General features: G+C 71.6%; 111 protein-coding genes, 1 tRNA gene and 1 pseudogene (1 of these 113 running past the window's edge). 50 read left to right on the plus strand and 63 right to left on the minus strand.

The genetic code is table 11. The features are described from left to right. Positions 1–425: 425 nt before the first annotated feature. Positions 426–1,370, minus strand: a pseudogene (locus tag ACWFR1_RS12420) (flavoprotein); the annotation flags it as partial. A gap of 10 nt (positions 1,371–1,380) precedes the next feature. Between ACWFR1_RS12420 and ACWFR1_RS12425 the strand changes: the two are divergent. After that, entirely contained in the window at positions 1,381–1,869 is a 489-nt protein-coding gene (locus ACWFR1_RS12425) for a hypothetical protein (protein ID WP_453549651.1), read from the plus strand. Beyond that, positions 1,866–2,000 carry a hypothetical protein gene (locus ACWFR1_RS12430; RefSeq protein ID WP_453549654.1) on the plus strand — a complete coding sequence of 45 codons (135 nt, stop codon included), beginning with the start codon at positions 1,866–1,868 and terminating at the stop codon, positions 1,998–2,000. The genes ACWFR1_RS12425 and ACWFR1_RS12430 overlap by 4 nt, the downstream gene beginning before the upstream one ends. A gap of 115 nt (positions 2,001–2,115) precedes the next feature. Here ACWFR1_RS12430 and ACWFR1_RS12435 read toward each other — a convergent pair whose 3' ends face one another. Further along, positions 2,116–3,141 carry a hypothetical protein gene (locus ACWFR1_RS12435; protein ID WP_453549657.1) on the minus strand — a complete coding sequence of 342 codons (1,026 nt, stop codon included), beginning with the start codon at positions 3,139–3,141 and terminating at the stop codon, positions 2,116–2,118. Between the two features lie 505 nt (positions 3,142–3,646). On the opposite strand from ACWFR1_RS12435, the gene ACWFR1_RS12440 reads away from it, so the two are divergent. Continuing rightward, positions 3,647–3,719 (plus strand) — tRNA-Arg (locus ACWFR1_RS12440). 135 nt (positions 3,720–3,854) lie between these two features. On the opposite strand, the gene ACWFR1_RS12445 is transcribed toward ACWFR1_RS12440, so the two are convergent. The 3 genes from ACWFR1_RS12445 to ACWFR1_RS12455 all read right to left on the minus strand — a co-directional run bounded on the left by ACWFR1_RS12445 (position 3,855) and on the right by ACWFR1_RS12455 (position 9,619). After that, a complete protein-coding gene (locus ACWFR1_RS12445) occupies positions 3,855–5,540 on the minus strand; it encodes an MFS transporter (protein ID WP_453549892.1) in 1,686 nt (561 codons plus the stop codon). A gap of 416 nt (positions 5,541–5,956) precedes the next feature. Beyond that, entirely contained in the window at positions 5,957–8,317 is a 2,361-nt protein-coding gene (locus tag ACWFR1_RS12450) for a serine hydrolase (protein WP_453549660.1), read from the minus strand. Positions 8,318–8,455: 138 nt separating this feature from the next. Beyond that, positions 8,456–9,619: an RNA-guided endonuclease InsQ/TnpB family protein gene (locus ACWFR1_RS12455; RefSeq protein WP_453549662.1), complete on the minus strand. Its 1,164-nt coding sequence runs from the start codon at positions 9,617–9,619 to the stop codon at positions 8,456–8,458. Positions 9,620–9,886: 267 nt separating this feature from the next. On the opposite strand from ACWFR1_RS12455, the gene ACWFR1_RS12460 reads away from it, so the two are divergent. The 3 genes from ACWFR1_RS12460 (at position 9,887) to ACWFR1_RS12470 (ending at position 12,038) form a co-directional block, all read left to right on the plus strand. Next, the gene (locus ACWFR1_RS12460; RefSeq protein ID WP_453549665.1) at positions 9,887–10,588 is read left to right on the plus strand and encodes a GOLPH3/VPS74 family protein; all 702 of its coding nucleotides are present in this window, start codon (positions 9,887–9,889) and stop codon (positions 10,586–10,588) included. A 188-nt stretch (positions 10,589–10,776) separates the two neighbouring features. Continuing rightward, complete coding sequence (locus ACWFR1_RS12465; RefSeq protein WP_453549666.1) at positions 10,777–11,637, plus strand: helix-turn-helix domain-containing protein; 861 nt, start codon at positions 10,777–10,779, stop codon at positions 11,635–11,637. A 191-nt stretch (positions 11,638–11,828) separates the two neighbouring features. Further along, on the plus strand, positions 11,829–12,038 hold the full coding sequence (locus ACWFR1_RS12470; protein WP_453549668.1) for a DUF397 domain-containing protein: 210 nt from the start codon (positions 11,829–11,831) through the stop codon (positions 12,036–12,038). Between the two features lie 130 nt (positions 12,039–12,168). Here the strand turns inward: ACWFR1_RS12470 and ACWFR1_RS12475 are convergent, their stop codons facing one another. Both ACWFR1_RS12475 and ACWFR1_RS12480 read right to left on the minus strand, forming a co-directional pair. Then, positions 12,169–14,214 (minus strand): tetratricopeptide repeat protein, encoded by a 2,046-nt coding sequence (locus ACWFR1_RS12475; RefSeq protein ID WP_453549670.1) that lies wholly within the window; start codon positions 14,212–14,214, stop codon positions 12,169–12,171. Positions 14,215–14,525: 311 nt separating this feature from the next. After that, entirely contained in the window at positions 14,526–14,930 is a 405-nt protein-coding gene (locus ACWFR1_RS12480; RefSeq protein ID WP_453549672.1) for a hypothetical protein, read from the minus strand. Between the two features lie 431 nt (positions 14,931–15,361). Between ACWFR1_RS12480 and ACWFR1_RS12485 the strand changes: the two genes are divergently transcribed. Next, positions 15,362–16,519, plus strand: coding sequence for an RNA-guided endonuclease InsQ/TnpB family protein (locus ACWFR1_RS12485; RefSeq protein WP_453549674.1), 1,158 nt, complete (start codon positions 15,362–15,364; stop codon positions 16,517–16,519). A 73-nt stretch (positions 16,520–16,592) separates the two neighbouring features. On the opposite strand, the gene ACWFR1_RS12490 is transcribed toward ACWFR1_RS12485, so the two are convergent. After that, entirely contained in the window at positions 16,593–17,459 is an 867-nt protein-coding gene (locus ACWFR1_RS12490; RefSeq protein WP_453549677.1) for a hypothetical protein, read from the minus strand. 82 nt (positions 17,460–17,541) lie between these two features. On the opposite strand from ACWFR1_RS12490, the gene ACWFR1_RS12495 reads away from it, so the two are divergent. Both ACWFR1_RS12495 and ACWFR1_RS12500 read left to right on the plus strand, forming a co-directional pair. Further along, complete coding sequence (locus ACWFR1_RS12495) at positions 17,542–18,324, plus strand: SDR family oxidoreductase (RefSeq protein ID WP_453549678.1); 783 nt, start codon at positions 17,542–17,544, stop codon at positions 18,322–18,324. A gap of 219 nt (positions 18,325–18,543) precedes the next feature. After that, positions 18,544–20,112, plus strand: a complete 1,569-nt coding sequence (locus ACWFR1_RS12500; RefSeq protein WP_453549681.1) for a sodium:solute symporter family protein — start codon at positions 18,544–18,546, stop codon at positions 20,110–20,112. Between the two features lie 44 nt (positions 20,113–20,156). Here ACWFR1_RS12500 and ACWFR1_RS12505 read toward each other — a convergent pair whose 3' ends face one another. Then, positions 20,157–21,275, minus strand: a complete 1,119-nt coding sequence (locus ACWFR1_RS12505) for an ADP-ribosylglycohydrolase family protein (protein ID WP_453549683.1) — start codon at positions 21,273–21,275, stop codon at positions 20,157–20,159. Between the two features lie 165 nt (positions 21,276–21,440). Between ACWFR1_RS12505 and ACWFR1_RS12510 the strand changes: the two genes are divergently transcribed. Beyond that, positions 21,441–22,544 carry a tyrosine-protein phosphatase gene (locus ACWFR1_RS12510; protein ID WP_453549685.1) on the plus strand — a complete coding sequence of 368 codons (1,104 nt, stop codon included), beginning with the start codon at positions 21,441–21,443 and terminating at the stop codon, positions 22,542–22,544. 12 nt (positions 22,545–22,556) lie between these two features. On the opposite strand, the gene ACWFR1_RS12515 is transcribed toward ACWFR1_RS12510, so the two are convergent. From ACWFR1_RS12515 to ACWFR1_RS12530, 4 genes are all read right to left on the minus strand, one after another. Continuing rightward, positions 22,557–23,921, minus strand: a complete 1,365-nt coding sequence (locus ACWFR1_RS12515) for a TerD family protein (protein WP_453549687.1) — start codon at positions 23,919–23,921, stop codon at positions 22,557–22,559. Between the two features lie 15 nt (positions 23,922–23,936). After that, positions 23,937–26,519, minus strand: a complete 2,583-nt coding sequence (locus ACWFR1_RS12520; protein ID WP_453549689.1) for a bifunctional FO biosynthesis protein CofGH — start codon at positions 26,517–26,519, stop codon at positions 23,937–23,939. An 83-nt stretch (positions 26,520–26,602) separates the two neighbouring features. Continuing rightward, entirely contained in the window at positions 26,603–27,436 is an 834-nt protein-coding gene (locus ACWFR1_RS12525; RefSeq protein ID WP_453549692.1) for an LLM class F420-dependent oxidoreductase, read from the minus strand. 125 nt (positions 27,437–27,561) lie between these two features. Then, a complete protein-coding gene (locus ACWFR1_RS12530) occupies positions 27,562–28,215 on the minus strand; it encodes a hypothetical protein (RefSeq protein WP_453549694.1) in 654 nt (217 codons plus the stop codon). Positions 28,216–28,327: 112 nt separating this feature from the next. On the opposite strand from ACWFR1_RS12530, the gene ACWFR1_RS12535 reads away from it, so the two are divergent. Then, positions 28,328–29,068, plus strand: coding sequence for a GNAT family N-acetyltransferase (locus tag ACWFR1_RS12535; protein ID WP_453549696.1), 741 nt, complete (start codon positions 28,328–28,330; stop codon positions 29,066–29,068). Between the two features lie 125 nt (positions 29,069–29,193). After that, positions 29,194–29,664 carry a carboxymuconolactone decarboxylase family protein gene (locus tag ACWFR1_RS12540; protein ID WP_453549699.1) on the plus strand — a complete coding sequence of 157 codons (471 nt, stop codon included), beginning with the start codon at positions 29,194–29,196 and terminating at the stop codon, positions 29,662–29,664. On the opposite strand, the gene ACWFR1_RS12545 is transcribed toward ACWFR1_RS12540, so the two are convergent. Further along, complete coding sequence (locus ACWFR1_RS12545) at positions 29,630–30,142, minus strand: N-acetyltransferase family protein (RefSeq protein WP_453549701.1); 513 nt, start codon at positions 30,140–30,142, stop codon at positions 29,630–29,632. The two genes, ACWFR1_RS12540 and ACWFR1_RS12545, sit on opposite strands and share 35 nt — an antisense overlap. A 63-nt stretch (positions 30,143–30,205) precedes the next feature. Between ACWFR1_RS12545 and ACWFR1_RS12550 the strand changes: the two genes are divergently transcribed. Further along, the gene (locus ACWFR1_RS12550) at positions 30,206–30,421 is read left to right on the plus strand and encodes a hypothetical protein (protein ID WP_453549703.1); all 216 of its coding nucleotides are present in this window, start codon (positions 30,206–30,208) and stop codon (positions 30,419–30,421) included. 104 nt (positions 30,422–30,525) lie between these two features. Here the strand turns inward: ACWFR1_RS12550 and ACWFR1_RS12555 are convergent, their stop codons facing one another. The 6 genes from ACWFR1_RS12555 to ACWFR1_RS12580 form a co-directional block, all read right to left on the minus strand. Continuing rightward, positions 30,526–32,091 carry an APC family permease gene (locus ACWFR1_RS12555; RefSeq protein ID WP_453549706.1) on the minus strand — a complete coding sequence of 522 codons (1,566 nt, stop codon included), beginning with the start codon at positions 32,089–32,091 and terminating at the stop codon, positions 30,526–30,528. A 260-nt stretch (positions 32,092–32,351) separates the two neighbouring features. Continuing rightward, positions 32,352–33,824, minus strand: coding sequence for an aldehyde dehydrogenase family protein (locus ACWFR1_RS12560; RefSeq protein ID WP_453549709.1), 1,473 nt, complete (start codon positions 33,822–33,824; stop codon positions 32,352–32,354). Then, positions 33,821–35,560 (minus strand): N-acyl-D-amino-acid deacylase family protein, encoded by a 1,740-nt coding sequence (locus ACWFR1_RS12565; RefSeq protein ID WP_453549711.1) that lies wholly within the window; start codon positions 35,558–35,560, stop codon positions 33,821–33,823. Before ACWFR1_RS12565 ends, ACWFR1_RS12560 begins: the two co-directional genes overlap by 4 nt. A gap of 187 nt (positions 35,561–35,747) precedes the next feature. Next, entirely contained in the window at positions 35,748–36,872 is a 1,125-nt protein-coding gene (locus tag ACWFR1_RS12570) for an LLM class flavin-dependent oxidoreductase (RefSeq protein WP_453549895.1), read from the minus strand. A gap of 131 nt (positions 36,873–37,003) precedes the next feature. Further along, positions 37,004–37,765 (minus strand): SDR family NAD(P)-dependent oxidoreductase, encoded by a 762-nt coding sequence (locus ACWFR1_RS12575; protein WP_453549714.1) that lies wholly within the window; start codon positions 37,763–37,765, stop codon positions 37,004–37,006. Between the two features lie 14 nt (positions 37,766–37,779). After that, the gene (locus ACWFR1_RS12580) at positions 37,780–38,700 is read right to left on the minus strand and encodes an LLM class F420-dependent oxidoreductase (RefSeq protein WP_453549717.1); all 921 of its coding nucleotides are present in this window, start codon (positions 38,698–38,700) and stop codon (positions 37,780–37,782) included. Between the two features lie 164 nt (positions 38,701–38,864). Between ACWFR1_RS12580 and ACWFR1_RS12585 the strand changes: the two genes are divergently transcribed. Together ACWFR1_RS12585 and ACWFR1_RS12590 are read left to right on the plus strand one after the other, a co-directional pair. Then, positions 38,865–39,086 carry a type II toxin-antitoxin system VapB family antitoxin gene (locus ACWFR1_RS12585; RefSeq protein WP_453549720.1) on the plus strand — a complete coding sequence of 74 codons (222 nt, stop codon included), beginning with the start codon at positions 38,865–38,867 and terminating at the stop codon, positions 39,084–39,086. Further along, positions 39,083–39,493 carry a PIN domain-containing protein gene (locus ACWFR1_RS12590; protein ID WP_453549722.1) on the plus strand — a complete coding sequence of 137 codons (411 nt, stop codon included), beginning with the start codon at positions 39,083–39,085 and terminating at the stop codon, positions 39,491–39,493. Before ACWFR1_RS12585 ends, ACWFR1_RS12590 begins: the two co-directional genes overlap by 4 nt. A gap of 49 nt (positions 39,494–39,542) precedes the next feature. Here the strand turns inward: ACWFR1_RS12590 and ACWFR1_RS12595 are convergent, their stop codons facing one another. Beyond that, entirely contained in the window at positions 39,543–40,805 is a 1,263-nt protein-coding gene (locus tag ACWFR1_RS12595; protein ID WP_453549725.1) for an amidohydrolase family protein, read from the minus strand. 189 nt (positions 40,806–40,994) lie between these two features. Here ACWFR1_RS12595 and ACWFR1_RS12600 point away from each other — a divergent pair, with 189 nt between their 5' ends. The 3 genes from ACWFR1_RS12600 (at position 40,995) to ACWFR1_RS12610 (ending at position 45,215) form a co-directional block, all read left to right on the plus strand. After that, the gene (locus ACWFR1_RS12600) at positions 40,995–44,057 is read left to right on the plus strand and encodes a BTAD domain-containing putative transcriptional regulator (RefSeq protein WP_453549727.1); all 3,063 of its coding nucleotides are present in this window, start codon (positions 40,995–40,997) and stop codon (positions 44,055–44,057) included. Between the two features lie 218 nt (positions 44,058–44,275). Further along, positions 44,276–44,518, plus strand: a complete 243-nt coding sequence (locus ACWFR1_RS12605) for a hypothetical protein (protein ID WP_453549730.1) — start codon at positions 44,276–44,278, stop codon at positions 44,516–44,518. A 316-nt stretch (positions 44,519–44,834) separates the two neighbouring features. Next, positions 44,835–45,215: an FKBP-type peptidyl-prolyl cis-trans isomerase gene (locus ACWFR1_RS12610; protein WP_453549732.1), complete on the plus strand. Its 381-nt coding sequence runs from the start codon at positions 44,835–44,837 to the stop codon at positions 45,213–45,215. Between the two features lie 39 nt (positions 45,216–45,254). Here the strand turns inward: ACWFR1_RS12610 and ACWFR1_RS12615 are convergent, their stop codons facing one another. Then, positions 45,255–46,154: a sensor histidine kinase gene (locus ACWFR1_RS12615; RefSeq protein ID WP_453549734.1), complete on the minus strand. Its 900-nt coding sequence runs from the start codon at positions 46,152–46,154 to the stop codon at positions 45,255–45,257. On the opposite strand from ACWFR1_RS12615, the gene ACWFR1_RS12620 reads away from it, so the two are divergent. Further along, positions 46,141–46,692: a DUF2079 domain-containing protein gene (locus ACWFR1_RS12620; protein WP_453549736.1), complete on the plus strand. Its 552-nt coding sequence runs from the start codon at positions 46,141–46,143 to the stop codon at positions 46,690–46,692. The genes ACWFR1_RS12615 and ACWFR1_RS12620 overlap by 14 nt on opposite strands. Here the strand turns inward: ACWFR1_RS12620 and ACWFR1_RS12625 are convergent. From ACWFR1_RS12625 to ACWFR1_RS12635, 3 genes are read right to left on the minus strand one after another with little or no spacing between them, the layout of a single operon-like run. Next, a complete protein-coding gene (locus ACWFR1_RS12625) occupies positions 46,680–47,075 on the minus strand; it encodes a PIN domain-containing protein (RefSeq protein WP_453549738.1) in 396 nt (131 codons plus the stop codon). The genes ACWFR1_RS12620 and ACWFR1_RS12625 overlap by 13 nt on opposite strands. Further along, on the minus strand, positions 47,072–47,371 hold the full coding sequence (locus tag ACWFR1_RS12630) for a hypothetical protein (RefSeq protein ID WP_453549740.1): 300 nt from the start codon (positions 47,369–47,371) through the stop codon (positions 47,072–47,074). Before ACWFR1_RS12630 ends, ACWFR1_RS12625 begins: the two co-directional genes overlap by 4 nt. A 45-nt stretch (positions 47,372–47,416) precedes the next feature. Next, the gene (locus tag ACWFR1_RS12635; protein WP_453549896.1) at positions 47,417–48,964 is read right to left on the minus strand and encodes a FadD3 family acyl-CoA ligase; all 1,548 of its coding nucleotides are present in this window, start codon (positions 48,962–48,964) and stop codon (positions 47,417–47,419) included. Between the two features lie 92 nt (positions 48,965–49,056). On the opposite strand from ACWFR1_RS12635, the gene ACWFR1_RS12640 reads away from it, so the two are divergent. Genes ACWFR1_RS12640 through ACWFR1_RS12650 form a run of 3 tightly spaced genes read left to right on the plus strand, consistent with a single transcriptional unit; the run spans position 49,057 to position 51,425 of the window. Further along, on the plus strand, positions 49,057–50,199 hold the full coding sequence (locus ACWFR1_RS12640) for a lipid-transfer protein (RefSeq protein ID WP_453549743.1): 1,143 nt from the start codon (positions 49,057–49,059) through the stop codon (positions 50,197–50,199). 15 nt (positions 50,200–50,214) lie between these two features. Continuing rightward, on the plus strand, positions 50,215–50,652 hold the full coding sequence (locus ACWFR1_RS12645; protein WP_453549746.1) for a Zn-ribbon domain-containing OB-fold protein: 438 nt from the start codon (positions 50,215–50,217) through the stop codon (positions 50,650–50,652). Beyond that, positions 50,649–51,425, plus strand: coding sequence for an enoyl-CoA hydratase/isomerase family protein (locus ACWFR1_RS12650; protein WP_453549748.1), 777 nt, complete (start codon positions 50,649–50,651; stop codon positions 51,423–51,425). The genes ACWFR1_RS12645 and ACWFR1_RS12650 overlap by 4 nt, the downstream gene beginning before the upstream one ends. Here ACWFR1_RS12650 and ACWFR1_RS12655 read toward each other — a convergent pair. Next, positions 51,412–52,023: a hypothetical protein gene (locus ACWFR1_RS12655; RefSeq protein WP_453549750.1), complete on the minus strand. Its 612-nt coding sequence runs from the start codon at positions 52,021–52,023 to the stop codon at positions 51,412–51,414. The two genes, ACWFR1_RS12650 and ACWFR1_RS12655, sit on opposite strands and share 14 nt — an antisense overlap. Positions 52,024–52,150: 127 nt before the next feature. Between ACWFR1_RS12655 and ACWFR1_RS12660 the strand changes: the two genes are divergently transcribed. Beyond that, positions 52,151–52,774, plus strand: coding sequence for a hypothetical protein (locus ACWFR1_RS12660; RefSeq protein WP_453549751.1), 624 nt, complete (start codon positions 52,151–52,153; stop codon positions 52,772–52,774). Here ACWFR1_RS12660 and ACWFR1_RS12665 read toward each other — a convergent pair. Both ACWFR1_RS12665 and ACWFR1_RS12670 read right to left on the minus strand, forming a co-directional pair. Continuing rightward, positions 52,771–55,203, minus strand: a complete 2,433-nt coding sequence (locus ACWFR1_RS12665) for an outer membrane protein assembly factor BamB family protein (RefSeq protein WP_453549753.1) — start codon at positions 55,201–55,203, stop codon at positions 52,771–52,773. The genes ACWFR1_RS12660 and ACWFR1_RS12665 overlap by 4 nt on opposite strands. A gap of 194 nt (positions 55,204–55,397) precedes the next feature. Then, the gene (locus ACWFR1_RS12670; protein ID WP_453549755.1) at positions 55,398–56,183 is read right to left on the minus strand and encodes a VOC family protein; all 786 of its coding nucleotides are present in this window, start codon (positions 56,181–56,183) and stop codon (positions 55,398–55,400) included. A 365-nt stretch (positions 56,184–56,548) separates the two neighbouring features. Here ACWFR1_RS12670 and ACWFR1_RS12675 point away from each other — a divergent pair, with 365 nt between their 5' ends. Further along, positions 56,549–57,196 carry a TetR family transcriptional regulator gene (locus ACWFR1_RS12675; protein WP_453549756.1) on the plus strand — a complete coding sequence of 216 codons (648 nt, stop codon included), beginning with the start codon at positions 56,549–56,551 and terminating at the stop codon, positions 57,194–57,196. A 118-nt stretch (positions 57,197–57,314) separates the two neighbouring features. Here the strand turns inward: ACWFR1_RS12675 and ACWFR1_RS12680 are convergent, their stop codons facing one another. Beyond that, positions 57,315–57,785, minus strand: a complete 471-nt coding sequence (locus tag ACWFR1_RS12680) for a nitroreductase family deazaflavin-dependent oxidoreductase (RefSeq protein ID WP_453549758.1) — start codon at positions 57,783–57,785, stop codon at positions 57,315–57,317. Continuing rightward, complete coding sequence (locus ACWFR1_RS12685) at positions 57,786–59,114, minus strand: acyl-CoA dehydrogenase (RefSeq protein WP_453549760.1); 1,329 nt, start codon at positions 59,112–59,114, stop codon at positions 57,786–57,788. It abuts the gene before it with no gap. A gap of 106 nt (positions 59,115–59,220) precedes the next feature. Here ACWFR1_RS12685 and ACWFR1_RS12690 point away from each other — a divergent pair, with 106 nt between their 5' ends. The 4 genes from ACWFR1_RS12690 to ACWFR1_RS12705 all read left to right on the plus strand — a co-directional run bounded on the left by ACWFR1_RS12690 (position 59,221) and on the right by ACWFR1_RS12705 (position 62,823). Then, on the plus strand, positions 59,221–60,384 hold the full coding sequence (locus ACWFR1_RS12690) for a thiolase C-terminal domain-containing protein (RefSeq protein ID WP_453549762.1): 1,164 nt from the start codon (positions 59,221–59,223) through the stop codon (positions 60,382–60,384). 155 nt (positions 60,385–60,539) lie between these two features. Further along, positions 60,540–61,880 (plus strand): FAD-dependent monooxygenase, encoded by a 1,341-nt coding sequence (locus ACWFR1_RS12695; protein WP_453549764.1) that lies wholly within the window; start codon positions 60,540–60,542, stop codon positions 61,878–61,880. Then, positions 61,877–62,539, plus strand: a complete 663-nt coding sequence (locus ACWFR1_RS12700; protein ID WP_453549765.1) for a pyridoxine/pyridoxamine 5'-phosphate oxidase — start codon at positions 61,877–61,879, stop codon at positions 62,537–62,539. The genes ACWFR1_RS12695 and ACWFR1_RS12700 overlap by 4 nt, the downstream gene beginning before the upstream one ends. A 35-nt stretch (positions 62,540–62,574) precedes the next feature. Then, entirely contained in the window at positions 62,575–62,823 is a 249-nt protein-coding gene (locus ACWFR1_RS12705; protein ID WP_453549768.1) for an SCO4226 family nickel-binding protein, read from the plus strand. A gap of 34 nt (positions 62,824–62,857) precedes the next feature. Here the strand turns inward: ACWFR1_RS12705 and ACWFR1_RS12710 are convergent, their stop codons facing one another. From ACWFR1_RS12710 to ACWFR1_RS12725, 4 genes are all read right to left on the minus strand, one after another. Beyond that, positions 62,858–64,714 (minus strand): AMP-dependent synthetase/ligase, encoded by a 1,857-nt coding sequence (locus tag ACWFR1_RS12710; RefSeq protein WP_453549898.1) that lies wholly within the window; start codon positions 64,712–64,714, stop codon positions 62,858–62,860. A 149-nt stretch (positions 64,715–64,863) separates the two neighbouring features. After that, entirely contained in the window at positions 64,864–65,505 is a 642-nt protein-coding gene (locus ACWFR1_RS12715; protein WP_453549770.1) for a TetR/AcrR family transcriptional regulator, read from the minus strand. A gap of 124 nt (positions 65,506–65,629) precedes the next feature. Then, entirely contained in the window at positions 65,630–66,976 is a 1,347-nt protein-coding gene (locus ACWFR1_RS12720; RefSeq protein ID WP_453549772.1) for a dicarboxylate/amino acid:cation symporter, read from the minus strand. A 379-nt stretch (positions 66,977–67,355) separates the two neighbouring features. Beyond that, a complete protein-coding gene (locus ACWFR1_RS12725; protein WP_453549775.1) occupies positions 67,356–67,622 on the minus strand; it encodes a DUF4229 domain-containing protein in 267 nt (88 codons plus the stop codon). Positions 67,623–67,823: 201 nt separating this feature from the next. On the opposite strand from ACWFR1_RS12725, the gene ACWFR1_RS12730 reads away from it, so the two are divergent. Together ACWFR1_RS12730 and ACWFR1_RS12735 are read left to right on the plus strand one after the other, a co-directional pair. Next, the gene (locus tag ACWFR1_RS12730) at positions 67,824–68,369 is read left to right on the plus strand and encodes an N-acetyltransferase family protein (RefSeq protein ID WP_453549778.1); all 546 of its coding nucleotides are present in this window, start codon (positions 67,824–67,826) and stop codon (positions 68,367–68,369) included. A gap of 89 nt (positions 68,370–68,458) precedes the next feature. After that, the gene (locus tag ACWFR1_RS12735; RefSeq protein WP_453549780.1) at positions 68,459–69,334 is read left to right on the plus strand and encodes an AraC family transcriptional regulator; all 876 of its coding nucleotides are present in this window, start codon (positions 68,459–68,461) and stop codon (positions 69,332–69,334) included. A 138-nt stretch (positions 69,335–69,472) separates the two neighbouring features. Here the strand turns inward: ACWFR1_RS12735 and mqnE are convergent, their stop codons facing one another. Both mqnE and ACWFR1_RS12745 read right to left on the minus strand, forming a co-directional pair. Beyond that, on the minus strand, positions 69,473–70,636 hold the full coding sequence (gene mqnE / locus ACWFR1_RS12740) for an aminofutalosine synthase MqnE (RefSeq protein WP_453549782.1): 1,164 nt from the start codon (positions 70,634–70,636) through the stop codon (positions 69,473–69,475). Positions 70,637–70,697: 61 nt separating this feature from the next. Beyond that, entirely contained in the window at positions 70,698–71,153 is a 456-nt protein-coding gene (locus ACWFR1_RS12745; RefSeq protein WP_030495192.1) for an Lrp/AsnC family transcriptional regulator, read from the minus strand. 113 nt (positions 71,154–71,266) lie between these two features. On the opposite strand from ACWFR1_RS12745, the gene ACWFR1_RS12750 reads away from it, so the two are divergent. Further along, entirely contained in the window at positions 71,267–71,404 is a 138-nt protein-coding gene (locus tag ACWFR1_RS12750) for a hypothetical protein (RefSeq protein ID WP_384567083.1), read from the plus strand. Here the strand turns inward: ACWFR1_RS12750 and ACWFR1_RS12755 are convergent. From ACWFR1_RS12755 to ACWFR1_RS12765, 3 genes are all read right to left on the minus strand, one after another. Next, positions 71,401–72,072: a UbiX family flavin prenyltransferase gene (locus ACWFR1_RS12755; RefSeq protein WP_453549900.1), complete on the minus strand. Its 672-nt coding sequence runs from the start codon at positions 72,070–72,072 to the stop codon at positions 71,401–71,403. The two genes, ACWFR1_RS12750 and ACWFR1_RS12755, sit on opposite strands and share 4 nt — an antisense overlap. Before the next feature lie 371 nt (positions 72,073–72,443). Then, entirely contained in the window at positions 72,444–73,289 is an 846-nt protein-coding gene (locus ACWFR1_RS12760; RefSeq protein ID WP_453549786.1) for a hypothetical protein, read from the minus strand. Beyond that, positions 73,286–74,149, minus strand: coding sequence for a glycosyltransferase family 2 protein (locus ACWFR1_RS12765; RefSeq protein WP_453549788.1), 864 nt, complete (start codon positions 74,147–74,149; stop codon positions 73,286–73,288). Before ACWFR1_RS12765 ends, ACWFR1_RS12760 begins: the two co-directional genes overlap by 4 nt. 90 nt (positions 74,150–74,239) lie before the next feature. Here ACWFR1_RS12765 and ACWFR1_RS12770 point away from each other — a divergent pair, with 90 nt between their 5' ends. Further along, positions 74,240–75,028, plus strand: coding sequence for a TetR/AcrR family transcriptional regulator (locus ACWFR1_RS12770; protein ID WP_453549791.1), 789 nt, complete (start codon positions 74,240–74,242; stop codon positions 75,026–75,028). A 13-nt stretch (positions 75,029–75,041) separates the two neighbouring features. Here the strand turns inward: ACWFR1_RS12770 and mqnP are convergent, their stop codons facing one another. Together mqnP and ACWFR1_RS12780 are read right to left on the minus strand one after the other, a co-directional pair. Then, on the minus strand, positions 75,042–75,944 hold the full coding sequence (mqnP, locus tag ACWFR1_RS12775) for a menaquinone biosynthesis prenyltransferase MqnP (protein ID WP_453549793.1): 903 nt from the start codon (positions 75,942–75,944) through the stop codon (positions 75,042–75,044). Next, positions 75,941–77,398: a menaquinone biosynthesis decarboxylase gene (locus ACWFR1_RS12780; RefSeq protein WP_453549795.1), complete on the minus strand. Its 1,458-nt coding sequence runs from the start codon at positions 77,396–77,398 to the stop codon at positions 75,941–75,943. Before ACWFR1_RS12780 ends, mqnP begins: the two co-directional genes overlap by 4 nt. Before the next feature lie 90 nt (positions 77,399–77,488). On the opposite strand from ACWFR1_RS12780, the gene ACWFR1_RS12785 reads away from it, so the two are divergent. Both ACWFR1_RS12785 and ACWFR1_RS12790 read left to right on the plus strand, forming a co-directional pair. Beyond that, the gene (locus ACWFR1_RS12785; protein WP_453549797.1) at positions 77,489–77,872 is read left to right on the plus strand and encodes a PLD nuclease N-terminal domain-containing protein; all 384 of its coding nucleotides are present in this window, start codon (positions 77,489–77,491) and stop codon (positions 77,870–77,872) included. Beyond that, on the plus strand, positions 77,872–78,762 hold the full coding sequence (locus ACWFR1_RS12790) for a LysR family transcriptional regulator (RefSeq protein WP_453549799.1): 891 nt from the start codon (positions 77,872–77,874) through the stop codon (positions 78,760–78,762). The genes ACWFR1_RS12785 and ACWFR1_RS12790 overlap by 1 nt, the downstream gene beginning before the upstream one ends. Here ACWFR1_RS12790 and ACWFR1_RS12795 read toward each other — a convergent pair. From ACWFR1_RS12795 to ACWFR1_RS12810, 4 genes are all read right to left on the minus strand, one after another. After that, positions 78,659–79,594 carry a DMT family transporter gene (locus tag ACWFR1_RS12795; RefSeq protein WP_453549800.1) on the minus strand — a complete coding sequence of 312 codons (936 nt, stop codon included), beginning with the start codon at positions 79,592–79,594 and terminating at the stop codon, positions 78,659–78,661. The genes ACWFR1_RS12790 and ACWFR1_RS12795 overlap by 104 nt on opposite strands. A 163-nt stretch (positions 79,595–79,757) precedes the next feature. Beyond that, a complete protein-coding gene (locus tag ACWFR1_RS12800) occupies positions 79,758–80,108 on the minus strand; it encodes a DUF1330 domain-containing protein (protein WP_453549802.1) in 351 nt (116 codons plus the stop codon). 192 nt (positions 80,109–80,300) lie between these two features. Then, positions 80,301–80,774: a hypothetical protein gene (locus ACWFR1_RS12805; protein WP_453549805.1), complete on the minus strand. Its 474-nt coding sequence runs from the start codon at positions 80,772–80,774 to the stop codon at positions 80,301–80,303. Further along, positions 80,771–81,367: a matrixin family metalloprotease gene (locus ACWFR1_RS12810; protein ID WP_453549807.1), complete on the minus strand. Its 597-nt coding sequence runs from the start codon at positions 81,365–81,367 to the stop codon at positions 80,771–80,773. The genes ACWFR1_RS12805 and ACWFR1_RS12810 overlap by 4 nt, the downstream gene beginning before the upstream one ends. A gap of 145 nt (positions 81,368–81,512) precedes the next feature. Between ACWFR1_RS12810 and ACWFR1_RS12815 the strand changes: the two genes are divergently transcribed. Then, entirely contained in the window at positions 81,513–82,247 is a 735-nt protein-coding gene (locus ACWFR1_RS12815; protein WP_453549809.1) for a translation initiation factor IF-2, read from the plus strand. Positions 82,248–82,326: 79 nt separating this feature from the next. Here ACWFR1_RS12815 and ACWFR1_RS12820 read toward each other — a convergent pair whose 3' ends face one another. Together ACWFR1_RS12820 and ACWFR1_RS12825 are read right to left on the minus strand one after the other, a co-directional pair. Continuing rightward, positions 82,327–82,644, minus strand: coding sequence for a hypothetical protein (locus ACWFR1_RS12820; protein WP_453549811.1), 318 nt, complete (start codon positions 82,642–82,644; stop codon positions 82,327–82,329). Positions 82,645–82,667: 23 nt separating this feature from the next. Then, positions 82,668–83,015 (minus strand): hypothetical protein, encoded by a 348-nt coding sequence (locus tag ACWFR1_RS12825; RefSeq protein ID WP_453549813.1) that lies wholly within the window; start codon positions 83,013–83,015, stop codon positions 82,668–82,670. A gap of 166 nt (positions 83,016–83,181) precedes the next feature. Between ACWFR1_RS12825 and ACWFR1_RS12830 the strand changes: the two genes are divergently transcribed. Beyond that, the gene (locus ACWFR1_RS12830) at positions 83,182–83,448 is read left to right on the plus strand and encodes a GntR family transcriptional regulator (RefSeq protein ID WP_453549816.1); all 267 of its coding nucleotides are present in this window, start codon (positions 83,182–83,184) and stop codon (positions 83,446–83,448) included. An 11-nt stretch (positions 83,449–83,459) separates the two neighbouring features. Here the strand turns inward: ACWFR1_RS12830 and ACWFR1_RS12835 are convergent, their stop codons facing one another. Both ACWFR1_RS12835 and ACWFR1_RS12840 read right to left on the minus strand, forming a co-directional pair. Further along, positions 83,460–83,711 carry a hypothetical protein gene (locus ACWFR1_RS12835; RefSeq protein ID WP_453549818.1) on the minus strand — a complete coding sequence of 84 codons (252 nt, stop codon included), beginning with the start codon at positions 83,709–83,711 and terminating at the stop codon, positions 83,460–83,462. Further along, on the minus strand, positions 83,708–84,061 hold the full coding sequence (locus ACWFR1_RS12840) for a DUF6247 family protein (RefSeq protein WP_453549820.1): 354 nt from the start codon (positions 84,059–84,061) through the stop codon (positions 83,708–83,710). The genes ACWFR1_RS12835 and ACWFR1_RS12840 overlap by 4 nt, the downstream gene beginning before the upstream one ends. A gap of 124 nt (positions 84,062–84,185) precedes the next feature. Here ACWFR1_RS12840 and ACWFR1_RS12845 point away from each other — a divergent pair, with 124 nt between their 5' ends. From ACWFR1_RS12845 to ACWFR1_RS12860, 4 genes are all read left to right on the plus strand, one after another. Next, positions 84,186–84,641 (plus strand): nucleoside deaminase, encoded by a 456-nt coding sequence (locus ACWFR1_RS12845; protein WP_453549822.1) that lies wholly within the window; start codon positions 84,186–84,188, stop codon positions 84,639–84,641. 98 nt (positions 84,642–84,739) lie between these two features. Further along, entirely contained in the window at positions 84,740–85,198 is a 459-nt protein-coding gene (locus ACWFR1_RS12850; RefSeq protein WP_453549824.1) for a group II truncated hemoglobin, read from the plus strand. Positions 85,199–85,330: 132 nt separating this feature from the next. After that, on the plus strand, positions 85,331–87,391 hold the full coding sequence (locus ACWFR1_RS12855) for a hypothetical protein (RefSeq protein ID WP_453549826.1): 2,061 nt from the start codon (positions 85,331–85,333) through the stop codon (positions 87,389–87,391). 4 nt (positions 87,392–87,395) lie between these two features. Continuing rightward, a complete protein-coding gene (locus ACWFR1_RS12860) occupies positions 87,396–88,955 on the plus strand; it encodes a hypothetical protein (RefSeq protein WP_453549829.1) in 1,560 nt (519 codons plus the stop codon). A gap of 70 nt (positions 88,956–89,025) precedes the next feature. Here ACWFR1_RS12860 and ACWFR1_RS12865 read toward each other — a convergent pair whose 3' ends face one another. The 8 genes from ACWFR1_RS12865 to hemL all read right to left on the minus strand — a co-directional run bounded on the left by ACWFR1_RS12865 (position 89,026) and on the right by hemL (position 97,621). Continuing rightward, positions 89,026–89,556 (minus strand): SRPBCC domain-containing protein, encoded by a 531-nt coding sequence (locus ACWFR1_RS12865; protein ID WP_453549831.1) that lies wholly within the window; start codon positions 89,554–89,556, stop codon positions 89,026–89,028. A 76-nt stretch (positions 89,557–89,632) separates the two neighbouring features. After that, on the minus strand, positions 89,633–90,721 hold the full coding sequence (gene ccsB / locus ACWFR1_RS12870) for a c-type cytochrome biogenesis protein CcsB (protein ID WP_453549833.1): 1,089 nt from the start codon (positions 90,719–90,721) through the stop codon (positions 89,633–89,635). Then, entirely contained in the window at positions 90,718–92,622 is a 1,905-nt protein-coding gene (gene resB / locus ACWFR1_RS12875; protein ID WP_453549834.1) for a cytochrome c biogenesis protein ResB, read from the minus strand. Before resB ends, ccsB begins: the two co-directional genes overlap by 4 nt. A 5-nt stretch (positions 92,623–92,627) precedes the next feature. Beyond that, on the minus strand, positions 92,628–93,365 hold the full coding sequence (locus ACWFR1_RS12880) for a cytochrome c biogenesis CcdA family protein (RefSeq protein ID WP_453549837.1): 738 nt from the start codon (positions 93,363–93,365) through the stop codon (positions 92,628–92,630). A 4-nt stretch (positions 93,366–93,369) separates the two neighbouring features. Then, on the minus strand, positions 93,370–94,005 hold the full coding sequence (locus ACWFR1_RS12885) for a TlpA family protein disulfide reductase (protein WP_453549840.1): 636 nt from the start codon (positions 94,003–94,005) through the stop codon (positions 93,370–93,372). 77 nt (positions 94,006–94,082) lie between these two features. Further along, entirely contained in the window at positions 94,083–95,351 is a 1,269-nt protein-coding gene (locus tag ACWFR1_RS12890) for a hypothetical protein (RefSeq protein ID WP_453549902.1), read from the minus strand. Between the two features lie 252 nt (positions 95,352–95,603). Then, the gene (locus ACWFR1_RS12895) at positions 95,604–96,317 is read right to left on the minus strand and encodes a histidine phosphatase family protein (protein ID WP_453549842.1); all 714 of its coding nucleotides are present in this window, start codon (positions 96,315–96,317) and stop codon (positions 95,604–95,606) included. After that, positions 96,314–97,621 (minus strand): glutamate-1-semialdehyde 2,1-aminomutase, encoded by a 1,308-nt coding sequence (gene hemL, locus ACWFR1_RS12900; RefSeq protein ID WP_453549845.1) that lies wholly within the window; start codon positions 97,619–97,621, stop codon positions 96,314–96,316. The genes ACWFR1_RS12895 and hemL overlap by 4 nt, the downstream gene beginning before the upstream one ends. Before the next feature lie 244 nt (positions 97,622–97,865). On the opposite strand from hemL, the gene ACWFR1_RS12905 reads away from it, so the two are divergent. Both ACWFR1_RS12905 and ACWFR1_RS12910 read left to right on the plus strand, forming a co-directional pair. Beyond that, the gene (locus ACWFR1_RS12905; protein ID WP_453549848.1) at positions 97,866–98,486 is read left to right on the plus strand and encodes a hypothetical protein; all 621 of its coding nucleotides are present in this window, start codon (positions 97,866–97,868) and stop codon (positions 98,484–98,486) included. 181 nt (positions 98,487–98,667) lie between these two features. Then, positions 98,668–99,084, plus strand: a complete 417-nt coding sequence (locus ACWFR1_RS12910; RefSeq protein WP_453549850.1) for a MerR family transcriptional regulator — start codon at positions 98,668–98,670, stop codon at positions 99,082–99,084. 289 nt (positions 99,085–99,373) lie between these two features. Here ACWFR1_RS12910 and ACWFR1_RS12915 read toward each other — a convergent pair whose 3' ends face one another. Then, on the minus strand, positions 99,374–100,309 hold the full coding sequence (locus tag ACWFR1_RS12915; protein WP_453549852.1) for an ABC transporter substrate-binding protein: 936 nt from the start codon (positions 100,307–100,309) through the stop codon (positions 99,374–99,376). 263 nt (positions 100,310–100,572) lie between these two features. Here ACWFR1_RS12915 and ACWFR1_RS12920 point away from each other — a divergent pair, with 263 nt between their 5' ends. Both ACWFR1_RS12920 and ACWFR1_RS12925 read left to right on the plus strand, forming a co-directional pair. Next, positions 100,573–100,824 (plus strand): hypothetical protein, encoded by a 252-nt coding sequence (locus tag ACWFR1_RS12920; protein WP_453549855.1) that lies wholly within the window; start codon positions 100,573–100,575, stop codon positions 100,822–100,824. A 36-nt stretch (positions 100,825–100,860) separates the two neighbouring features. Continuing rightward, a complete protein-coding gene (locus ACWFR1_RS12925) occupies positions 100,861–101,412 on the plus strand; it encodes a GNAT family N-acetyltransferase (protein ID WP_453549858.1) in 552 nt (183 codons plus the stop codon). Here the strand turns inward: ACWFR1_RS12925 and ACWFR1_RS12930 are convergent. Continuing rightward, the gene (locus tag ACWFR1_RS12930) at positions 101,409–101,858 is read right to left on the minus strand and encodes a GNAT family N-acetyltransferase (protein WP_453549861.1); all 450 of its coding nucleotides are present in this window, start codon (positions 101,856–101,858) and stop codon (positions 101,409–101,411) included. The genes ACWFR1_RS12925 and ACWFR1_RS12930 overlap by 4 nt on opposite strands. 132 nt (positions 101,859–101,990) lie before the next feature. On the opposite strand from ACWFR1_RS12930, the gene ACWFR1_RS12935 reads away from it, so the two are divergent. Together ACWFR1_RS12935 and ACWFR1_RS12940 are read left to right on the plus strand one after the other, a co-directional pair. Then, positions 101,991–102,842, plus strand: a complete 852-nt coding sequence (locus tag ACWFR1_RS12935; protein WP_453549863.1) for an NAD(P)H-binding protein — start codon at positions 101,991–101,993, stop codon at positions 102,840–102,842. A gap of 142 nt (positions 102,843–102,984) precedes the next feature. Further along, positions 102,985–103,722 carry a Mut7-C RNAse domain-containing protein gene (locus ACWFR1_RS12940; RefSeq protein ID WP_453549866.1) on the plus strand — a complete coding sequence of 246 codons (738 nt, stop codon included), beginning with the start codon at positions 102,985–102,987 and terminating at the stop codon, positions 103,720–103,722. A gap of 24 nt (positions 103,723–103,746) precedes the next feature. On the opposite strand, the gene ACWFR1_RS12945 is transcribed toward ACWFR1_RS12940, so the two are convergent. Together ACWFR1_RS12945 and ACWFR1_RS12950 are read right to left on the minus strand one after the other, a co-directional pair. Then, a complete protein-coding gene (locus ACWFR1_RS12945) occupies positions 103,747–104,232 on the minus strand; it encodes a MarR family winged helix-turn-helix transcriptional regulator (RefSeq protein WP_453549869.1) in 486 nt (161 codons plus the stop codon). 50 nt (positions 104,233–104,282) lie between these two features. Further along, entirely contained in the window at positions 104,283–104,852 is a 570-nt protein-coding gene (locus ACWFR1_RS12950; RefSeq protein ID WP_453549871.1) for a TetR/AcrR family transcriptional regulator, read from the minus strand. Positions 104,853–104,966: 114 nt separating this feature from the next. Here ACWFR1_RS12950 and ACWFR1_RS12955 point away from each other — a divergent pair, with 114 nt between their 5' ends. Then, positions 104,967–106,385 carry an FAD-dependent oxidoreductase gene (locus ACWFR1_RS12955; RefSeq protein WP_453549873.1) on the plus strand — a complete coding sequence of 473 codons (1,419 nt, stop codon included), beginning with the start codon at positions 104,967–104,969 and terminating at the stop codon, positions 106,383–106,385. Here the strand turns inward: ACWFR1_RS12955 and ACWFR1_RS12960 are convergent, their stop codons facing one another. Next, entirely contained in the window at positions 106,386–106,850 is a 465-nt protein-coding gene (locus ACWFR1_RS12960) for a hypothetical protein (protein WP_453549875.1), read from the minus strand. A 95-nt stretch (positions 106,851–106,945) separates the two neighbouring features. On the opposite strand from ACWFR1_RS12960, the gene ACWFR1_RS12965 reads away from it, so the two are divergent. The 3 genes from ACWFR1_RS12965 to ACWFR1_RS12975 all read left to right on the plus strand — a co-directional run bounded on the left by ACWFR1_RS12965 (position 106,946) and on the right by ACWFR1_RS12975 (position 109,141). Beyond that, positions 106,946–107,281, plus strand: a complete 336-nt coding sequence (locus ACWFR1_RS12965) for a YnfA family protein (RefSeq protein WP_453549877.1) — start codon at positions 106,946–106,948, stop codon at positions 107,279–107,281. A 68-nt stretch (positions 107,282–107,349) separates the two neighbouring features. Then, complete coding sequence (locus ACWFR1_RS12970) at positions 107,350–108,114, plus strand: SDR family NAD(P)-dependent oxidoreductase (protein WP_453549879.1); 765 nt, start codon at positions 107,350–107,352, stop codon at positions 108,112–108,114. Positions 108,115–108,259: 145 nt separating this feature from the next. Continuing rightward, entirely contained in the window at positions 108,260–109,141 is an 882-nt protein-coding gene (locus ACWFR1_RS12975; RefSeq protein ID WP_453549882.1) for a hypothetical protein, read from the plus strand. 53 nt (positions 109,142–109,194) lie between these two features. Here the strand turns inward: ACWFR1_RS12975 and ACWFR1_RS12980 are convergent, their stop codons facing one another. Continuing rightward, positions 109,195–109,429, minus strand: partial view of an RtcB family protein gene (locus tag ACWFR1_RS12980; RefSeq protein ID WP_453549883.1) — the final stretch only. 959 nt of this gene lie beyond the right edge of the window; 235 of the gene's 1,194 nt are visible here — the last part of the coding sequence; its start codon lies off the right edge, out of view — the gene reads right to left on this strand; it ends in the stop codon at positions 109,195–109,197.

Below are 109,429 nucleotides of genomic sequence, written 5' to 3' on the forward strand. Positions count from 1 at the left end.
AGGCCCTCCCGCCGACGCGGGTCCGCCCGGCGCCCTCCCGCCGGAGCCTGCCCCACCAGAGGCCTTCCCGCCGACGCGGGTCCGCCCGAGCCGCGCCCGCCGGAGCCTGCCCCACCAGAGGCCTTCCCGCCGACGCGGGTCCCCCCGGCGCCCTCCCGCCGGAGCCTGCCCCACCAGAGGCCCTCCCGCCGACGCGGGTCCGCCCGGCGCCCTCCCGCCGGAGCCTGCCCCACCAGAGGCCTTCCCGCCGACGCGGGTCCGCCCGAGCCGCGTCCGCCGGAGCCGGATCCGCCACAGGCCTGTCAGCCCGAGCCCTGCTCACCGGATGCCCGGCCCCCACAGGGGCGCCCCCGGGATGCCCCGTCCGACACCACGGGCGGTCGTTCCGGCCGCGACCCCGTTCGCACGGGTGTGCGTATCGATCACTAGCCGCAGGAAGGTGCCGGGGCCGCGCCGCCGAGCTGGATCAGGGCCGGGGCGGGTGCGCAGCAGCCACCGCCGTCGGCCGCCGCGTCCTGCTGGGGCTGGTCGAAGAGTCCGGCTCAGCCACACACCCCGGTCTCCGGCAGGACGAGCTCGACGCGCTCGGCGGACTCCCGGTCGCCGGCGATGGCGTCGACGACGGAGCGGACCTGCTCGTAGCCGGTCAGAGCGAGGAAGGTGGGCGCCCGGCCGTAGGACTTCATCCCGACGAGGTAGAGGCCCGCCTCGGGGTGCGACAGCTCGTTCACGCCGTGCGGGTAGACGGTGCCGCAGGAGTGCTGGTTCGGATCGATCAGGGGCGCGAGTTCGACCGGCGCCTGGAGGCGCTCGTCCGGGCCGAGGCGGAGTTCGCCGAGGAAGGACAGGTCGGGGCGGAAGCCGGTCAGGACGATGACCTCGTCGACCGGGTCGAGGCGTCGGCCGTCCTCCGCCACCGGGACGAGCTTGTCGCCGTCGCGCTCGATCGTGTCCGTACGGAAGCCGGTGACGGCGTCGGCGTGACCTTCGTCGACGGCGGCCTTGGCGGCGAGTCCGAGGGCGCCTCGGGCGGGGAGCTGGTCGGCGGTGCCGCCGCCGAAGGTGGAGCCGGAGATACCCCGGCGCAGGATCCAGGTGGCGTGCGTACCGGCGCCGCCTTCGGACTTCGCCAGGCCGGAGAGCAGGGCGAGGGCGGTGAAGGCGGAGGCGCCGGAGCCGATGACGGCCGTGCGCTTCCCGGCGTACCGGGCGCGGGTGGCCAGGTCCTTCAGGTCGGGGACGCGGTAGGAGATCCGGGCGGCGGCCGCGCGCTCGCCGAGGGCGGGGAGGCCGTCACCGCCGGCGGGGCTGGGGATGGACCACGTGCCGGAGGCGTCGATGACGGCGCGGGCCAAGGGCCTGGGTCCCCGCGGTGGGGATGTGGCCGCGGGTTCCGCGCAGGAAACGGTCGACCCCGTCACGGGCGAGATGCGCAACCACCGGGTCGACCCCGCCGCCCGCGACGACTACGAGAACGGAGAGAAGGCGAAGCGGCCGGTACGCGGCACGAAGTGGTTCTTCGGATCCGGGCGCGGAGACGGCTACTGGACCCGCGTCATCCTGACGTTCGCACACGTGGCGGGTGGCGAGTACGAGGGCGAGGCAAGCCGCTGGTACCACCTGCTGAAGATCCCCTGCCGGCACGGGGACCACGACTACCGCATCCCCGTCGGCATCACCACCACGGCCGAGGACAGCGCCCTGCGCGACGCCGAGACCGGTCGGCGAATCCCCAGCACCACGAACGCGGCTTCCACCGCGCCGAGTACCTCCAGCAGACCCTCTCCCACCAACTGGTCTACCCGTACCGAAGCGACTCCGGGTCCGTCCACAGCCAGTTCGACCTCAGCCTGTGGAACTGCCGGATGATCGCGTACGGAGTCGAGCGCCAGAAGGTCTTCGTCCTCGGCTTCGCGCTCTCCCAGAACGTCACCAGTCACCAGGTGTTCCTAGAGGGCCGCCGCGCCAACGCCGTCATGGAGCGCCGACGCAGTGCGTGATCACGACCGGGCCACCGGGCCATCGCGCTCCTTCCCGGTGGTACACAGGGCGTGGTAGCGGCCGGAAGACCGCTACCACCCCTGCCGATTCACCTCTTCGTGGAGTGACACACGCTCACCGAGGGACAGGTACCCGATTGTCGATCGTCACCACGACCGGGTCTCCCTCCACGGAGAGCGTCCGGCTCAGCACCCGCGCCACCGCGTTGTAAACCTGTGAGGCCATGGCCCAGTCGGCATAGGAGACCAGCTCATCGACGCCCTCCCCCCGGAGGCGGGATTCCGCGACACGGTGAAGCGACAAGAGCACAGCAACCAGCGACCGCCCCGAAACCACCGCGGCCACCAGGCCGCCCTCACGCTCCTCCAGAGCCGGTGTCCGGAAGTGCGGGTGACTACCGACCTGAGCGGCCACGAACTCCCAGGTGTCCCGGTGGCAGACCAATGTCGCCGACGCGACGCTGCCGGCCCTCATGATCGCCCAGATCCGGCCCGCCGAGCTGAAGGGATACGGCTCCTTCGTCGGCTCGCTCGTGGCCGCCTCGCCGGACTCCCACAACGAGCGACGCCCCACCTCTTCCTGCTCCTCCGGGGAGCCCACCCCTTGCGCGGCAGAAGCTTCCGTCTCCGGCTCCCCCTCGGCCGCCGCGGCTGACACCTCATACTGCGGCCGCTCGTCAGACTCCGCGCTCCTAGGCACTTCGGCGTCAGCGGGAGCGTCGTCCGCCGCCGGGGCCAGCTCCCCCTCCGACGCCTGCTGGTGTCCGGACGGCGACTCCGACTCGCCCCCAAGGCCCTCGCCAGCACCGGAACTCACCTCACGTGGCACCTGGCCGTACAGCAGTGTCAGCACCTCTCCCACATCTCGTTGCAACCCTTCGAGCGCGCCGTGCAACCGGTCGACGTCCCGGCGCAGGTCGGTCACCGCGTTGACGGCCTCGCTCGCGCGCTTGCCCGCGTTGTAAGCGCTGGCTCGCGTCTCCTGCTGGGAGGCCTTCAGATCCGCAAGGCTGTTGTCCCGCAGCTCTCCGATCTCACCGGCCAACGCCCCCCGAAGTTCCCGGTCCAGTTCGCTCACGCGGCCGTCGAGGCCGGCGATCGACGCCTTCATCTCGTTCTTCGTGTCGATCAGGATCGTCACGATGTCGTCCCTGCGCACCGAAGCGCCCTCCACCCCTGGGGAAAGTAGCCAGTCAAATGCCCTGAGTAGTTTCGCGAGGCGAGGGCGGCGCGTACGCACATCCGTGAACATGGCTGGATCCCTGCACGGACTGTCCGAAGAAGCCGCACCGGTGCCGCGCCCGCAGCTACACGGACGCCAGGTGCCAGAACGGACATCCGACTTCACCCGCGCACTGCCGACACCTTGATCACACCGCCCCCGGCCACCACGCACCCCACCAAAACTTCCCAGGTCAGAAGGCATCGCGCGAACGCGCGGCGTCTCTAAGTGGCAACGGGGGCGACCTCCGTAACCCCTATCCGCTAGGCTGTCAGCGGTCAGTCGACCTTCTGGGCACCTGCCCGGGAAAGTGTCCCTCCGGACCCCATCCCGGCACCGCCTCAGGAGAGCTTGACCAGGGTGTTTGTCTCACTCCGCCCGGCATCCCCCACTGGGGTTTCCGGCACGGTTTTCGACAACCCCCGCCTTCGTAGCTCAGGGGATAGAGCACCGCTCTCCTAAAGCGGGTGTCGCAGGTTCGAATCCTGCCGGGGGCACAATGCGTTACCGCTCCACTCCGGGGCCTGGAGACAGGTTCCGCTCGGCCTCGGACGTTACGTCCGGGGCCGTTTGCATGGGCGAGGACATTGCTCGTCCGAGTGGAGCGGTGGCAGCGCTCGGGCACCAGCCTTCTAGCGGAGTTCCTCCGGGCAGGGGGTGCCGCGGGACAGCTTGTACGGGGCGGCCAGGCGGTAGACGCCCGCCTTCGGGGCGACCAGTTCGGTCCACTCGTCGCCCTCCGTGTCCGCCTCCGCCTTGAAGAGGCAGCCCTCCTCGTTGGCGAAGACCTTCGGGAGCTCCGTCTCCGACTCCTCGCGGGCCAGCTTCGAGGCCTCCGTCTCCTGCGGCGCCTCGATCTTGCCGCCGTTCTCGTCCATCAGCGCGAGCCACGGCGAGTACGGGACGCGGATCTGGACCCGGCCGGGGCTCCCGACGCGGATCACGACCTCGTTCTCCTCCGCGCTCAGCACCTCCGCGGGCGCGTCCGCGAGCGGAGTCGGGTTCTCGACCTCGTACAGCCGCCAGTTCTCGTCCGACCAGACCTGCTCCAGGTACGGCAGGCCGGCCTCGACCAGCTCCGCCTCCTGTTCGGCGCCCGAGTCGGGGGCGCCCGTCGGCAGGACGACGTAGTGGACGGCCCAGCGGTCGAGCCAGTCCTGGTAGTTCACGGCGTTGAGCGTGTCGTCGTAGAAGAGCGGGTTGCGCTCCATGTCGGCCTGCCGGTTCCAGCCCCTCGCCAGGTTGATGTACGGGCTGAGCGCGGACGACTCGCGGTGGCTGGACGCCGGCACGACCTCGACACGCGCCTTGCCCGCGTCCCGCACCTGGAGCTGGTTGACCAGCGGGGCGAGCTCGCGCGCCCAGGAGGCGTCCGGGGCGGTGCGGATGACGTCGTCGACACCCTTGAAGCCGATCCAGAAGTTCAGTCCGGCGAAGGCGAGCAGCAGCGCGTACCAGCGGCGCGAGCGCGGCGCCGTGTACGGCAGGGCCGCGAGCAGCACGACGCCCGCGAAGAGCATCGGCAGCCGCGAGATGTTCGAGCCGATCTGCGAGTCGATCAGCCAGGTCAGGAGCGTGCCGACCGTGTAGACCGCCGCCGCCGTGCGGACCGTGCGCCAGTCCCCCGGGACCAGGAAGAAGACCAGGACGCCGAAGAGGAGGGGGAGCGCCGTCGAGCCGAACGCCATCGGCTGCGTACCGGAGAAGGGGAAGAGCCAGGAGGAGAGTGCGACCACCGCGACCGGGGCGAGGCCGAGGGCGTACGCGCCCGGGCGCCGCTTGTTGAGGAACAGCGCCGCCGCCGCGACCCCCAGGAACAGTCCGGCGACCGGGCTGCACGCGGTCGCGAGACCGGCCAGCGGGGCGGCGACCGCGGCCTTCGCCCACCGCTTACGGCGCCAGCGGTGCGGCCAGCAGAAGACGGCGGCGACCGCGCCGAGCGCGAACATCATGCCGAGGCCGAAGGTGACCCGCCCCGAAAGCGCGTTGCAGAGGAAGGCGAAGACGCCCGCGAGCGAGCAGGCCATCGGATTGCGGACCGCGGGCACGCGCACCAGGATCAGCGCGGTCAGCGCGGCCGACAGCGTCCCGGCGACCATCATCGTGCTGCGGACGCCGAGCAGGGACATCAGGTACGGCGAGACGACGCTGTACGAGACCGGGTGCATCCCGCCGTACCAGGCGAGGTTGTACGCGGAGTCGGGGTGCCGTCCGACGAACTCGGCCCAGGCGTCCTGGGCCGCCAGGTCCCCGCCGCTGTTCGCGAAGAAGTAGAACCAGAGGATGTGGGTGACGGCCGCGACCGCGGTGGCGGCCATGACCGTGTAGCGGCGCTTCCGCCGCCAGGGCGGGACGGACGGCGCCGCGGGTCGGGGCGCGGCCGGGGCCGTGGCCGTGCGGGGCTCCGGGGCGGGCCGCTGGGAGGGGAACACTATTCGCGAAAGGGAAGAGGGCGCCGCCGATTCACGGGCGGAATCGGCGGGGTCGACTGCGCGGCGCGCTTCTCGGTCGGCTTCATCGGTGTGGTCCTCGCCGTCGGCGTGGTCGGCTCGGCCCGCGCGGTCCGTGCGATCGGCGCGGCCCGCGCGCGTCGGCTCAGCGGTGGTCACTGCTGCCCTCTCCCGTGCTGCCCGTCTCGCTTCTCGCGTGGGTCACGCGTGCTTCTCGTCCCCCCGGAAACGCTAACAGCCGGGCGCCCCGGAGGTCCGGGGTGCCCGGCCGAGCGGGTGGCGGCTCAGCCCACGCGCGTCAGTTTCTTGTCGAAGCCGGGCTCCACGAGGTCCGTCTGGAGGGCGACCGGGGCGCTGACCCTGCCCACTCCCGTACCGATGGACACCTGGCCGACGACGTCGCCCGCCTTGCCCGAGCGCGGGACGGCCTTGCCGCCGTCCGTGAGCTCCAGCTTCACCCGGAGGCCCGGCCAGCCGATGGCCTTGAGCTCCTTGGTGGCCACGACCGGCGTCCGGCCGCCGAGCCCGTCGTCGATGTATCCGAGCACCTGGTTCTTGCGGACCACGGCGGCCGAGGTGACGTCCTTCTGGGCCTGCTGGATGATCTTCAGGCTGTTGTCGATGGCGAGCTGGAGCTTGTCGTTGAGCTGCTTGGCGTCCTTCGCCCCCATGACGATGCCGAGGATGCGGCGATTCTTGCCGTCCACGACGGTGTTCGCCGACCAGAGCAGATTGCCGCCCGCCGGGGTGGAGGAACCGGTCTTGATGCCGCTCACACCCGGCTCGAGCAGGATGTTGTTGTTGTTCTCGATCCGGCCGGGGATGCCGTCGACCGTGACGTTCGGCATGTTCACGATCTCGCGGAACACGTCGTACTGCATGACCGCCTTCGCCAGCTTCAGCTGGTCCTGCGGGGTCGACATGGTGCTGTCGAGCAGACCGGACGGGTCGGTGTACGTGGACTGGGTCATGCCCAGTTCCTTCGCGGCGGCGTTCATCTTCTCGACGAACGCGGCCTCCGAGCCGGCGTCCCAGCGGGCGAGCAGCCGGGCCACGTTGTTCGCGGACGGGATCATGAGGAGCTCCAGGAGCTCCTTCTCCGTGTAGGTCTGGCCCTCCTGGACCGCCGCCGTCGACTCGTGCGCGGCCTTGCCCTGCTCGGCGGCCTTCTTGTCGATCTCGATCTCGGGGCCCTTCTGGCTCCCCTTGAGCGGGTGGTCGCGGAGGATGACGTACGCCGTCATCGTCTTCGTGACGCTCGCGATCGGGGCCGGCTTCTGCGGGCCGTAGAGCCCCATGGAGCCGACGCCCTCGACCTCGACGGCGCCCTGGCCCTCGGTGGGCCACGGCAGCTTCAGCTCGCCGCCGTCGAAGGTGAACGTCGGCGCGGCGGAGAGCGTCAGGACGGGCGCGGGCAGCGGCCTGACCATCTGCACGATCGCAAAGACGATCAGCAGGAGCACGACCAGCGGGGTCCAGATCCGCACCCGGCGCGCCGTCGTCCGCAGGGCGTTCGGCTTCGGCGGCGGGGTGTTCGTCAGCTCCGCGAGCAGGTCCAGCGGAGGCAGCGGCGGAAGCGGCTGCTGCCGGGTCCGCTCGGCCTCGACGAGGGACGCCGGCGGTACGGGGGCGGCGGGCGCGGACCCGAAGGCCTTGGGAGCCCCGCTCGCGGCCCCGGGGCCGGGCGCGGGCACCTTGGGGGTTCCCTGCGCCTTGGGGGCCTCCTGGGCCTTGCGGGTCTCCTCGGCCTTCCGGGACTCCTCGGCCTTCCGCTCGGCGGGGATGTCCGCGCGCAGCGGCACGAACGTGCTCGTGCGCTCGCTGTCGGACTCCGCGAGCAGATCGGCCGGGAGCTTCAGCGCGGTCGTCGGCTGGTCCACGGCGGGTGCCACAGGCGGACGGACGATCTTGAACATGGCGGTCGGCTGATCGACCGGCGCGTCGGCGACCGGTTCACTGTCGGCCGGTTCGCTGTCGACCGGTTCGCTGTCGACCGACTCGTCAGAGGCCGGCTCGTCGGCGGCCGCGGGCTTCTCGGCCTCGCTCGGCTTGCGCGCCGCGAACCAGGACGCGGCCTGCGCCTTGTCCTCGACGAGCTCGTCGACGGGCTGCTCGGCGGCCTCGTCGGTGGACTCCTCGTCGCCGGTGGACTCCTCGGCCGCGTTCTCGTCGGCCGGTGCGTCGGACTCGCCGCCCTCCGGCTCCGACTCCGATTCCGACCGGGCCCCGGCCTCGGCCTCGACCGCATCCTCGGGCTCAGGGGCGCTCTCGGACCCGGACTCGCGCTCGGAGTCGTCGTCCGCCGAGGCGACCCACGCCGCCACAGCCGCCTTCAGTCGCTCGCTCCCGGGCTCGTCCGCGGACGGGGACGCGTCCGGCTTCGGGGCCGCCGCCGGCTTCGGTGCGTCGTCCTCCGACGTCCGGGGAGCCAGCGTCTTGAACACGGCCGTCGGCTGATCCACCTGAACCGACGACTGCGACGGCTGCAATGCCTGCGACGACGAAGCGGACTCTGACTCACGGAGTGCGGAAAGCCGAGGATCCCGGCTGCCGCCGCCCGAGGCCGCCGTCTCCTCCGGCGACCCCTGCTGCTCCGCCTTGTCGGGGGACTCGCCCGCCACCGTGCCTCCTTCATGCGCCGTCATGCGTACATCCGAACCGTCTACCAGTGTCCTGTGTCAACTTCTCGGCCTTGAGGGACCGAGTTTGTCACTCGATCCGCGAAAGGCCGCGATGGCAAGTGGAGCGCGACTGGCTGTCGCGTGGTTCCCCTGCGTCCGGAATCAGCGTGTGCTGGTTCTGGGGCGGTTGACCGCGCCCCGCTTCCACGCGGCTTCGCCTCGGTGGGCGATGTTGCGGGAGCCGTTATGGTCCGCGTGCATGACGGTCCCGCAGGACCGGCAGACGAACCGTGCTTGAGTCACCCTGTTCGTGCGGTGGGTGTGCCAGCACTCCGAGCACTGCCGGGAGGTGTTGCGCGGGTCCACGAAGACCACGGGCACCCCCACCCTGCGTGCCTTGTACTCGACGAAACCGCCGAGCTGGGCGAACGCCCAGGAGTGCAGTCGTGCCCGCTGGTCCTTCTTGGCCGTAACCCTCTGCCGGATGCCCGAGAGGTCTTCCAGGGCGATCCCGCGCGAGGTGCGTTCAGCGGTGGCGACGAGCTGTTTGGCGATGATGTGGTTGGTGTTCGCGGCGTGCCGCGCCTCCCGGCGACGGACACGCTTCAGGACCCGCTTGGCGGACTTGGTCCGCTTCTTCTGCAACTTGCGCCGCAGATCGCGGTGTCGCTCGCGATACCGGTTGAGCCTGCGGCCGGCCATGATCTCGCCGTCCGACGTGGTGGCGATGTTCACGATGCCCAGGTCCACGCCGAGGAAACCGTCCGGATCGAACACCTCGGGCTCGGGCACGTCGACAGTGGCGGCCAGGAAGAACACGCCGTCCCGCATCACCAGGTCCGACTCCCCCCTGCGCGAGGCCAGGAGCCGCATGGCCTGCTCGGAGCAGACGAACGGGATGTGCTTGATCCGCCCGGCCACGGTCCAGATCGACACCGTACGGGCGTCGAGGTTCCACGTCAGGATGCGGTCGTCGAACGGCTGCGCCGCGTCCTCACGGAAGACGATCGGCTTCGACTCCGCCCGCAGGCGGCGCTTCGAGCCCTCCCGGCCGAGGTTCCCGGCCTTGATGTTGCTCTTCAGGGTGGCGTAGGCGTCGCAGACCTTCTTCACGACCCGCACGGCGGGTTGGGCTCCGAGGTCGTACTCCGCCTTGAGGGCGAAGTACACCTCCTCCTGCAACACGTTCCGCCGCTTGAGGCCCTTCGCGAACGCCACCTCGGAAGCATGGTTCGCCGCCCGGTTGCAGGCACGCAGAGTCGCCGCCAACGCGTCCGCGTCATGCGCGGACGCAGGCAACAACTTCACCAGCGTGACGATCTTCACGCAAAACACACTACTACGACGGGTCGTCCGAAACCGACCTGCATCGAAGCACACCCGAAAGAGCTCCACCGCAACGCGACTCCGCATCAAGACGCCGATTCGTCCCGGGGCTTCGACCCCGGCCTCCCGAGAGCCGTTTCCGTCCCGTGGCTCCCGTGCTAGACGAGAACGACATACCTGTTGGTTCCCGGATGAAGCGCCCAGGCACTCTCGACAGATGGATGTGAGAGGGGTCACCCTGTCATTCATCCACGCGGGGAGGCATGGATGGGCAAGAGCCGCAGAACTATTCCGGAGGAGCTTCTGCTGCTCGCTCTGGACCCGACGACGGGTACCACAGCGCAGCCGCAGTCGCTCGACCTCGGCCTGGCCGGAGCACAGCTAGTGGAGCTGGCTCTGGCAGGACGGATAGCCCCAGACGGGGATCGTATCGCCGTGGTGATGCCACGGCCGACCGGAGATCCGACCTTGGACTCCGCACTGGAGCTGCTGCGCAGGCGTGGCAGCCCGGTTCGGGCCGTCCACTGGATCGGCGGACCCCGACTGGGGCTCCGTCAGACGTATCTCTCGCATCTGGAGCGATGCGGCATGGTGCATGCCGTGGAGACCCAGATGTGCGGGGTGTTGCCGACGACTCGCTACCAGGCGACGGACACGGCGATCAGCAGGGAGATCCGTTCCCGGCTGGACAATGCGATCCGCACCGGCGTACCGCCGGACCCGCGGACCGCGGCGCTTGCCGCACTGGCCCACGCGGTCGGTCTCGGGAAGCACCTGTACCCCGGAAACGAAGGACGGTCGTCGCGGTCCCGGCTGCGCGACCTGATCCGGCACGACCCGATGGGCGGCCTCGTGGCACACGCCGTGATGGACGTCCAGAACGGTGCGGCGGCACAGCCGCGCCGTGCGCCCGCCGCGGGCGTACCGGCGCAGCCACGCGGCAGCATGGCCCGCGCGGCGGCTCACTGAACCGACGCGCGAGGACCACGAAGGAACCATCCCGGGAGCCGCACAGGTGTGCGGGGCGGCCGTGACAGCCGCCCCGCACATGTGCGTTGTGCCGGTTTCCCAGCGCGTACCTGGCCTTTGGTGGCAGTCTGCCAAGCAGTAGATACTCACAGCTACGCAGGCAGACAGCAGCCGGAGGTGCAGTTTCCGTGGCGTCCAACGTCAACCCCACCGTCAGGCGACGCCGATTGGGCCAGGAGCTGCGCAAGCTCCGAGAAGCGAAGAACATGACGGCCGAGCAGGTCGCCGAGCGCCTTCTCGTCTCCCAGTCCAAGATCAGCCGTCTGGAGAACGGCCGTCGTTCCATCAGCCAGCGCGATGTGCGCGACCTCTGCGGGGTGTACGAGGTCGAGGACGAGCGCATGGTCGACTCGCTCATGCAGATGGCGAAGGACTCGCGCCAGCAGGGCTGGTGGCACGCCTTCGGCGACATCCCGTACAGCGTCTACATCGGCCTGGAGACGGACGCGGCGTCGCTGCGCGTGTACGAGTCGCTCATCGTTCCCGGTCTCCTGCAGACGCGTGAGTACGCGCAGGCGGTGATCGAGGGGATGTGGCCGGAGGCCACCCCAAACGAGATCGACAGGCGCATCCAGATCCGTCTGAAGCGCCAGGACCGCCTGTCCGATCCGGTGAGCCCGCTGCGGTTCTGGGCCGTCATCGACGAGGCACTGCTGCGCCGCGTCGTCGGCAGTCCGCAGACCATGGCCGATCAGCTGAGGCATCTTGCCCAGTTGAGCGAGAAGCCGCATGTCACGCTCCAGGTACTGCCGTACGGCGTCGGCGCCCACCCTGGCATGTACGGAAAGTTCGCCATCCTGGAGTTCCAGGAGGCGACGGATGCCAGCGTCGTCTACCTGGAGGGCGTCACCAGCGACCTCTATCTGGAGAAGGCCAACGACGTCCAGAGCTACGCAGTCATGTACGAGCACCTCAGGGCGAAGGCGTTGAGTGCCGAGCAATCCCGGGAGTTCATCCTCCGCGTGGCCAAGGAACTCGAGGAGGCCTAACCGGCTCCGATGATCCGCGCACGATACACCGCCAGGTCCTCAGCGCAAAGATTTCAATGGAATATGCCATCCGGATGGGTGAACGCGTCTCACCGCCGGTGGTGTTGCGGCGTAGCGTCGATGGCAGAGCCGCTGCCGCAGCGGCTGGATCGCGCATCACCCACCCCACTGGCACAACCATCGGAGTCACGATGCTGTTTCGGCACGACGCGCTGACGGAATGGACCAAGTCCTCATACTCGGCCGTCAATGGCGACTGCGTGGAGGTCAAGACTCAGGGGCACCTCCTGGTCCGCGTTCGGGACTCGAAGGACATCGCCCGCTCAAGTCTCGGTTTCTCCGCCGAGACCTGGTCGGAGTTCGTCCTCATCGTCAGCGAACGCGACCGCCCCGGCGTCTGACGCCCACGACACACCGCACCCCCAGGAATGCCCTCTCGACTGGATCGCCGTCCCGGCCGAGGGGGCTGGTTGCTGTCCAGGGTCCTGTCCCCCCTGGGTGCCTTCCTGGGTTCTGCTCGCCGGACACGACCTAGCCGACGAGGCCGCGCGTCCTGACTGTGACCGGGTCGCCCGGTCCCAGCACCTTCTCGCACAACGGCAGGTTCTGCCGAGCCAGAGCCTGCGCCTCGGCCACCTCACCCGCCGCCGCCAAAGCCTCGGCCAGGCTGGCGCGGTTCGTGAGGAGGTACGGGTGCTCCCGCCCGAGCGCCCGTTCCTGCCCCAGGATGACCCGGCGTCCGAGGGAGAGGGACTCCTCGACCTGTCCGAGCTTGCCGAGGATCCAGCTCAGCAGGACAGTCGCGGAGAGGGCGAGCGCGTGGTCGGGGCCGTGAACGAGCTCGCGGCCCTCCAGGGCTCGACGGGCCTCGCCTTCCGCCTGCTCCGAGCGGCCGAAGCGATAGAGGCCGTATGCGTAGTTGTGGCGAGCCGTGACGGTGGTGAAGGAGTCGTTGCCCAGGTGTTCCTCGCAGGCAGCGACGATCTGCGGCCCCACGCGGTCGAACTCCTCGACGGCGTCGGAATCCGCGAGGTATTCGATGAGTAGGGCACTCGCGTGAAGGGTGTCCCGATGATGCTCACCGAGGACTCGCGCACGGATCTCTGCCGTCTCCCGCAGAGCTGCCAGGCAGTCGTCGATCCGCTGCAACTGGCTGAGCGGTTCGTGAATGTCCTGCCGGCTCTCCAACGTCTCCGCATGCTCCGGTCCGAGCAGCCTTTCCCGGGCGCCGAGTACCCGGCGGTGCAGCGCTTCCGACTCCTCGAAGCTCCCGAGCCGGAACAAGGACACGGCTGCGCGGTGCTCCGCGCGGAGCGTCGCTGGATCAACAGGCCCCAGCCACTGCCCGGCCGTCTCCGCGGCGGCTTGCGCCAGGGTCAACGCGGCCCGGAAGTCACCGCCGTCGAAAAGGTGCGCGGCAAGGCGCGTCGCGAGGGACACCGCGGGGTCGGCACTGCCGGCTCCCTCCACTCGTCCGAGCAGGCTTGCCGCGTGGGGGACCAGGTGACCCACGGGGTCAGCGTCCTGCGTCCGGGCGCCGGCTTCAGGGGCGGCACCCTGGAGAAGTCGCGCGGCGGCCGTGGTGAGCAGCGCCCGCTGCTCCGTGGGGACAGTGGCGGCGACGCTGTCCAGGACGACGCCGTGCGTCTTGACGCACCGCACTGCCTCACCACCGACGTCGAGGCTGACGAGTGAGACGAGTGAGTGGTCCAGAAGCCCCCGGAGGGCAGCCTCGACGCGCAGCCCGGTCAGCGGTGGGTGCAGAGAGCCCAGTTGTGCCGCGTTCACGGCATCAGGGCGGATCAAGGACAGGGGCACAGGGTCGGAACTCCAGCATGACAACAGCCTCAGAAGCGACACGCATTCGGGGACGCCTTCCTCCGCAAGTGCGGCCAGCGAGATTTCCCAGGTTCGCCCCACCATTTGCCGAGCGTTTCTCTCGGCGTTGCCCGGGCTCGCTCCCTGGTCGATCAGTTCCGTCGGGTTGTCGTCCAGGTGGCGGCTGTAGTCGCTCATGGACCAGCTCTCCAGGAGTTGTCGTGACAGGAAGGACCCGGCCAGCGTGAGCGCGAGAGGCAGGCAGTCGAGTCTGCGCGCCACCGTCTCCGCTTCCTCGGTCGATCCCGCCTCCGGCGCGAGGTCACGCAGCACCAGCGCGGCATCCTCGACCGGCAGCACTCCCAGGTGATGAAGGTCCGCTCCGTGCCACACCGGGGAACCGGCCTGCCGTGTGGTGACGATGACCGTGCCCTGCGGACTCTGCCGCAGCCAACTACCTTCCCCTAGCGCGGTGGGATCATCCGCGTTGTCGAGGACGAGGAGCCACGGTTCCGAGGAGGAGTGAAGGTAGTGCCAGACGAGGTCGGCCGCGGCGCGCTGTCCCCCATGGGCCGCGGCCAGCTCGCCGGCTTCCGCACCGCGGTCGGCGGCGACGGCCAACATTCCCGCGCGAAGCGTGGAGCGTTCGGAGGCGTTGACCCACAGACCGATGCGTCGGCCCCCGCGCGTCACCTCGTTGAAAACGGCCTGCGCCACTGCTGTCTTGCCACAGCCGCCGAGCCCATGGAGGACGTGCACTCCCCCGGTCTCTTCTCCCGCCGCCGTCAGGAGACCCCTCGTGAGCTCCCGGCGGTCTCGCAGCACCACCGGGGTCCGCCCTACGAGCGGCATGCGCACCGAGTCCGGTGCGGGCGGAGCCGACCCGAGTCTGCTCCGGGGTATCTGGACGATCGTTCGCCCCACGGACGGATCGAAGAGGGACCGAGCATCGGGTGAGGGGTAGTGGTGGTGGTGCTCGGTCACATGCTGATCGCCCTGGGCCTGGTAGACGCGGCCCTGGCCCGACGCCCTGCCCCGCACTGCGGGCTCGGTGTCCCGCTCGGACCCGTTCACCGCTCGGTGATGTGCTGGTCGCGGCCAGCCTGGTAGACACGGCCGGTGCCCGACACCTCGGCCCTCAGCTGTACGGTCCCGGCACCGGTCTCCTGTGTCCGGGGATCCAGTTCACCGAGGACCCGGCGCAACTCGTCGGCGACCTCGGGCTGCTCGCGAAGGAGACGCCGTAGCCGGCCCACCCATTCCTCTCGGAGCTCCTGCTCGGTCAGGTCGTCCCCGTCCTCCCTGGCCGCCAGCAGGTCGTCCCGGGTCGCCTCGAGTTCCCCTTCCACGCCGTCGGCTCGGGCAGGACTGACGCGCTGCCACAGCGCCACGACCCCGTCTCTCGTCCGCTCCCAGGCGTCCGTGGCCATGAGTGTGACCACGGCGGTGCCTGCGACCCGCGCGAGCTCAACCATCTGTGCTTCCATCAACGCCCCCATGACCAGCCGATGCAGCGACCGTTGTTCCGGCCGAACATCCACCATATGTGGGGCCCTTGAGGCTGTCAGGGGAAGCTCCCCCACTGACCCGGGTGCGGAGCGGCTTGGCCAGGGGCTCGTTCAGGGGCTCGGCCTTTCCCCCGCGTGGGCGTCCAGCGCAGGTGTTCAGGCCGCGAAGTACGACGGCGACCAGACGCGTGCGCCCCATAGGTACGTGCGGATGTGGGCGGGGAATGCGCGCATGACCTCCTCGCTGCGGCGCAGGATCTCATCCGTGAATGGCCCACGCTGGTATTTGGGCGTGAAGACCAAGTGAGCGTGGAGGGTGTAGACGACCGTACGACCCCTGCGGGTATTTGGGGTCGACCTTCGGCATGGTGACATAGCGTAATGATACGATCACGGATGTGAAGATCGTGAGGCGGGTCAAACTGATGCCGGAGGCCGACCAGGCCGCCGCGCTTCTCGCGACCCTGCGTACGGTCAACGATGCCGCGTGCTGGGTATCCAGTGTGGCGTTCGAGCGCGGTGTCCCGCGTGAGTACGAGCTGCGCAAGCACACCTACGCGGAGCTGAAGGCGCGCGGACTGGGGGCGCAGGCTGCCCAGCACGTCATCAAGAAGACGCGTGACGCCTACACCGCGCTCGCGGCGAACATTCGCGCCGGGAACCTGGGCGAACCGGGGTCGAAACGTAGGGTCAAGGCGGAGTCGAAGCCGGTCGCGTTCCGACCCGAGGCCGCGCAGCCGTATGACGACCGGTGCTTGTCCTGGCAGTACGAAGCCGGAACGGTGTCGATCTGGACGACGGCCGGTCGGCTCAGAAGCGTCCCCTTCGCATGCTCCCCGGACGCCCTCACGATGCTCCGCGAGCATCGCAGGGGCGAGTCCGACCTGATCGAACGCGACGGCGTGTTCTACCTGATCGCCGTCTGCGATGTCCCCGAGGCCGAGCAGTACGAGCCCGGCAGGTTCATCGGTGTCGACCTCGGGATCGTCAACATCGCCACCACCTCCACCGGCTACCGGGCTGCCGGGCGGGGCCTGAACCGGCACCGGAAGCGACAGCTCGAACTACGGAAGAAGCTCCAGGCCAAGGGCACCAAGTCCGCGAAGCGCCTTCTCAAGAAGCGCTTCCGCAAGGAGGCCCGACACACCGCCAACGTCAACCACATTGTCTCCAAGGCCATCGTCACCACCGCTGAACGCACCGGCTCCGGTCTCGCCCTGGAAGACCTCACGGGCATCCGAAGCCGGGTACGGCTCCGTAAGGACCAGCGGACCTCTGTGCACTCGTGGAGCTTCCACCAGCTCGCCTCCTTCGTGGAGTACAAGGCGAAGCGGGCCGGCGTCCCGCTGGTGTACGTCGATCCGGCGTACACCAGTCAGCAATGCTCCGGGTGCGGTTACATCGACCGGCGCAACCGCCAGTCACAAGCGACGTTCGCCTGCCGGTCCTGCGGGGCCCTCATGCACGCGGACGACAACGCGTCCCACAACATCGGCCACAAGGGCGAGACGGTGTGGGCTGCGGGGCGTGAGTCACGCGCCCCTGCCACCCCATAGGGGTGTCTGGACGGAGGAGCCAACCCAGCAGCCAGTTGGACGCTACCTCCAAGCCCGGCCCTTCAGGGCCGGGTCAAGTTGACCGCAGCTCGTCCACGTACCGGTCCGTGCCCGGCACCGTCGGGATGAACGGTGCTACGAGCTCCACGCGGCCTCCGGCTCCCCCGAGGGTCTCCAGGTCCGCGAAGTGCTCCGCCCAGCACTCCCTCGGGTCCCGCTCCAGGAACCACAGCAGGGTCAGGCGGGTGTCGACGCCCTCGACCTGCTTCACGTACGTCATCCGGTCGCCGGGCAGCGGGGTCGGACGGAAGACCGTCACCATCGCCGCCGGTGAGCCGGCGAGCCGCCGGGGCAGCTCCCGGGTGCGGAGCCGGTCGAGGAGCGCGGACCGCGCCTCGGGGCCCTCGGTGTCGACGACCTGGAGGATCAGGCCCGCGTAGGGGTGGTCGAGGGCGTGGAAGTCGCGCGGGCCGCCCGCCCCGTCGCGGTACACGGTCGCCTCGTGGTCCTGGAAGGCCGTGAAGACGTGCGTGCGGTCCTGGTGGACGCGGGCGTCGGTGTTGAGCCGCTTGTTGATGGCGACGGTCCACTTCATGTGCTCGTCGTAGCGGCCCTCGGTGATCCAGTACGTGGAGAGGTAGCAGCCCGCGGTGACGGGCTGGGCGACGGCGGACTTCTCCGGGCGGCGCAGCTCCTGGAGCTCGCGGGTGGCGACCCAGCGGCGGCCCGCGTACATCCAGGGCATGGCCATGGCGCCGGCGATGTAGTGGTCGTCCTCGTACCAGCGGTTGTACGCGTACTCGTGGCCCGGGTGCGGTTCGACCATGGTGATCAGGGCGTGGCCGGGGCGCACGCCGTACGGGCCGACGGATGCCAGTTCCGCGTACGTCGCGCTCGTCGCGCCCGTGGTGGTGCCGTTCCCCTCGCTCGTCTCGCTCACTCGCGTATCCCTTCCCAAGTCGGTGACGGAGACCTACCCTGACGGACCGTCAGATACTTCGCCAGGGTCGAGGAGGGTCCGGATGCTGCTCCAGGGGAAGACGGTCGTCGTGTCGGGGGTCGGGGCCGGGCTCGGCCATCGGATCGCCGAGACGGTGGTGCGGGACGGCGGCAACGCGGTCCTCGGCGCGCGCACGGAGGCGAACCTCGCCAAGTCCGCCGCCGAGATCGACCCGGAGGGCGGCCGTACGGCGTACCGGGCCACGGACATCACCGACGAGGCGCAGTGCGAGGCGCTCGCCGCGCTCGCCGTCGAGCGCTTCGGCCGGGTCGACGCGGTCGTCCATGTCGCCGCCTGGGACTCCTACTTCGGCGGTCTCGAGGACGCCGACTTCGCGACCTGGCAGGCCGTACTGGACGTCAACCTGCTGGGCACGCTGCGGATGACCCGCGCCTGCCTGCCGGCGCTCAAGGAGCGCGGCGGCTCGGTGGTCCTGATCGGTACGCAGTCGGCGATCGCCGCCCCCTCGCAGGTGCGGCAGGCGGCGTACGCGGCCTCGAAGGGGGCGCTGACCTCGGCGATGTACTCGCTCGCGCACGAGCTCGGGCCGCACCGGATCCGGGTCAACACCGTGCTGCCGGGGTGGATGTGGGGGCCGCCGGTGCAGGCGTACGTGCGGTTCGCCGCGGACTCCGAGGGGGTGCCGGAGGCGGAGGTCCTGGCCCGGCTCACCGAGCGGATGGCGCTGCCGGAGCTGGCGACGGACGGGGACGTGGCGGAGGCCGCGGCCTTCCTCGCCTCGGACCGGGCGCGGGCCGTCACGGGCCAGTCGTTGCTGGTCAACGCCGGGGAGCTGATGCGCTGACGCCGACCGACGGCTCCTTCGGAGCCCCACCGGAGCCCCAACGGAGCCCCACCGGAGCGCCTCAGGAGCCCTCTCCGCAAATTCATAGATGTGAACAGGAGTCAGTAAACAGAACGATTTTACTGTCCCTTGACCCTCCATTGCATTGTCCCCGCCTCGCAACTCGCCACACCATGAACGGCGTTCACAAGGCGGACCGGACCCCTTGGAGGGGGCTCAATGAACAGTCTCGACTGGGCCGTGCTCATCGGCTACTTCGGCGTGATGGTCGCGATCGGCGTCTGGTCCCACAAGCGCGTGGACAACGTCTCCGACTTCTTCACCGCCGGCGGGAAGATGCCCTGGTGGCTCTCCGGCATCTCGCACCACATGTCGGGCTACAGCGCTGTGATGTTCACCGGGTACGCGGGCATCGCGTACACCTACGGCGTCACCTCGTACGTCACCTGGTCCTTCCCCATCGCCATCGGCATCGCGATCGGCGCCCACCTCTTCGCGCCCCGCCTCAACCGGCTCCGCTCCCGGCTCCACGTCGCCTCCCCGCTGGAGTACCTGAAGAACCGGTACAACCTCCCCACCCAGCAGGCACTCGCCTGGTCGGGCGTCCTGCTGAAGATCGTCGACGTCGGCGCCAAGTGGGCCGCCATCGCCACCCTCCTCTCCGTCTTCACCGGCGTCTCCCTCAACCAGGGCATCCTCATCACCGGCGTCATCACCGGCGTCTACTGCACCGTCGGCGGCCTCTGGGCCGACGCGCTCACCGAACTCGGCCAGTTCGTCATCCAGCTCTTCGCCGGCATCGCCATGCTCGTCGCGGTCCTCGCCGAGCTCGGCGGCGTCAGCGCGCTCTGGGACGTCTGGGACCGCCCCGAGCTCCAGGGCCACACGGCACCCACCGCCGGCCCGTACACGCTGACCTTCCTCCTCGCGTACCTCTTCATCAAGACCTTCGAGTACAGCGGCGGCATGTGGAACCAGGCCCAGCGCTACATGGCCACCCCCAACGCCCGTGAGGCCACGCGCTCCGGCCGGCTCTCCGCCGTCCTGTGGTTCGTCTGGCCGCTCGTCCTCTTCTTCCCCATGTGGGTCGCGCCGCTGCTCGTCGACCCGAAGAAGCCCGACGCCTCCGACAGCTACGCCCTGATGACCGAGCAGCTCCTCCCGCACGGACTGCTCGGCCTGGTCGTCGTCGGCTTCTTCTCGCACACGATGGCCATGTGCTCCTCCGACGCCAACGCCATCGCGGCCGTCTTCACCCGGGACATCGCCCCCGTCCTCAGCAAGGCCGCGCGCAGCTGGACGCAGCGTGCCGGGCTGATCGCCGCGCGCTGGTCGACGATCGCCTTCCTCGCCCTGTCGATGGCGGTCGCCACCCAGGTCAACTCCCCCACCTTCAAGGACATCATCACCGTCGTCATCAAGTGGGTGGCCGGGCTGATGGGCCCGATCGCCATCCCGTTCATGCTGGGTCTGCTGAAGACCTTCCGGAAGTCGGGACCGACGGCGGCCCTCGTCTCCTGGGCGGCCGGGCTCTTCGTCTTCTGGCTCACCAACTACGGCCTCGACGGCGTCGAGCTCCAGATCCAGATCGTCTCGCCGCTCGCCACATCCCTCGTCCTGTACGTCCTCATCGGCTTCGTCAGGCCGGAGGACACCCCGGAGCGGGACGCGCTCCTGCACCGGATCGGCACGGACCCGGACGGGGACGGGGACGGGAGCGACGGCGCCGCAGCCGCCGTACCCGCGCAGGGCGGGCCCGGACGTGCCGCCGATCAGCCCCTGGGGTAGCCACCGGTCGACGTCACCCCCTGGCCAGTCGCGGCAGCCGCCCCTCAGCCCCTCGGGTAGCGCGCCAGCCAGCCCGGGGAGGCCTCGGTCGGGGTGTGCAGGGCGGCGCCCTGGGTCATCTCCATCGAGAAGTCGTCGGCCAGTTCGAGGACCGTCGCACGGCCCTCCAGTTCGGCCAGCCAGGCCGGCGGGAGGGCCGTCTCGCCGTGCAGGGTGCCGAGCAGCGCGCCGGTGAGCGCGCCCGTGACCGACGAGGGCCCATCGTGGTTCACGGCCAGCCGCAGTCCGTGCCGGACGTCCTCGCCGACAAGGGCGCAGTAGACGGCCGCCGCCAGCTGCCCCTCGGCGCGGTCCTCGTCCGCCCCGAGACCGGCCACCCGCTCCGCGTCCGGCACCCCTTCCCGTACGGCTCCGAGGGCCCCGGTCAGGGCCTCGGTGACCGGCTCGTGGCCGGGGCGCTGCGCGACCTGCTCCACGGCCCGGGCCACCGCCGCCTCGACGGAGCCGCCGCGCGCGAGCCCGTGCACCGTGACGGCCAGGGCGCCCGCCGCGAGGGTGGCCTCCGGGGCGCCGTGCGACTGCGCCGCGCACTCCACCGCGAGCTGGCAGACGAGCTGCGGCTCCCAGCCGACGAGGAGCCCGAAGGGGGCCGAGCGGACGAGCGCGCCGGAGTCGGCCGCCCGCGGGTTCTTGGGCTTGTCGAGGGTGCCGAGGAGTTCGTCGCCGAAGCCGGTGAGGCAGGCGCGGGGCGGGTTGCGGCGGGCGTAGAGCCACTCCTCGCGGGCGAGCCAGCCGTTGTCCTTGCGGCGCTCGTCGGGGCCCCAGTCGCGCTGGGTCGCGGCCCAGCGGAGGTGGGCCCGGTGGACGTCGGTCGGCGGGTGCCAGGCGCCGGTGTCGCGGCGGACCTGCGCGCGGATGAGGCCGTCGACGGTGAACAGGCTCATCTGGGTGGCGGCGGTGACGGCGCCGCGCCGGCCGAACGCGGGCGCGGGCTCGGTCAGTCCGTCAGGTCCGTGGGCCTCGCGGGTCTCCGCGAGGGTGAGGCCCTCGGCCCCCGCCCCGAGCGCGTCGCCGACCGCCCCGCCGAGCAGACAGCCCCGTACGCGGGCCCGGAAGTCCTGCTGTTCGGCACGGCCCCACACGGCTGCGGCTGTCGTGGCCACGGCGTGCCCTCCCCCGGTCGGCGGTTCGCTGACGGTTCCTCGCCGCACTGTAATCGACCGGGTACGCGCGTTCAGGGCGCGGAACGTTATGTGATCCGACGCCCTTCAGTCCACTTTTGACCGCAGTTCATCCGAGGTTCGGTTGCGGCTTGAACCATCCGCGACATGAACCCCGTGACACGAGTCAACACTCTCTCGGCCGCGGCCCTCTCGGCCGCGGCCCTCGCCGCCGCGCTGCTCGCCGGCCTCACCGCGCCCGCCGCCTCCGCGCACCCGCACTCCGCCGGCTCCGCGCACTCCCGGTCGGACCACCGGGTCCCCTTCACCGCCGCGACCGTCACCGAGAACGCCGGCGGCACCTACACCGTCACGTGGTCCGCCCCCGGCACCCACGGCGTCACGATCCGCACCGACGGCCGCACGGCCGCCCGCGGCGGCGCCACCGGCTCGGTCACCGTCTCCGGCCTGGCCGCCGCCGACCGCCGCTGGTTCGACCTCGTCCCCGACCGCGGCACCCCGCTGCACCTCGCCGACCGGCTGATACGTCTCCAGGGCACGGTCAACCTCCGTGACGCGGGCGGCTACCGGACCCGCGACGGCCAGTGGGTGCGGATGGGCGAGGTCTACCGCTCCGACTCCCTGGAGAAGCTCACCGACGCCGACCTCGCCAAGCTGAGGCGCCTCGGCGTCCGGACCGTCTTCGACCTGCGCATGGAGTCCGAGCGGACCACCGCCCCCGACCGCGTCCCGGTCGGCGCGACGCACGTCGTCGCCGACGTCCTCGCGGGCAGCGGCACCTTCACCTCGATGCCGAAGAGCCCCGCCGAGGCCGAGGCGATGATGATCGAGGGCAACACCTTCATGGTGAGCGGCGGCACCGCCCGTACCGCGTACACCACCGTCTTCGACGGCATCGCCGACGACGACCGCCGGGGCGTCCTCTTCCACTGCACCGCCGGCAAGGACCGCACCGGCTGGTCGAACGCGGCCCTGCTCACCGCCCTCGGCGTCCCCGAGGAGACGGTCATGGCGGACTACCTCGCCAGCAACACCTACCGGGCCGCCGCCAACGAGGCGATCCTCTCCCACCTCCCGGCCCAGCAGGCCGCCGTCTACAAGCCGCTCCTCGACGTCCGCCCCGCGTACCTGAACGCGAGCTTCGCCGAGGTCGAGGAGGAGTACGGCTCCTTCCGCGCGTACCTGCGGAAGGGCCTCGGCATCGACCAGCGGGAGCTCAAGGAGCTGAAGGAGGACCTGCTGGTCGGGTAGCGCAAGACGCCTCTAGCGGCGGCGGGTCCAGAAGCTCGCGATCCTCGACGCGCCGGGCTCCATGGACCAGCCGCCGTCAGCCTCGACCACCAGCAGGCGAGGGCCCCGGGGGATCGAACCGCCGCCGCGCCCCCGGTCCCGCCTGCTGAACGAGTGCTGCCAGTGTCCGCCGCGCCGGTGGACGTTCACACCGAAGTACCCCTCCTTGTCCTCGTCGCCCCGGAACCGGAACCTGACGTCGGTCTCGTCGCCGGTGTGGGCCAGGACGTCCGGCCCGTAACCCTCCACGGGACCGTCGAAGGTACGCAGGGTCGACACCGGCCGGAGCCGGATCGTCCACGCGGCCATCCCCGGCGCGTCGACCCGCAGCCGCAGCGGCGCCTGGCCGTCGTGGTGGAAGACGCCCACCCCCCGCAGGTCCGGGAGGCCGCTGCCCAGGACCTCCCTCCAGCGGCGCCCGCGCACGGTCAGCGTGACGACCTCGACGTACCCGTCGCCCTTCCTGAACACGTCGACGACGACGAAACCCTTGGGGAGGGTGAGACCGGGATCGACGTCCTCCTTCCCGCGCCCCGAGAACTCGACGGCCGGGAACTCCGGCCCCATCTCCGCGGGCAGGTCGTTGCACCGCGCCAGGGGCACACCGAGCGACGGCACGGAGAGCGGCGCGGGACCGTGCCCGTACTCCTTGCCGACGGCCCCGACGGCGAGGGGCACGAAAGCGGGTGTGGGGGCGGGTGTGGGAGCCTGCGCGGGCACGGGAGCAGATACCTGCGCCGGGGCCTCCGGCACCTCCGCCTCGGCCACCTCGGCCGCCGCCTCCTCCCCCGCCTCCACCGCCGCGTCCGGCACCGCGAATCCGAAGTCCTCCGCCAGGCCCGGCAGTCCGGAGTCGTACCCCTGCCCCACCGCGCGGAACTTCCAGCCGCCGTTCCTGCGGTAGAACTCGCCCAGCAGGATCGCCGTCTCCGTCGTCGCGTCCTCGACCGCGTACAGCGCCAGCTGCTCCCCCGTGGTCGCGCTCACCGCCCGCAGGTACAGGTCCTCGACCTCACCGAACGTCGCGTCGTCGCAGGACGCCGCGACCACGATCCGCTCCACGGCCGGCTCCACGCGGCCCGGGTCGATCTCCAGCCAGTCCGCGACCGACCCGCCCTCGGCCCGGACGTTCCCCGTCAGCCGCACGCCGCTGCCGGCGTGCGCGGACTGGTTGTAGAAGACCAGGTCCTCCCGGCCCCTGACCTTGCCGTCCGCGCCGACGAGCAGCGCCGCCGCGTCCACCTCCGGCGCTCCCGGCCCGTCGGACCGGCGGACGACGGCGACCCGCATGGGCTCGCCGCTCAGCGGAAGGTTTCCCCCCTTGATGATCTGCGTCATGGACGCATCATGCACTCAGTCCTGGGCGAGCGGCAGGAGTTCCGGCAGGTGGCCGTCGGAGGCGGTCGCCGTGCGCTGACGCTCCTCCGGGACCTCCCCGTAGAGGGTCGTCCGGGGCTTCACCGGTCGGCCCGCCGCCTCCGCGATGGCCTCCAGGTCGCGGATCGACTTGTACGAGCCGTAACTCGACCCCGCCATACGGGAGATGGTCTCCTCCATCAGCGTGCCGCCCAGGTCGTTCGCGCCCGAGCGGAGCATCTCGGCGGCGCCCTCCGTGCCCAGCTTCACCCAGCTGGTCTGGATGTTGGGGATGTGCGGGTGGAGGAGCAGCCGGGCCATGGCGATGACCGCGCGGTTGTCGCGGGCGGTCGGGCCGGGGCGGGCGATGCCCGCGAGGTAGACGGGCGCGTTGGTGTGGATGAAGGGCAGGGTCACGAACTCGGTGAAACCGCCCGTCTCCTGCTGGATGCGGGAGAGCGTCCGGAAGTGGCCGAGCCAGTGGCGGGGCTGGTCCACGTGCCCGTACATCATCGTGGACGACGAGCGGATGCCCAGCTCGTGCGCCGTCGTGATCACCTCGATCCACGTCGCCGTGGGCAGCTTGCCCTTGGTGAGGACCCAGCGGACCTCGTCGTCGAGGATCTCGGCGGCGGTGCCGGGGATCGAGTCGAGGCCGGCCTCCTTCGCCGCCGTCAGCCACTCCCGGATCGAAAGCCCGGTGCGGGTCGCGCCGTTGACGACCTCCATCGGGGAGAAGGCGTGCACGTGCATGCCGGGGACGCGCTCCTTCACCGCGCGCGCGATGTCGAAGTAGGCCGTGCCGGGCAGGTCGGGGTGGATGCCGCCCTGCATGCAGACCTCGACGGCGCCGACCTCCCAGGCCTGCTGGGCGCGGTCCGCGACCTGGTCGAGGGAGAGGGTGTACGCGTCGGCGTCGGTGCGCCGCTGGGCGAAGGCGCAGAAACGGCAGCCGGTGTAGCAGACGTTGGTGAAGTTGATGTTCCGCGTGACGATGTACGTCACGTCGTCGCCGACCGCCGCGCGCCGGACGTCGTCCGCGATCCGGGTGAGCGCGTCGAGCGCGGGCCCGTCGGCGTGCAGCAGGGCGAGCGCCTGGGCGTCGGTGAGCCTCGTCGGGTCGTCGGCGGCGACGGCGAGGGCCTCGCGGACGTCGGTGTCGATGCGCTCGGGGACCATGCCGGGGGCGGCGGCCTCGCGGAGCGCCTCCCAGTCGCCGTACACCTCGTCGAAGTCGTCGCGCCGGTCGTGCGTGCGGCCCGTGGTGTCGATGGTGCGGTGCAGGTCGGTGCGGCCGGTGGCGGTGAAGGCCTCGTCGGGCTCCTGCCAGGGCAGGCCGCGCACCGGCGCGTCGGGGTCGGCGAGGCCGGTCTCGGGATCGGCGAGGGCGCGGACGTGCGGGAGGAGCCGGGGGTCGAGCCAGGGCTCGCCGCGCTGGATGAACTCCGGGTAGACGCAGAGGCGTTCGCGCAGCTCGAAGCCGGCGGCGGCGGACCGCTCGGCGAGCTCCTCGATCCTGGGCCAGGGCCGCTCGGGGTTGACGTGGTCGATGGTGATCGGCGAGACGCCGCCCCAGTCGTCGATGCCTGCGGCGATGAGCCGCTCGTACTCGGAGTCGACGAGGTTGGGCGGGGCCTGGAGGCAGGCGGAGGGTCCCATGATGAGCCGTGCGACGGCGACGGTGGCCACGAGATCGTCCAGCTCGGCGTCGGGCATCCCGCGCATCGCCGTGTCCGGCTTGGCGCGGAAGTTCTGGATGATCAGTTCCTGGATCGAGTGGTAGGCGCGGGCCACGCGCCGCAGCGCGAACAGCGACTCGGCTCGCTCCTCGACGGTCTCGCCGATGCCGAGGAGCAGTCCGCTCGTGAACGGCACGGAGGACCGTCCCGCGTCCTCCAGGACCCGCAGCCGCACGGCGGGGTCCTTGTCGGGCGATCCGTAGTGGGGTCCGCCGGGCTCGCTCCACAGCCGGGTCGCCGTCGTCTCCAGCATCATGCCCATGGACGGCGCGACGGGCTTGAGCCGCTGGAAGTCGGTCCAGGACAGCACCCCGGGGTTGAGGTGCGGAAGCAGCCCCGTCTCCTCCAGGATGCGGATCGCCATGGCCCGTACGTACGCGAGGGTGTCGTCGTAGCCGTGCGCGTCGAGCCACTCGCGTGCCTCGGGCCACCGGTCCTCGGGCTTGTCGCCGAGGGTGATCAGGGCCTCCTTGCAGCCCATCTCGGCCCCGCGCCGGGCGATGTCGAGGACCTCGTCCGGCGACATGAACATCCCGTGGCCGTCGCGGCGCAGCTTGCCGGGCACGGTGACGAAGGTGCAGTAGTGGCACTTGTCCCGGCAGAGTCTGGTGAGCGGTATGAACACGCTCTTCGAGTACGTGATGACCCCGGGCCGCCCGGCGGCCTCGAGCCCGGCGTCCCGCACCCGCCCGGCGGACGCGACGAGATCCGCCAGGTCCTCCCCGCGCGCCCGCAACAGCACGGCGGCCTCGGTGACATCGAGCGCGACCCCGTCCCTGGCCCGCTTGAGTGCGCGACGCATGGCGTTCTCGGTGGGACGTGCTGCCTGGTGATCCGTCATGAACCGAGCATACGAGCGGGCGGGACGGGGCGGCTTCGGGTCCCCGCAGGAAGAAGGACCCTCCCGCCCGTGGAGGCCGCCGCTCAGAGGAACCGCGCGTACTCGTCGAGGACCCTCATGACCTCGGTCTCGTCGCCCGGCGGCAGCTGGAGGACGGCCTCGGCGCAGCCCAGCCCTTCGAAGTGCGCGAACTTGCCGGCGTTCGGGAGGACCGCGTACGGGACCACCTGGAGGGCCTTCGGGTCGCGGCCCGCGGCCTCCCAGACCTCGCGCAGGACCGGGAGCGAATCCGTCAGACCCCGGCCGCCGATCGGCATCCAGCCGTCCGCCTCGGCGGCGATCCGCGCGAACAGCTTCGGGCCCGCCGCGCCGCCCAGCAGGATGCGGGGCGCACCGCCGCGCGCCGGCTTGGGCCAGGCCTGCGAGGCGCGGACGGAGCGGCCGAACTCCCCTTCGTATGCCGTGGGTTCCGGGGCCCACAGGGCCCGCATCAGGGCCAGCCGGTCATGGGTGAGGTCCCGGCGCGTGGACCAGTCGACGCCGTGGTCGGCGGCCTCCTCGCGGTTCCAGCCGTAGCCGACACCGAGGGTGAAGCGGCCCCCGGAGAGGTGGTCGAGGGTCGCGATCTGCTTGGCGAGGGCGATCGCGTCGTGCTCGGCGACCAGCGTGACGCCGGTGCCGAGTCCGAGCCGTTCGGTGACGGCGGCGGCCTGGCCGAGCGCCACGAAGGGGTCGAGGATGCGGCCGTACTCGCGGGGCAGTTCGCCGCCCTGCGGGTAGGGCGTGGTCCGCTCGACGGGGATGTGCGTGTGCTCGGGGAGGTACAGCCCGGCGAAGCCGCGCTCCTCCAACGCGCGCGCGAGGCGCACGGGGGTGATGGTCTCGTCGGTCAGGAAGATCGTGGTCGAGATCCGCATAGCGGCACGGTAGGGGGTGGGGGACGGATTTCCGAGGGGTACGACACGGGTGTCCGTCAGTTGCGGTCAGGGGGATGGGTGCCCGTCAGTCCCGGTCCCGTGACGGGCTCACGGGTGTCAGCCCGTCAGTCCCGGGACGGGTCCATCGCCCGCTGTTCCCCCGCCAGGTCTCCGTACCCGCCGTGCTCCCAGACCTTCTCGCGGAAGCGCTGGAGGGTGAGCGGGGCCCGGTCCTCGCCGGGGACGTCCGCGAAGTGGACCGTGGCGCAGCGGTGGCAGTACCAGCCGTGCGCCCAGAGTTCCTCGGCGCGGTGGCGCCTGCGCGTCAGGCGGGTGAAGGCCGCCCGGCGCCGCAGCAGCACGGTGAACACGAGGACGGCGGCGAGCAGCGCGAGCGCCGAGATCCAGCCGAGGAACTCGTAGGCCGGCGGCTCGGCAGCCACTTCCTGCGGCAGCCCGTGCCAGCCGTTCAACTCCGGTGGCTCGTGCGCGGGCTCGTCCCTGAACCACTTGCCGGCGAGGGCCCCGCCCAGGAAGGTGCCGAAGGAGACGGCCCCGGCGAGGACGCCCAGGCAGCCGATCGCGTACGACGGCGGCTGCGGCACCGGCGCGAGCGCGTCGGAGAGTCCGGTGGTCACCGTCCGCGTCACGGTCCGCATGTCCCCGTCCCGGTCCCGCTCCCGGCTGGTGACCGCGTCCCGGCCCGCGAGGTACACGGCGGGCACGGCCTGCACCCGGTCGTCACGCCCGCATCCCGGGCAGGTGTGCGTCCTGCTCATGGCTCCCCCTTGTTCCACGTCTGCCCGGAGTGACGGGATCATGCCACGTCCGGTTCCCCGTACCGTCCGATATTCGAAGGCGGCCACCTGCCCCGCCGCCTACCGTGGCCAGGTGCTGAACCGAATCGAGTCGTTCTACGACGCCGTACCCCGCCCCTCCGCCCGCGCCGAGGCGCACGGGCCCCTGACCCTGTTCGTACGGGAGGGGGAGGGCTGGCCCTACTACGCACGCCCCACGCTCGGCCACACCGGCGAGGTGCCGGTCGACGCCGTGGAGAAGGTACGGGCCCGGCAGCGGGAGCTGGGGGCGCCCGAGGCCTTCGAGTGGGTGGCGGAGACGACGCCGGGGCTGCGCGCGGCCGTGGAGGCGACCGGCCTCACGGTGCACGAGCACCCGCTGATGGTCCTGGAGGACGACCGGCTCGCCGTACCGGCCCCCGAGGGCATCACCGTCCGGATGGTCGACGCCGACGACCCCGCCCTGGAGACCGCCGTCGCCGCCCCGTACGCGGCCTTCGGCATGGTCCCGGCACCCGGCACCGCCGAGCGGATCGCCGAGCGGATCGGCGCGGGTCTGACCCGGCTCGCGGCGGCCCTCGACGGCGCCGGTGACGCCCTCGCGGCCGGGCAGCACCAGCCCGTCGGACAGGTCTCCGAGGTCGTCGGCGTCGGCACCGTCCCGGCGGCCCGCCGCCGCGGCCTCGGGCTCGCGGTGACGGCCGTGCTCGCCGCGGACGCCCGCGCCCGGGGCGCGGAGCTGGTGTTCCTGACCGCGTCGGACGCGGACGTGGCCCGGCTCTACGGACGGCTCGGCTTCCGCACGGTCGCGACCGCCCTCATCGCGGAGGCGTAGAAGAGTTTCTCGGGAAAAGTTCTCCCGTCGTGTCACATTCTCGGCGCGCGCTCCGTCAATGCGGTGAAAGCGACGAACGAACGCCCGAACGAACGACTGACGCGAGACGCTGAGGAGCGATCACCATGGCGAACCACGAGCCCAAGGCCCGCATGACCAACCCCGCCTACATCCTGCCCGGCGCCGGTCCGGCGATCATGGACCTGGTGAAGGCCGCCCGGCAGGGCGGGGTCCCCGAGTCGACCCTGGAGCTCGTGCACCTGCGGGCCAGCCAGATCAACAGCTGCGGCTTCTGCGTCGACATCGGCGCGAAGAACGCCCGGAAGGCCGGGGTGAGCGACGAGAAGCTGTTCGCCGTCGCCGCCTGGCGCGAGGCGCCGTACTTCTCCGAGGAGGAGCGCGCGGCCCTCGCGCTCGCCGAGGCCGCGACCCGGCTCGCCGACGTCTCGGACGCCGTGCCGGACGCGATCTGGGACGCCGCCGCCGATCACTTCGACGAGAAGCAGCTCGCGTCGATCGTGCTGATGGTCGGAATCACCAACCTCTTCAACCGGCTCAACGTCACCGTCCGGCAGCCGGCCGGCGTGGGCTTCTGACGGTACGGGCGGCCTCCCGCACCATCAGAACGTCGACCGGGTCCTCCTCGGACTCGAGGATGAACCCCTCACGCTCGTAAAGACGGCGGGCCGCGCTCCCCTTCAGGACCACCAGCCGGACGGGTACCCCCTCCGCGTCGGTCCGGTCGAGCAGGTCGCGCAGCACCGCCGTCCCGAGCCCCCGCCCCTGCACCTCGGGGGCCAGGTAGAAGTGCTCCAGGCAGAAGCCGTCGCCCTCCCCCGGCTCGTACGGGCGGAGGGTCACACATCCCGCGAAGGCGCCGCCCACCTCGATCACCGAGGTGTACGCGGGCGAGAACCCGTCCCGCAGCCGCTGCCGCACCCGGTGCTCGTCGTAGCGGCCGAGCCGCACGAGGTCGTCCCGCATGACGACGGCCCGCAGCTCGGCGACCGGCTCGACGTCCTCCGCCCGGCCCGGGCGCAGCGACCAGGCCGTTTCCCCGTACACGTAATCCACGCACGCATCCTAAGGAGCCCCGCCGGTCGTAACCGGACCCCTCCCGTCCGCGTTGGAGCGGGCATGAAGAGGATCCTCACCGCAGCCGCCCTGACCGCCTTCGCCGCCGCGGGTCTCGCGGGCGCCACCGCCGGGACCGCCGCCGCCGACACCGGCGGCATGAACCTGCCCTCCGTCGTCCCGCTCAGCGGCGTCCTGACCCCCAAGGCGAAGCCCGCCGGCACCCCCGACCTGCCCCCGGCCAACGCGGCGGTGGAGAAGCTGCTCCCCGGGCACTGACCGGACGCGCGGAAATGACGAAGACGGCGGGACCCCCCACGGGCCCGCCGCCTTCGCGTTTCGGATGACTCAGGAACGTACGGCTCAGGGACGTACGAGCGCCGTCAGTCGGCGACCACCAGTGACGGGGTGTCCTTCGTCAGGATCTCGCCGCGGAAGAACGCCGGGCTCCTGCGCTGCATGACCAGCATGATGACCACGCCGAGGAGCAGCAGTCCGACGCCGATGACGAAGACCGAGCCGACGCCGTACACGGCGGAGCCGGAGCCGTAGGCCGGGTCCCACATGTCGTAGAGCGTCTTGCCGAAGACGGCGGTCAGCATCAGGCCGCCGACCAGCGGCATGAGGCCCTTGTAGGCGAAGTCCCGGCCGGAGCGGAAGAGCTCGCCGCGGAAGTACCAGACGCAGGCGAAGGCCGTCAGGGCGTAGTAGAAGCAGATCATCAGGCCGAGGGCGTAGATCGTGTCGACCAGGACGTTCTCGCTGACGAGGGTCATCACCGTGTAGAAGACGCCGGTGGCGACGCCGGCCACGATCGTGGCCTTGCCGGGGGTCTTGAACACCGGGTGGACCTTGGTGAAGGACTTCGGCAGCGCCTCGTACGCCGCCATGGCGAGCACGGTGCGGGCGACCGGGATGAAGGTCGTCTGGAGGCTCGCGGCCGCCGAGGCGAGGACCGCGACGAAGAGCAGGATGCCGAGCGTCGGGCCCATGACGGGGCCGGCGAGGGCGGCGAAGACGTTGTCGGAGGTCTCCGGGTTGGCGAGGCCGAGGCCCTCCTCGCCGGAGCCGACGGCCATCTGCGCGGCGATGCCGGTGGCGAGGTACGAGGCGACGAGCACGACCATCGCGATGAGCGCGGCGCGGCCGGGGGTCTTCGCGCTGCCGGTGGTCTCCTCGTTGGTCGCCATGCAGGCGTCCCAGCCCCAGTACATGAAGATCGAGAGGGAGAGGCCGGCGGTGAAGGCGGCGAAGGACTGGACCGCGAAGGGGTTCATCCAGGACCAGGAGAAGGAGACCGAGGTCTCGAAGTCGCCGGCCTTCGACAGGGCCATCGCCACGAAGACGACGAGGACGACGAGCTGGAGGCCGACGAGGGCGTACTGGATGCCCTTGGTGGCGGTCATGCCGCGGTAGCTGATGGCCGTGGCGACGGCGATCAGCGTGAGGCAGGTGAGGATGTGGACGGCTTTGTTGTCGTCCAGGGCGGCGATGGATTCGCTTCCGCTGAGCTCACCCGCGAGGAGCCAGAAGTAGGAGGTCGCGACGCCCGCGAGGTTGGAGAGCACGATGATCGTCGCGATGACGAGGCCCCAGCCGCACATCCAGCCGATCTTGGGGCCGAAGGCCTTCACGGTCCAGGTGAAGGAGGTGCCGCAGTCCGGCATGACCTTGTTGAGCTCCCGGTACGCGAAGGCGACGAGGAGCATCGGGAGGAAGCCCGCGAGGAAGATGGCCGGCATCTGCAGGCCGACCTCGCCGGCCGTGGAGCCGAGCGTCGAGGTCAGGCAGTAGACGGGGGCGACCGTCGAGACGCCGATGACGGCGCTGCCGAGCAGGCCGACGGAGTTGCCTCCGAGGCCCTTCTTGCGTACGGCCTGAGTGCCGCCCGGGGCGTTGACGCCCCTTACCGTGTCTCCGGCCTGGGGCCGTGCTTCCACCTGAGTCATGAACAGGACGTTAAATGCTGCGGTTTCCTTATCCGGAAGATCGAACTCCGCTCACTTGATCGATCATCGCCTTACATTGAGCGGGTCGAAGCGGACACCCACCAATGATTGAAAGATCGACGACCGAAACGGGCCGACCAACTGGTAGGTCGGTCGACCCGTGTCCGATATGCGGGAACCGCAGCGGCGCCCCAAATGTCCGTTTCCAAAATTTCCCGAGCAATTTTCCGCACGGCCCCCGGCGTGCCGTCGACCCGGGCTCAGCCCGGCCAGACGACCGACTGGAGCTCGCTGTAGGCGTGCAGCGCGTACGAGCCGACGTCCCGTCCGACCCCGCTCCGCTTGAATCCGCCGAACGGCGCCTCCATGTTCCGCCCGATCGTGTTCACGCCCACCCCGCCGGCCCGCAGCCGGGCCGCCACGCGGAAGGCGCGGGCCACGTCGCCCGACCACACGTAGTCGATGAGGCCGTACTCGCTGTCGTTGGCGAGCGCGATCCCCTCCTCCTCCTCGTCGAAGGGGACGACCACGACGACCGGACCGAAGATCTCCTCCCGCACCACCCGCATCTCGTTGGTGCAGTCGGCCAGCAGTGTCGGGGCCACGTAGAAGCCCTTGGCGAAGTCCGGACGCTCCCCGCCCGCGACGACCCGCGCCCCCTCCTTCCGGCCCAGCTCGACGTACGACTCCACCCGGTCGCGGTGCGCCGCCGAGATCACCGGGCCGACCACCGTGCCCTGCGCGGCCGGGTCCCCGACCTTCATGAAGGCCATGAAGCCGGTCAGCTTCTCGACGAGCCGCTCGTAGATCCCGCGCTGCGCGAGCACCCGCGTCGGGGCGGTGCAGATCTGCCCGCTGTAGAAGGCGAAGGTCGTCCCGATGCCCATGACCGCCGAGTCCAGGTCCGCGTCGTCGAAGACGACCGCCGCCCCCTTCCCGCCCAGCTCCATCAGCTGCCGCTTCAGGTCGCGCCCGCAGACCTCGCCGATCGCCTGCCCGACCGCCGTCGAGCCGGTGAACGAGACCATGTCGACGTCCGGGGAGTCCACCGCCGCCTGCCCGGACTCCACCGAGGAGCCGGTGACCACGTTGACCACACCCGCCGGGACCCCGGCCTCCGCCAGGGCCCGGGTCATCGCGTACACCGACAGCGGGTCCTGCGGGGCCGGCTTCACGAGGACCGTGTTGCCCATCGCGAGCGCGGGCGCGATCTTGCCCGCCGGGTTGGCCCAGGGGTTGTTGTACGAGGTGATGCAGGTGACCACGCCGACCGGGCGCCGCACCGCCACCGCGCCGAACACCCCGGCCTTCCCCATCGGTCCGGCCTCGTTGATCTGCGGCGGCAGCGCCTGCTCGACCGGCTCCATCGCGCCCCGGGCGTACCGCCGGAAGCGGGAGGAGCCGACCGCGACCTGCATGCCGCGGGCGGTGCCGGTGGTGGCGCCGGTCTCGGCCAGCGCGAGCAGGACGTTCTCCTCGGCGTCCCGGGCCATCAGGTCCGCGGCCCGGTCGAGGATCGCCGCCCGCTCCTCCGGCTTCGTCCGCGACCAGGAGTCGAAGGCCGCCCGGGCCGCGGCGGCCGCCTCGTACACCTGGGCGCGCGACGCCTCCGGCGCGAGACCGACGACCTCCTCCGTGGCCGGGTCGATCACCTCGTAGTGGCCGCCGTCGGGCTCGACCCACTCGCCGCCGATGAAAAGCCGCTCGGTCCTCCGCTTCTCCGTACGGGTCATCGCGTCGCCACCGTCCTCGTGTCACGGCCGGAGCGCAGCACCCTGCCGGGGATCGCGCCGGTCACCTCGTCGTCCCGTACGGTCTCCACGCCGTTGACCCGGACCGACACGATCCCGATCGCGCGCGAGTCGAGCCGCGGGCTGTCCCCCGGCAGGTCGTGCACCAGCGTCGCCGGGCCCGCCTCGATCCGCTCCGGGTCGAAGAGGACGAGGTCGGCGTGGAAGCCCTCCTCTATACGGCCGCGCTCGCGCAGCCCGAAGAGCCGCGCCGGCTCGTCGGTCAGCATCCGCACCGCCCGCTCCAGGGGCACCAGCTTCCGGCCGCGCAGACAGTCGCCGAGGAAGCGGGTCGTGTACGGCGCCCCGCACATCCGGTCCAGGTGCGCGCCCGCGTCCGAGCCGCCGAGCAGCACGTCCTCGTGGTCCCAGGTCTCGCGGCGCAGTGCCCAGGACGCCGGGTCGTTGTCGCTGGGCATCGGCCACAGGACGGTCCGCAGGTCGTCGTTGGCGCAGATCTCGACGAGGCACTGGAAGGCGTCCTGGCCGCGTTCGGCGGCGATGTCCTTCACGACCCGGCCGGTCAGGCCCTCGTTCTCCGCGCTGTACGTGTCGCCGATGACGTACCGGCCGAAGTGGGCGAGCCGCCGGAAGACCCCGGCCTCCTTGGAGTCGGCTCGCCGCAGCATCTCGGCCCGGACGTCGGGGTCGCGGAGTCTCGCGATCCGCTCGGGGACGGGGAGGGCGAGGATCTCGCCCCAGCCGGGGATGAGGTTGAGCGCGCAGAACGTGCCGAGTGACATGTTCATGGGGGTGAGGATCGGCATGGTGAGGGCGACGATCCGGCCGCCGGACTTGCGGGCCCGCTCGGAGGCGGTGAGCTGGCGAGGGACGCGCTCGGGGACGGCGGCGTCGATGGTGAGGACGTTCCAGTTGAGCGGGCGTCCGGCCGCCGCCGTCATCTCGACGAACAGCTCGATCTCGGCGTCGGAGAACTGGTCGAGGCAGCCGGCCAGGATCGCCTCCAGCTGCGTGCCCTCGTGCTCGCCGACGGCCTTCGACAGGGCGATCAGCTCGGCGGGCGTGGCGTGCCGGGAGGCGACGGGGGCGCCGTCGCCGTCGGAGTGGGTGGCGGACTGGGTGGTGGAGAGTCCCCAGGCCCCGGCCTCCATGGCGCCCTTGAGGAGGGCGACCATCTGGTCCAGCTGCTCGGGGGTGGGCTGCCCGCCGACGGCGTCGGCGCCCATCACGTACCGGCGCAGCGCGCAGTGGCCGACCATGAAGCCGGCGTTGACGGCGATCCGCCCTTCGAGGGCGTCGAGGTACTCGGCGAAGGACGACCAGCCCCAGTCGACGCCCTCCTCCAGGGCCGCCAGGGCCATGCCCTCGACCTTGGACATCATGCGGCGCGTGTAGTCGGCGTCCTCGGGCCGGTCCGGGTGGAGCGGGGCGAGGGTGAAGCCGCAGTTGCCGCCGGCGACGGTGGTGACGCCGTGGTTCATGGAGGGGGTGGCGTACGGGTCCCAGAAGAGCTGGGCGTCGTAGTGGGTGTGGGGGTCGACGAAGCCGGGGGTGAGGACGAGGCCGGTGGCGTCCTCGGTGGTCCGGGCCTCCTCGCTGACGGTGCCGGGTTCGGCGACGACGGCGATGCGGCCGTCGCGTATCCCGACGTCGGCGGTGAACGCGGGGGCGCCGGTGCCGTCCACGACGGTGGCGCCGGTGATCAGGTGGTCGAGCATGACGGTCCCTCTCTGTCCGTGGACGCGGGTGTGCCCCGGACCGGGGGCCGCCGCGGAACGGCCTCCGGCCGGGGCCGGACACGGGGCGGCGATCCGGGAAGACACCGCCCCGCGCTCGTACGACTGGCTCTGCCGGCGGACTCCGCCGACGGGCGACGGGCTCCGCCCGGAGCCCGCGCCCCTCGCGTCAGGAGCCCGCGGCCTGGCGGAAGCGGGTCGTGCGGTGGACCGGGTCCGTGTCGATCTCGGGGATCACGTGCTCGCCGATCAGCTTGATCGAGTTCATCGTGTCCTCGTACGAGATCCCGATCGGGATGCCGAAGGAGAGCTGGTCGGCGCCGGCCTGCTCCCAGCGCTTGCACTGGCCGAGGACCTCGGAGGGGTCGCCGCAGATCATCAGCTCCTCCTGGATGAGGAGTTCGATGATCTCGGCCGAGTACTCGGGGAGCAGCTCGGGCCACTCGGGGATGCCCTCCGGCCGGGGGAAGGTGTCGTGGTAGCGGAAGAGCAGCGACTGGAGGTAGTTGAGGCCGCCGGAGACGGCGATCTCGACGGCCTTGTCGTGGGTCTCCGCGCAGATGGCGGTGGAGGTAACCATGACGTTGTCGTTGACGAAGTCGCCGACGGCCTTGGCCTCCTTGATCGCCGTCTTGTAGGACTCGACGACCCACTCCATGTCGGCGACCTTCTGCACGCTGAAGCCGAGGACGCCGAGGCCCTTCTTCGCGGCCATGGCGTACGAGGAGGGGGACCCGGCCGCGTACCACATGGCGGGGTGGGAGGCGCCGTACGGCTTGGGCAGGATCTTGCGGGGCGGCAGGGACCAGTGCTTGCCCTGGAAGCCGACGTACTCGTCCTGGAGCCACATCTTGGGGAACTCGGCGATGGTCTCCTCCCAGATCTCCTTCGTGTGGTTCATGTCGGTGATGCCCGGCATGAACCCGAGGATCTCGTGGGAGCCCGCGCCGCGTCCGGAGCCGAACTCGAAGCGTCCGCCGGAGAGGTGGTCGAGCATGGCGACCTTCTCGGCCACCTTCACCGGGTGGTTGACGGGGGCGAGGGGGTTGAAGATGCCGGAGCCGAGGTGGATCCGCTCGGTGGCGTGGGCGAGGTAGCCGAGGTAGACGTCGTTGGCCGAGATGTGCGAGTACTCGTCCAGGAAGTGGTGCTCGGAGGCCCAGGCGTACTTGAACCCGGACTTGTCCGCCTGGATGACGTACTCGGTCTCCTCCATGAGGGCCTTGTGCTCGGCCTCGGGATCGGTCTCGGCGCGCTTGCCGACGTATCCCTGTACGAAGATCCCGAATTCCAAGGGGTTCACCGTCCTCATTCTTTCTGACGAACCGTCAGATCTCTGGTGTGCCCGACTGTCGCACCACGGGATGGGCGCGTCAATACCTGACGGTCAGTCAGGATGATGGGGATGGGCCGGCCCCGGCCGGCTCAGAGAAGACTCACGCCGGCCAGCCAGCCGCCGTCGATCACGAACGGCTGGCCCGTGATGTACGCCGAGTCCCCGCCCGTCAGGAAGAGCGCGAGGGCCGCCACCTCCGCCGCCTGTCCGATCCGCCCGAGCGGCACGAGCTTGCGGTACAGCTCGGCCGTGGACGCCGGGTCCACGCCCTCCGGGTTGCTCATCGGGGTGTCGATCGCCCCGGGGCAGACCGCGTTGACCCGGATGTTCCGCGCGGCCAGTTCGAGCGCCGCGACCTTGGTGAGCCCGAGGACGGCGTGCTTGCTCGCCGCGTAGGCGCCGACCCCGGCCATGCCGGTGAGCCCCGTGTACGAGGCGGTGTTGACGATCGTCCCGCCACCGGCCGCCGCGATCTCGGGCGCGACCGTCCGGATGCCCAGGAAGCAGCCGGTCTGGTTGACCGAGACGATCGCCTGGAACTCCTCCAGGGGCGTGGAGAGCAGTTCGTTGAAGCGGAGGATCCCGGCGTTGTTGACGAGCCCGTCGATCTTCCCGAAGCGCTCCTTGGCGGCGGCCACGGCCGCCGTCCAGTCGTCCTCCTTCGTGACGTCGAGGCGGACGTACGCGGCCCGCTCCTCCCCCAGCTCCTTGGCCAGCGCCTCTCCGGGGTCGTCGAGCACGTCCGCGAGGACGACCCGCGCCCCCTCGGCGGCGAAGAGCCGCGCCTCCTGCTCGCCCTGCCCGCGCGCCGCGCCGGTGACGAGGACGACCCGTCCGTCGAGCTTGCCCATGCCTGCCACGCTCCTCAGTTCAGGTGGGGTGCGACCTCCGCGCCGAAGGCCGCCATCTGGTCGGTGAGTTCGGTGCGGCTCCGGGAGCGGAACCGCACCTGGATCTGGTGCACGCCCATCTCCCCGTACGCCCGCAGGGAGGCGGCGAGCTCCTCCGGGCGGCCGCTCAGGGTGCGGCGGCCGACCTCCCAGCCGGGCTCGCCGACGTACAGCGCCTCGGTGATGGCGCCGACGGTGATCGGCTCGGCGATCCCGGCCTCGGCGCGGAGCCGCAGGAGCCGCTGGATCTGCGCGGCGAGCTTGTCGCGCGGGTCGCCCTGCGGCAGCCAGCCGTCGCCCTTGAGCGCGGCCCGGCGCACGGCGGCCGGCGAGGAGCCGCCCACCCAGACCGGGACCCGCTCCTGGGCGGGCCGGGGCAGCTGCCCGAGGTCCTTGAAGGCGAAGAGCTCCCCGAGGTGCTCGGGGTACTCCTCGGGGCCGAGGGCCGCCCGGAGCGCGTCGACGGTCTCGTCGAGCACGGCGCCCCGGCGCGCGAAGTCCACGCCGAGCGCCTCGAACTCCTCCTGGACGTGCCCGGCGCCGACCCCGAGGACCAGCCGGCCGCCGGAGAGGTGGTCGAGGGTCGCGTACGCCTTGGCCGTGACGAGCGGATGACGCAGGCCGACGACGGCGACGTGCGAGAGGAGCCGGACGCGCTCGGTGGCGGCGGCGAGGAAGGAGAGCGTGGCGACCGGGTCGTACCAGACGGTGCTCATCGCCCCGGCGAGCCGGCGCGGGATGGCGACGTGGTCGCAGCTCGCGAGGTAGTCGAAGCCGTGCGCCTCGGCGGCCCGGGCGACGGCGAGGAGGTCCCCGGGACCGGCGGCCGCCTCCCAGGCCTCGGCGTAGAGGGCGGATTGCGACTGGACGGGCAGCTGCATCCCGTAGACGACCATGGGAACCCCTTAACTGACGCTTAGTCAGATTCTGAAGGGCCCCATCGTCGCCGCCGGGGCGCCACCGGGCAAGGGTCGCGCAGGCGATGTTGATGGCGTACAATTTTTTGTACATCACCAACATCAGGGCACTGGTGTCCCGGGGCGGCACAGGGAGGCTCGACATGGCCGTGACCCAGATCGACATAGACGATGACGCGCTGCAGCGTGCGATGGTCCTGTCCAAGGCCAGGACCAAGAAGGAAGCGGTCAACCTGGCCCTCCGGTTCTACGCCGACCGGCAGGAGCGCGCCGCACGCATCAGCCGCCACTTCGAGCGCGCACGCACGTGGGGGGCGGTTGAGGACGCCGAACAGCTGCACCAAGCCGAGAAGGACGGTCGGTGATCTACCTCCTCGACACCTCCGGCCTCGTCCGGCTGCTCAGCGACCCCGCGCTCCAGTCGGCCTGGTACGACGCCATCGACGCCGAGGCGATCGCCTCCTGCTACCCCCAGCGCGCCGAGTTCCTCTACAGCGCCCGGAACAGTCGCGAGTACGACGAGATCGCCGAGATGTTCGCCGACCTCTACCCCGACGTCGCGGTACCCAAGAACGCGGGGCGCTGGATCGGCTCCGTACAGCACCGGATGGCGAGGGCCGGGGAGCACAGGAGCGCCTCAGCCGTCGACCTGCTGATCGCGGCCACCGCGGCCCATCACGGGCTGACCGTCCTCCATGACGACGTCGACTACAGGACCGTCGCCCGGCACGCGGCCGACCTCAGCGAACACAGCGTCCACGACGTCCGATAGGGCCGCGCGGCGGTGCGCCCCAAAGGCCCCGCCGCGCGTCACCCCCCGCTCACGGCCGCCAGAGGCCCTCCGGGCTCAGCCCCAGGAGCTCGATCGCGTTGCCGCGGACGATCCGCTCGACGACGTCCGGCGCCAGGTGACCCATCTGGGCCTCGCCGACCTCCCGCGACTTGGGCCAGGTGGAGTCGGAGTGCGGGTAGTCCGTCTCGTACAGGACGTTCCCGACGCCGATCGAGTCGAGGTTCTTCAGGCCGAAGGCGTCGTCGAAGAAGCAGCCGAAGACATGACCGGCGAAGAGCTCGGACGGCGGGCGCAGGACCTTGTCGGCGACGCCGCCCCAGCCGCGGTTCTCCTCCCAGACGACGTCCGCGCGCTCCAGGATGTACGGGATCCAGCCGATCTGGCCCTCCGCGTACATGATCCGCAGGTTCGGGAAGCGCTCGAACTTGCCGCTCATCAGCCAGTCGACCATCGAGAAGCAGCAGTTCGCGAAGGTGATGGTGGAGCCGACCGCCGGCGGGGCGTCGGCCGAGGTGGACGGCATCCGGCTGGAGGAGCCGATGTGCATGGCGATGACCGTGCCGGTCTCGTCACAGGCGCGGAAGAAGGGGTCCCAGTGGTCCGTGTGGACCGAGGGGAGCCCGAGGTGGGGCGGGATCTCGGAGAAGGCGACGGCCCGGACCCCGCGCGCGGCGTTGCGGCGGACCTCGGCGGCGGCGAGCTCGGGATCCCACAGCGGGATGAGGGTGAGCGGGATGAGCCGGCCGTGCGCCTCGGGGCCGCACCACTCGTCGACCATCCAGTCGTTGTAGGCGCGCACGCAGAGCAGGCCGAGCTCGCGGTCGCTCGCCTCGGTGAAGGTCTGCCCGCAGAAGCGCGGGAAGGTGGGGAAGCAGAGGGCGGACTGGACGTGGTTGACGTCCATGTCGGCGAGGCGGTCGGGGACGGAGTGCGAGCCGGGCCGCATCTGCTCGTACGTGATGACTTCGAGCTTTATCTCGTCACGGTCGTAGCCGACGGCGGTGTCGAGCCGGGTGAGGGGCCGGTGCAGGTCCTCGTAGACCCACCAGTCGCCGATGGGCCCGTCGTCGCCCTTGGCGCCCATGACCGGGGCGAACTTGCCGCCGAGGAAGGTCATCTCCTTGAGGGGGGCGCGGACGACCCGGGGGCCGGTGTCGTGGAAGCGGGACGGGAGCCGGTCCCGCCAGACGTGCGGGGGCTCCACGGTGTGGTCGTCCACCGAGATGATCTGCGGAAAGGCCTCGGGGGTGGTCACCGTGCTGCCCTCCATGCTGCTCTCCATGCTCTCCATGGCCTTCACGGTAGCGCTGATCTGACGGGTCGTCAGCTACCGTGGCGTACAACGGTCGCGCAACGACCCGGTCCCAGCCCCGCTCCAGTCCCGCTTCCGGCCCGCTCTCGGCCGACCCGATGCTGACGGACTCCCTCCGGACAAGGCAGACTGTCCTGGGCGAAACCAGCGGTACGGGCAGGGGGAGCGATGGACCGTGTGAACGGGCCGCGAGTTCCGGTGCAGCGGGCTCCGAAGGTGGGCGCGCCGGCCCCGGCGGGCGATGACGCCTCCAGAAGTGCGCACGCCGACGAGGACACCGGCGGCGCCGGTACGGGCGCGAGCGTCGGCGAAGGCCCCGAGCCGCGCGCCGGTCAAGGCCCCGGTGAGCTGCGCTTCGGCGTGCTCGGTCCCGTACGCGCCTGGCGTGACGGCGAGGCCCTGCCCACCGGCTCGCCGCAGCAGCGCGCCCTGCTCGCCGCCCTGCTCCTGCGCGGCGGACGCACCGCCACCGCCGCCGAGCTGATCGACGCGCTCTGGGGCGAGGAGCCGCCCTCGCAGGCCCTCGCGGCGGTACGGACGTACGCCTCCCGCCTCCGCAAGGCCCTCGACCCGAAGGTCCTGGTCAGCGAGTCGGGCGGCTACGCCCTGCGTACCAGGGCCCTGGACCTCCTCACCGCGCAGGAGCTGGCCACCGAGGCCGAGAAGCTGCGGGCCTCAGGGGACCGGGCCGGCGCCCGGGCGCGGCTCGCCGAGGCCCTCGCCCTGTGGGACGGCGAGGTGCTGGCCTCCGTACCCGGCCCGTACGCCGAGACGCAGCGGACCCGCCTGGAGGAATGGCGGCTGACGCTCCTCGAAACCCGCCTGGACATCGACCTGGAGGTCGGCGCGCACGCCGAGGCCATCTCCGAGATGACCGCACTGACCGCCGCGCACCCACTGCGCGAGCGACTCCGCGAGCTGCTCATGCTCGCCCTCTACCGGGGCGGGCGGCAGGCGGAGGCGCTCGCCGTGTACGCGGACACGCGCCGGCTCCTCGCCGACGAGCTCGGCGTCGACCCCACACCCGAACTCTCCCGGCTCCAGCAGCGCATCCTCCAGGGCGACGCCGAACTGGCCCGCCCGGTGGAGGAGGCGGCCCCGGCCGCCGCACCCGTGGCCCGCCCAGCCCAGCTCCCGGCCACGGTCCCCGACTTCACGGGCAGGACCTCCTTCGTCCGCGAACTGGGCGCCCGCCTCGCGACGGCCGAGGGCCACGTCATGGCGGTCTCGGCGCTGGCGGGAATCGGCGGCGTCGGGAAGACGACGCTCGCCGTGCACGTGGCCCACGAGGCCCGGCCGCACTTCCCGGACGGCCAGCTGTACGTGGACCTCCAGGGCGCGGGCAACCGCGCGGCCGCCCCGGAGACGGTCCTCGGCTCCTTCCTCCGCGCGCTCGGCACCCCGGACTCGGCGATCCCGGACTCGCTCGACGACCGCGCCGCGCTCTACCGCTCGACGCTGGACGGCCGCCGGGTCCTGGTCCTCCTGGACAACGCGCGGGACGCCGCCCAGATCCGCCCCCTCCTGCCCGGCACGGCGGGCTGCGCGGCCCTGGTGACCAGCCGTATCCGCATGGTCGACCTGGCGGGCGCGCACCTGGTGGACCTGGACGTGATGTCCCCGGAGGAAGCGCTCCAGCTCTTCACGAGGATCGTCGGCGAGGAACGCGTACGGACGGAACGGGAGTCGGCCCTGGACGTGGTCGCGGCCTGCGGCTTCCTCCCCCTGGCGATCCGCATCGCGGCGTCCCGCCTGGCGGCCCGCCGCACCTGGACGGTCTCGGTGCTCGCGGCGAAGCTGGCGGACGAGCGCCGCCGCCTCGACGAACTCCAGGCGGGCGACCTCGCGGTCAAGGCCACCTTCGAACTCGGCTACGGCCAGCTCGAACCGGCCCAGGCCCGCGCCTTCCGCCTCCTGGGCCTGGCGGACGGTCCGGACATCTCGCTGGCGGCGGCATCGGCGGTCCTCGACCTCCCCCTCTGGGACACGGAGGATCTCCTGGAGGCCCTGGTCGACACGTCCCTCCTGGAGTCGGCGGCCCCGGGCCGCTACCGCTACCACGACCTGGTCCGGCTCTACGCGCGCGCCTGCGCCGACCGCGACGAACAGCCCCCGTCGGAGAAGGAGTCGGCGCTCTCCCGCCTCCTGGACTTCTACCTCTCCACAGCGGCGCGCGTGTACGCGATCGAACGCCCGGGTGACCGCCTGGTCGACCACCTGGAACCCACCACCCACGAAGGCCTCACCTTCACCGACCGCCACACGGCCCAGGACTGGCTCTACGCGGAAGCCAACTGCCTCCTGGCCACGGTCCGCCAGTCCGCCGCGTCCCCGGCGACCCTCCGCCGAGCGGTGGACCTGCTGTGGGCGTCGCTGGACCTCGGGGAGTCCGGGGCGAACTCCAAGGAGTTCGAGGCGACCGGCGTGGTCCTGCGCGACGCCGCCCGCACCCACGCGGACGCCAAGGCCGAGGGCCGCGCGCTCACCGTGCTCGCGGGTGTCCACCACACGGCCGGGCGCTTCAAGGAGGCGGACCGCGACGCCGAACTCGCCCTGCCCCACGCGGACCGGGCCGACGACCCGGTGCCGGCCTGCTGGTCCGCCAACGCCCGGGGGATCATCGCGCTCTACCAGAACCGCTTCGCGGAGGGCGAGCAGCACCTCACCGAGGCGATCGAGCGGTTCCGCGACATCGGGGACGAGCCGGGCGAGGCGAGCGCCCTCTGCAACCTGTCGCGCATCCACCTGGCCACGGGCCGTACGTCGAGCGCCATCGCCCTCGCCCGGAGGGGCACGGAGATCTACGACTCGATGGGGCAATCGCTGCGGGGCGCCAACGGGCGGTACGCCCTCGGTCTCGCCCTCACCCAGGACGACCAGCTCGCCTCGGCGGGCGAACAGCTCCGCGAGGCACTGACGGTCTTCGCCGACAGCAGGCAACGCCTGTGGGAGGGCATGACCCTCTTCCGCCTGTCCGAAGTGGACATCGCCGCCCGTCGGCACGCCCAGGCGGCGTCGAACGCCGAGATGGCGCTGACGGTGCTGCGGGGCATCGGGGGCGAGTGGCGGCGGGGCAACGTCCTCACCGTCCTGGGCCGGGCCCTCTTCGGCATCGGCCAGAGCGGCCGCGCGCTGGTCTGCTGGCAGGAGGCGCTCGGCATCTTCGAGGCCCTCGGCGCCCCGGAAGCCGCCGAGGTCCGCGCCCTGCTGACCCCCGCCCAGGCGGCGTAGACCCCCTGCGGCCAGTGCGTTCATCGTTCGTTTATCGCTGCACGGCATGCTCTTCCCCATGACGATCCGCCGCGTCGGGGGGCAGACGGGTCGCCGATGAGGGCCACTGCCCCTGAGTACTAGGGTGATCGGCCCCGGAGATTCGTCCAGCTGTCCACGGGGGAACGGCTGGACGAATCTCCCCCCATCTCGGACATCACACGCAGGAGTTGACGAGCATGACCGACCCGATCAAGCAGGACCCGATCATCAAGCCCATGGACATGCACGCCACCTCGGAGCCCGCGCTCAACACGATCACCGAGAAGATCACCGGCGGCCAGGAGGAGTCCATCGTCACGAAGGACATGCACGCCACCACCGAGCCGGCGGTCGGCGCGATCACCGACAAGATCACCGGCGGCCAGGGCGAGGCCATCACCACGATGGACATGCACGCCACCATCGAGCCGCCCAAGTAGACCATTCCCGACGGGGAAAGGCCGCGGCGGCGACTTCGGGGGAGCCGCCGGGGCCAGGAAGGCCCGGTCGACGGGGGAGCACACGGACTCGGGGGACGCCCGACGGACCCAGGGGGGATCCGTCAGGGCAGGGCCCGTGCGCAACGCGATCGGACCACCGAACAGGAGGGGCCGGGCAGCTGCCCGGCCCCTCCTGCACGCCCGCGCGGACGACGCGCCGACCCGGACGGCAGCGGCATGATGGTCACTGCACACAGTGACCACACGCCTGGCCGGTCCGTACGAGGGCCTCCGGCGGAGAGCGAATGAGGCGGCGATGAGCGAACCGGCGAAGCCCGAGATCGACCTTCCGGAGGGTGACGCCCCCACCGAGCTGACCATTCGCGACCTCGTCGTCGGGGAAGGCCTCGAAGCGAAGCCCGGCAGGGTCGTGCAGGTCCACTACGTCGGGGTCACCTTCGCGTCCGGAAGGGAATTCGACACCTCCTGGGACGAGGGCCGGCCGTACAAGTTCGCCGTGGGCGGCGGCAAGGTCATCAAGGGCTGGGACCGCGGCATCAGAGGAATGAAGGTCGGCGGCCGCCGAGAGATCATCGTCCCCCCACGCCTCGGCTACGGCAACCAGTCCCCCTCGCCCCTGATCCCGCCGGGCTCGACCCTCGTCTTCGTGGTGGACCTGCTCTCCGTCGCGGTCTGAGTCCGTCGCACTCCGGGAGGGCGTGGGGTCCGTCCGGCCTCACACGCCGGGGCGACCACCCGTCGGGAGACGTGCCACCAGGCGGGCGCCGCGCACCGAGTCCTCGATCGTCAGGGTGCCGCCGTGGTGGGTGGCGATGTCGCGGGCGATGGGGAGGCCCAGGCCGGCACCGCCCGAGGTGCGGGTGCGGGAGGCGTCGAGGCGGGTGAAGCGCTCGAAGACACGGGAGCGGTCCGCCGGGGGGATGCCCGGACCGTCGTCCTCCACCGTCAGGGTGACGGAGGAACCGTCCCGGACCACCTCGACCTCGACCCGCGTCTTCGCGTGCCGGCATGCGTTCGCCAGGAGGTTGCGCAGGAGACGTTCCAGGCCGAGCGCGTCGCCGTGGACGACCGCCGGGGACGGCGCCTCGCATGTGAGGTGGAGGCCCACCGCGCCCGGCAGGTGCTGGTGTTCGCGGACCAGGTCCTCCGCGAGCGCCGCCAGGTCCACCGGCTCCCCCACCGCCGCCGTCACCCGGTGGCTCGCCAGGAGCAGCAGGTCGTCGGCGAGCGCCTGGAGCCGTACGACGTCGGCCGCCGCCCCGGCCACCACCTCCGGCCAGTCCGTCACCGAGTCCGGGTGGCGCAGGGCCGTCTCCAGCTGGGCGCGCAACGCCGCGAGGGGGCTGCGCAGTTCGTGGGCGGCGTCCGCCGCGAACTCCTGCTGGCGCGCCGACGCCTGTTCCAGGCGGTCGAGGGTGTCGTTCGTGGTTTCGGCGAGGCGGGCGATCACGTCGCCGGTCGGCGGGACCGAGACCCGGCGGTCCAGCGACTGGCCCGTGATGTCCGCCAGTTCGCGGCGGATCGCCTCGACCGGGCGGAGCGACCGCGTCGCCGTCACATGCACCAGCGCCCCCGTCAGCAGAGCGACGAGCGGCGCCCCCGTGGTCAGCGCCACCCCGCTCGCCTGGCTGCTCCTGCCGACCCTGGCCTGGCGGTTCACCTCCGCCAACCCGGCGCACTGGGAGCCGGGGCTGCACTACTCGGCGGTCCTCGTCCCGATCGCCCTCGCCGCGCTCGTCGACGCCCTGCGCCGGGGCGTGCGGCTGCCGCTGTCCGTGCCCGTGGCCGTCGCGCTCCTGCTGCTGCCCGCGCAGCCCGTGGCCGCGCTCGTCACCCCGGGCTTCTGGCGGGACACGCCCCGGGAGGCCGCGGCGCGCCGGGCCGTGCAGCTGGTGCCGGACGGGGCGCGGGTGGCGGCGAGCAACAGTCTGGCCCCGCACCTGACCGACCGGGCGACCGTGCACCTGGTCGCGGACGGGGTGCTGGACCGGCGGCCCGCCGTGGAGTGGCTGGTGGTGGACCGGGCGGAGGGCTGGTCCGCGGGCGCGGTCGGACGCGTGTTGCGGCAGGCCTCCGCCGACGGCGGGTGGTGGGTCGTGCGCGACCAGGCCGGGATCGTCGTCCTCGCGCGCCAACGGGGTCAGACGCGCTGAACCTCCACGCCGGGCGGGCACAGCTTCGTCATGTCGTCCTCGTCGGAGGTGAACACCGTCACGATCCCTCTCTGGCGCCCCGCGATCACCGCGAGCGCCGCGTCGATCGCGTACTTGTGCCCGTGCAGGCCCGCACCCTTCAGGAGACTGATCGCCGCTTCCGCGATCTCCTCCGTGACGGGCTCGACGACGATCCGGGAGAGGAACCATTTCCAGGCCGCGTACGGGACCTTGGAGTGGTACGCCTCGATCATCGTCATGGAGCTGGTCACCACGCGGATGCCCGCACGGTGGGCGTCCTTCAAGCGGGCACGCATCACGGGGTCGCCGAGGACGGCCCGCGAAAGGCCCTCACTGTCCAGGACGTAGCAGATCTCGGTCACGCGGCGTCCGCCTGCCGGGCGTCCGGGGCGTCGGCCTCCGCGCGCTCGCGCGCCGCTCGCTCCTCGTGACGGCGAATGATCTCGCGCCGCTCCGCCTCGGCCGCCGCCAACTGCTCCTCGGTGACGGGACCGTACTCCTGCTCCATCCAGTCCACCAGCTCCCCCAGCCGATCCTGCTCCGCCGTGCGCTGTATGGCCTGCGTGACATACGCACTGAAGCCGCCGGGCCCCACCTTGCGGCGGATCTCCTCGGCAAGCTCCTCGGGCAGGGTCACCGTGTACTTCTTGGTTGCCATACCAGTAACCATACCAGCGTCGAGAGTGACCTGCGTCACATGCCCCTACCGTCCCCTCAGCTCCCCCTTCACCACCTTCCCGCTCGCGTTCCTCGGCAGCTCCGTCACGAACTCGACCTCCCTCGGCACCTTGTAGTTCGCCATCTCCCGCCGCGACCAGGCGATCAGGTCGTCCGCCGTCACCCGCGCCCCCGCCCTCCGTACCGCGAAGGCCTTGCCGACCTCGCCCAGCCTCGGGTCGGGGACACCGACGACGGCGACGTCCGCTATGTCGGGGTGGAGGCCGAGGAGTTGTTCGATCTCCGCCGGGTAGGCGTTGAAGCCGCCCACGATGAACATGTCCTTCAGGCGGTCCGTGATCCGCAGGTTCCCCGCCTCGTCCAGGACGCCGATGTCCCCCGTGTGCAGCCAGCCGTCCCCGTCGACCGCCGCCGCCGTCGCCTCCTCGTCCTCGAAGTAGCCGCGCATGACGTGGTGGCCGCGGACGAGCACCTCGCCGGTGGGCGAGAGGCGGACCTCCGTGTCCGGGATCGGGCGGCCCGAGGTGGTGGCGACGGTCTCGTCGGGGTCGTCGCGGCGGCACATCGTGACGATGCCGCTCGCCTCGGAGAGTCCGTACGCCGTGAGGACCGTGCCGACGCCCAGGTCGGCGCGGAGCCGCTCGACCAGCCGGAGGGGGACGACGGCCGCGCCCGTCACGACGAGACGGAGGGAGCCGAGGTCGTGGGCCGCGCGGGCGGGGTGGTCCAGGAGCGACTGGTGGAGGGTCGGCGGGCCGGGGAGGACCGTGACGCGCTCCGCGGCGATGTTGGCGAGGACGGTGTCCACGGTGAAGACGGACTGCGGGACGATCACCGCGCCGCGCATCAGGCAGGCGAGGATCCCGGCCTTGTAGCCGAAGGTGTGGAAGAAGGGGTTGACCACGAGGTAGCGGTCTCCTTCGCGGAGGCCTGCGAGATCCGACCAGATCTCGTAGCAGCGCAGGGTCTGCGCGTGGCCGATGACCGCCCCCTTGGGCCGGCCCGTGGTGCCCGAGGTGTAGATGATGTCGGAGGGGTCCGCGGGGTCGATCGCGTCGGCCCGGGCGCGGACCCGCGCGGCCGGGACCCGGTCGCCTGCCGCGAGAAAGGCCTTCCAGGTCGTCCAGCCCGCCTCGTCCGGCGCGGTGTCGCCGAGGACGACGACCTTCTCCAGGTCCGGGAGCTCGACGCCCGAGCGGCGCAGGGAGGCGACGTACGAGGTGCCGAGGAAGGTGCCGGTGACGAAGAGCAGGCGGGCCCGGGAACTCTGGAGGACGTAGGCCGCCTCGGTGCCCTTGAAGCGGGTGTTCAGGGGGACGAGGACAGCGCCCGCGGTGACGGCGCCGAGCGCCGAGACGATCCAGTCGAGGGTGTTGGGCGCCCAGACCGCGACCCGGTCCCCCGCCCGTATCCCGGTGGCGAGACAGGCGGCGGCCGCCCGTTCGACGCGCTCGCCGAGCTCGGCGTACGTGACGCGGGCGCGTCCGTCGACGACCGCCTCCCGCTCCCCGTACCGCTCGGCCGCCGCCCGTACGAGCCCGGGGATCGTGCCCCACTCCAGGTCGCCGCGCATCTCCACCTCCATCATTCCCGTGAGCTGACTATCCGTCAGATTAGTTGTAACCTGACGCGCTGTCAGTAGCGTCACCACTCCGGGAGGTTGTCTTGCTCAAGGACGCCACGGCCATCGTCGGGATCGGACAGACCGCCTTCGCGAAACAGCTCCCCGAGACGGAGAAGGCCCTCGCCTGCCGGGCGATCCTCGCCGCCCTCGACGACGCCGGGATCGACCCCTCCGAGGTCGACGGCTTCGCCTCGTACACGATGGAGGAGACCGACGAGGTCGAGGTCGCCAAGGCCATCGGCGCCGGCGACGTCACCTTCTTCTCCAAGGTCGGCTACGGCGGCGGCGGCTCCTGCGCCACCGTCGGCCACCTCGCCGCCGCCGTCGCCACCGGACAGGCGAACGTCGGCGTCGCCTGGCGGTCGAGGAAACGCGGCAGCGGCCCCCGGCCCTGGACCAACACCGCCGCCCAGCTCGCCACCCCCGGCCAGTGGACCCGCCCCTTCGGGCTGCTCCGCCCCGCCGACGAGATCGGCATGCTCGCCCGCCGCTACATGCACGAGTACGGCGCCACCCGCGACCACCTCTTCAACGTCGCCCTCGCCTGCCGCAACCGCGCCAACCAGAACCCCGCCGCGATCATGTACGAGCGCCCGCTGACCCGCGAGATGTACATGACCTCCCGCTGGATCAGCGAACCCCTCTGCCTCTTCGACAACTGCCTGGAGACCGACGGGGCGCTCGCCTGCGTCATCGTCTCCGCCGAGCGGGCCCGCGACTGCCGCCAGAAACCGGTGTACGTGCACTCCGCCGCCCAGGGCCTGCCCGCCCAGCACCACGGCATGGTCAACTACTGGAACGACGACCCGCTCTCCGGACCGGCCTGGACCGCCGCCCGACACCTCTGGAAACAGGCCGACTTCGGCCCCGAGGACGTCGACGTCGCCCAGATCTACGACGCCTTCACCCCGCTCGTCCCGCTCTCCCTGGAGGGCTACGGCTTCTGCGGGCGCGGCGAGGGCGCCGCGTTCACCGAGGGCGGCGCCCTGGAGATCGGCGGCCGGCTGCCCCTCAACACCGGCGGCGGCGGCCTCTCCGAGGCGTACGTCCACGGCTTCAACCTCATCAACGAAGGCGTGAAGCAGCTCCGCGGCAGCTCCACCGCCCAAGTGCCCGACGCCGCCACCTGCCTGGTCACGGCCGGCGAGGGCGTCCCCACCTCCGCGATCCTCCTTCGAGCCTGAGGAGCCGAGACACCGATGCCCCTGCTGACACCCGTCGCCGACGAGGACGGCGCTCCCTTCTGGGAGTACGCCGCCCGCGGCGAGCTCCGCGTCCAGGCCTGCGCGGCCCCCGACTGCGGCGAGCTCCGCTTCCCGCCCCGCCCCTGCTGCCCGCACTGCCGGTCCTTCGACAGCGAGTGGCGGCTCATGTCCGGGCGCGGCCGCATCTGGTCGTACGTCCTGCCCCACCCGCCGCTCCTGCCCGACTACGCAGCCCAGCCCGGGTACAACGCGGTCCTCGTCGAACTGGCCGAGGCCACCCGCATCCGCCTCGTCGGCAACGTCGTCACCACCCCCGACGCCCCCCTGAACTCGGTCGACGCCGGCCGGCTCCGCATCGGCGCCGCGGTGCGGGTCGCCTTCACCGAGGTCGACGGCGTCACCGTCCCGCGCTGGCTCCTGGAGCGAGGATGACCGTCCGCGTGGAGCGCGACAAGGAGACCGGGGTCGCCGTCGTCACCCTCGACCGGCCGGAGAAGCACAACTCCATCACCCTCGACATGGCCCGTGAGCTCGCCGCCGTCTGGCGGGGGTTCCGGTACGAGGACGAGATCCGCGCGATCGTCGTCACCGGGGCCGGCGGGCGGGCCTTCTGCACCGGGATCGACCGGGACGCCGTCGGGAACATCCCGCAGCCCTCGTCCCCGTACACGATCGACGACCCGCTCCTCACGATCGGCCCCAAGGCGAACGACCTGTGGAAACCGGTGATCGCCGCCGTCGAGGGCATGGCCTGCGGCGGGGCCTTCTACCTGCTCGGGGAGGCCGAGTTCCTGGTCGCCGGCGAGGACGCCGCCTTCTTCGACCCGCACACCACCTACGGCATGGTCAGCGCCTTCGAGACCGTCCACATGGCCCAGCGGATGCCGTACGGGGAGATCGCCCGGATGGCCCTGATGGGCAGCGCGGAACGGATCTCGGCCCGGCGCGCGTACGAGACGGGGCTCGTCTCCGAGCTGACGACGACCGGCGGGGCGCTGGAGGCCGCGCGCGCGGCCGCCGCCGTCATCGCGGGCCACCCGACGGAGGCCGTCCAGGGCACGGTCCGGGCGCTCTGGTCGGCGAAGGAGGCGGCCCGGTCCCAGGCGCTCGCACACGCGCCGCACCTGGTCGCCCTGGGAAACCTGCCGCCGGAGCGTCAGGCGGGTTTGTTCACCCGGCGGGGGGCGGGGTTCAGGACGAGGTAGCGGAGGGGGTGACCGACGGGGTCGCGGTCGCGCCGGGCGTCTCGCGCACGTCGTACACCCAGCAGTTCTTCACCTGGTCGACGACCTTCGGGGTCTTCATCGAGACCTCGAAGGTCTTCGTGGCCCCGCCCTCGACGGTGACGACGGCCTCGGCCGAGTCCACCGCGGACCCCGAGACACCCTTGAACTCCAGGGTCACCTCGAACGTCTCGGTGTACGCGCTTCTCGACGTGATCCGCAGGGTCGCCGTGGTGTCCGTCTTACGGGCCGGCTTGCCCTTGCGCTTCTTCTGGGCGGGCTTCACGCAGTCGACGACCACGACGTCGGCCACCGCGCGGGAGGCGGTGGGGGTGGGCGCCGTCGGCTGCGATCCGGAGCCGCCCGAGCCGCTGTAGTCGCCGTTGCCCTGCTCGTCGCTGGAGCAACCGCCGCCCGAGTCGTCGTCCGAGTGACTCCGGCTCTTGCCGCTCTTGCTCTTGCCGCTCTTGCTCTTCCCGCTCCCGCTCCCGCCCTTGCCACCGGTACTCGTCTGGAATCCGGTCAGCGCGAGCACCACCACCGTGAGCGTCGCCGCCATCTTCAGGCGCGTGCGCACCATCGGTCCTCCCCATGTCTCCATGTCGTGTCCGCGCCACACCCTAGGGGACGGGCCGCGCCGCCTGGCGGGCCCCCCGCACCCGGCGTAGCGTCGTGAACGAGAGCCGGACCGTCAAGGAGGCCCATCGATGATCCGCAACGTCATCGGATCGGTCCTGGCCCTCACCGGAGCGACGGCCGCCGTCTGGAGCCCCTTCCGTGCCTGGTACGACGGCCGTCACGGCCGCGACTACGCCATCGACGAGCTGTTCACCGGCATCACGGACGCGAAGGCCGAGCTCATCGGCTCGATCCTGCTGCCCTTCGCCTTCGCCGCCCTCGTCACGCTCGTCGGGGTCGTCCTCCGCTCCCGGCTGCTCGTCGCCCTCGCCGGAATCGTCGTCCTCGGCTTCACCGTCTTCTGGATGGTGCGGGTCGGCCAGGCCGAGGGCAGTCTCGTGGTCTCCGGCGACGGCAGGGGTCTCGGCGACGGCGTCGCGAACGCCTTCGGCGGCGGGGTCCTGCTGCTGCTCGGCGCGCTCGTCATGTCCGGCCGGACCCGGACACACCGGATGAAGCCGGGGACACAGGCGGACCACGAGCCGCGGCCCACACACCCCACGCTGGACGGCCCGCCGCCGGACGATCCCGGCAACGGCCCGCACCACCACCCGGGGGCCTCCACCCCGTACGCCGCACCGACCCAGCCGTACGAGGTCCCGGTCTGGGACCCGGACCGTGACGACCCGGGCCCGGGACCTCGGCCGCGTTAGCGGGGAGCCGCCGCCCCCCGGCCCGTGGCCGTGCCCTTCACCGCGTCGAGCGCGTACACGCAGCGGTCCTTGCTGCACGCGTACACGACCCCGCTCCGGACCACCGGCGAGCCGGTGATCTCGCCGCCCGTGGCGAGCTTCCAGCGCAGCTGGCCGCCGGTCGCGTCCAGGGTGTACAGGACGTGGTCGGCGGAGCCGAAGTGGACCCGGCCGTCGGCGACGACCGGGGAGCCGACGAGTTCGCCGCCCGCCGCGAACCGCCACCTCGGAGTGCCGGTGACCGCGTCGAGCGTGTAGAGCGCGCTGCCGCTGCCGACATGGACGTTGCCGTCGGCGACGAGCACCGGCTCGGCCGACTGGCGCGGCTCGGTCGCGATCCGCCAGCGGTCCTGGCCGGTCGTGGCGTCGAGCGCGTACACCGTGCCGAGGTGGTCGGAGAGGTACACCCCGCCGCCCGTGACGGCGGGTCCCGGGGCGAACGCGGGCGGGGAGAGGAAGACGGCGGGCGCCTCGAAGTGCCAGCGGACGTGCCCGCCGGCGATGTCGATCGACAGGACCCGGGTGCCGGCGGAGACGTACACGCAGCCGTCCTCGGCCGGGGCCACCCGGACGGGCACGTTGGCACAGGAGGCGGCGTCGCCGATCGGGTACGACCAGCGCTCCACACCCGTACGGGCGTCGAGGGCCTGGAGCCGGGCCTCCCGCCAGACGTACACGGTGTCGCCGTGCACGGCGGGCCCCGCCTCCGGGGTCTCGAAGTCGGTCTGCGCGCCGCTGATCTCCCACAGCTTGGCGCCGTTGGAGGCCTCCCAGCCCTGGACGCCGCCGCCGCGCGTGCCGGTGACGACCGTGCCCCGGTCGACCTGGAGCGAGTACACCCAGGCGTCCGTGTGCAGCCGCCAGCGCTCACCGCCGTCGGTCGCGTCGAGCGCGTACAGCGTGGGTCCGTCGGAGGCGTGGATACGGCCGGAGGCGACGGCCATCGACCAGGCCACGTCCCGGGTCTTGAACTGGCGCCGGCCGCTGCCGGTGTCCAGGGCGTGCACCTCGAAGGAGGTCACGTACAGCAGGTCGCCGTCGACGACCGGGGTGCCCCAGACGTCGTTCGACATGCGGAAACGCCAGGGGCGCCAGTGACCGGGCTCCGCGGGCGGGGCCTGCTCGGCAGCGCCCTGGGCGGGTACGGAGACGGGACGGGAGCCGGGCAGGGGGCCGGGCTCGGCGCCGTGCGCGCCGCCGGCGGGCGGCCGGATCCAGCCGGTCGCCGGGCCCGCGTCGGCGCTCCGGCCGACGGCGAGCGCGGCGCGGGTGTCGGAGACCCGGGGACCGGGTCCGATCGGCACGGTGCCGTCGCCCAGGCGGACGGGGCCGCCGGCGCTCTCGGCGGGGCCGGCGTGCCGACCGCCGAGGTGCGCGGGCTCGGGGTGCCGGGCGGCGTGGCCGGGCTCAGGGGAGCGCGGGTCGCCGGACCAGTCGGCGGGCTCGCGGGGCGGGCGCGGCGGCCTCGGCGGCGCGGTCGGACCGGGGACGGAGCGGCCGCCGTTGCGGCGGTCCTCGATCATGGCGGTGGCGCGGTGCGGCAGCCAGGCGGAGGCGGTGCCGCTGTCGTCGCTGCCGGGACCGAAGAGGTGCGGGGCGAGCTGCGCCTGGAGGTCGGCCGGGCTGGGCCGGCGGGTGACGTCCATCTGCATGCAGGCGTCGATGAGGGGCCGCAGTTCCTCGGGCAGGCCCTCCAGGTCGGGGCCCTCGCGGAGCAGCATGAAGACGGTCTCGACCGGGTTGGCGCCGTGGAAGGGCGCGTGGCCGGTGGCGGCGAAGACCAGCATCGAGCCCAGCGAGAAGACGTCGCTGGCGCCGGTGACGCTGCGCGAGTCGCGGGCCTGCTCGGGCGACATGTAGGCGGGGGTGCCGACGGCGACGTTGGTCATGGTCAGGCGCGTGTTGGAGACGCCCGACGCGATGCCGAAGTCGATCACCCGGGGGCCGTCCTCGACGACGAGGACGTTGGAGGGCTTGAGGTCGCGGTGGACCAGGCCCGCGCCGTGGATGGACTGGAGGGCCTCGGCGACACCGGCGGCGAGCCAGCGCACGGCCTGGGCCGGGAGCGGCCCGCACTCGTTCACTATCTCTTCGAGGGAGGGCGCGGGGACGTAGGCGGTGGCCAGCCACGGCACCGCGGCCCGCGGGTCGGCGTCCACCACGGCGGCCGTGTAGAAGCCCGAGACGGCCCGGGCGGCCTCCACCTCCCGGGTGAAGCGGACCCGGAACAGCTGGTCCTCGGCGAGCTCCGTGCGCACGGTCTTGATCGCCACGCGCCGGCCCGAGGCCGAGCGCGCGAGATAGACCAGGCCCATTCCGCCCGCGCCGAGCCGGCCCAGCACCTCGAAGGGCCCGATACGTCTCGGGTCGTGCTGCGTCAGCTGTTCCACTTGCCTGCCACCTCCCCGTACGGGCCATGAAGGTACGGCCCCGTGGCCCTGATTCTTCCTGTCCGAGGGCCCGGTTGCGAACCCGGGGGCGGATCGGGGTGTCACATCACATATGGGTCCGGCCCGGCGCGGGCTGCACCGGGCCGTGCGGGCCGTACGGATCAGGGGTGCGTCAGGGAGGTATCAGGGGCCTGTCAGGGCGTATCGGCGGGCTCGGCGAGGACCGCGAAACGGGCGCCCTGGTTGTCGTGGAGGACGGCGATGCGGCCGTGCGGGGTGTCGAAGGCCGGGGTGGTGACCCGGCCGCCGAGGCGGACGGTGGTCGCGCAGGCCTCGTCGCAGTCCTCGACGGCGAAGTAGACGAGGACGTGGCCGGGCAGCTCGGCGGGGAAGTCGTCGGTGAGGACGGCCCGCCCGCCGAAGGCGCTGTCGTCGCCGGGGCGGGCGCCGGGGGGCGACCAGACGCGGTAGTCGAAGCCGGCGGCCCTGCCCTCCTCGCCGGCGTCGGCCTGGCGGCCGAGGTAGCCGAAGACCGTGGCGTAGAAGGTGTCGACGGCGTCCGGCCGGCGCGTGTACACCTCCATCCAGCAGAAGGCGCCCGGCTCGTTCGTCACCTCGAAGCCGCCGTCGTCGCCGGCCTGGCGGACTCCGAAGACGGCGCCGCCGGGGTCGGCGGCGAGCGCGAGGACGCCGAACGGGCCGACGGGGTAGGGCTCCATGACCATCTGGCCGCCCGCGTCCTTGATCCGGACGGCGAGGGTGCCCGCGTCCTCGGTGGCGAGGTAGAGGGTCCAGGTGGTGGGCATGCGGCCGTCCCGCTTGGGGAGGAGCCCGGCGACCCGGCGCCCGCCGAGGAGGGCTTCGTCGTGGTCGGGGTCGAAGGTCCAGCCGAAGAGCTCGCCGTAGAAGCGCTTGCCCGCTTCCAGGTCGGGGAGCTGTGCGTCCACCCAGCACGGGGTGCCCTCAGTGCGTACGGCCATGGTTCCACGCTAGGACGGCGGTGGGGCTCCCGCACGCCCCGACATGCGAACATAAGGGCGATTTATGGGCTCAGAACCCTTGGGGCGCTTGAGTTGTCCACCGAAGTTGTCCACAGGCTGTTCATAAGCCTATTCGGGTACGGGAGGTCCGGAGCGGTCCGAAGCAGTACGGCGCGGCACCCCGTACCGCTCCACCGGCACCCCGCCGACGGCCCCGCCACCCTGGCTTGAACCCGACCCTCCGCCCCGGCCGCGGGCCCGTACCGCGCACCGCGCCGACCTCGCGGAACGCCCCCGGAACAGGGCCGCACCCCATTTGCAGTCGGCCGAATCGCGCGCCGATCACCCCTCGGTAAGCTGACGGCATGACAGGACAAGTACGCACCGTCGACGGCCGCGTGGCCGGACGACGCGGCCAGGCGACGCGGCAGAAGCTGCTCGACTGCCTCGGTGAGATGCTCAGCTCCTCGCCGTACCGGGACGTCAAGGTCATCGACGTGGCCCGGAAGGCGGGTACTTCACCCGCGACGTTCTATCAGTACTTCCCGGACGTCGAGGGCGCGGTTCTCGAGATCGCGGAGGAAATGGCCAAGGAGGGCGCCGGGTTGACCGAGCTGGTCTCCGGCCGCTCCTGGGTCGGCAAGGCCGGCTGGCAGACCTCCGAGGAACTCGTCGAAGGCTTCCTGGACTTCTGGCGCAAACACGACGCGATCCTCCGGGTCGTCGACCTCGGCGCCGCCGAGGGCGACAAGCGGTTCTACAAGATCCGCATGAAGATCCTGAACTCGGTCACCAACTCCCTCACGGACGCGGTGAAGGAGCTCCAGTCCAAGGGCAAGGTCGACAAGGACGTCAACCCCGCCGCCATGGCGGGCTCCCTGGTGGCGATGCTGGCCTCGGTCGCCGGCCACCAGAAGGGCTTCCAGACCTGGGGCGTCAGGCAGGCCGAACTCAAGCCGAACCTAGCCCTCTTGGTCCACCTGGGCATCACCGGCAAGAAGCCGACCAGATAGCCCCTCCCCCCACCCCTCCTCCACCCGTCCTGTCGTCGACGCCGACGGCGGTCCCGGTCCGCCCCCACGGATCGGAACCGCCGTCGGCGTCGGCGTTTCCCCCTAGGTCGTGTGGCTTTCAGCGCCGGGTCAGCCGGAAGAGCCTGATCTCCCGCTCCACCCGCTGCTGGTACGTGGCATAGGGCGGCCAGAACTCCAGCGCCGCCTTCCAGGCCGCGGCCCGCGCCTCCCCCGCCAGGAGCTCCGCCCGTACGGGAACGTCCTCGCCCCGCCAGTTGACCTCGACGTCCGGATGGGCGAGCAGGTTCGCCGTCCACGCCGGGTGGCCCGGCCGGCCGAAGTTGGAGCCGATGAGCAGCCAGCCGCCGTCCGGCTCCGGCATGCAGGCGAGCGGCGTCACCCTGGGCTGTCCGCTCTTCGCGCCCCGGGCCGTGAGGATCACCCCCGGCAGCATCCGGGCGCTGAGCAGCACCTTTCCCCTGGTCAGCCGGTGCACGGTCCGGTCCATCGCCGGGATGACGTGCGGGGCGATCCGGGCGAACGTCCGGGTCGAGGACACCTTCTGCATCAGTCTCACGCCGACGGGCATCTACGCCGCCACCTCTCCGAAGAGTCCGGTCCGTTCGGCCGCCCGGGCGCGCAGGCGCCGGGCGGGCCCGAAGAGCAGTTCGTCCGAGGCGGCCCGCCGGAAGTAGGGCTGTGCCTCGTGTTCCCCGGCGGCCCCGGCGCCGTCGTCGAGCCGGACGCTCTCGCCCGCCGTGGCGCGCAGCGCCTCCAGTGCGTGGGCGAGCGCGAGCGGCCCGCCCTCCGGCTTCGTGGCCGCGCCGTACGTCAGGGAGCGGGCGGCCTCCAGCTGGACGTAGAGGTCGGCGAGGGTGCCCTTGACCGCCTGGAGCGAGCCGGCGGGCCGCCCTGAGCGCTCGCGCGCGCCGAGGCGGTCGATCGTCCGGTCGAGCACGGCCCCGGCCGCGCCGACCGCCTCGGCGGCGAGCATCACGGCGGCGGTACGGCCGGTGGCGGCGAGCGCGCCGAGGACGTCGACGGGTTCCTCGCCGAGGAGTTCGGCCTCGGCGTCCCGGAGTTCGACGGTGGCCTGCGGGCGGGTGGGGTCGAGGGCGGTCCGCCGGGTCCGGACGAGCCCGGGGGTCCCCGGTTCCGTCCGTACGAGGAAGAGGAGGGTACGGCTCCGGGCGAAGCCGCCGGTGTGGGCGGCGACGAGCAGCAGGTCCGCGCCGTGTCCGTCGAGGACCTGGGCGGCCTCCCCGTAGAGCCGCCAGCCGGTGCCCTCGGCCCCGTCCGTGGCGCGCGCCTGGATGCCACCGGCGCGGCCGCCGCCCGACCAGTGCTCCGCCGTGTTGTCGCCGGTCAGGCCGAGGGCGAGGGGCAGGGAGCCGCCCGGGACGGCGAGTGCGCCGGTCAGGCTTCCGTCGGCGATGCGCGGGAGGAGTTCGCCGCGCTGGGCGGGGGTGCCGAGGGCTGCGACCAGCGGGGCGGAGAGGACGGCGGTGGCGAGGAGCGGGGAGGGGGCGAGGGCGCGGCCGGTCTCCTCGCAGGCGAGGGCGAGTGCGGCGGTCCCGCGGCCGGCGCCTCCGTACTCCTCGGGGAGGGCGAGCCCGGCGAGGCCGACGGTGCCGGACAGCCGGGCCCAGAGTTCGGTGTCGTACCCCTGGGGGGTGGTGGTGGCGGAGTCGTTCGCGCGTGGCCCGGCCCGTTCGGCGAGCAGGTCCCGCAGGATGCGGCGGGTCTTCCGCTGCTCCTCGGTGAGCGCGAGCGCGGGCGCGACCTCGGGCGCGGCGGTCCGGGCGGCCGGGTCCGCGGCGGTCCGGGCATCCGGGTCCGCTGCGGTGCTGGTGGCGCGGGCAGCCGGGTCCCCGGTGGTGCGGGCGGCCGGGTGCGCTGCTGTGTCGGCGGCGTCCATGGAGCTCCCTCCGTATCTGACGGTGCGTCATGCTAGGGCGGCGCGACGCCGGTTGCCCAGAGAAGCGCCGGTCCCGATTCAGCAAATCTGATGTACCGTCAGATTCATGCCCGCCACTCCACGCAGCCCCCGCCGCGTCGCCGTCGTCGGCGTCTCCCTCTCCGACAGCGGCCGCGTCGACGAGGCCACCCCGTACGCACTCCACGCCCAGGCCGCCCGGCGCGCCCTCGCGGACAGCGGCCTCGACCGCTCGCTGATCGACGGCCTGGCCTCGGCGGGGCTCGGCACCCTCGCCCCGGTCGAGGTCGCCGAGTACCTGGGCCTGCGCCCCCACTGGGTGGACTCGACCACCGTCGGCGGCGCCACCTGGGAGGTCATGGCCGCGCACGCCGCCGACGCGATCGCCGCGGGACACGCGAACGCGGTCCTGCTCGTGTACGGCTCGACCGCCCGCGCCGACATCCGGGCCCGCCGCAGGACCGCGAACCTCTCCTTCGGCGCGCGCGGCCCGCTGCAGTTCGAAGTCCCATACGGGCACACCCTGATCGCCAAGTACGCGATGGCCGCCCGCCGTCACATGCACGAGTACGGGACGACCCTGGAGCAGCTCGCCGAGGTCGCCGTGGAGGCGCGGGCGAACGCGTCGCTCAACCCCGAGGCGATGTTCCGGGACCCCATCACCGTCGACGAGGTCCTGGACGGGCCGATGATCGCGGACCCGTTCACCAAGCTGCACTGCTGCCTGCGCAGCGACGGCGGCTGCGCGGTGCTGCTCGTCGCCGAGGAGTACGCGCGGGACTGCCGGACGGAACCCGTCTGGATCCTCGGCACCGGCGAGCACGTCTCGCACACCACGATGTCGGAGTGGGAGGACTTCACGGTCTCCCCGGCGGCGGTCAGCGGCCGGCTCGCCTTCGAGCGGGCCGGGGTGACCCCGGCCGACATCGACCTCGCCGAGGTCTACGACGCCTTCACCTACATGACCCTGGTGACCCTGGAGGACCTGGGCTTCTGCCCGAAGGGCGAGGGCGGCGCGTTCTTCGGGGAGAAGGGCCGGCTGCCGGTGAACACGGACGGTGGCGGGCTCTCGGCCTGCCACCCCGGGATGCGGGGGCTGTTCCTGCTGGTGGAGGCGGTGCGGCAGCTGCGCGGCGAGGCGCCGGGGCTCCAGGTGCGCCGGCCGGACGGCTCGCTCCCCCGGCTGGCGGTGGCCTCGGGGACGGGGGGCTGGTTCTGCTCCTCGGGGACGGTGGTGCTGGGCCGCGACTGAGCCGGGCCGGGACCCGCCGGCCCTGAGCGTCGGGGCAGGGTCCGGCCTCGCCCCCCAAGGATCTATACAAGCGTCATAGACAACCGTGTAGGACATCCGTATAGTCATCGGTGCGGGCAAGGAGACGCCCGCACCACCCGACAAGGAGTCCTGCGATGAGCAGCACCGCGAACACCGCCGCCAAGACCGTCCTGATCTCCGGCGCCTCCATCGGCGGCCCGGCCCTCGCCCTCTGGCTGCACCGCTACGGCTTCGCCCCCACCGTCGTCGAGCGGGCCCCCGAGCTCCGCACCGGCGGCTACAAGGTCGACATCCGCGGCACCGCGATCGAGGTCTGCCGGCGGATGGGCGTCCTCGACGAGATCCGCGCCAAGTCCACGGACATGCGCGGCGGTTCGTACGTCGACGACGCCGGCCGCACCATCGGCGAGCTGCCCGCCGACATCTTCGGCGGACGCGTCGAGGAGGACGACGAGATCATGCGCGGCGACCTCGCCCGCATCCTGTACGACCGGACCCGCGACGACGTCGAGTACCTCTTCGACGACTCGATCGCCGCCCTCGACGAGGACGCCGACGGGGTCACGGTCACCTTCGACAGCGGCACCGTCCGCCGCTTCGACCTCGTCGTCGGCGCCGACGGACTGCACTCGAACACCCGGCGCCTGGCCTTCGGCGAGGAGGAGCGGTTCAAGCGCCACCTCGGCGCGTACATCTCCATCTTCACCGCCCCCAACCACCTGGGCCTGGACCGCTGGGAGACGTACCACGCCATCCCCCGGAAGCTGCTCTGCGTCTACAGCGCCTCCGGTGAGACGGACGCCAAGAACCTCTTCATCTTCTCCGCGCCCGAGGACGTCCCCTACAACCTCCGGGACGTCACCGAGCAGAAGCGGCTGCTCGCCGACACGTTCGCGGGAGACGGCTGGGAGGTCCCCCGCCTCCTCGGCCACGCGGCCGAAGCCGACGACTTCTACCTCGACTCCATGTCCCTCGTCGAGATGGACAGTTGGTCGCGGGGACGCGTCGTCCTGCTCGGCGACGCCGCCCACTGCTCCTCGCCCGCCTCCGGCCAGGGCACCGGCCTCGCCCTCACCGGCGCGTACGTCCTGGCGGGCGAGCTGGCCCGGGCGGCCGGCGACCACACGGTCGCCTTCGCCCGCTACGAGGAGCGGATGCGGCCGGGCGTGGAGCAGAACCAGAAGATGGCCGAGGGCTTCGTGAAGGAGATGACCGTCGGCTCGAAGTGGAAGATCGCCCTGCGCATGCTCATGGTGCGGACCCTGCCGAAGACCCCGTGGAAGAACCTCATCGCGAAGAAGATCCGCGACGGCATCCAGTCGGCGGCGAACGCGGTCCCGATCGAGGACTACACCGTGCCGACCGCCACGCCGACCGGGGCCGCGGCCACCGCACCGACCCCCGCCGCCCTCGCCGCGCCGACCCCCGCTCCGGCCGCCGGCGACGACACCCCGCGTCCTACCGTGACGGCATGACCGACTTCCAGCACGCCCTCCACTCCCTCCGGGTCTGGGACACCGAGCTCCCCTCCTTCGACCCGGCCGGCGCCCCGCCCGAGCCCCTCGCCCTCTTCCACGGCTGGTTCACGGAGGCGGTCGCGGCCGGCCAGACCGAGCCGCACACCCTCTCCCTCGCCACCGTCGACGAGGACGGCAGGCCCGACGTCCGTACGGTGATGCTCCACGACGCCGACGAGCGCGGCTGGCACTTCGCCTCGCACGCCACCAGCGCCAAGGGCCGCCAGCTCGCCGCCCGCCCCGAAGCCGCGCTCGGCTTCTACTGGCCGGTCCAGGGCCGCCAGGTCCGGATCCGGGGCACCGTCACCACCGGCACCCCCGAGGAGGCGTACGAGGACCTCCACGCCCGCACCACCGGCGCCCTCGCCTCGGCCCTCGTCGGCCGGCAGAGCGAGGTCCTCGACTCCCCCGGGACCCTCGCCGAGGCGAGCGCGGCGGCCTGGCGCCGGGCCGAGGCCGAGCCGGCCGCCCCCGCCCCCACCTGGACCCTGTACGTGGTCGAACCGGCCGAGGTCGAGTTCTTCCAGGGCGACGCGCGGCGCCGTCACCTCCGACTCCGCTACCGCCGCGACCCGGCGGCGGGCCCCGGCTGGGTCCGCGAGCTGCTGTGGCCGTGAAAGCGGCGCACCATGGAAAAGGAGGTGTGAGAACCATGGGAACGTTCATGGACGTACACCGCGACATGGTGGGCATCACGGCCGAGCAGCTCAAGGAAGCGCACGAGGCCGACCTCGCCGTCGAGAAGGACGAGGGCGTCCACTTCGAGAAGGCGTGGGCCGACCCGGAGTCCGGGACCGTCTACTGCCTGTCGCACGGCCCCTCGAGGGAATCCGTCCAGCGGGTCCACGCCCGCACGGGCCACCCGGCCGACGAGATCCACGAGGTACCGCTCACGGTGTGACCGGAGAGGGCGCCCCCGCTAGAGGGCGCCCCCGCTAAAGAGCGCCCCCCGCCCCGTACATCTCGTCGATCTCGCGCGTGAAGTCCCGCAGCACAGCCCGTCGTTTGAGCTTCAGGGACGGGGTCAGATGCCCGGACCTCTCCGAGAACTCGGTCGTCAGGAGCCGGAAGGCGCGGATCGACTCCGCCCGTGAGACCAGCCGGTTGGCGTCGTCCACGGCCCGCTGGACCGCCGCGAGCAGCTCCTCGTCCCGGGTCAGCTCGTAGAGCGCCAGATGGTCCTTGTGCCGCATCCGCCGCCAGTGCGTGAGGCCCTCGTGGTCGAGGGTGATCAGGGCCGTGACGTACGGGCGGTCGTCGCCCACGACCACGCACTGGGAGACCAGCGGGTGGGCGCGCAGCCAGTCCTCCAGCGGGGCCGGGGCCACGTTCTTGCCGGCCGAGGTGATGAGGATGTCCTTCTTGCGGCCGGTGATCCGCAGATAGCCGTCCTCGTCGAGCGCGCCCAGGTCGCCGGTGGGGAACCAGCCGTCGTCGGTGTACGGCACGGCCGCCCCGCGCTGGGCGTCCCAGTAGCCGGCGAAGACGTGGGCGCCCTTGAGCCAGACCTCGCCGTCGTCGGCGATCCGGACGGCCGTGCCCGGCAGGGGCCAGCCGACGGTGCCGGTGCGCGGCCGCTGCGGCGGGGTGACCGTCGAGGCGGCCGTGGTCTCCGTCAGCCCGTACCCCTCGAAGACCTGGACGCCCGCGCCGGCGAAGAACTCGGCGAGCCGGGCGCCGAGCGGGGAGCCGCCGCAGACCACGTACTTCACGCGGCCGCCGAGCGCGGCCCGGATCCGCCGGTAGACGAGCGGGTCGTACAGCGCCCGCGCGGCCCGCAGCGACAGGGAGGGGGCGGTGGCCTGCCCGTACCGGCGGGCGATGGTCGCGGCCCGGTCGAAGGCGGCGGCCTTGCCTCCGCGTTCGGCGGTGGCGCGGGCGGTGTTGAAGACCTTCTCCAGGACGTACGGGATGGCGAGGAGGAAGGTGGGCCGGAAGGCGGCGAGGTCGGTGAGGAGCTCCTCGCCCTCGACGGAGGGGGCGTGGCCGACGCGGACGCGGGCGCGTACGCAGCCGACGGCGACCATCCGGCCGAAGACGTGGGAGAGCGGCAGGAAGAGGAGGGTGGCGGGGGGCTCCTTGCTCTCCGCGAGGAAGACGGGGTGGAGGAGCCGGACGGCGTTGTCGACCTCGGCGAAGAAGTTGGCGTGGGTGAGGGCGCAGCCCTTGGGGCGGCCGGTGGTGCCGGAGGTGTAGACGAGGGTGGCGAGGGTCTCGGGGGTGAGGAGGCCGCGCCGGGCGGTGACGGCCTCGTCGGCGACCCGGGCCCCCGCTCTGCGGAGCAGGTCGACGGCGCCGGTGTCGAAGGCCCAGAGGTGGGCGAGGCCGGGCAGCTGGCGGCGCTCGGCGGAGACGAGCCGGGCCTGCTCGGGGTCCTCGACGACGCAGGCGGCGGCGCCGGAGTCCTGGAGGATCCAGCGGGTCTGGAAGGCCGAGGAGGTGGGATATATGGGGACGGTGACGAGTCCGGCGGCCCAGGCGGCGAAGTCGATCAGGGTCCACTCGTAGGTGGTGCGGGCCATGAGGGCGAGCCGGTCGCCGGGGCGCAGGCCGTGGGCGATGAGCCCTTTGGCGACGGCGTGCACGTCGGCGGCGAAGCGGGCGGCGGTGACGTCGTACCACTCGCCCTGGGGGTTCTTGCGGGAGAAGAGGGCGGACTCGGGGTCCTGGCGGGCGTTGTCGTAGGGCAGGTCGGCGAGGGAGCCGCGGGCCACCCGGGGCACGAGGGCCGGTACGGAGACCTCCCGTACGCGCCCGTCGATCAGTGTCTTCTGCGGCTCGACCGGCTCGATCCCGGACGCTGCGGTGACGACGGACACGTGCGACTCCTCGGTCTTCGCGATGAACTGAGGTCGTGCGTCGGTACGTTGCGCTCCTGGGGTGCCGTGACGGTGGCCGTGCCAGGTGTTGACTAGCCGGTAACCTTACTGCGGGGTAAGCCTCAAGGGGGAGACCAGCGCTCGCTTTTCATGAGGTTTCCGAGGCCGGCCCACGCGAAGTTCATCAGCGTCGCGGCGGCTTCCCTGGCCGTCACCCCGGGTGTGAGGGCGGCCCAGTCGGCCAGCGACTCGGCGGATCCGACCAGCGCCTGCGCGAGGGCGTCCACGTCCCGCCCGGAGATCTCGCTGCCGTGCGCGTCCCGCGCGGCCTCGCCGATCAGCCCGGCGACGAACGCCGCGATCCCGTCCCGCATCCGCGAGGCCTCGGCCGCGAACGGCTCCCCCTGCGTCCACGCCCGCCGGCTCAGGACGACCCAGGCATCCGGGTGCTCCGCCACGTACGTGAAGAAGGCGAACAGTCCGGCCCACAGCTGCTCGTCGGCGGGCCGGATCCGGTCCCCCACCCCGGCGGCCACGGCGGCGAGCAGCGCGCCCGCCTCCCGCCGGATGCAGGCGGTGAACAGCTCCTCCTTGGAGCCCAGATAGAGATAGACCAGCGGCTTGGAGACCCCCGCGAGCTCGGCGATCTCGTCCATGGACGCCGCCTGGTACCCGTGCCGGGCGAAGCACGTCACGGCCGCGTCCGTCATCTGCCGCTCCCGCACGGCCCGCGGCAACCGCCGCACCCTCGCGCCGTCGGCCATGGCACCCCACCCCTGTTTCCAAGATCAACCGGCTGCCCCGCAGAAGCCTACGTGCCCCCTGCCCGGACGGGGGCAGGGGGCACGTAGGCGTTCAGCGCATGGAGCCGGGTCGTACGCGTACGGGTCAGGCGGCGGCGGTGACCGCGACCTTCTGGTCGGTCTCGCCGACCGTGACCAGCTCGTCGAGCGGCGACGAGGAGGCGTTCTCGTACGCGGTGTGGTCGAGGATCTTCTCGCGGGCGGAGACGATCACCGGGACGAGCGCCTGGCCCGCGACGTTCGTGGCCGTCCTGATCATGTCCAGGATCGGGTCGATCGCCATGAGGAGGCCGACGCCCTCCAGCGGGAGACCCAGGGTGGAGAGGGTCAGCGTCAGCATGACCGTCGCGCCGGTGAGGCCGGCGGTGGCCGCCGAGCCGATGACCGAGACGAAGGCGATCAGCAGGTAGTCGCCGATGCCGAGCTGCACGTCGAAGATCTGCGCGATGAAGATCGCGGCGAGCGCCGGGTAGATCGCGGCGCAGCCGTCCATCTTGGTGGTGGCGCCGAACGGGACGGCGAAGGAGGCGTACTCCTTCGGGACGCCGAGGCGCTCGGTGACCTTCTGGGTGACCGGCATGGTGCCGACCGAGGAGCGGGAGACGAAGGCCAGCTGGATCGCGGGCCAGGCGCCCTTGAAGAACTGGATCGGGTTGACCTTGGCGACCGTGGCGAGCAGCAGCGGGTAGACGCCGAACATGACCAGGGCGCAGCCGATGTAGACGTCGGCGGTGAAGGTCGCGTACTTGCCGATCAGGTCCCAGCCGTAGTCGGCGATGGCGAAGCCGATGAGGCCGACGGTGCCGAGCGGGGCGAGGCGGATGACCCACCACAGCGCCTTCTGGAGGAGCTCCAGGATCGACTCGGAGAGCGTGAGGATCGGCTTGGCGCGGTCGCCGAGCTTGAGGGCGGCGATGCCGGCGACGGCGGCCATGAAGACGATCTGGAGGACGTTCAGCTCGGTGAAGGGCGTGATGACGTCCGACGGGATGATGCCCGTGAGGAAGTCGATCCAGGAGCCCTCGCGCTTCGGCAGCTTGCCGTCCTGCGGGGTGAGGCCCGTGCCGGCGCCCGGGTTGGTGATCAGGCCGATCGCGAGGCCGATGGCGACCGCGATCAGCGAGGTGATCATGAACCAGAGCAGGGTGCGGGTGGCGAGCCTGGCGGCGTTGTTCACCTTCCGCAGGTTGGTGATCGAGACCAGGATCGCGAAGAAGACGAGCGGCGCGACGGCCAGCTTGAGCAGCTGGACGAAGATGTCGCCGATCTGACCGAGGGTCTCCTTCAGCCAGACGACGTCCTGGCTGCGGGCTATCCAGCCGAGGAGGGCGCCGAGGACGAGACCGGCGATGATCTGGGCCCAGAAGGGGACCTTGGGTATGCGCGAGGAAGCGGGGGACTTCCGCTCGGGCGTGGTCGCGGACGCGGACACAGACACACTCCACAGGTGCGTATCGGGAAATACGGGACGGGGGTGCGGCACACACGCGTTTTCACGCGGGCCGCTGCATGATGCCGGGTCAGAGCTCGCGGCAACAGACCGCGGACATACAGCGGCACAGATCGACGTGCAGGCGCGCCACGAGCGGGATGCTCGCGGCATGCGGAAGGCGCACTGCTGTCGTCATGTCGAACACGTTAACACTTGAACTTTGAGATCCTCAAAGCCATTCTTTGAGGCCCGAGAGGCCCTCCACGCCTCCGAAACGCAGAAAACCCCAGGCGGGAGCCTGGAAAGCTCCGACTGGGGTGGGTGGGATCCGGGTGGATCCGAGGGGATCTGTGAGGAAGCTTACGCAGCCCTTACAGGGCTAGAGCGCGTCTTCCTGCGACCGGTTCGAGGCGAGCCGGCCCTTGGCGCGGTCGACCTTCTCGACGATCTCGACGCTCATGCTGTCGCGCTGCTTGCGCAGGAGGACGAAGCTGAGCGGGGCGGAGATGACGATGGAGAGGACGAGGACCCAGAGCAGGTTCGAGTCGCCCAGGCCGCGCGGCAGCACGCCGACGTAGACGAGACCCCACAGGGCGAAGAAGCACCCGGCGAAGATGCCGAGCCGCATCAGCGAGTAGCGGAGCATGTCAGTCAGTCCACTCTTCCGTTCCGAAAAGTTCCCATACGGGACGAGCGCCCCTCCAGTGAAGCACGGGGAGGAGCGCTCGCCGGGAGCGGGGTTGGCGTGCGGGTCGGTCGCGGAGGCCGGACCAGCCGTCCCGAACCGGACGACCCAAGGATCAAGGCCCCCTTGAGCCCTTCGCCGAGTAATAGATAAGATGGATATATGCCCCTTACCTTCGAGGTCGATCCGGCGGTCGACCGGTCCCTGCGCGACGGCGTGCTCTCCCTCTGGGCCGATGTCACCGAAGCCGGCGGCGCCGTCGGCTTCGTCCCTCCCGTGACGCCCGACGAGATCCGCCCCACGCTGCTCAAGCACCTCGTCGCCATGGCCGAGGGCGGTACGCGCCTGCTGATCGGCCGCGACGAGGACGGCGAGGTCGCCGCCACCGCCTTCTTCACCTTCAACACCCACCCGCTGATGACGCACTGGGTGTGGCTCTACACGGTGATGGTCCACCCCCGGCACCAGGGCAGGGGATACGGCGCCGACCTCATGGCGGCCGTCGAGCACACCGCCCGTACCGCCGAGGGCTTCGAGGCGGTCGAGGCGATCCGGCTGACCTGCCGGGGCGGCACCGGCGTCGACGGCTTCTACGCCAAGTCCGGCTACAAGGAGGTCGGCCGCGTCCCCGACGCGATCCGGGTCGCCCCCGGCGACGACCGCGACGACATCATCATGCTGCTGCCCCTGACACGGGCGGAGACGTAGGCGGACCCGACCGGACCGGGCACAGGATGTCGGGTCCCGGGGGTCCCGCCCTTCCTACGGTGAGGACACGGAAAAGGAAGGACGCACACGTGCTGGAGCGGCTCAACCAGGCCATGGACCACATCGAGGAGCATCTCCGCGACGACCGCGGCGGCCTCGACCCGGCCGAGCTGGCCCGGATCGCCACGACCTCGGAGTACCACTTCCGGCGCCTCTTCTCGGCGCTGGCGGGGATGCCCCTGTCGGAGTACGTACGGCGCAGGCGGCTCACCGTCGCCGGCGCCGAGGTGCTCGCCGGCGAGCGGACGCTCCTGGAGATCGCGGTCCGGTACGGCTACGGCTCCGGGGAGGCCTTCGCCCGCGCGTTCCGCGCGGTGCACGGCGTCGGCCCCGGCGAGGCCCGCCGCACGGGCGCCGCGCTGCGCTCCCAGCCACGGATGTCCTTCCGCCTCGTCGTCGAAGGGAACAGCACCATGCGGTACAGGGTCGTCGAGCGGGCGGACTTCCGGGTCGTCGGGCGCAGGGCCCGGGTACCCCTCGTCCACGAGGGGGAGAACCCGGCGATCGCCGCGCACATCCGGTCCATCGGCCAGGAGGGCCTGGACCGGCTCGCGCGCCTGTCGGACGCGGAGCCGGCGGGGGTGATCTCCGCCGTCGTCCACCTCACGGAGAGCCGGGAGGAGGGGGCGGAGCTGGACTACTGGCACGGGGCGGTGAGCGGCGCCCCGTCGCCCGAGGAGTTCGACGCGCTCGACGTGCCCGCCGGGACGTGGGCGGTCTTCGAGAACGAGGGACCGTTCCCGCAGACCCTGCAGTACCTGTGGCGGGACATCTTCACCCAGTGGTTCCCGTCCAACCCGTACGCGAGCAGGCCGGGCCCCGAGCTGCTGTCCGTGGTGCCGTCGGAGGACTGGACGACGGCGCGGGCCGAGCTGTGGATCCCGGTGGAGCGCACGGAGGACTGAGCGCAGGGAGGACTGCGCGGGCCGAGGACTGAGCGGGCGGAGGACTGCGCGGGCCGAGGACTGAGCGGGCCGGGAAGCGGAGAAGGGCCGGCGGGGACACCCCCGCCGGCCCTTCTCCTCCTGTCCTGTCACACGTCGTCAGACCCGCATCGCCTGCGGCGACTCGCGGCGGTCCGCGTCCGGACCCGGGTACTCGCGGATGATCTCGTAGCGGGTGTTCCGCTCGACCGGGCGGAAGCCCGCGTCCCTGATCAGTTCGAGCAGGTCCTCGCGGCCCAGCTTGTTCGGCGTGCCGTAGTTGTCGGCGTCGTGCGTGATCTTGTACTCGACGACCGAGCCGTCCATGTCGTCCGCGCCGTGCTGGAGCGCGAGCTGCGCGGTCTGGACGCCGTGCATGACCCAGAAGACCTTGACGTGCGGCACGTTGTCGAAGAGCAGCCGGGAGACCGCGAAGGTCTTCAGGGCCTCGGCCCCGGTCGCCATCGTGGTGCGCGCCTGGAGCTTGTTGCGGACCTTGCCGTCCTGCATGTCGACGAAGTCGTGCTGGTAGCGCAGCGGGATGAAGACCTGGAAGCCGCCGGTCTCGTCCTGGAGCTCACGCAGCCGCAGCACGTGGTCCACGCGGTGGCGCGGCTCCTCGATGTGCCCGTACAGCATCGTCGAAGGCGTCTTGAGGCCCTTCGAGTGCGCCAGGCGGTGGATCCGGGACCAGTCCTCCCAGTGGGTGCGGTGGTCCACGATGTGCTGCCGGACCTCCCAGTCGAAGATCTCGGCGCCGCCGCCGGTGAGGGACTCCAGACCGGCCTCGATCAGCTCGTCGAGGATGTCGGAGGCCGACATCCCGGAGATCGTCTCGAAGTGGTGGATCTCGGTGGCGGTGAAGGCCTTGAGGGAGACGTTCGGAAGGGCCTTCTTGAGCTCGGAGAGCGAGCGCGGGTAGTACCGCCAGGGCAGGTTGGGGTGGAGCCCGTTGACGATGTGCAGCTCGGTGAGGTTCTCGTTCTCCATCGCCTTCGCGAGGCGCACGGCCTCTTCGATGCGCATGGTGTACGCGTCCTTCTCGCCCGGCTTGCGCTGGAAGGAGCAGTAGGCGCAGGAGGCGGTGCACACGTTCGTCATGTTGAGGTGACGGTTGACGTTGAAGTGCACCACGTCGCCGTTCTTGCGGGTCCGGACCTCGTGGGCCAGCCCGCCGAGCCAGGCGAGGTCGTCGGACTCGTACAGGGCGATGCCGTCCTCGCGGCTCAGCCGCTCACCGTCCCGGACCTTCTGCTCAAGTTCGCGCTTGAGTCCAGCGTCCATGTACGGCCGCCTCCCTTTTCTGTCTCCGACGTCTCCGAAATCAGGCTCCACCACCGTACTCTCAGCCCTCTTCGGGCAGGTCCCCGACCCGGTTCTCCCACTTGGTGGAGAGCACGATCGTCGTACGGGTGCGGGAGACGCCCTTCGTGCCGCTGAGGCGGCGAATGGTCTTCTCCAGGCCGTCGACGTCGCTGGCGCGGACCTTGAGCATGAAGGAGTCGTCGCCGGCGATGAACCAGCAGTCCTCGATCTCCGCCAGGTCCTTGAGGCGGCGGGCCACGTCCTCGTGGTCGGCGGCGTCCGAGAGGGAGATGCCGATGAGGGCGGTGACGCCGAGGCCGAGCGAGGCGGCGTCGACGGTGGCGCGGTAGCCGGTGATCACCCCGGCGGCCTCAAGGCGGTTGATGCGGTCGGTGACAGAGGGGCCGGAGAGCCCGACGAGCCGGCCGAGCTCGGCGTACGAGGCACGACCGTTCTCGCGCAGAGCCTGGATGAGCTGCCTGTCCACGGCGTCCATAGGTATGAAGCCTTCCATTGTCCAGCGATACCGCGAGTTTGGGTATAGAATCTAAGGTACACAGGGAAGACGCCCTGTGAATCTTTTAGCAGATCAAAGACGATCTTTCAGGAGTGGTGTTCACCGTGTACACGATCGAGATGGCCTACGCCCGTATGCGCGAGCTGCAGGATCTGGCCAACCGCTCGCGTGCCCACCAGTCGACCTCCGCCTCGAAGCGCGCCGCGAAGAAGCACGCCAAGAAGCGCTAATCAGCAGGGAGAGCCCCACCAAGCTCTCCCTTCCACCGGCGGTACAGCTGGTGCGGCACTCCCGCCGCGTCCAGCACCCGCCCGGCGACGAAGTCCACCAGATCCTGGATGTGCGTCGCCCCCGCGTAGAACGCCGGAGAGGCGGGCAGCACCACGGCGCCCGCCTCGTCCAGCGTCACCATGTGCTTCAGCGTCTGACCGTTCAGCGGGGTCTCCCGCACGGCGACGACCAGCGTCCGGCGCTCCTTGAGCGTCACGCTCGCGACCCGCTGCAGCAGGTCCTTCGAGAGACCGAGCGCCACTCCCGCCACCGCGGCGGTCGAGGCCGGCACCACCAGCATCCCCTTCGCCGGGTACGAACCCGAGGACGGCCCCGCGGCCAGATCCCCGGCCGCCCAGTACCGCACGTCCGCCAGGCCGGACGAGGACACGTCGAACGTGTCGGGCTTCCCGTCGGCGCCCCGCGCCAGCCAGGTCCCGAGGTCCTCGCGCCAGTGCGCGTCCCGGAAGGAGATCCCCGTCTCGTCGAGGAGCGTGAGCCGCGAGGCCCGCGACACGACGAGGTCGACGCTCTCGCCCGCGGCGAGCAGCCCCCTCAGTACGGCGGCGGCGTACGGCGTACCCGACGCGCCGGAAACCCCCACCACCCAGGGCCGACGACTCTTCATCTCCTGCGACTCCACGACAGGGAGCCTATCCGGCCGCGAAAAGCCAGGCCCGGGCGCGGCACGCTCCCCCGCGCTCTCCGGCGCCCTCGCCGCCCTCTCCGGCGTACTTCCCACCCTCCTCCCGGCCTCCTCCCCGGACAGCCCCTGGCGCTCGCGGTTGGCGAGCACCCGCAAGCCGGGGAAGGCGGCGGACGCCCTCGCGTACAGCTCACGGCAGTGGTCGACGACCAGCACCGTCTCCTCCACGGGGCGCCGCTGGGCCGCCAGCGAGCCGATCGCCGTCCGCAGGTCGTCCCAGCGGTCGAGGGTGTAGGCGCAGACGACGACGGTCAGGCTCGGCACGAGGCCGGAACCGGCGCGGATGTCGGTGCTCACGAGGACCTCCCGGATCCGGTCGTGAGCCAGCGCTTCCGCCAGATCAGCAGCGGAGTGGCGAGCAGGCACATGGTCACCAGCCAGGCGACGCCCGCCCCGGTGATCCCGAGCGTCGGCAGCAGCAGCTTGGTGAGCCCCAGGACCAGTACGCACATCACGACCTGCACCCCGACCGCCCACCGCAGCCGCCGGCGCGCCCGCCATACGTCGATGGCGAGGCTGACCAGGATGTTCGGCAGGGCGGACAGGGCGAGCAGCCGCAGCAGGGTGGATCCGTGCTCGGCGTGCTCGGGGCCGAAGAAGGAGAGGATCTGCGGCGCCAGCGCGGCGACGAGGACGATGGCCGCGCCGAGCAGCAGTCCCGTGTGGCGCAGCATCCGCACCGCGTGCTCGACCAGCCGCTCGGGATGGCTCACGGCCTCCACGACGAGGGAGCTGCCGAGATTGCGGGAGACCAGGTAGAGCACGTAGCCGACGATCCAGGCGAGCGAGAAGTAGGCGCTCTGCTCGGCGCCCAGATTGTTCAGGACCATCAGCGGGACGACGGTGTGCGCCGCCATCGACGAGGGCTTCGGCGGCGACGAGCCGTACCGGGCCGCCGGTGAGGCGGCGCCCGTGATCAGCGTGGTCGTCGCCACGAGGAACCGCACCGCGATGCTCCGCGACTGCCTGGACTCGCTCCTCGCCCTGGAGGGACGGCCCTGGAGCCGTACGAGACCGAGCGCGCGGCCCGACGGTCCGACACGCGGCCCGCCGCCGGGGCGCCGGAACGCCCCGGGCTCGGCGAGGTCGATGTCCACGACCGGCAGGGGCGCGGTCAGCGCGAGCGGGCGGACCGTCACGACGCGCTCCGCCCCCGTGGGGCGGACGCCTGCTGAGCACCCGGGCGCTCGGACAGGAGCGTCCGCAGCACCCGCCGGCCGTCGGAGATCGCGTGCAGGTTGGACCGGCCGTTGCGGCGGGGCAGTTCGAGGCTCGGGACCTCGGCGATCCGCAGGCCGGAGCGCAGCGCGTGCACGATCATCTCGGCCTCGATCTCGAACCCGGTGGCGTGCAGGTCCAGCTGGTCGAGGAAGCTGCGGCGGAACGCACAGAAGCCGTAGCAGAGGTCGGTCAGCGTGGCGTCGTAGAGCCGGTTCACGAGGGCGAGCAGGGCGCGGTTGCCGAGCCGCCGGAAGCGGGTGATGTCGAGGGAGCCGCCACCCTCGACGAAGCGGGAGCCCTTGACGAAGTCGTAGCCGTTCTCCAGGAAGTGCACGAAGTGCGGGATCTCCGCCGGGGACATGCTGCCGTCGGCGTCCATCATCACCACGTACTCGCCGCGCGCCGCGAGGAAGCCGGTGCGCAGCGCGTTCCCCTTGCCCTTCCCGTCCTGCCGCAGGCTGCGGACGGTGGGCAGGATCCGGGTCGCCACGCCGACCGTGGCGTCGTGGGAGTCGCCGTCGATCAGCAGGACCTCGCCGACGCAGTCCGGGATCTGTTCGAAGACCCAGGGGATGTTGCGCGCCTCGTTGAGCGCCGGGATCACCAGGCTCACGGCGGGCCGGGCCGGGGCCTTGTCCTCGGCGCGCCGCATCGGATGCGGCGCGGGGTCGGTGGCGCGACGGAGCGGATGGTCGACGGGCTGGGGATCGAGCAGGGACTCGGGCAGGGAGCCGGCCTGGGAGTCGGTGTTCTGCCGGAGAGTCGGGTGAGTGGTCATGATGGCTCCGGGATTGAATCGGTGCACACCGGACGTTTACGACGTATACGTACACTTTATCCCCGGGCATTCCACGGTCAAGGCGGGAACATGGCGATCGAGAAGGACCCCGCACCGGTCGGGGAGAACCCCGCACCGGTGGGGAAGAACTCCGCACCGGTCGGGAAGAACTCCGCACCGGGGCGCAAGGCGCCCGGCCGGCGCGCCGGCGACCACGGGCGCTACGGCCGGCTGAGCCGCGAGCGCGTGCTCGCGACGGCCCTGGAGCTGGTCGACCGCGAGGGGCTGTCCGCGCTGAGCATGCGCAGGACGGGCGCGGAGCTCGGGGTGGAGGCCATGGCGCTGTACCGGTACGCCGCCGGGAAGGACGCGCTGCTCGACGGGCTGGTCGAGGCGCTGTACACGGAGCTGGAGGAACGGCTGGCCGCCTCCGCCGAGGCACCCGGATGGCGGGACGAGCTGCACCGGATCGCCGCCGCGACCTACCGGGTCGCCCTCGCGCACCCCCAGGTGGCCCCGCTCCTGGCCACGCGCATGCTGGCGGTCCCGCTCGCCCGCCGCCCGCTCGCCGTCCTCAGGGACCACGAGCGGATCCTGGCCCTCCTGGGCCGGGCGGGCCTGGACGAGGACGCCACCGTCATGGCGTTCCGGGCCGTCACGAGCTGGGTCCTCGGCTACATCCTCGGGGACCTGCGGGCCATGGTCGACAACCCCGACGAGCCCGAGCCCGCCTTCCGCCTCGGCCTGCACCGCATGCCGGCCCGCGACCTGCCGCACCTGCGCGGCGCCGCCCCGGCACTCGCCCGGCGCGGCGCCTTGGAGGGTCTGGCCCTCGGCCTCGACGCCCTCCTGGACCGCTTCGCGCCCCAGGCCGAGTGACGGCCCGGACGGTTCAGAGGGACAGCCCGCGCACCAGCAGATCCAGCAGGGCGCACACGAAGAGCGCCATCCCGATGAAGCCGTTGACCGTGAAGAACGCCCGGTTCAGCCGGGACAGGTCGGTCGGCTTCACGATCGAGTGCTCGTAGCAGAAGGCGGCCGCCACGATCACGAGGCCGACCCAGAAGAAGAGCCCGGCGTCGGTCGCGAGGGCGTACCAGACGAGCAGACCCGTCGTCACGACCGCCGAGGCGCGCGCGCCCCACAGCGCGGCCGGGATCCCGAAGCGCGCCGGGACGGACATGACGCCGTGGGCCCGGTCCGCCTGGACGTCCTGGCAGGCGAAGATCAGGTCGAAGCCGCCGATCCAGACGCCGACCGCGAGACCCAGGATGACCGCGTCCCAGGACCACTCGCCGGTCACGGCGAGCCAGGCGCCGATGGGCCCTATGGCCTGGGCGAGTCCGAGGATGGCGTGCGGGAAGTTCGTGAACCGCTTGCCGTACGGATAGACGACCATCGGGATGACGGCGAGCGGCGCGAGCGCCAGGCAGAGCGGGTTGAGGAGCGCGGCGGCCCCGAGGAACACCACGACGGCGATCCCGGCCCCGGTCCACGCGGACCGCACGGACACGGCCCCGGTCACGAGCTCGCGCCCGGCCGTCCGGGGATTGCGGGCGTCGATCTCGCGGTCGATGATCCGGTTGCAGGCCATGGCGAAGGTCCGCAGGCCCACCATGCAGACGGTGACGAGGAAGAGCGTCCACCAGTGGATGTTCCGGTCGAGCTGGAACATCGCGGTGAGCGCGGCGGTGTACGCGAAGGGCAGCGCGAAGACCGAGTGCTCGATCATCACGAGCCGCAGGAACGCCTTCGTACGCCCCGGCTGTGCGCCCGGTACGGCGGCCGTGGTCACAGCCCGTACTCCTTCCAGCGGCGGTCCACGAGGGCCGCCGTCGCCGGGTCGGACTCCACCATGTCCGGCCAGCCGCCGTCCCTGGTGTAGCCCTCCTCGGGCAGCTTCCTGGTGGCGTCGATCCCGGCCTTGCCGCCCCAGAACTGCTGGTACGAGGCGTGGTCGAGGTGATCGACCGGCCCCTCGACCACGGTCAGGTCACGGGCGTAGTCGGTGTTGCCGAGGGCCCGCCAGGACACCTCGTGCAGATCGTGCACGTCGCAGTCCTTGTCGACCACGATGATCAGCTTGGTCAGCGACATCATGTGCGCGCCCCAGATGGCGTGCATGACCTTCTGCGCGTGCTTCGGGTACTTCTTGTCGATCGAGACGATCGCGCAGTTGTGGAAGCCGCCCGACTCCGGCAGGTGGTAGTCGACGATGTCCGGCACGATGATCTTGAGGAGCGGCAGGAAGAACCGCTCCGTGGCCCGCCCGAGCGGCCCGTCCTCGGTCGGCGGCCGGCCGACGACGATCGACTGGAGCAGCGGACGCTTCCGCATGGTCACGCAGTCGATCGTCAGGGCGGGGAACGGTTCCTGCGGCGTGTAGAACCCGGTGTGGTCGCCGAAGGGCCCCTCGGGCAGCGTCTCGCCCGGCTCCAGCCACCCCTCGATGACGACCTCGGCGTGCGCGGGGACCTGGAGCGGGACGGTCTTGCAGTCGACCATCTCGATCCGCTTGCCCTGCACGAAGCCGGCGAAGAGGTACTCGTCGATGTCACCGGGCAGCGGCGCCGTCGAGGCGTACGTCACGGCCGGCGGGCAGCCGAAGGCGATGGCGACCGGCAGCCGCTCCCCCTTCGCCGCCGCGACGGCGTAGTGGTTGCGGCTGTCCTTGTGGATCTGCCAGTGCATGCCGATGGTGCGCTTGTCGTGCCGCTGGAGGCGGTAGAGCCCGAGGTTCCGCACGCCGGTCTCGGGGTGCTTGGTGTGGGTGAGCCCGAGGTTGAAGAAGGAGCCGCCGTCCTTGGGCCAGGTGAAGAGCGCCGGGAGCGCGTCGAGGTCGACGTCGTCCCCCGTGAGTACGACCTCCTGCACGGGCGCGGCGTCGGACTTCACCTTCTTCGGCGGCACGTGGACCATCGAACCGAGCTTGCCGAAGGCCTCGCGGACCCCGACGAAACCGTGCGGAAGCTCGGGCTTGAGCAGCCCGCCGATCTTCTCGCTGATCTCGCCGTACGACTTCAGGCCGAGGGCCTTGAGCAGCCGGCGGTCGGTCCCGAAGACGTTCATCGCGAGCGGCATCGAGGAGCCCTTGACGTTCTCGAAGAGGAGCGCCGGGCCTCCTGCCTTGTTCACCCGGTCGACGATCTCTCCGACCTCCAGGTACGGGTCGACTTCGGCCTTGATGCGCTTGAGGTCGCCTTCGCGCTCAAGGGCCCTGAGCAGCGAGCGGAGATCGTCGTAAGCCATAAGGGCCAGTATCGGTCACCGGCTACCCTGGACCTGTCACCGGGGCCGCCGAAACGCGCCCCCGCCACCGCTTCCAGGGGGCTGTCCCACATGCTCAGGGCGCTGCTTTTCATCCTGCCTCTGGCGCTGATGATCTACGCCTTCATCGACTGCCTGAACACCCCTGAAGAGGAGGTCAAGCACCTTCCGAAGCCGGTCTGGGCCATCGTCGTCCTGCTGTTCTCCGTGGTCGGCGCGATCGGCTGGATCGTCGCGGGCAAGGACCGGCGGCCACGGGCCCGGGGCGGCGCGGGCGGCTGGGTCGCCCCCGACGACAACCCCGAGTTCCTGAAGTCCCTGAAGGACGAGAGCACGTCGAAGCCGTCGTCGACGACCGACGACGCCGAGTCCGCGCTCCAGGACTGGGAGGCGGACCTGCGCCGCCGCGAGGAGGAGCTGAGGAAGCGCGAGAGCGGCGAGGACACCGAGAGCTGATGGAGCTGCGACTCCTCCTCACCTTCGAGAAGGTCGCCGACGTCCTCTCCTTCACCCGGGCCGCCGCCGACCTCGGCTACGCCCAGTCCAGCGTCACCGGCCAGATCCGCTCCCTGGAGTCGTCGCTCGACGTGGAGCTCTTCGAGCGGCTCGGCAGCCGTATCCGGCTCACCGAGGCAGGGGAGCGGCTCCTGCCGTACGCCCGCCGGATGACGGAGCTGGCCGAGGAGGCGAGGACGGCCGTCGCGACCGCCGCCGAACCCTCGGGAACGATCGCCGTGGGCACGATGGAGTCCCTCACCTCCTACCGGCTGCCGCCGCTCCTGGAGTACTTCCACCACCGCTACCCGAAGGTACGGCTGACGCTGCGGCCCACCCTCGGCGACGCGACCCGGCAGGCGCTGCGGCAGGGCACGTACGACGTGGGCTTCCTGATGGAGCCCGGCACGGAGCACGAGGGCCTGGAGTCGGAGGTCCTCGCGCCCGAGCCCCTGGTCCTGGTCGCCGGCCCCGGCCACCCCCTGGTGGGGCGTACGGGACTCACGAGCGCGGACCTGGCGGCGGCCCACCTGGTGGGCACCGAGCCGGGCTGCCCGTACCGCGACCTCTTCGAGGAGGAGCTGCGGGAGTGGGCGCCGCCGTTCATGGAGTTCGGCACGATCGAGGCGACCAAGCGCGGGGTGGCCTCGGGCCTGGGCGTGGCGCTGCTCCCCCGCGTGGCGGTCGCGGAGGAGCTGGCCTCGGGCACCCTGACCGCCCTGCACTGGGAGGCCCCCTTCACCCTCTTCACACAGCTCGCGTGGCGGCGGGGGAAGAAGCTTCCGGCGCATGTCCGGCTGTTCGTGGAGCAGGCGCGGCGACTGGTGTCCGAGCAGACCCGGCCAGCGTGACCTTGAGACTGGCGAGAACGATGAGCGGGACGCCGAGCGCCTGGACGAGCCCGATGTGGTGCCCGTACACCGCCCAGTCGACGCCCATGGCGACGGCCGGGTAGGTGAAGGCGAGGACGGCGATCTTGGCGGTGGGCAGCTTGGCGTAGGCGGCGTACATGAGCACGTACATCAGCCCGGTGTGGATGAGCCCGAGCCCCACGAGCCACAGCCACCCGGCCCCGAGCCCGGCGGCGGCTCCGAAGTCGGCGAAGGGCAGGAGCAGCGGCAGCCCGACGAGGACCTGGACGAGCGCGACGAGATGCGGCCGTACGCCGGTGACGCGCTTGGTGACGAAGGTCGCGAGGGCGTAGAGAACGGCGGCGGCGAGCGCGAACCCGAGCCCCTTGAGGGAGGCGGTGTCCCCGGGCCGTACCCCGGAGACGAGCACGAGCCCGCCGAAGGCGACGGCCAGCCACAGGAGCTTCGCCCCGGAGATCCGCTCCCGCAGGAACACCGCGCCGAGCAGCACGAGGAAGAACGGCTGCGTGTGGTAGACGACGGTGGCGAGGGAGATCGAGGTGGCCTCGTACGCCTCGAAGAGGAACACCCAGTTGAAGACGATGAACACCCCGCCGAGCGCGGCGAGTCCGAGCTTCCTCGGGGTGAACCCGTGCCCGGTGAAGAACCCCCGCGCGAGGCTGTACGCCCCGAGCGCGACGGCCCCGAACAAGCAGCGGAAGAACACCACCTCGAAGGGCGACGCCCCGGACTCGACGACGAAGACGCCGAGCGTGCCGGAGAGCACCATGGCGAGGGTGAGTTCGACGGTTCCCCTGGTCTCGTTTCTCATGACCGCGACGCTACGGAGGGGGCCGGGGCCCGGTCCACGGGCCAGTGGGGGGTCCTCCCGATGGGAGCGATCGGCGGGGCCGATGGGCGGGGCCGATGGGCGGGGCCGATAGGCGGCCGATCGGCCCCGCCGATGCGCCCCCCGGACACCCGGACCCGGGGCGCTATTCGGCAGCGGGCAGGGCGTCCCGCAAGGCCTTCGCGGTGGCGGCCGGGTCGTAGTCCTCGGCGACGCCTCCGACCAGCACGATGTCGCCGTCGATGTGCCGGGACCTCAGCGGCGCGATCTCCTGGTACGCGGGCGAGTCCCACCAGGCCCGCGCCTCGGCGATCCCGGGGAACCCGATCACCACCACCGGCCCGCTCCAGTCGCCCTCCTTCACCTCGTGCGTGGCCCCGTGGACGAGGAAGCGGCCGCCGTACGGCTCGAAGGTGGCGGGGATGCGCTCGATGTACTCGACGACGTCGGCGTGCGGGGTCACGTTGTACAGCTTCGCTATGGCGTAGGCCTGCATGGCGTTGGTGTCCTTCCGGTCGGTCGGGTCCGTACGCAGACGATCGTGGCAGCGACCGGCACCGGGGTCGATGACGTCCGAGGTAATCCCCGACGGCGACCGGCACCCGACCACAGTCCGCACCCGGCGGCACCCCGCAACCGACCACAGCCCGCACCCGGCGGCAAACCCCGCCCCCCACCCGGCACCCGGCTACTGCGGCGCCATCGGCAGCGCCGCCGCCTTCTTCCACACGGCCAATTGCCCGTCGTCCACGGGCTTCATCTCGCCCTGGTACATCAGCCAGTACCCGTCGGCGTCCTTCGCCTGGGTCGCGAACACGTACGTCTCGCCGTCCACCAGCCGCTGACCGGGCTCCTCGTCCGAGGCGAACGGGACGAGCACCGTGCCCCGCACGTTCCCGCGCAGCACCGAGACCACGTCGACCCGGTAGATGTCCGTCGTCCAGTACTCGATCTCCCGCTGCTCCTCGAACGCCACCACCCGCCCGGTGAACACGTTCTCGGAGTGCGGCGCCGTGCCCACCGGGGTGTAGGCGTCGTACCCCCGCAGGACCTCGCCCGCCCCGGCCTGCTCCTCCAGGTGCTGGTAGCCGAACCAGCCGCCCAGCGCCAGCGCTCCGGCGGCCACCGCGCCCACGGCGAGGGCCGTCGCCTTCTTGTTCATGGTCGTCCCCACAGTGCGTGATAGGCCTTGACGTCGTTCGAGGTCGGGCCGTTGATGCGCTTGCCCTCGATGAGGCCGTAGTCCGCCCACATCACCGAGGGGTACTGCCCGTAGCCGTACTCCTTGTGGCAGAAGCCGAGTGCGTGCCCCAACTCGTGGGCGGCGACCCGTCTGCGGTGCTCGTTCGTCCCGTACTTCTTCCCGTCGTCCAGGTAGGCCCTGTTGAACCACAGATGGTCCGTGCCGGTGTTCGGGTCCCACTTGCCGTAGACGGACTTCCAGCCCTTCCCGGTCTGGCTGGTGTCCCGCCATTCCAGATCGGCGTAGGTCGTCGCACCGTCCGGCCTGACCTTCACCCGCGTGAGGGTGCCCGCCGTCCAGACCTTGACCGCGTGCTCGCGCGCGTCGTCGAACTTCGACTCGTCGTCCCACGCGATCTCGCCGCCGTCCACCGACGAGCGGCCACGCGAATCGGACTGACCCGTCTCGCACTTGTGCGGGGCGGCGACCGAAGCCGCGCGGACGGGCGCCGGCACCGCCAGCAGGACGACAGCCGCCGAAGCGGCCGCCAGAGCCACATCGTCGATCCTCATAGTCACCGAACGATAGCGTTGAGTGAGGCCCTCGCGCGGCCCTCGGCCGGCGACGAACGCTCCGCACCCGCCGAGTACGATCACCTACCCCGACCTGAGTACGTGAGCGCTTGCCCGCCGTGCGCGGCGCCTGAAGGGTGGCCACATGCGCCGACTGCTGCCGCTCGCCCCGCTGTTGCTGCTCATAGCCGGCTGCGGGGTGGTCGAGAACTCCGAGGACGAGGCGACGGACGTCGCGCGGGACGCGGCCAGGAGGGTGGGCGAGCGCCTCTACAGCCAGCGCCCGCGCACGGCCGAGGAGGTCGGACGCTCGGCCTCCCTCCTCGACGGGGTCGACGTCATGCGGGTGACGGGGACCGCGACGCACGACGGGGACGGCGTCGAGATCGTCGTCCGCACGTCCGGCTCGGCGTACAACAGCTGGTTCGACGTCGAAGAGATCGTCGTGCACCCCTGTTTCGCGGTACGGGTGTCCCCGAGGACGGAGTGGCGCGAGGACCCCAGCGACGTGGACTGCCCCGCCGGCCCGCCCCTGCACTTCTCCCCGCCCCCCGAACCGCCCCGGCTGCCGTACGAGGAACTCCGCGCGAAACTCCCCCGGGTGCCGAAGGGCGGCCGGGTGGACGAGGCCGAGATACGCCGCACGCTCGCCGCCCTGGACCTGGACCCGGCGATCCGCACCGAGGTGCGGGCGGACGGCGGCCGGGTCGGCGTCCACCTGTCGCTCAAGGGCAACGGCTTCGACGCGCAGGACTGCCTCCTCGCCCGCGTGTCCCCCGGCGCCACCGAGGTGTGGACACCGTCCCGTATCCAGCGCATGCCCGGCGAGGGCGGCTGCAGCGTGGGCAACGCCCTGAACCCGGCACCGCCGCCGCACTGACAGGCCGCCGGCCGTTCGAGGTACTCCTGCTCCGGGGCGCGGTCGTGCGTAGGGCGACCTGTCGGCTCCACAAGCAGGGTCAGGGCAGGCTAGGAGGCGCCGGATGGCACAGGCACCCGCACACGAGGTAGCGGACCCCCGGTACGCCACTGTCGCGACGGACCCCGTCCCGGCAGCGGTCGTGGCGGCCGACGACGCAGCGCGGCGAGCGGAACTCCGGCTCCGGCGCGGAAGCCAGGGTGCGGGTCAGCAGGGACACGGTCACCGCGTCGGCGATCTCCGGTGTCACCCACCAGCCGTCGCCCGCGCGGTCGCGGTGCGGACCGTCGTGCCCCACGGCGAGCACGCAGACCGAGCCGCCCCACACGGGCCGCACCACCTCAGCGACGTCGATCACGGACCGCCGCGCTCCACAGCGGCTCATCGGGTGCTCCCGGCGTGGATGTTCCGGTGGTCGACGTCCACCCCGACGGTCGCCAGCCACAGCGCCCGCCGGCGCCGCCGCTGCACGGTCCGCGCCGAGTCCGCCGCCAGGTAGGGGCGCTCCAGGGGCGATCGGGCGCCGTCGAGGAGCGCGGTCTGCTCGACGGCGTAGGGCGACCGCCGAGAGGGCGCACGGTGTCGGGGCGCGGGGGACGGCGCAGCAGGGCGGGGATGGGCCACCCGGCGAGGCCGGTGCCTGCCGGTGGCCGGCAGGGTCAGCATCAGCAGTCCGAGCAGTACGGGGATCAGCGCCCTGCCCAGTACGCGCGCGATAGGGTTCCGCACGTCATCAACTCCGTTGCTAGTTGGCGGCCATGCCCCGGGACCGGTACCAGCGGTCGCCGGGGTCTTCGCTTGCCCGAGGAACCTAGCGCTTCCCCATAGCCCTCTATAGACAAGTGCAGAGAGATCCACCCAATCGTGTAGATGCCTATCGCACTACGTTGGACACATGAGCGATAACCCCACGCCGCCCGGCCCCCTGGACCCGCAGAGTGCCACCCCGCTCTACATCCAGCTGACCGAGATCATCGCCAAGCAGATCGCCTCGGGCGCTCTCGCCCCAGACCGCCCCATCCCCTCCGAGAACCGCCTGGCCGAGGAGTACGGCGTAGCCCGGCTCACCGCCCGGCGGGCCACCCAGGAACTCCGGGATCGCGGGCTCGTGATCACCGTGCGCGGCAAGGGCTCCTACGTCACCCCGACCGCCGGCGGGTAAGGGACCGGCCCTCAGAGGTAGGTCACCTGGAGGACGTATCCGCGTTCGTATCGCGGGACGAGGAGGAAGACGAACATCCCGCCGGGAACCCGCACGTGTTCACTCCTGGGGTTCTCCCCCTGGAACAGGGTGCCGTCGAGGTGGAGGGCTTCCGCGGCTCTGATCAGCTCGTCCGCCCTCTTCTCCACTTCGGCGACGAAGGACGGCGGCGCGCCCCCGATGACGTACTCCTCGCCGGGGTCGTACTCCCAGCCCCAGCTCACCCGCCCACCGCCTTGTGCGCGGCACGGATGATGTCCCCGGCCGTTCGCACGTACCGGCGGCTCTCCTCCGGGTCCTCGGAGATCTGGGCCAGATACTCGGCGCGGCGCAGTTCGCGGGCGGTGTCGGGGAATCGCTCGATCTCGATGACGGCTGCCCACTGGCTCAGGAACATGCGCAGAGGCGTGATGTCGCTCTGTTCGATGGCCTCCGTCACGGCCTCACGCTGGCTGGCGTCCATCTCGGGCAGCCGCCCGGGAGCGACGACCGCGAGGGCTGCCCGCAGAGCGGTGGGAGTCCGCTCGGGGCGCGGGATGAGTCCTCCGGCGCGGTCAGGCTGTGTCGTCACCATGTCCTCCAAGGGGTGCCCCGGCCAGCGTATCCAGCCGGAGCGACGCCCGCGCGGGCCCCGAAGCCTCCCGCGTGGAGTCGAGCGGTACGTGATGCCGGCGCCCCGCCGGGGAAGAGTCACGTCCATGGACAAGCAACAGGCACAGCGCTGGCTCCGCACCGCCCTCGACGAAGCTCGCGCCGGGCTCGCGGAAGGTGGGATTCCGATCGGGGCCGCGCTCTACGGGGCCGACGGCGTGCTTCTCGGGCGCGGGCGTAATCGGCGCGTGCAGGACGGGGACCCGTCGACGCATGCCGAGACCGCCGCCTTCCGGGACGCCGGGCGGCAGCGCTCGTACCGGGGGACGACCATGGTCACCACCCTGTCGCCGTGCTGGTACTGCTCCGGCCTCGTCCGGCAGTTCGGGATCTCGCGGGTCGTCGTCGGCGAGGCGGAGACCTTCCACGGCGGCCACGACTGGCTCGCCCGGCACGGCGTCGAGGTGCTCGTCCTCGACGATCCCGCGTGCGCCACGCTCCTGCGGGAGTTCGTCGCCGCGCACCCCGCGCTCTGGCACGAGGACATCGGGGAAGAGGTGTAGACGCCACTGCCCCGCCGAGAGTGAACATCCTTGGATCCCGGCCGCGTTGGGTGAAAGCTGGGGCGACACGTACCGGACCACCACCCCCCGGAGGCCCCATGAGCGCCGAGCACACGAACACCCTGTACGAGGCCGTGGGTGGCGCCGACGCGCTGCGCCGGCTCTCCGCGACGTTCTACGAGGGGGTCCTGGCCGATCCCCTCCTCGCGCCCGTCTTCGTCGACTTCACCCCCACCCACGTGGAGCACGTGGCCGTGTGGCTGGCGGAGGTCTTCTCGGGGCCCGCCGGGTTCACGGCCGGGCACGGCGGGCACCAGGCCCTGCTCCGGGCACATCTCGGGCTCGGCATCACCGAGGAACAGCGGCTGCGTTGGATGGAGTTGATGACGGCGGCCGTGGAGAAGGAGCTGCCGGACGACGCCCTGCTGCGCCGCCGGGTGATGGAGTACTTCGACTGGGGCACCCGGATCGCCAAGGACGTCTCCGCCTCGGCCCCGGGGACCGACCTCGGCGACCCCGGCCCCACCCCGCGCTGGGGCTGGGACGGTCTCGTCTGAGGCGCTCGCCCCGGCGAACCTCGCAAAGGCTGGCGTGATCCCAACACGCTGTCGATATCCTGCACTTGATGATGTGACGGGGCACATCTCGTGGGGTACCAGGGGGAAGCAGGGAAAGCAGGGGGATGTCGGGTGGACAGGGAGCTCTACGGCCGCGAGGCGGTCCTGCACGACGGCGGTCTGGTCGCACGGCTCAGCGGACTCACCCGGCACGGCGCCGCACGGGTCGCGTACGAGCACGGCGACGATCCGCCGGTCACGGTGTTCACGGGCGGACGCGGCATGGGGAAGACCGCCCTGCTCAAGGAGGTCCGCAACCGCTACAAGGGCTACACGCCCTTGGCGCTGCTCGACTGCGCGCGCGTCGAGCCGCCCGCCGACCACGGCCCCGGCTGGAGCCAGGTCACCGGGGCGCTCACCGAGCTCGCCGTCCAGCTGTCGCCGAAGGTGCTCGCCGCGAAGCCGGTGCAGTTCCCGAGGCTGTCGCTCGGACTCGTGGCCGTCGCCTCGCTGGGCTGGTCCCAGGAGGACGACGAGCGGGCCAGGACCGACCTGTTCCGGCTCGGGCCGCTGCTCGCGACCGTCGACGCGACAAAGGGCGCCGCCGGGAACTGGGTCTCCAAGGTGCTCGCCAAGCTGGCCGCCACCTTCGCCGAGGCCACCGTCCCGATGGCCGGGCTCCTCGCCGAGGCGACCGTGGAGACCGTGCTCGAAGAGGTCTTCGGCCGGTTCCAGCGCGCCTCCGAGAACTGGTACGGCACCTACCGCAACGCCGGCGGCCGGGGCAAGGCCGGCCTCCGGCAGCTCGCGATCGACTTCGAGCAGGGCGGCCGGCGCCGCCGCGAGGCCGAGGACTTCCTCGTCGGCGCCCTCACCGAGGACCTGCTCCACGCCTATACGGGCCTCCGGCGCGGCACCCGGATCGGCAGGCCGGTCCTCCTCCTCGACAACGCCCACGAGGACCTCGGCCGGCAGCTCGTCGAACCGATCCTGCGCGCCCGCGCCGGCGGCCGCCGCGACCGGGTCGTCGTCCTCGCCGCCTCCCGGGTCCGCGAGCACGAGGGGCTGCGGCACGCCACCCGGACCCGGCTGCCGGAGACCGCGCACCGCGCGCCCTGCCCGCGCGGGACGAGCGTCGGCTCCGGCATCCTCGCCGTCGAGCTCACCCCGCTCTCCCCCGCCCAGACCCGCACCGCCTTCGACCACCACGACCCGGCCGGCCGCACCCCCGCCGAACTCGCCCGCGCCGTCCACCGGCTGACCGGCGGCCGGCCGCTCGGCGTGGCCCTCCTCGGCCGGGCCGCAGGCGAGGCCCCGGCGGAGCTCCGGGCCGGCCTCACCCCCGGCGGGCTCCTCGACCTGACGGTCGAGCTGCGCGAGGACGCCCCGCCGGTACCCGTCGCCCCCACCCTCCTCGCCGAGCTGCTCCCCGTCCGGCGGCCGGGACCTTACGCCGTGCTCGCCGCCACCCACGACGAGGAGTCCGCGCGGCTCCTCGCCCACGCCCGGCTCCAGGCCGAGTCCCTGGACGGGGACGTGGCGCTGCGCGTCCGCGACCAGCTCCGCTCCGAGGACTGGGCCGAGGGGCCCCGGCACTTCGTCGCCGACCCGCTCCTGCGCGCCCTGCTCCTGCACCGGCTCCGCTTCGAGGACGACGACCATCCGCGCTACGCCGCCTGGCACGCGGTCCACGAGACCCTGCACCGGCACTACGGGCCCGACCCCGGCCCGTACCGGCTCCATCACGACCTCGCGCTCGGCCGCACCGAGGAGGCCGTCACCCACCTGCGGGTCACCTTCCCCGAGCAGGACGTCCTCGGCTGGCTCGGGCGGCTGCGGTTCGTCGCCGCCGCCCCGTACCCCCGCGAGCGGAACCGGCCCGGGCCCGACCCGCGCCGGGCGATCGCCCTCGGCCAGTCCCCGACGGGCGAACTCCCGGCCGGACTCGACGCCGACAGCACCGAACTGCACCTTTCCGTACGGCGGTTGCTGCACGCCGTATGGCTGCTCACCGATCCGCTCGCACTGCCCGACGACGACGTCGCCGACCGGCTCGCGCACGAGCTGCGCCGGCTGTCCGGCCGCCATCTGACGGGCAGCGGTTCGCTCTGGGACGCGGCCACCCACTGGCCGCGCGACATCCGCGCCTGGCGGGAGCTCTCGCTGCCGCCGGGCCGCGAGGACGGAGTCTGACGCCATGCCCGACCGTCTGACCGACCGGCTCCCCGAAGGGCTGCGCCGCCGCGTCCGTACACCCCGCCAGAAGCTCGTCGCCTCACTCGTCACCGCCGCCGTCGTCATCGGTCTCGGCGGATACGGGATCACCCGGCTCACCACTCCGGAGGACCGTTCCTGCGCGACGGGCGTCGAACGCCCCGAGGGCAGCTCCGAGTGCGTCGGCGTCAACGGCGACGGCCACGACTTCGGCATACCCGAACTCACCGAGGTCGCCGGGGCCATCGGCCGCGAGAACGCGACCCTGAAGCCCGGCGAGTACGCGACCGTCGCCGTGCTCCTGCCCCTGACCTCCCCCGACGGAGGCATGCGGACCAAGGTGCTCCACGAGGTCCAGGGCGCCTACGCCTACCAGTACCGCGCCAACCACGAGTCGAACAGCCAGACCCCGAAGATCCGGCTCGTCCTCGCCAACACCGGCCGGGGCAACGCCCACTGGCAGGCCATCACCGCCCGCCTCACGTCCATGACCGGCGCCCCGGACCAACTGCGGGTCGTCTCCGGCGTCGCCACCTCCTCGACCGAGATGCGGGAGGCGGTGACCGCCCTCACCCAGGGCGGGATCGCCGTCGTCGGCACCACCATCACCGCCGACGACATCGCCAACGGCCCCGGCGCCGGCAACAACCGCTACCCCGGCCTCGCCCGCGTCTCCCCCACCAACACCGACGAGGCCAAGGCCCTCGCCCACTTCGGCCGCGTCGACGCCGCCAAGGCGCTCCTCGTCCAGGACACCCGCAGCGGCGACCACTACACCGACACCCTCAAGTCCGCCTTCGCCGCCTCCCTCAAGGGCGCGCCCCACGAGCCGCAGCTCTTCACCTCGCCCCCCGACCCGACCGACGAGGGCACCACCGCCAACACCTTCCGCCAGATCACCCATCTGATCTGCGACACCCGCGCCGAGACGGTCTTCTTCGCGGGCCGCCACACCCAGCTCCGCCAGTTCATCAACGCGCTCGGATCGCGCGGCTGCACCGACCGCGCCTTCACCGTCCTGACCGGCGACGAGGGCTCGTACCTCGGCGCGGACGAGAAGCTCGACCGGAACGCGCTCAAGGCGAAGCTGACCGTCCGCTACGCCGCGCTCGCCCACCCCGACGCCTGGAAGCCGGCGCCCGGGCGGCCGGTCCCGGCGACGGGCGGTTCGGCGGTGGCGTACACGACCTTCGAGACGGACATCGCCCGCGCCTCGAAGAAGCCGGTGGCGCTCGCGGACGGGCAGGCGATCGTCGCGTACGACGCGATGGCGACGGCGGTCCACGCGATCCGCCAGGCGACACCACGGGAAGCGCAGTACCCGGAGCTCTCGGACGTGGTCACGCAGTGGCCGCAGGTGAAGGGCTCGCTGCGGGTGCAGGGCGCGAGCGGCTGGATCTGCCTCGACAACTACGGCAACCCCTACAACAAGGCGGTCCCCATAGTGGAACTGGCCCTGGACGGCACCCAGCGCTTCGTCCAGATCGCCTGGCCGGAGAAGAACCCCCCGAGCACGTCCTGCCTGCCGCCGAAGCGGGGCTAGGCCGTGTTTCGAAAGTAGCGTCGTCTGCCCGAAGGGCAGGAGCGGGACTTTCCGGACACGGCCCAGCGGATCACGGCACCCACTTCGGCCAAGGCGCCTCGTCGCGCTCGTACTGCGCCCGCAGCTCGCCCCAGCGCTCGGGCGTCCACGCGGCCCAGTCCGTACGGTGACCGTCCAGCGCGGCGGAGAGCCACTCGAAGTGGTCGTGCCAGCCCGCCAGGCAGTCCAGCCGGTACTCCCGCGTCCCCCGGAACTCGGTGGAGAAACGCAGCACGGTCGACCCGCCGCTCCCGGACCCCGGCTCCAGATGGAACCGGATCCGGCCGTGCGGCGGATCGACCGTGTACTCGGCGACGTACTCGGGGTCCCAGGCGGTCACCCGCCCCGAGGCCACCGTCTCGCTGTTCAGTGAGCGGAGGGTGACCCGGCCGCCGAGCCGGGGCTCCAGCGGATCCGCCGCGCACAGCCAGCCCGACAGCCCCTGGGCGGTGGCGACGGCCTCCCAGACCTCCGCCGGCGGATGCGGGAGCTCCATGACGTACCGCAGCAGATGCGTGTCGCCGTCGTGGGTCTCGCACCTGCCCCGGGGTATCTCGCTCATACCTCCAGCGTGGCCCCGGGGTCCTTCACCCGCTACTCCGCGCCCGGCCGCCGCCCGGCCCTGAGGACCGACCGCCCTACTCCACGCCCGCGTAGGAGTGCTTGCTGGTCACGAAGATGTTGACGCCGTAGTAGTTGAAGAGGAAGCAGCCGAAGGCGATGAGCGCGATGTACGCGGCCTTCCGCCCCTTCCAGCCGGCCGTCGCGCGCGCGTGCAGGTACGCCGCGTAGCCGACCCACGTGATGAAGGACCAGACCTCCTTGGCGTCCCAGCCCCAGTAGCGGCCCCACGCGTCGCCGGCCCAGATCGCGCCCGCGATGATCGTGAAGGTCCACAGCGGGAAGACGGCCGCGTTGACCCGGTACGAGAACTTGTCGAGCGAGGCCGCCGAGGGCAGCCGCTCCAGGACGGAGCGGGCGAAGGCGCTCGGCGTGCCGCCGCTCGCGAGCTTGCTCTCGTACGAGTCGCGGAAGAGGTACAGGACGGTGGCGACGGCCGCGAGGTAGAAGACCGCGCCGCAGAAGATCGCGGTGGAGACGTGGATCCACAGCCAGTACGAGTCGAGCGCCGGTACGAGCTGGTCGCTGGGGGTCTTCAGCCAGGTGGTGGCGAGGCCCAGGTCGAGCAGGACGGTCGTGACCAGCGGCAGGCCGATCCAGCGCACGTTCTTCTTGGCGAGGAGGAAGCCGAGGTACGAGCCGACCGCCACGGTCGAGAAGGTGGTGGAGAACTCGTACATGTTGCCCCAGGGGGCGCGCTGCACGGCGAGGGCCCGGCTGACCACGCCCGCCGCCTCGACCGCGAAGGCGAGGACGGTGAGGGAGACGGCGATCCGGCCGTAGAGGTCGCCCTTGACCGTGCCACCGGAGGCGCCGGGGCCGTCCGGGACGTCCCGGGTGCCGGCCGCGGAGCGCGTGACGACCTTCGGCTTGTCGAGGACCGCGGTGGCCCCGGCCGCCTGCTTGACCTGCACGGTCACGGCGGCGGCCGCGCCCGCCGCCTGCTGCGTGAGGGCGGCGGCGGTCCGGCCGACCTTGCTGCGGCTGCCCAGGACCCACTCGGCGATGTGTGCGAAGAAGGCCAGGGTGTAGACGGCCATGGAGGAGTAGATGAGCAGGTCGCTCATCTTCGCCAGGCTCTCGTTGGTGGTGGCGGCGAGGATCACTTGTCGGCCTCTCCAGAAGGGGCAGGGTCTTCTGCGGGATCTTCCGCGGGGTCTGGCGCGGGGGCTTCCACGGGGGCTTTCGCGGGTTCTGGCGCGGGGGCTTCCGCGGGTTCTGGCGATGTGGGCGGCGCGTCGGGGGCCGGGGGCGCCTTCTCCGTGAGCGAGACCGCGAGGTCGCCCAGCTCCTCCGGGAGCCTGGCGGACTCGCTCCGGCCGAGGCCGGCCATCTCGACGGTGGTCACGCCGTCCTCACCCCGTACGGCCCGGACCCAGACCCGGCGCCGCTGGATGAAGAGCGAACCGGTCAGACCGGCGATCGCGGCGATCGCGCCCGCGAGGGCGAGGCCGTTGCCCGGCTGCTGCGAGATCTGGAAGCTGGCCCACTCCTTGACGTCCTTCTCGAAGGTGATCGAGCCGGCCCCGTCGGGGAGCGTCATCGTCTCGCCGGGCAGCATGCGCTGGGCGAGCTTGTTGCCGGACGTGTCCGTGAACTGGGTCATCTTGGACTTGTCGAGCTGGTACACGTTCTGCGGCAGACCGGAGTTCACGCGCAGGTCGCCGTGGTAGCCGGTGAGCGCCATGACGGGGAAGTCGAGCGCCGGGAACTGCGAGAACATCGTGCCCTGGCCGGCGCCCGCGAAGGTCGGCACGAAGAAGGCCTGGAAGCCCAGCTGCTCCTTCTTGCCGTTCTTGTCGCGGTAGCCGTCCATCACCTTGATCGCGCCGGTCGAGGTGATGTTGTTGTCGATCGGCAGGAGCGGCACGGCGCCGTGGAAGACGGTCTTGCCGCGGCCGTCCTTGACGGTGACCACGGGCGCGTAGCCGTGGGCGATCAGATAGACCTTGGACTCACCGACCTTGAGCGGCTGGTTGACCCTGATGACCGCCTTCTTCTCCGCGCCGCCGGCCTCGGAGTACCGGACGGCCGCCTCGAAGGTGCGGGGGGTGCCGCGCTGCGGGCCGTTCTTCTCGTACGTGCCGTCGAAGGAGTCGAGCGTGAAGGTGAACGGCTCCAGCTCGTCCGTACCGAACTGCGAGCCGGACTTGAAGTCGTCGTACTGCGTGAGCGTGTTGGAGAAGCCGTCGCCCTCGACGATCAGCTTGCCGCCCTCGGACTTGAAGAGCTGGCCCCAGGCGAAGGCGACGAGGATCACGATCAGGGCGATGTGGAAGAGGAGGTTGCCCGCCTCGCGCAGATAGCCCTTCTCGGCGGCGATCGCGTCGCCGGCGGTGTGGGCGCGGAAGCGGCGGCCCTTGAGGACGGTGAGCGCGGCCTCGCGGACCTGCTCGGGCTCGGCCTCGGTGCGCCAGGTGGTGTACGCGGGGAGCCGGTTCAGGCGCCGGGGGGCGCCCGGCGGACGGCTGCGGAGCTGGCCGACGAACTGCCAGGTGCGCGGCACGATGCAGCCGATGAGGGAGACGAACAGCAGGAGGTAGATCGCGGAGAACCATGCCGAGCTGTAGACGTCGAAGAGCTGGAGCTTCTCGTAGATCGGTGTGAGGGTCTCGTGGGCGTCCTTGAAGGCCTGCACCTTCAGCTCGTCCGCGCTGGTCTGCGGGATGAGGGAGCCGGGGACGGCGCCGAGGGAGAGCAGGAAGAGCAGGATCAGCGCGACCCGCATGGAGGTCAGCTGCCGCCAGAACCAGCGGATCCAGCCGACGACCCCGAGGGCGGGTCCGCCGAGGGGGGCCTCGCCGCGGTCCTCGGTGGGGGCGGTGGAGAGCTGGGCGCCGGCCGCCGCGTCAGTCGCATCCGCCGTATCGGTCGCGTCAGTCGCGTCCGTCGTGTCGGTCGCGTCAGTCGCGTTCGTCGTGTCGGTAGCGTCAGTCGCGTCCGTCGTGTCGGTAGCGCCGGTCGCGTCCGTCGTGTCAGGCGTACCGGATGTATCGGTCGTGCTCATGGAACTCAGATCCCCACCGTGAAACCGCTGGACCAGCCCTGCATCGTGGCGACCATGCTGTCCCACGCGCCCGTGAGGAGCAGCACGCCGGTGACGATCATCATGCCGCCGCCGATCCTCATGACCCACACGTAGTGCTTCTTGACCCATCCGAACGCGCCGAGCGCCTTACGGAAGGCGATGGCGGCGAGCACGAACGGTACGCCGAGGCCGAGGCAGTACGCGAAGGCGAGTATCGCGCCGCGCCCGGCGCTGGCCTGCTCCAGGGCGAGGGCGTTGACCGAGGCGAGCGTCGGGCCGATGCACGGGGTCCAGCCGATGCCGAAGAGCGCGCCGAGCAGCGGGGCGCCGACCAGTCCGGCGACGGGCTTCCGGTGGAAGCGGAACTCGCGCTGTGTGAACCAGGGCATGAGGCCGACGAAGAAGACGCCCATGAGGATCATGATCACGCCGAGGACCGTGGTGAGCGTCTCCCGGTACTCCTGGAGGGTCGACCCGAAGTAGCCGAAGAGGGCGCCGCCGGAGACGAACACGGCGGTGAAGCCGAGGACGAAGAGGACGGCGCCGGCGGTCATCCGGCCGCGCCGGCTCTCCGCGAGGTCGGTGCCGGTGACCCCGGTGACGTACGAGAGGTAGCCGGGGACGAGCGGGAGCACGCACGGCGAGAAGAAGGAGACCAGACCGCCGAGGACCGCGATGGGCAGGGCGAGCAGCAGGGCTCCGCTGGTGACCGTCTCGTTCACGGGCTCACTTCTCCTTGAGGAGAGGCTCGATCATCGACCGGAGCTTCTCCTCGTCGAGCGCCATGAGGGCACGGGCGGCGATCTTTCCCTCCTTGTCGAGGACGACGGTGGAGGGGATGCCCTGGAGGCTGAGGGTGCCCTTGGGGAAGCCGAAGAGGATCAGCTTGCCGTCCCGGTCGTAGATGCTCGGGTAGGGCACCCCGTAGTCCTCTTCGAAGGCGATCGCCTGCTGCTTGTTGCCGTCGCGGGTGTTGAGGCCGACGAACTCGACGCCCTCGTCCTTCATGTCCTTGGCGACCTTCACGAAGTGGGGGGCCTCGGCGCGGCAGGGGGAGCACCAGGAGCCCCAGACGTTGAGGACGACGACCTTGCCCTTGAGGTCGGCGACGTCGAACTGCTTGCCGTCGAGGGTCTCGCCGACGAGCTTCCCGGGGGCCGCCCGCTCGCCCTTGGCGGCCGTGGAGATACCGCCCCCGCTGGTCACGAAGTTGGTGTTGCCACCGCCGCCGGACGTGCCGTTGCTGCCGCCGCTGCACGCTGAGAGCGTGAGGGCGACGGACAGCACTCCGACGGCGAGCAGGGTGCGTCGAGGGGCGCGACTGGTGCGAACGGCACGACCGGCACGGCTGCTAAGGCTCATGTGAAAAGTTTCGCATGGGCGTTTGGGGGATCTTGGGCACCCCCCTACGTGCCCGTAAAGCCCCTTGTCAAGATCGCCTAAGCGGTCGGAGCGGAGTTGACGCTCTGGAGGAAGGTGCTCCAGCCGCCAGCGGGCTTCTGGCCCACCTCCAGGGTACGCAGCTGTCCGAGGATCTTCGGGTCCTGGACGTCGAGCCAGTCCACGAACTGCCGGAAGGAGACGAGCCGGACATCCTTCTTCCCGGCCATGCCCTTGAGCGCGTCCTCGACGGCGTCCATGTAGATGCCGCCGTTCCACTGCTCGAAGTGGTTGCCGATGAAGAAGGGCGCGCGATTCGACTCGTACGCGCGCGTGAAGCCGCCGAGGAGGGCGTCGGTGGCCTGCTTGCGCCAGCCCGCGTAGCGCGAGGGCATCCCCTTCGTCGTGTTCTTCGACTGGTTGGCGAGCATGTTGTAGTCCATGGACAGGACCTCGAAGGAGTGCCCGGGGAAGGGCACGGCCTGCAGCGGCAGGTCCCAGATGCCCTGGCGCTTGTCGGGCCAGATCTGGCGGCCGCCTGGCGAGCTGGCGTCGTAGCGCCAGTTGAGCCGCTTGGCGGTGGGGAGCAGGTTGTCCTGGCCGAGGAGGCAGGGGGTACGGCCGCCGACGAGCTCCTTCGAGTAGTCGAAGGGCAGCGGGTCGAGGTCGGTCCAGCCGCTGTTGGTCTTCCACTCGGTGACGAACTTCATCGCCTGGTCGATCTCGCTCTGCCACTGGGCCGGGGTCCAGTTGCCGACGGAGCCGGAGCCGCCGCAGAAGTGGCCGTTGAAGTGGGTGCCGATCTCGTGGCCCTCGAGCCAGGCCTGTCGGACGTACTTCAGCGTGTCCTTGATGTGGTCGTCGGTGAGGTAGCCGATGTCGGAGGCGCCGACGCGGTTGTTCGGCGGGCGGTAGAGGTTCTTCTTCGACTCGGGGAGGACGTAGATCCCGGAGAGGAAGAAGGTCATCGCCGCGTCGTGGTTCTTGGCGAGTTCGAGGAAGCGGGGGAAGAGGCCGTTGCCGACCTCGCCGGCGCCGTCCCAGGAGAAGATCACGAACTGCGGCGGGGTCTGGCCGGGTTCGAGGGGCACGGGGGTGTCGGGCTGATGCGGCTGCTTGCCGGTGTCGGCGGTGGAACCGTCGCCGATGAGCTTGGCGTCGTCCTTGGTCGGAGCGGGTGTGGTCGGCCGCGTCGACGCGTCACCGCCCTTGCCGGGTCCGGAACGTCCCGGCTTGTCCTCGTTGTTGCCACCACAGCCGGCGATCCCCATGGCCGCGGCGGCACCAACGCCCGCTCCGAGGAGCCCCCTTCGACTGATTCCGCTGATCCCGCGCATGACATCCCCATTCGCGCTGACGTATGACCTCAACGTCATCCAAACCGACAATGAGTGAGATGCAGGGCGGAACACGGAGGTTCCGGAAATTCGCACATAAATTTCAGGGCGGCCGGATGGCATGTACACCACCTGACCGCCCTGACGATGGACCTCTTCGGGCCCACTGTCCAGTGGGACCGCGCATCAGCGCCCGAAGAAACCGTTCCTCACTCTCGGAGCTACGCCCCGAACCCCGGAGAGCTACGCCCCGAAGGCCTTCGACTTCCCCTTCACCGGCTTCGCCCCGGCGAGCAGGTGCGCCGGGACCAGGTCCCGGGCCGGCTCGCTGTACCCGACCGAGACGATCTTGTCGCCCCGGTACGTGAACGAGGTCAGCGAGGCCAGCGTGCACTGCCGCCGCCGCGGGTCGTGCCACAGCCGCCGCTTCTCCACGAAGCTCCGCACGATCCAGATCGGCAGCTGGTGGCTGACGCAGACCGCCTCGTGCCCGCGCGCCGCGTCCTTCGCCGCGTCCAGCGCGCCCATCATCCGGACGACCTGCTCGACGTACGGCTCGCCCCACGACGGCTGGAACGGGTTGGTGAGGTGCTTCCAGTTCCCCGGCTTGCGCAGGGCCCCGTCACCGACACCGAAGGTCTTGCCCTCGAAGACGTTCGCCGCCTCGATCAGGCGGGGGTCGCTCGCCACGTCCAGACCGTGCGACTTGGCGACCGGCTCCGCCGTCTCCTGCGCCCGCTCCAGCGGGGAGGCCACGACGTACGTGACGTCCCGGCCGGCCAGGTGCTCGGCGACCCGGTCCGCCATCTGACGGCCCAGCTCGGAGAGGTGGTAGCCGGCGCGACGGCCGTAGAGGACCCCGTCCGGGTTGTGGACCTCGCCGTGCCGCATCAGGTGGACGACGGTGATGTCGTCCTCGGCGCGGTCGCCCTCGCCGCGGTTCGTCGTGTCGCTCATGCCGTGGCCTCCGCGGCGGCGCGGGCGGCGGCCGGCAGCGCGGCGGCGATCCGCTCGATCGCCCGCTCGTCATGGGCGGCCGACACGAACCAGGACTCGAAGGCGGACGGCGGCAGGTAGACGCCGTCGGCCAGCATCGAGTGGAAGAAGGCGTTGAAGCGGAAGGCCTCCTGCTTCTTCGCCTCGTCGTAGTTGCGCACCTCGTCGGCCGTGAAGAAGACCGAGAACATGTTGGAGGCGGTCTGCAGGCGGTGCGCGACACCCTCCTTGGCGAGGGCGCCGGTGACCAGCCCCTGGATCTCCTTCGACACCGCGTCGACCTTCTCGTACGCCGCCGCGTCGAGCAGCCGCAGCTGCGCGAGCCCGGCGGCGGTAGCGATCGGGTTACCGGAGAGCGTGCCCGCCTGGTAGACCGGCCCGGCCGGAGCCAGGTGCCCCATGACGTCGGCGCGGCCACCGAACGCCGCGGCCGGGAAGCCGCCGCCCATGACCTTGCCGAAGGTCAGCAGGTCGGCCTTGACGCCGTCGACGCCGTACCAGCCGGCCCGCGAGGTACGGAAACCGGTCATCACCTCGTCGGAGATGTACAGCGCGCCGTTCTCCCGGCACAGGTCCGCCAGGCCCTGGTTGAAGCCCTCCGCCGGCGGCACGACGCCCATGTTGCCGGGCGAGGCCTCGGTGATCACACAGGCGATCTCGCCCGGGTGCGCCGCGAAGGCCGCACGGACCGCTTCCAGGTCGTTGTACGGCAGGACGACGGTGTCCCCGGCCTGCGCGCCGGTCACACCGGGCGTGTCCGGGAGACCGAGGGTGGCGACACCGGAACCGGCCGCGGCGAGCAGCGCGTCCACGTGACCGTGGTAGCAGCCCGCGAACTTGACGACCTTGGCGCGCCCGGTGAAGCCGCGGGCGAGCCGGATCGCGGACATCGTGGCCTCCGTACCGGAGGAGACGAGACGGACCTGCTCGACCGGCTCGACGCGCGCGACGATCTCCTCGGCGAGCGCGACCTCGCCCTCGCCGGGCGTACCGAAGGAGGTGCCGCGGGCGACGGCGGACTGCACCGCGGCGGTGACCTCGGGGTGCGCGTGGCCGAGAATCATCGGCCCCCACGAGCAGACCAGGTCGACGTACTCACGACCGTCGGCGTCGGTGAGGTACGGACCGGTACCGGAGACCATGAACCGGGGCGTACCGCCCACGGCTCGGAAGGCACGCACCGGTGAGTTCACGCCGCCGGGCGTCACGAGGGACGCGCGGTCGAAAAGCGTCTGTGAGACTGGGGCTTCGTATGAATACGGCACTGTGATCCTGACCTGCGAGTGGGGAGGAACGACGTGAGCACCCCGGGCTGACGCCGGGGCGGCCGTCGGCCGCGTCTGCGAAACTGGGTCGTCATAGGGATGGCTCACGGAATCCATGGTGTCAGAGGCCACGGCGTTCTTGCGGACAGGTGTTTCACCGCACGAACGCGGGGGAGGTCACTGAGACGATGATCGGGTTGCGCGGCGGGGTCGTGTTGCCGAGAAAAAGCAGTCGGGTGGAGATATGCATCGCGGTGGCGGACCGGGCGAGGGGACGGACGACCTGGGTCCGGAGTCTGCCCGGCGGGGCAGGCACCGGCGCCGGCGGGCGGACGGGGCGGCTCCGGGCGCGCCCGGCACTCCGGCGGGCACCGGCGGACAGGGCCCCGGGGCGGACCCCGGACCGGGAAGCGGAAGCAGCCGATCCTTGGGAGTGACGTACAAGTACTTCGGCGCGCCCGACGGCGCCACGGCGGCCCGCGTCCCGATCTCGATGCGCCCGGAGGAGCTCGGTGGCGACGAGCTCGGCATGGGCGGCATGTTCACCAAGATCAAGCCTGAGACCATAGCGGCGATGGTCCTGACGGGCATCCAGGGCATGCCCCTGCACAAGGTGCCCCCGCTGGAACTGGTCGTCCTCCACCCGGACTACGCGGTCGTGAAGCTCCCGATGACCGTGGTCGACCCGCTGCGCGGGATCGGCGAGGAGTCGGTCGGCGCCGCCGCCTTCATCTGGTCCACGGTCCCCGACCGCGGCGGCCCGCGCGACGCGTTCGACGTCTACCAGCTCCTCCACGAGTGGCAGGACTTCTCGGTCCGGCTCCACGAGGCGGGCCACCAGCCGTACTGCCTGGTCTGGCCGTAGGGACCGGCGAACGTCCTACGAACCTCCTGCGAACGCCCAACGAACGTCCCACGAGCAGGCGTTTCGCCACACCTCCAGCCCTCATAAGTGCTGAAATTAGGACGAATAGGATGTGCGACCACGAGGTGTAGCGGTACGAGGAAGGACGTCACGCGTGAGCGGAGTACGAAGCGGAACACGGATGACCGGCGGACCCATGCAGATCGGCGAGGTCGCGGCACGGACGGAACTGTCCCTGCGCACCATCCGCCAGTACGAGGACAACGGCCTGGTGGTGCCGTCCGCCGCCTCGCCCGGCGGATTCCCCCTCTACACGGACGCGGACGTCTCCCGGCTGATGGTGATCCGCCGGATGAAGCCGCTCGGCTTCACCCTCGACGAGACCCGCGAACTGCTCACGGCCGTGGACCTGCTCACCGCCGACCGCCCGGGCACGGACACCGAGCTCTCCCCGGAGGACCGCTCCGCACTCGTGACCCGCGTCCGCCGCTACGAGCAGGCGGCCGCGGAGCGGGTCACCGAACTGCGGACCCAGCTGGCCCGCGCGGAGGAATTCGCCACGTCCCTCCGCTCCCGCCTGACGTCCACTCCTGCCTGATCGGGGCTGGATCCGGGCCGACCGGAGCTGAATCCGAGCTGACCGGGGCTGAATCCGGGCCGACCGGAGCTGAATCCGAGCTGACCGGGGCTGAATCCGGGCCGACCGGAGCTGAATCCGGGCCGACCGGAGCTGAATCCGGGCTGAATCCGGGCTGACCCGGGCTGACCCGGGCTGACCCGGGCTGACCCGGGCTGACCCGGGCTGACCCGGGCTGACCCGGGCTGACCCGGGCTGACCCGAGCTGACCCGAGCTGACCCGGGCTGACCCGGGCGGCCGCCTCCGCGGCTACGCCGCCAGCGCCTCCGCGAGATCGCGGAAGAAGCGGGCGTACGCGGCCGGGCTCGGCGGGGTCTCCGGGTTCCACGCGGCGAGGCGGGTACCGGCCGGGGTCTCGTACGGAGGGGCCGCGTGGGACCGGTTGTCGAAGAGGATCAGACCGGGGCGCAGCTCGGCGGCGCGGCCCCAGTCGGCGGTGAGCCAGTTGGCGCCGGGCCCGGGACCAGGGTCGACCAGCCGGACACCGAGCGCCGCGAGCCGCGCCAGCTCGGGCCAGGCCTGCGGGCGGGCCAGATGGACCTGGTCGGGGCCGGCCCCGGAGAGCGCGAGCACGGCGAGTCCGGTCCGCCCGGCGACCCGCCGGAGGACGGCCTCGGCCTCCACGAGCTCCGCCCGCCCAGCCGGAACCGCCAGGCCCGCCGGAACCGCCCGCCCAGCCGGATCCGCCAGGTCCGCCAGGTCCCGCTGCCCCGCCGAATCCGCCAGGTCCGCCGGATCCGCCGACACCGCCGCCCCGGCCCGGAGCGAGGAGCTCAGCTCCCCGAAGCGGTCGAGGATCTCCGGAAGGCTCAGCTCGTTGCCGACGGAGAGCGCGGCGAGCGGCACCCCGAGCCGGTCGGCGACCGCCTCGTCCAGCGCGTACGCGCTCTTCCCGTCGTACGTGACGTCGACGATCACGTCCGGCCGCAGCTCGCGAAGGCGCTCCTCGTCCAGGGCCCGGCCGGAGCCGAGGTACGGGACCCCGGCCGCGTCGAGACCGCCCGCCTTGGCCGGGTCGTACACCGGGCCGTCGTGCCCGGAGCCGTAGACGGCGACCGGCGTCACCCCCAGGTCGAGCAGCGCCGCTCCGGCCCGCACGTACGCGACGACGCGCTCCGGCACACGGGCCGCCCCCAGCTCCGTACCCCTGTCGTCCGTGAATCCCCATGGCTGCGTTCCGGACATACGGCTGCTCCCTCCCCGGCCGAGACTGCCTCCTCCGCCACCATGGAACGCTTCCCCGGCCCGCACAAGAGGGCCTCCGGCCGCCTGTGGACAACCCACGGCCCGCCGGGCCTTTGGCCCCGACCCCCTGCCGAAAGCCCCCCAGCGTGGTGTTGACTGAACAGGTCGGGAGGAAGCAGTCGGAATCGCCAACGCCTTCGTGCACGCGCGCCACCTGCCGGGGCGCAGCACGTACGGACCGCCCTCACGTCCTGGAGTGAGCCATGTCCTTGCCCGGCCAGTTCTCCGACCCCCGTGTGATCACGCTCTTCGGCCTGCTCGCCGCCTCGACAGCGGCGTGGCTGACGCTGAACCTGCGCGCCCGCGCCCGGGCCCGCCGTGACCGGGCGGCGGCCGGCCCGCTGGAGCGCGTCTGGCACCCGCAGGAGTCGGTGCAGCTGACTCCCGCGGAGGAGCAGGCCTTCGGCCAGGCCGCCTCCCGCCTCTCCCTGGGCTCCCCGGGCCGCCTGCGCTGAGGCCTGCTGTCAGACCGCTGCCCTACGGTACGGATCATGGACACCGCCTCCCCCTTCCCCTCTCCCTCCCCCTCCCCCGTACGGCTCGAACCCTGGTCCGAGGAGGACGCGGAGCTGCTGCGCGCGCTGAACACGCCGGAGCTGATGGGGCACCTCGGCGGCCCGGAGACGGAGGAGCAGCTCGTCGGCCGCCACCGGCGGTACGTGGCGCTGAGCGCCGCCGAAGCGGGCGCGGGGCGGATGTTCCGTATCCGGCTGCTGCCGGAGGACGTGGTCGTGGGCAGCATCGGCTTCTGGGCGCAGACCTGGGACGGCGAGCCGGTGTACGAGGCGGGGTGGACCGTGCTGCCGGGCTTCCAGGGCCGTGGCGTCGCGACGGCCGCCACACGCGCGGTGGCGGCGGAGGCCCGGGCCGCTGGCCTCCGGCGTCATCTGCACGCGTTCCCCTCGGCGGACAACACCGCGTCGAACGCGGTGTGCCGCAAGGCCGGTTTCGAGCTGCTCGGGGAGCGCGGTTTCGAGTACCCACCGGGCCGCCCGATGCGCTGCAACGACTGGCGGCTCGACCTGGGGCCCGTTCTCGGTTAGGAGGCGTCTTCCTGCCCGGTGAGCGGCCGGGTGAAGTGGAAGGCGACGATGTCGAAGCGCTCACGCAGATAGAAGCGGTGGGCTCCGGTGCGGTGGGTGCCGGAGTCCAGGTTGAGCTCGTGGCAGCCGGCCGCGCGGGCGTGGGCGTCCAGGTGGGCGATGAGCTCGTGCCCGACGCCGGTGGAGCGGTCGGCGGCGGCGGTCACCAGGTCGTCGACGTAGAGCTTGCGCAGGGAGCTGGTGTTGTCGATGATCCGCCAGCCGGCCGCGCCGACGCAGTGCCCGGCGTCGGTGTAGGCGGCGCTGAACCGCAGCCCCTGGGGGTGCCCGGCCTCGTAGACCTCGCGGAAGAGCTGCGGGGTGAGGTGGGGGCGGAGTTCGGAGAGGACCGGCAGGAGGTCGCTCTCCAGCCGGGGATCGCCCGGATCGAGGTCGATGATCTTCATGCCGGGACGGTACCCCAGGATTTTTCAGGGTTGACGGATGAGGCACCCCCACGGATATTCATCTGCGTGACGCAGATTCTTCTGCGCACAGTGAATCCTGTGACCGCCCCTCCCCCTCGGAAGGACACCCTCATGACCGTTCTCGTCACCGGCAGCCGCGGCCGCGTCGCCTCCGCCCTGATCGACCTCCTCGACGCCGCCGGCGTCAAGGTCACCGCCGCCTCCAAGAACCCCACCGACCTCTCCCCACCCCCCGGCGTCGACACCGTGCGCTGCGACCTCACCGACCCGACCACCTTCGACACCGCCCTGACCGGCGTCGACGCCGTCTTCCTCTACGCCGAGGCCGCACACGCCGGCACGTTCGCCGACCGGGCCAGGGGCGCCGGCGTCGAGCACGTCGTGCTCCTCTCCTCCAGCTCCGTCCTCGACCCGGGCGCCACAGAGAACGCGATCGCGGCCTCCCACCTCGCCGCCGAGCGCGCCCTGTCCGCCGCCGCGGACAGCGGGGCCTTCGAGGCCACGCACCTCCAGCCCGGCGCCTTCGCGTCGAACGCCCTGCAGTGGTCGTGGGCGCTGCGGAAGGGACACGCACCGGCCCTCCCGTATCCGCACGCGTACGGGGATCCGATCCACGAGCGCGACATCGCTGAGGCCGCCCTCGCCGTGCTCACGCAACCGCGGCTGCGCGGCTCCTCCTATCTGCTGACGGGCCCCGAGACGCTGGACTTCACCGAGCAGCTCGCGATCCTGGCCGAGGTGACGGGCCGGCCCGCGCCCCACACCGTGCCCACCCCGAAGGAATGGAAGGAGTCGGTCGCCGACTTCCTGCCGGAGGCCTTCGCGGACGCCCTCCTCTCCTACTGGGCCGCGCACGACGGCCGGCCGACGCCGCTGACCCGCACCGTCGAGGAGCTGACGGGCCACCCCGCCCGCACCTTCGCCACCTGGGCCACCGACCACGCCGCCGCCTTCCGCCCCTGACCGGCCCCCTCCCGAAACTGCCCAGCCCCGACCCCCACCCAGACCCACCCCGCCCCACTTCCCCCACCACGAACCTCCCACCTCCCACCTCCCAGAGCGAATCCCCTGGCCCCCGCCCGGCCCCCGATGCGATCCTGTCCCCGTGAACGGACCGGAGATCCACATCAGATTCGCCCCCGGCCTGCGGGTCTTCGTCTCGGCGGAGCGACGCTCGGGGCACACCCCCGTGACCACCGACGGCGCCTCCTCACTCGGGCACGTGGTGGAGTCGCTCGGCGTGCCGCTCACCGAAGCGGGACGGCTCCTCGTCGACGGCCGGCCCGTACCCCTCTCGCACATCCCGGCCGCGGGCGAGACGGTCGAGGTGGAGGACGTCGCCCGCCCCCAGCCTGTGCCGGGCGCGCCGCTCCGGTTCCTCCTCGACGTGCACCTCGGCACGCTGGCCCGCCGACTGCGCCTGCTCGGCGTGGACGCGGCGTACGAGACCGAGGACATCGGCGACCCCGCACTGGCCGCGCTCTCCGCGCGGGAGCGGCGGGTCATGCTCTCGCGCGACCGCGGCCTGCTGCGCCGCCGGGAGCTGTGGGCGGGCGCCTATGTGTACAGCGACCGGCCGGAGGAGCAGCTCCGCGACGTGCTGGAGCGGTTCGCGCCGCCGCTGGCGCCCTGGACCCGCTGCACGGCGTGCAACGGCCGGCTGAACGACACCGACAAGGACGCGGTCCGCGAGCGGCTGGAGCAGGGCACGGAGAAGACCTACGACGTCTTCGCGGAGTGCGTGGAGTGCGGCCGGGTCTACTGGCGCGGCGCCCACCACGCCCGCCTGGAGGCGATCGTCTCGGAAGCGGTCCGCGAGTTCGGCGGAGCGGCGGCCCACTAGGGCGTCAACCCCCGCCCGGCCCCGTCAGCCGAGTTCGCCGCCGCGCAGTCGCTCGACCTGTGCGGCGCTGACCTCGACGGTGCGCCGCATATGGGCGATGAGCAGGGCGACCTCGGCGTCGCTGTAGACGTCGAACATCGTGCCCCAGGTGCCGTTGAGCTTGCGCCACAGAGCGGCGAGCTCGGCCATCCGCCCGGGCACGAGCGCCACCAGGACCCGGCGCCGGTCCTCGGTGTCCCGCTCCCGTGTCACGTACCCCGCCCGCTCCAGCCGGTCCACGAGCCTGGTCGCGGAGCCCGTGGTGAGCCCGGTCAGCTCGGCCACCCGCCCGGTGGTCACCGGGCGCTCCTCCAGGCTGAGCAGGTTCAGGCACTGCACGTCGGTCGGGTGGAGCCGCAGGTGGTCGGCGACGGCCTGGTTGAACAGGGCGTAGGAGGCCATGTAGCGGCGGGCCTCGCCGTGCAGCTCGGTCATCAGCGCCTCGCGCCGGGCGGAACTCTTCTGCGGCATGCAGAAATTGTACGGACCAGGCACCGGCTCCGGGGAGCCGGCTCGGCGCCTCAGGGCGCCTCGGGACCCTCGGCGGTCAGGTACCGCTGCACGGTCGGCCCCAGCCAGGCCACGACGTCCTCGCGGGACATCTCGACGGCCGGCGGCAGGCGCAGCACGTAGCGGGCGAGCGCCATCCCGAGAATCTGGGAGGCGGCGAGCGCGGCCCGGCGGGGAGCGTCCGCCGGGTCGGGGCAGACGCCGCGGGCGACGGGACCGAGCTGCTCGGCGAAGATCGCCTGCATGCGCTCGGCCCCGGCGGCGTTGGTGACCCCCACCCTCAGCAGCCCGGTCAGGACGTCGTCCCGCTCCCAGCGGTCGAGGAAGTGCGTGACCAGCACGGCGCCGATGTGCCGCGCCGGGAGGGCGCCGAGCGCGGGCAGCCCCAACTCGATCTCCGATGCGGCGGCGAACAGGCCTTCCTTGTTGCCGTAGTAGCGCATGACCATCGATGGGTCGATCCCGGCGTCGCGGGCGATGGCCCGGATGGTGGCGCGCTCGTATCCGTCGGAGGCGAACCGCTCGCGGGCGGCCTCCAGGATTGCGGCCCGAGTGGCGTCGGAACGGCGGACGGAAGTCATACCAACAACTGTAGGCCAACGGGCGTTGACACGCCATTCCGACCGGCCTACAGTTGCCAACAAGCGTTGACCAACGGGCGTTGGCCAACGGTCGTGGACCCCCTGGAGGCAGCCATGAGCACCACCACGGACACGGACGTACTCGTCATCGGCGCGGGCCCCACCGGCCTGCTGCTCGCCGGCGACCTCGCCGCCGCCGGCATCGACGTCACCCTCGTCGAGCGCCGCCCACCCGACCGCGGCAACCTCACCCGAGCCTTCGGCGTGCACGCCCGCACCCTGGAACAGCTCGACGCCCGCGGCCTCGCGGACGAGCTCCTCACCACCGGCACGACCCTCACCCGGATGCGCCTCTTCGACCACCTCGAACTGGACCTCACCCGACTGCCCAGCCGCTTCAACCACCTGCTCATCACCCCGCAGTACGAGGTCGAGCGACTCCTCGAACGCCGAGCCGCCGCCGCGGGCGTCACCTTCCGGTACGGGACGGAGCTCCGCGGCCTGCGCCAGGACCCCGACACCGTCACCGCCGAGCTCAGCGACCCCGACGGCACACCCCGCACCCTCAGCGCCCGCCACCTGGTCGGCACCGACGGCCACCGCAGCACCGTGCGCTCCGCCCTGGGCCTGCCCTTCCCCGGCGGCTCCGTGATCCGCTCCCTCGTCCTCGCCGACGTCCGCCTCACCGAGGAGCCCACCGAAACGCTCACGGTCAGCGGCTCCGGAGACGCCTTCGCCTTCCTCGCCCCCTTCGGCGACGGCTACTACCGGGTCATGGGCTGGAACCGCACCCGCCAGGTCCCCGACAGCGAGCCCGTCGACCTCGACGAGCTCCGCGAGATCGCCCGCACCGCACTCGGCAGCGACTACGGCATGCACGACGCCCGCTGGATCTCCCGCTTCCACAGCGACGAGCGCCAGGCCCCGGCGTACCGCGCGGGCCGCGTCTTCCTCGCGGGCGACGCCGCCCACGTCCACTCCCCCGCCGGCGGACAAGGCATGAACACCGGCCTCCAGGACGCCGCCAACCTCTCCTGGAAGCTCATCGCCGTCCTGCGCGGCGAAGCCCCCGACCCCGAGGCACTCCTCGACAGCTACGAGTCCGAGCGACACCCGGTCGGCGCCATGGTGCTACGCAGCAGCGGCGCGCTCGTGCGCCTCGCGATGGCCCGCACCCCGCTCACCCGAGCCGCCCGCGCCATCGCCGCCCGCTTTCTGAACACGGTCGGCCCCGCCTCCGCCCGAGCGCTGGGCATGATCAGCGGACTGGGCATCGCCTACGCACCACCGGCGGGCTCCCGCCGCCCGGCGGGCCGACGCGCACCCGACCTCCACCTACGCGAGGGCCGGCTCCACGAACTGCTGCGCGAGGGCGAGTTCGTCCTGATCACTCCGGAGGGCGCGACCCCCTCCCTGCCACCGACGGCCCCGTTCGCACCCGAGCGCCTGATACGGGCCACCTGGCCGGACCGGTCCCGCCGCGACACGGTACTGATCCGCCCCGACAGCTACATCCACTGGACGACCCGCTGATCAGAAGACGTACGGATCCCCGGTGGCCAGCACCAGAACCCGATGCCGGTCGTTCCCCGGATTCCGATCGGCCGCCGCCCCGTCCCGCCAGGCCGTACTGATCTCCACCGTCAACTCGTCCGGGAGACCCGCGGTCCGCAGATCGAGCGCCAGCTCACCGACACCCCCCGCGGCCCGCAACTCACCCGTCCGGCAGGACACCACACGGTCACTGCTCCACAGACACGCCGTCGGCAGCTCCTGACCCCCCGCCATCGGCACGGAGAAAGCGAGCCGGACCGTCGCCTGAGAGAGATCGGAGGGCCCGTGGTTCCCACTGACCAGCCACACACCGACCCGCCCGTCCCACAGGGAGACATGCCCGTGGTGGGCAAGATCCGCCTCGACCCCCACGGCACCGGCACTCACACCCGCACCCATCACCACGGAGACCGCGAGCACGGCCCCGAGCACAGACTTCCGCATGAAACGCATAAGCCCAAAATACCCACATCACACCCATTCCCCTGACACCCCGTCAGGCAGCGTGTCCCAAGGCCCCCCTCTGACACGCTCCCCCCATGCTGATCGCCCGCTCCGCCACCCTCTTCGCCCTCGCCGCCCTCTTCGAGATCGGCGGCGCCTGGCTCGTCTGGCAAGGCGTACGCGAACACCGCGGCTGGATCTGGATCGGCGCCGGCATCCTCGCCCTCGGCGTCTACGGCTTCGTCGCCACCCTCCAGCCCGACGCCGAGTTCGGCCGCATCCTCGCCGCCTACGGAGGCGTCTTCGTCGCCGGCTCACTCCTCTGGGGCATGGCCGCCGACGGCTACCGACCCGACCGCTGGGACATCATCGGCGCACTCATCTGCCTCGCCGGCATGGCCGTGATCATGTACGCCCCCCGCAGCCGCTGACCCACATCCCCGCCACCTATCCTGACCGGGCGATCCACGTAATCGACCACCTGCGCGAGGAGCACGCCATGACCGCCCCCGGTACCCCCATCGCCGTCATCACCGGAGCGAGCAGCGGAATCGGCGCCGCCACGGCCAAGCAGCTGGCCGCCGCCGGCTACCGCGTCGTGCTCACCGCCCGCCGCAAGGACCGCATCGAGGAACTCGCCGCCGAGATCAACGACGCCGGCCACCAGGCCACCGCCTACGCCCTCGACGTCACCGACCGCGCCGCCGTCGACGAGTTCGCCAGCGCCTTCCGCGCCCTCGCGGTCCTCGTCAACAACGCCGGCGGCGCCCTCGGAGCCGACTCCGTCGCCACCGCCGACCCCGAGGACTGGCGCCGGATGTACGAGGTCAACGTCCTCGGCACCCTCCACATGACCCAGGCTCTGCTCCCCGCCCTCACCGCGAGCGGCGACGGCACGGTCGTCGTCCTCTCCTCCACCGCGGGCCACTCCACCTACGAGGGCGGCGCCGGCTACGTCGCCGCCAAGAACGGCGCCCGCGTCCTCGCCGAGACCCTCCGCCTGGAGATCGTCGGCACTCCGGTCCGCGTCATCGAGATCGCCCCCGGCATGGTCAAGACGGACGAGTTCGCCACGACCCGCTTCCGCGGCGACACCGAGAAGGCGGCCAAGGTCTACGCGGGCGTGGCCGAACCCCTCACCGCGGACGACGTGGCCGACACCATCACCTGGGCCTGCACCCGCCCGCCGCACGTCAACATCGACCTCCTGGTAGTCCGCCCCCGAGCCCAGGCCTCCAACACCAAGGTCCACCGCGAGCTGTAACTCCACGATCGAGTGAACCCACCCGATCACCGGGACGACACCCGAAGACCCGACCTAACGTCGAGGACAACTCCATACAGAACGGCCCTCGACCGGGATTGCAGTCCCAGCCGAGGGCCTCACCACCAGGAAGGCAACACTTCCGATGGCTGAACAGGACCCTAACGTGCCCGCGCTCTTCGACACGAGCGCCCTCACGCCCACCACGTCGCCGCACTTCATGGACCTCAAGGACCCCCGCTACGCCTACATGTTCGGCTTCCTCCAAGCCGACGGCCACATGGCAGAAGGAACACGCCTGAGGGGACGCATCACCGTGGAGATCAATGCGCGGGACATCCAGATCCTGCGCGAGTTCCAAGAGCTGACCCCGTACAACTCCAGCATCACCGAGCGCACCCGGTCGACGAACTTCTCGGAGAACCATCACTCGGCGACCTGGAGCCTGTGCGCGCTGGAAGCACGCACCACGCTCAACCAGCTCGGCCTGCCCTACGGCAAGAAGTCCAAGAAGATCACGCCGCCCCGTGTGCCCTTCTCCCGCCGGGACTACCTCCGCGGCGTCATCGACGCAGACGGGTCGGTCGGCTTCACCGGCCAAGGCTTCCCGTTCATCTCTCTCACCACGTCCAGCAGCGCGGTCGGCGCCTACCTGTGCCACTACGCGAAGAAGGTCACCGGCGCGGAACGCCTGATCAAGCGAAACGCTCGTGACGGGGTCTACAACATCCTGTACACGAAGGAGGCGGCCATCCAGCTGGCCGAGCACCTCTACGCCCCCGGCTGCCTCGCCCTGGAGCGCAAGGAGAGCGCCGCCGCGTCCCTGGCCTCTTGGGTGCGTCCGCCCGAGATGAAGGTGCGGCCTCCCCGGAAACCGTGGACCGCCGAAGCCGACCGCATCCTGCTCGCGGCCCCCACTCTGGCCGACGCGGCAGCCGAACTGGGCCGGTCCCAAAGCAGCTGCCAGGTGCGTCGCTGGCGCCTGGTGAACGGCATCGAACCGTCACCTCCGCCGTACGGCCTTTAAGCCACGAACAGACGGCCCCGGCACAGTGTGCCGGGGCCGTCCGCTGCCCGTACTCAGCCCTTCACGCAGATGAACTGCTTCAGCTTCGCGACGACCTCGACGAGGTCCCGCTGCTGCTCCATCACCTGCTCGATCGGCTTGTACGCGGCCGGGATCTCGTCCACGACGCCGGAGTCCTTACGGCACTCCACGCCCCGCGTCTGCTCCTCCAGGTCCCGCACCGTGAAGCGCCGCTTCGCCGCACTCCGGCTCATCCTGCGGCCCGCGCCATGCGAGGCGGAGTTGAAG

Source organism: Streptomyces sp. NPDC055103 (assembly GCF_053607625.1).

Excerpts from the sequence above, each read along its gene's own strand:
- ACWFR1_RS12800 (WP_453549802.1), bottom strand. The coding sequence starts at position 80,108 with ATGCAGGCCTACGCCATAGCGAAGCTGTACAACGTGACCCCGCACGCC.
- ACWFR1_RS12560 (WP_453549709.1), bottom strand. The coding sequence starts at position 33,824 with ATGACCCGTACGGAGAAGCGGAGGACCGAGCGGCTTTTCATCGGCGGC.
- ACWFR1_RS12850 (WP_453549824.1), top strand. The coding sequence starts at position 84,740 with ATGAGCGCCGAGCACACGAACACCCTGTACGAGGCCGTGGGTGGCGCC.
- ACWFR1_RS12430 (WP_453549654.1), top strand. The coding sequence starts at position 1,866 with ATGATCGCGTACGGAGTCGAGCGCCAGAAGGTCTTCGTCCTCGGCTTC.
- ACWFR1_RS12920 (WP_453549855.1), top strand. The coding sequence starts at position 100,573 with ATGTCCTTGCCCGGCCAGTTCTCCGACCCCCGTGTGATCACGCTCTTC.
- ACWFR1_RS12610 (WP_453549732.1), top strand. The coding sequence starts at position 44,835 with ATGAGCGAACCGGCGAAGCCCGAGATCGACCTTCCGGAGGGTGACGCC.
- ACWFR1_RS12865 (WP_453549831.1), bottom strand. The coding sequence starts at position 89,556 with ATGAGCGAGATACCCCGGGGCAGGTGCGAGACCCACGACGGCGACACG.
- ACWFR1_RS12860 (WP_453549829.1), top strand. The coding sequence starts at position 87,396 with ATGCCCGACCGTCTGACCGACCGGCTCCCCGAAGGGCTGCGCCGCCGC.
- ACWFR1_RS12950 (WP_453549871.1), bottom strand. The coding sequence starts at position 104,852 with ATGACTTCCGTCCGCCGTTCCGACGCCACTCGGGCCGCAATCCTGGAG.
- mqnE (WP_453549782.1), bottom strand. The coding sequence starts at position 70,636 with ATGGACGCTGGACTCAAGCGCGAACTTGAGCAGAAGGTCCGGGACGGT.
- ACWFR1_RS12510 (WP_453549685.1), top strand. The coding sequence starts at position 21,441 with ATGAACCCCGTGACACGAGTCAACACTCTCTCGGCCGCGGCCCTCTCG.
- ACWFR1_RS12905 (WP_453549848.1), top strand. The coding sequence starts at position 97,866 with ATGCATCGCGGTGGCGGACCGGGCGAGGGGACGGACGACCTGGGTCCG.
- ACWFR1_RS12845 (WP_453549822.1), top strand. The coding sequence starts at position 84,186 with ATGGACAAGCAACAGGCACAGCGCTGGCTCCGCACCGCCCTCGACGAA.
- ACWFR1_RS12815 (WP_453549809.1), top strand. The coding sequence starts at position 81,513 with ATGCGCCGACTGCTGCCGCTCGCCCCGCTGTTGCTGCTCATAGCCGGC.
- ACWFR1_RS12605 (WP_453549730.1), top strand. The coding sequence starts at position 44,276 with ATGACCGACCCGATCAAGCAGGACCCGATCATCAAGCCCATGGACATG.
- ACWFR1_RS12565 (WP_453549711.1), bottom strand. The coding sequence starts at position 35,560 with ATGCTCGACCACCTGATCACCGGCGCCACCGTCGTGGACGGCACCGGC.
- ACWFR1_RS12540 (WP_453549699.1), top strand. The coding sequence starts at position 29,194 with ATGGCGAACCACGAGCCCAAGGCCCGCATGACCAACCCCGCCTACATC.
- resB (WP_453549834.1), bottom strand. The coding sequence starts at position 92,622 with ATGAGCACGACCGATACATCCGGTACGCCTGACACGACGGACGCGACC.
- ACWFR1_RS12690 (WP_453549762.1), top strand. The coding sequence starts at position 59,221 with ATGCCCGCCACTCCACGCAGCCCCCGCCGCGTCGCCGTCGTCGGCGTC.
- ACWFR1_RS12530 (WP_453549694.1), bottom strand. The coding sequence starts at position 28,215 with ATGAGCAGGACGCACACCTGCCCGGGATGCGGGCGTGACGACCGGGTG.
- ACWFR1_RS12595 (WP_453549725.1), bottom strand. The coding sequence starts at position 40,805 with ATGGAGAGCATGGAGAGCAGCATGGAGGGCAGCACGGTGACCACCCCC.
- ACWFR1_RS12600 (WP_453549727.1), top strand. The coding sequence starts at position 40,995 with ATGGACCGTGTGAACGGGCCGCGAGTTCCGGTGCAGCGGGCTCCGAAG.
- ACWFR1_RS12925 (WP_453549858.1), top strand. The coding sequence starts at position 100,861 with ATGGACACCGCCTCCCCCTTCCCCTCTCCCTCCCCCTCCCCCGTACGG.
- ACWFR1_RS12895 (WP_453549842.1), bottom strand. The coding sequence starts at position 96,317 with ATGAGCGACACGACGAACCGCGGCGAGGGCGACCGCGCCGAGGACGAC.
- ACWFR1_RS12780 (WP_453549795.1), bottom strand. The coding sequence starts at position 77,398 with ATGGCTTACGACGATCTCCGCTCGCTGCTCAGGGCCCTTGAGCGCGAA.
- ACWFR1_RS12520 (WP_453549689.1), bottom strand. The coding sequence starts at position 26,519 with ATGACGGATCACCAGGCAGCACGTCCCACCGAGAACGCCATGCGTCGC.
- ACWFR1_RS12525 (WP_453549692.1), bottom strand. The coding sequence starts at position 27,436 with ATGCGGATCTCGACCACGATCTTCCTGACCGACGAGACCATCACCCCC.
- ACWFR1_RS12685 (WP_453549760.1), bottom strand. The coding sequence starts at position 59,114 with ATGGACGCCGCCGACACAGCAGCGCACCCGGCCGCCCGCACCACCGGG.
- ACWFR1_RS12790 (WP_453549799.1), top strand. The coding sequence starts at position 77,872 with ATGGAGCTGCGACTCCTCCTCACCTTCGAGAAGGTCGCCGACGTCCTC.
- ACWFR1_RS12650 (WP_453549748.1), top strand. The coding sequence starts at position 50,649 with ATGACCGTCCGCGTGGAGCGCGACAAGGAGACCGGGGTCGCCGTCGTC.
- ACWFR1_RS12585 (WP_453549720.1), top strand. The coding sequence starts at position 38,865 with ATGGCCGTGACCCAGATCGACATAGACGATGACGCGCTGCAGCGTGCG.
- ACWFR1_RS12705 (WP_453549768.1), top strand. The coding sequence starts at position 62,575 with ATGGGAACGTTCATGGACGTACACCGCGACATGGTGGGCATCACGGCC.
- ACWFR1_RS12480 (WP_453549672.1), bottom strand. The coding sequence starts at position 14,930 with ATGGTTGAGCTCGCGCGGGTCGCAGGCACCGCCGTGGTCACACTCATG.
- ACWFR1_RS12500 (WP_453549681.1), top strand. The coding sequence starts at position 18,544 with ATGAACAGTCTCGACTGGGCCGTGCTCATCGGCTACTTCGGCGTGATG.
- ACWFR1_RS12945 (WP_453549869.1), bottom strand. The coding sequence starts at position 104,232 with ATGCCGCAGAAGAGTTCCGCCCGGCGCGAGGCGCTGATGACCGAGCTG.
- ACWFR1_RS12695 (WP_453549764.1), top strand. The coding sequence starts at position 60,540 with ATGAGCAGCACCGCGAACACCGCCGCCAAGACCGTCCTGATCTCCGGC.
- ACWFR1_RS12470 (WP_453549668.1), top strand. The coding sequence starts at position 11,829 with ATGCTGTTTCGGCACGACGCGCTGACGGAATGGACCAAGTCCTCATAC.
- ACWFR1_RS12460 (WP_453549665.1), top strand. The coding sequence starts at position 9,887 with ATGGGCAAGAGCCGCAGAACTATTCCGGAGGAGCTTCTGCTGCTCGCT.
- ACWFR1_RS12725 (WP_453549775.1), bottom strand. The coding sequence starts at position 67,622 with ATGCTCCGCTACTCGCTGATGCGGCTCGGCATCTTCGCCGGGTGCTTC.
- ACWFR1_RS12765 (WP_453549788.1), bottom strand. The coding sequence starts at position 74,149 with ATGACCACTCACCCGACTCTCCGGCAGAACACCGACTCCCAGGCCGGC.
- ACWFR1_RS12960 (WP_453549875.1), bottom strand. The coding sequence starts at position 106,850 with ATGCGGAAGTCTGTGCTCGGGGCCGTGCTCGCGGTCTCCGTGGTGATG.
- ACWFR1_RS12745 (WP_030495192.1), bottom strand. The coding sequence starts at position 71,153 with ATGGACGCCGTGGACAGGCAGCTCATCCAGGCTCTGCGCGAGAACGGT.
- ACWFR1_RS12910 (WP_453549850.1), top strand. The coding sequence starts at position 98,668 with ATGACCGGCGGACCCATGCAGATCGGCGAGGTCGCGGCACGGACGGAA.
- ACWFR1_RS12730 (WP_453549778.1), top strand. The coding sequence starts at position 67,824 with ATGCCCCTTACCTTCGAGGTCGATCCGGCGGTCGACCGGTCCCTGCGC.
- ACWFR1_RS12675 (WP_453549756.1), top strand. The coding sequence starts at position 56,549 with ATGACAGGACAAGTACGCACCGTCGACGGCCGCGTGGCCGGACGACGC.
- ACWFR1_RS12955 (WP_453549873.1), top strand. The coding sequence starts at position 104,967 with ATGAGCACCACCACGGACACGGACGTACTCGTCATCGGCGCGGGCCCC.
- ACWFR1_RS12580 (WP_453549717.1), bottom strand. The coding sequence starts at position 38,700 with ATGGTCGTCTACGGGATGCAGCTGCCCGTCCAGTCGCAATCCGCCCTC.
- ACWFR1_RS12840 (WP_453549820.1), bottom strand. The coding sequence starts at position 84,061 with ATGGTGACGACACAGCCTGACCGCGCCGGAGGACTCATCCCGCGCCCC.
- ACWFR1_RS12885 (WP_453549840.1), bottom strand. The coding sequence starts at position 94,005 with ATGAGCCTTAGCAGCCGTGCCGGTCGTGCCGTTCGCACCAGTCGCGCC.
- ACWFR1_RS12680 (WP_453549758.1), bottom strand. The coding sequence starts at position 57,785 with ATGCCCGTCGGCGTGAGACTGATGCAGAAGGTGTCCTCGACCCGGACG.
- ACWFR1_RS12805 (WP_453549805.1), bottom strand. The coding sequence starts at position 80,774 with ATGAACAAGAAGGCGACGGCCCTCGCCGTGGGCGCGGTGGCCGCCGGA.
- ACWFR1_RS12975 (WP_453549882.1), top strand. The coding sequence starts at position 108,260 with ATGGCTGAACAGGACCCTAACGTGCCCGCGCTCTTCGACACGAGCGCC.
- ACWFR1_RS12635 (WP_453549896.1), bottom strand. The coding sequence starts at position 48,964 with ATGCGCGGCGACCTGGAGTGGGGCACGATCCCCGGGCTCGTACGGGCG.
- ACWFR1_RS12930 (WP_453549861.1), bottom strand. The coding sequence starts at position 101,858 with ATGAAGATCATCGACCTCGATCCGGGCGATCCCCGGCTGGAGAGCGAC.
- ACWFR1_RS12450 (WP_453549660.1), bottom strand. The coding sequence starts at position 8,317 with ATGACGGCGCATGAAGGAGGCACGGTGGCGGGCGAGTCCCCCGACAAG.
- ACWFR1_RS12515 (WP_453549687.1), bottom strand. The coding sequence starts at position 23,921 with ATGACGCAGATCATCAAGGGGGGAAACCTTCCGCTGAGCGGCGAGCCC.
- ACWFR1_RS12755 (WP_453549900.1), bottom strand. The coding sequence starts at position 72,072 with ATGAAGAGTCGTCGGCCCTGGGTGGTGGGGGTTTCCGGCGCGTCGGGT.
- ACWFR1_RS12630 (WP_453549740.1), bottom strand. The coding sequence starts at position 47,371 with ATGGCAACCAAGAAGTACACGGTGACCCTGCCCGAGGAGCTTGCCGAG.
- ACWFR1_RS12970 (WP_453549879.1), top strand. The coding sequence starts at position 107,350 with ATGACCGCCCCCGGTACCCCCATCGCCGTCATCACCGGAGCGAGCAGC.
- ACWFR1_RS12555 (WP_453549706.1), bottom strand. The coding sequence starts at position 32,091 with ATGACTCAGGTGGAAGCACGGCCCCAGGCCGGAGACACGGTAAGGGGC.
- ACWFR1_RS12700 (WP_453549765.1), top strand. The coding sequence starts at position 61,877 with ATGACCGACTTCCAGCACGCCCTCCACTCCCTCCGGGTCTGGGACACC.
- ACWFR1_RS12670 (WP_453549755.1), bottom strand. The coding sequence starts at position 56,183 with ATGGCCGTACGCACTGAGGGCACCCCGTGCTGGGTGGACGCACAGCTC.
- ACWFR1_RS12715 (WP_453549770.1), bottom strand. The coding sequence starts at position 65,505 with ATGGCCGACGGCGCGAGGGTGCGGCGGTTGCCGCGGGCCGTGCGGGAG.
- ACWFR1_RS12935 (WP_453549863.1), top strand. The coding sequence starts at position 101,991 with ATGACCGTTCTCGTCACCGGCAGCCGCGGCCGCGTCGCCTCCGCCCTG.
- ACWFR1_RS12785 (WP_453549797.1), top strand. The coding sequence starts at position 77,489 with ATGCTCAGGGCGCTGCTTTTCATCCTGCCTCTGGCGCTGATGATCTAC.
- ACWFR1_RS12810 (WP_453549807.1), bottom strand. The coding sequence starts at position 81,367 with ATGAGGATCGACGATGTGGCTCTGGCGGCCGCTTCGGCGGCTGTCGTC.
- ACWFR1_RS12645 (WP_453549746.1), top strand. The coding sequence starts at position 50,215 with ATGCCCCTGCTGACACCCGTCGCCGACGAGGACGGCGCTCCCTTCTGG.
- ACWFR1_RS12830 (WP_453549816.1), top strand. The coding sequence starts at position 83,182 with ATGAGCGATAACCCCACGCCGCCCGGCCCCCTGGACCCGCAGAGTGCC.
- ACWFR1_RS12660 (WP_453549751.1), top strand. The coding sequence starts at position 52,151 with ATGATCCGCAACGTCATCGGATCGGTCCTGGCCCTCACCGGAGCGACG.
- ACWFR1_RS12495 (WP_453549678.1), top strand. The coding sequence starts at position 17,542 with ATGCTGCTCCAGGGGAAGACGGTCGTCGTGTCGGGGGTCGGGGCCGGG.
- ACWFR1_RS12445 (WP_453549892.1), bottom strand. The coding sequence starts at position 5,540 with ATGGCCGCCACCGCGGTCGCGGCCGTCACCCACATCCTCTGGTTCTAC.
- ACWFR1_RS12965 (WP_453549877.1), top strand. The coding sequence starts at position 106,946 with ATGCTGATCGCCCGCTCCGCCACCCTCTTCGCCCTCGCCGCCCTCTTC.
- ACWFR1_RS12795 (WP_453549800.1), bottom strand. The coding sequence starts at position 79,594 with ATGAGAAACGAGACCAGGGGAACCGTCGAACTCACCCTCGCCATGGTG.
- ACWFR1_RS12915 (WP_453549852.1), bottom strand. The coding sequence starts at position 100,309 with ATGTCCGGAACGCAGCCATGGGGATTCACGGACGACAGGGGTACGGAG.
- ACWFR1_RS12550 (WP_453549703.1), top strand. The coding sequence starts at position 30,206 with ATGAAGAGGATCCTCACCGCAGCCGCCCTGACCGCCTTCGCCGCCGCG.
- ACWFR1_RS12770 (WP_453549791.1), top strand. The coding sequence starts at position 74,240 with ATGGCGATCGAGAAGGACCCCGCACCGGTCGGGGAGAACCCCGCACCG.
- ACWFR1_RS12575 (WP_453549714.1), bottom strand. The coding sequence starts at position 37,765 with ATGGGCAAGCTCGACGGACGGGTCGTCCTCGTCACCGGCGCGGCGCGC.
- ACWFR1_RS12655 (WP_453549750.1), bottom strand. The coding sequence starts at position 52,023 with ATGGTGCGCACGCGCCTGAAGATGGCGGCGACGCTCACGGTGGTGGTG.